Annotated in this window: 100 protein-coding genes, 1 pseudogene and 1 riboswitch; of the genes and pseudogenes, 80 read left to right on the top strand and 21 right to left on the bottom strand. The window is 72.1% G+C overall.

From position 1 onward, the window contains the following. Window positions 1–72 precede the first annotated feature (72 nt). The 3 genes from ACIP98_RS31240 to thrS all read left to right on the top strand — a co-directional run bounded on the left by ACIP98_RS31240 (window position 73) and on the right by thrS (window position 3,760). Window positions 73–480 carry a DUF4365 domain-containing protein gene (locus ACIP98_RS31240; protein WP_401979083.1) on the top strand — a complete coding sequence of 136 codons (408 nt, stop codon included), beginning with the start codon at window positions 73–75 and terminating at the stop codon, window positions 478–480. Next, window positions 480–1,667: a hypothetical protein gene (locus ACIP98_RS31235; RefSeq protein WP_319664399.1), complete on the top strand. Its 1,188-nt coding sequence runs from the start codon at window positions 480–482 to the stop codon at window positions 1,665–1,667. The genes ACIP98_RS31240 and ACIP98_RS31235 overlap by 1 nt, the downstream gene beginning before the upstream one ends. Before the next feature lie 110 nt (window positions 1,668–1,777). Then, window positions 1,778–3,760 carry a threonine--tRNA ligase gene (gene thrS, locus ACIP98_RS31230; protein WP_319664397.1) on the top strand — a complete coding sequence of 661 codons (1,983 nt, stop codon included), beginning with the start codon at window positions 1,778–1,780 and terminating at the stop codon, window positions 3,758–3,760. Window positions 3,761–3,803: 43 nt separating this feature from the next. On the opposite strand, the gene ACIP98_RS31225 is transcribed toward thrS, so the two are convergent. Then, window positions 3,804–4,481, bottom strand: a complete 678-nt coding sequence (locus tag ACIP98_RS31225; protein WP_401979077.1) for a potassium channel family protein — start codon at window positions 4,479–4,481, stop codon at window positions 3,804–3,806. A 66-nt stretch (window positions 4,482–4,547) separates the two neighbouring features. Between ACIP98_RS31225 and ACIP98_RS31220 the strand changes: the two genes are divergently transcribed. Next, the gene (locus ACIP98_RS31220) at window positions 4,548–5,108 is read left to right on the top strand and encodes an HIT domain-containing protein (protein WP_319664394.1); all 561 of its coding nucleotides are present in this window, start codon (window positions 4,548–4,550) and stop codon (window positions 5,106–5,108) included. Between the two features lie 30 nt (window positions 5,109–5,138). Here the strand turns inward: ACIP98_RS31220 and ACIP98_RS31215 are convergent, their stop codons facing one another. Together ACIP98_RS31215 and ACIP98_RS31210 are read right to left on the bottom strand one after the other, a co-directional pair. Next, complete coding sequence (locus ACIP98_RS31215; protein ID WP_319664393.1) at window positions 5,139–6,833, bottom strand: hypothetical protein; 1,695 nt, start codon at window positions 6,831–6,833, stop codon at window positions 5,139–5,141. Window positions 6,834–6,960: 127 nt separating this feature from the next. Further along, window positions 6,961–9,174, bottom strand: a complete 2,214-nt coding sequence (locus ACIP98_RS31210) for an elongation factor G-like protein EF-G2 (protein WP_401979076.1) — start codon at window positions 9,172–9,174, stop codon at window positions 6,961–6,963. A gap of 244 nt (window positions 9,175–9,418) precedes the next feature. On the opposite strand from ACIP98_RS31210, the gene pgsA reads away from it, so the two are divergent. From pgsA to ACIP98_RS31135, 15 genes are all read left to right on the top strand, one after another. Next, window positions 9,419–10,078 (top strand): phosphatidylinositol phosphate synthase, encoded by a 660-nt coding sequence (gene pgsA, locus ACIP98_RS31205; protein ID WP_401979074.1) that lies wholly within the window; start codon window positions 9,419–9,421, stop codon window positions 10,076–10,078. After that, entirely contained in the window at window positions 10,075–11,073 is a 999-nt protein-coding gene (locus ACIP98_RS31200; protein ID WP_401979072.1) for a phosphatidylinositol mannoside acyltransferase, read from the top strand. Before pgsA ends, ACIP98_RS31200 begins: the two co-directional genes overlap by 4 nt. Further along, complete coding sequence (locus ACIP98_RS31195; protein ID WP_319664388.1) at window positions 11,070–12,230, top strand: glycosyltransferase family 4 protein; 1,161 nt, start codon at window positions 11,070–11,072, stop codon at window positions 12,228–12,230. Before ACIP98_RS31200 ends, ACIP98_RS31195 begins: the two co-directional genes overlap by 4 nt. A gap of 59 nt (window positions 12,231–12,289) precedes the next feature. After that, window positions 12,290–12,847 (top strand): hypothetical protein, encoded by a 558-nt coding sequence (locus tag ACIP98_RS31190; protein WP_319664386.1) that lies wholly within the window; start codon window positions 12,290–12,292, stop codon window positions 12,845–12,847. 58 nt (window positions 12,848–12,905) lie between these two features. Then, window positions 12,906–13,862, top strand: coding sequence for a pyridoxal 5'-phosphate synthase lyase subunit PdxS (gene pdxS, locus ACIP98_RS31185; RefSeq protein ID WP_401979071.1), 957 nt, complete (start codon window positions 12,906–12,908; stop codon window positions 13,860–13,862). Window positions 13,863–13,946: 84 nt separating this feature from the next. After that, complete coding sequence (pdxT, locus tag ACIP98_RS31180; RefSeq protein WP_319664410.1) at window positions 13,947–14,546, top strand: pyridoxal 5'-phosphate synthase glutaminase subunit PdxT; 600 nt, start codon at window positions 13,947–13,949, stop codon at window positions 14,544–14,546. Between the two features lie 61 nt (window positions 14,547–14,607). After that, the gene (locus ACIP98_RS31175) at window positions 14,608–15,360 is read left to right on the top strand and encodes a YebC/PmpR family DNA-binding transcriptional regulator (RefSeq protein WP_319664383.1); all 753 of its coding nucleotides are present in this window, start codon (window positions 14,608–14,610) and stop codon (window positions 15,358–15,360) included. Window positions 15,361–15,492: 132 nt separating this feature from the next. Continuing rightward, window positions 15,493–16,029 (top strand): crossover junction endodeoxyribonuclease RuvC, encoded by a 537-nt coding sequence (gene ruvC / locus ACIP98_RS31170; protein WP_319664382.1) that lies wholly within the window; start codon window positions 15,493–15,495, stop codon window positions 16,027–16,029. Then, window positions 16,026–16,637, top strand: a complete 612-nt coding sequence (gene ruvA, locus ACIP98_RS31165; RefSeq protein ID WP_319664381.1) for a Holliday junction branch migration protein RuvA — start codon at window positions 16,026–16,028, stop codon at window positions 16,635–16,637. Before ruvC ends, ruvA begins: the two co-directional genes overlap by 4 nt. Window positions 16,638–16,683: 46 nt before the next feature. Then, the gene (gene ruvB, locus ACIP98_RS31160) at window positions 16,684–17,748 is read left to right on the top strand and encodes a Holliday junction branch migration DNA helicase RuvB (protein WP_401979070.1); all 1,065 of its coding nucleotides are present in this window, start codon (window positions 16,684–16,686) and stop codon (window positions 17,746–17,748) included. A 167-nt stretch (window positions 17,749–17,915) separates the two neighbouring features. Beyond that, the gene (gene yajC / locus ACIP98_RS31155; protein WP_319664377.1) at window positions 17,916–18,347 is read left to right on the top strand and encodes a preprotein translocase subunit YajC; all 432 of its coding nucleotides are present in this window, start codon (window positions 17,916–17,918) and stop codon (window positions 18,345–18,347) included. Window positions 18,348–18,472: 125 nt separating this feature from the next. Next, window positions 18,473–20,242 (top strand): protein translocase subunit SecD, encoded by a 1,770-nt coding sequence (gene secD, locus ACIP98_RS31150; RefSeq protein ID WP_319664376.1) that lies wholly within the window; start codon window positions 18,473–18,475, stop codon window positions 20,240–20,242. After that, on the top strand, window positions 20,242–21,399 hold the full coding sequence (secF, locus tag ACIP98_RS31145; protein WP_319664375.1) for a protein translocase subunit SecF: 1,158 nt from the start codon (window positions 20,242–20,244) through the stop codon (window positions 21,397–21,399). Before secD ends, secF begins: the two co-directional genes overlap by 1 nt. Before the next feature lie 26 nt (window positions 21,400–21,425). Next, window positions 21,426–21,986: an adenine phosphoribosyltransferase gene (locus ACIP98_RS31140; protein WP_319664374.1), complete on the top strand. Its 561-nt coding sequence runs from the start codon at window positions 21,426–21,428 to the stop codon at window positions 21,984–21,986. A gap of 193 nt (window positions 21,987–22,179) precedes the next feature. Then, the gene (locus ACIP98_RS31135; RefSeq protein ID WP_319664373.1) at window positions 22,180–24,660 is read left to right on the top strand and encodes a bifunctional (p)ppGpp synthetase/guanosine-3',5'-bis(diphosphate) 3'-pyrophosphohydrolase; all 2,481 of its coding nucleotides are present in this window, start codon (window positions 22,180–22,182) and stop codon (window positions 24,658–24,660) included. A gap of 111 nt (window positions 24,661–24,771) precedes the next feature. On the opposite strand, the gene ACIP98_RS31130 is transcribed toward ACIP98_RS31135, so the two are convergent. Both ACIP98_RS31130 and ACIP98_RS31125 read right to left on the bottom strand, forming a co-directional pair. Next, window positions 24,772–26,001 carry a DUF349 domain-containing protein gene (locus ACIP98_RS31130; RefSeq protein ID WP_319664372.1) on the bottom strand — a complete coding sequence of 410 codons (1,230 nt, stop codon included), beginning with the start codon at window positions 25,999–26,001 and terminating at the stop codon, window positions 24,772–24,774. A 217-nt stretch (window positions 26,002–26,218) separates the two neighbouring features. Then, window positions 26,219–27,049: a peptidylprolyl isomerase gene (locus tag ACIP98_RS31125; protein ID WP_319664370.1), complete on the bottom strand. Its 831-nt coding sequence runs from the start codon at window positions 27,047–27,049 to the stop codon at window positions 26,219–26,221. Between the two features lie 204 nt (window positions 27,050–27,253). Between ACIP98_RS31125 and ACIP98_RS31120 the strand changes: the two genes are divergently transcribed. Next, a complete protein-coding gene (locus ACIP98_RS31120) occupies window positions 27,254–27,970 on the top strand; it encodes an MBL fold metallo-hydrolase (RefSeq protein WP_319664368.1) in 717 nt (238 codons plus the stop codon). Between the two features lie 13 nt (window positions 27,971–27,983). After that, window positions 27,984–29,246 (top strand): histidine--tRNA ligase, encoded by a 1,263-nt coding sequence (gene hisS, locus ACIP98_RS31115; protein ID WP_401979067.1) that lies wholly within the window; start codon window positions 27,984–27,986, stop codon window positions 29,244–29,246. 758 nt (window positions 29,247–30,004) lie between these two features. Here hisS and ACIP98_RS31110 read toward each other — a convergent pair. Both ACIP98_RS31110 and ACIP98_RS31105 read right to left on the bottom strand, forming a co-directional pair. Further along, entirely contained in the window at window positions 30,005–32,146 is a 2,142-nt protein-coding gene (locus ACIP98_RS31110) for a putative bifunctional diguanylate cyclase/phosphodiesterase (RefSeq protein WP_401979066.1), read from the bottom strand. Continuing rightward, window positions 32,143–32,949 carry an SAM-dependent methyltransferase gene (locus tag ACIP98_RS31105; protein WP_319664362.1) on the bottom strand — a complete coding sequence of 269 codons (807 nt, stop codon included), beginning with the start codon at window positions 32,947–32,949 and terminating at the stop codon, window positions 32,143–32,145. Before ACIP98_RS31105 ends, ACIP98_RS31110 begins: the two co-directional genes overlap by 4 nt. A gap of 99 nt (window positions 32,950–33,048) precedes the next feature. Here ACIP98_RS31105 and ACIP98_RS31100 point away from each other — a divergent pair, with 99 nt between their 5' ends. Genes ACIP98_RS31100 through ACIP98_RS31090 form a run of 3 tightly spaced genes read left to right on the top strand, consistent with a single transcriptional unit; the run spans window position 33,049 to window position 36,935 of the window. Then, on the top strand, window positions 33,049–34,854 hold the full coding sequence (locus tag ACIP98_RS31100; RefSeq protein WP_319664360.1) for a glycoside hydrolase family 15 protein: 1,806 nt from the start codon (window positions 33,049–33,051) through the stop codon (window positions 34,852–34,854). A gap of 46 nt (window positions 34,855–34,900) precedes the next feature. Further along, window positions 34,901–35,548 carry a vitamin K epoxide reductase family protein gene (locus ACIP98_RS31095; RefSeq protein ID WP_319664358.1) on the top strand — a complete coding sequence of 216 codons (648 nt, stop codon included), beginning with the start codon at window positions 34,901–34,903 and terminating at the stop codon, window positions 35,546–35,548. Between the two features lie 37 nt (window positions 35,549–35,585). Beyond that, on the top strand, window positions 35,586–36,935 hold the full coding sequence (locus ACIP98_RS31090) for a replication-associated recombination protein A (protein ID WP_319664356.1): 1,350 nt from the start codon (window positions 35,586–35,588) through the stop codon (window positions 36,933–36,935). A gap of 41 nt (window positions 36,936–36,976) precedes the next feature. Here ACIP98_RS31090 and ACIP98_RS31085 read toward each other — a convergent pair whose 3' ends face one another. Continuing rightward, window positions 36,977–37,696 carry a DUF2470 domain-containing protein gene (locus ACIP98_RS31085; RefSeq protein WP_319664409.1) on the bottom strand — a complete coding sequence of 240 codons (720 nt, stop codon included), beginning with the start codon at window positions 37,694–37,696 and terminating at the stop codon, window positions 36,977–36,979. A gap of 208 nt (window positions 37,697–37,904) precedes the next feature. Between ACIP98_RS31085 and rpsD the strand changes: the two genes are divergently transcribed. Further along, window positions 37,905–38,516, top strand: a complete 612-nt coding sequence (gene rpsD / locus ACIP98_RS31080) for a 30S ribosomal protein S4 (RefSeq protein ID WP_018564200.1) — start codon at window positions 37,905–37,907, stop codon at window positions 38,514–38,516. Between the two features lie 87 nt (window positions 38,517–38,603). Here rpsD and ACIP98_RS31075 read toward each other — a convergent pair whose 3' ends face one another. Beyond that, on the bottom strand, window positions 38,604–40,787 hold the full coding sequence (locus ACIP98_RS31075; RefSeq protein ID WP_401979064.1) for an ATP-binding protein: 2,184 nt from the start codon (window positions 40,785–40,787) through the stop codon (window positions 38,604–38,606). A 137-nt stretch (window positions 40,788–40,924) separates the two neighbouring features. Here ACIP98_RS31075 and ACIP98_RS31070 point away from each other — a divergent pair, with 137 nt between their 5' ends. From ACIP98_RS31070 to nusB, 13 genes are all read left to right on the top strand, one after another. Further along, window positions 40,925–41,347, top strand: a complete 423-nt coding sequence (locus ACIP98_RS31070) for a DUF948 domain-containing protein (RefSeq protein ID WP_319664353.1) — start codon at window positions 40,925–40,927, stop codon at window positions 41,345–41,347. Between the two features lie 6 nt (window positions 41,348–41,353). After that, the gene (locus tag ACIP98_RS31065; RefSeq protein WP_319664352.1) at window positions 41,354–41,644 is read left to right on the top strand and encodes a DUF6167 family protein; all 291 of its coding nucleotides are present in this window, start codon (window positions 41,354–41,356) and stop codon (window positions 41,642–41,644) included. Continuing rightward, window positions 41,644–44,313: an alanine--tRNA ligase gene (gene alaS / locus ACIP98_RS31060; RefSeq protein WP_319664351.1), complete on the top strand. Its 2,670-nt coding sequence runs from the start codon at window positions 41,644–41,646 to the stop codon at window positions 44,311–44,313. Before ACIP98_RS31065 ends, alaS begins: the two co-directional genes overlap by 1 nt. Then, entirely contained in the window at window positions 44,313–44,786 is a 474-nt protein-coding gene (ruvX, locus tag ACIP98_RS31055) for a Holliday junction resolvase RuvX (RefSeq protein ID WP_319664349.1), read from the top strand. Before alaS ends, ruvX begins: the two co-directional genes overlap by 1 nt. 131 nt (window positions 44,787–44,917) lie before the next feature. After that, the gene (gene mltG, locus ACIP98_RS31050) at window positions 44,918–46,651 is read left to right on the top strand and encodes an endolytic transglycosylase MltG (RefSeq protein WP_401979061.1); all 1,734 of its coding nucleotides are present in this window, start codon (window positions 44,918–44,920) and stop codon (window positions 46,649–46,651) included. Continuing rightward, on the top strand, window positions 46,651–47,487 hold the full coding sequence (locus ACIP98_RS31045; RefSeq protein ID WP_401979060.1) for a shikimate dehydrogenase: 837 nt from the start codon (window positions 46,651–46,653) through the stop codon (window positions 47,485–47,487). Before mltG ends, ACIP98_RS31045 begins: the two co-directional genes overlap by 1 nt. Window positions 47,488–47,627: 140 nt before the next feature. Next, on the top strand, window positions 47,628–48,812 hold the full coding sequence (gene aroC / locus ACIP98_RS31040) for a chorismate synthase (protein WP_401979059.1): 1,185 nt from the start codon (window positions 47,628–47,630) through the stop codon (window positions 48,810–48,812). Further along, window positions 48,809–49,324: a shikimate kinase gene (locus ACIP98_RS31035; RefSeq protein WP_401979058.1), complete on the top strand. Its 516-nt coding sequence runs from the start codon at window positions 48,809–48,811 to the stop codon at window positions 49,322–49,324. Before aroC ends, ACIP98_RS31035 begins: the two co-directional genes overlap by 4 nt. Then, window positions 49,321–50,424 (top strand): 3-dehydroquinate synthase, encoded by a 1,104-nt coding sequence (gene aroB / locus ACIP98_RS31030; protein WP_319664342.1) that lies wholly within the window; start codon window positions 49,321–49,323, stop codon window positions 50,422–50,424. The genes ACIP98_RS31035 and aroB overlap by 4 nt, the downstream gene beginning before the upstream one ends. Before the next feature lie 127 nt (window positions 50,425–50,551). Beyond that, window positions 50,552–51,334 (top strand): AAA family ATPase, encoded by a 783-nt coding sequence (locus tag ACIP98_RS31025; RefSeq protein WP_401979056.1) that lies wholly within the window; start codon window positions 50,552–50,554, stop codon window positions 51,332–51,334. 59 nt (window positions 51,335–51,393) lie between these two features. Beyond that, window positions 51,394–52,503, top strand: coding sequence for an aminopeptidase P family protein (locus tag ACIP98_RS31020; RefSeq protein WP_319664339.1), 1,110 nt, complete (start codon window positions 51,394–51,396; stop codon window positions 52,501–52,503). Window positions 52,504–52,556: 53 nt separating this feature from the next. Further along, a complete protein-coding gene (efp, locus tag ACIP98_RS31015; RefSeq protein ID WP_319664338.1) occupies window positions 52,557–53,123 on the top strand; it encodes an elongation factor P in 567 nt (188 codons plus the stop codon). Window positions 53,124–53,125: 2 nt separating this feature from the next. Next, window positions 53,126–53,572: a transcription antitermination factor NusB gene (gene nusB, locus ACIP98_RS31010; RefSeq protein WP_319664337.1), complete on the top strand. Its 447-nt coding sequence runs from the start codon at window positions 53,126–53,128 to the stop codon at window positions 53,570–53,572. A 153-nt stretch (window positions 53,573–53,725) separates the two neighbouring features. On the opposite strand, the gene ACIP98_RS31005 is transcribed toward nusB, so the two are convergent. Then, complete coding sequence (locus tag ACIP98_RS31005) at window positions 53,726–54,226, bottom strand: transcriptional regulator (RefSeq protein WP_319134973.1); 501 nt, start codon at window positions 54,224–54,226, stop codon at window positions 53,726–53,728. A 217-nt stretch (window positions 54,227–54,443) separates the two neighbouring features. On the opposite strand from ACIP98_RS31005, the gene pyrR reads away from it, so the two are divergent. The 14 genes from pyrR (at window position 54,444) to ACIP98_RS30935 (ending at window position 71,062) form a co-directional block, all read left to right on the top strand. Continuing rightward, window positions 54,444–55,025: a bifunctional pyr operon transcriptional regulator/uracil phosphoribosyltransferase PyrR gene (gene pyrR, locus ACIP98_RS31000; RefSeq protein WP_319664336.1), complete on the top strand. Its 582-nt coding sequence runs from the start codon at window positions 54,444–54,446 to the stop codon at window positions 55,023–55,025. 121 nt (window positions 55,026–55,146) lie between these two features. Beyond that, complete coding sequence (locus ACIP98_RS30995; RefSeq protein WP_319664335.1) at window positions 55,147–56,127, top strand: aspartate carbamoyltransferase catalytic subunit; 981 nt, start codon at window positions 55,147–55,149, stop codon at window positions 56,125–56,127. 2 nt (window positions 56,128–56,129) lie between these two features. Continuing rightward, complete coding sequence (locus ACIP98_RS30990; RefSeq protein WP_319664334.1) at window positions 56,130–57,428, top strand: dihydroorotase; 1,299 nt, start codon at window positions 56,130–56,132, stop codon at window positions 57,426–57,428. Next, on the top strand, window positions 57,425–57,997 hold the full coding sequence (locus tag ACIP98_RS30985; RefSeq protein ID WP_319664332.1) for a hypothetical protein: 573 nt from the start codon (window positions 57,425–57,427) through the stop codon (window positions 57,995–57,997). Before ACIP98_RS30990 ends, ACIP98_RS30985 begins: the two co-directional genes overlap by 4 nt. After that, window positions 57,994–59,133: a glutamine-hydrolyzing carbamoyl-phosphate synthase small subunit gene (gene carA, locus ACIP98_RS30980; RefSeq protein ID WP_401979054.1), complete on the top strand. Its 1,140-nt coding sequence runs from the start codon at window positions 57,994–57,996 to the stop codon at window positions 59,131–59,133. Before ACIP98_RS30985 ends, carA begins: the two co-directional genes overlap by 4 nt. Then, on the top strand, window positions 59,126–62,437 hold the full coding sequence (gene carB, locus ACIP98_RS30975; protein ID WP_401979052.1) for a carbamoyl-phosphate synthase large subunit: 3,312 nt from the start codon (window positions 59,126–59,128) through the stop codon (window positions 62,435–62,437). Before carA ends, carB begins: the two co-directional genes overlap by 8 nt. Window positions 62,438–62,514: 77 nt before the next feature. Further along, the gene (locus tag ACIP98_RS30970; protein ID WP_319664327.1) at window positions 62,515–63,627 is read left to right on the top strand and encodes a quinone-dependent dihydroorotate dehydrogenase; all 1,113 of its coding nucleotides are present in this window, start codon (window positions 62,515–62,517) and stop codon (window positions 63,625–63,627) included. Beyond that, on the top strand, window positions 63,624–64,460 hold the full coding sequence (gene pyrF / locus ACIP98_RS30965) for an orotidine-5'-phosphate decarboxylase (protein WP_319664325.1): 837 nt from the start codon (window positions 63,624–63,626) through the stop codon (window positions 64,458–64,460). Before ACIP98_RS30970 ends, pyrF begins: the two co-directional genes overlap by 4 nt. A gap of 224 nt (window positions 64,461–64,684) precedes the next feature. Beyond that, complete coding sequence (locus ACIP98_RS30960) at window positions 64,685–65,008, top strand: integration host factor (protein WP_018564176.1); 324 nt, start codon at window positions 64,685–64,687, stop codon at window positions 65,006–65,008. 38 nt (window positions 65,009–65,046) lie between these two features. Then, the gene (gene gmk / locus ACIP98_RS30955) at window positions 65,047–65,604 is read left to right on the top strand and encodes a guanylate kinase (protein ID WP_319664324.1); all 558 of its coding nucleotides are present in this window, start codon (window positions 65,047–65,049) and stop codon (window positions 65,602–65,604) included. A gap of 126 nt (window positions 65,605–65,730) precedes the next feature. Beyond that, window positions 65,731–66,003: a DNA-directed RNA polymerase subunit omega gene (rpoZ, locus tag ACIP98_RS30950; RefSeq protein WP_005319902.1), complete on the top strand. Its 273-nt coding sequence runs from the start codon at window positions 65,731–65,733 to the stop codon at window positions 66,001–66,003. A gap of 101 nt (window positions 66,004–66,104) precedes the next feature. Continuing rightward, entirely contained in the window at window positions 66,105–67,313 is a 1,209-nt protein-coding gene (coaBC, locus tag ACIP98_RS30945; RefSeq protein ID WP_401979051.1) for a bifunctional phosphopantothenoylcysteine decarboxylase/phosphopantothenate--cysteine ligase CoaBC, read from the top strand. 223 nt (window positions 67,314–67,536) lie between these two features. Next, window positions 67,537–68,745: a methionine adenosyltransferase gene (gene metK, locus ACIP98_RS30940; RefSeq protein ID WP_319664311.1), complete on the top strand. Its 1,209-nt coding sequence runs from the start codon at window positions 67,537–67,539 to the stop codon at window positions 68,743–68,745. A gap of 172 nt (window positions 68,746–68,917) precedes the next feature. Then, the gene (locus ACIP98_RS30935) at window positions 68,918–71,062 is read left to right on the top strand and encodes a primosomal protein N' (protein WP_401979049.1); all 2,145 of its coding nucleotides are present in this window, start codon (window positions 68,918–68,920) and stop codon (window positions 71,060–71,062) included. A gap of 131 nt (window positions 71,063–71,193) precedes the next feature. Here ACIP98_RS30935 and ACIP98_RS30930 read toward each other — a convergent pair whose 3' ends face one another. Continuing rightward, on the bottom strand, window positions 71,194–71,703 hold the full coding sequence (locus ACIP98_RS30930; protein WP_319664309.1) for a hypothetical protein: 510 nt from the start codon (window positions 71,701–71,703) through the stop codon (window positions 71,194–71,196). Between the two features lie 189 nt (window positions 71,704–71,892). On the opposite strand from ACIP98_RS30930, the gene def reads away from it, so the two are divergent. The 6 genes from def to ACIP98_RS30900 all read left to right on the top strand — a co-directional run bounded on the left by def (window position 71,893) and on the right by ACIP98_RS30900 (window position 77,154). Further along, complete coding sequence (gene def / locus ACIP98_RS30925) at window positions 71,893–72,438, top strand: peptide deformylase (RefSeq protein ID WP_319664308.1); 546 nt, start codon at window positions 71,893–71,895, stop codon at window positions 72,436–72,438. Between the two features lie 32 nt (window positions 72,439–72,470). Next, complete coding sequence (fmt, locus tag ACIP98_RS30920) at window positions 72,471–73,403, top strand: methionyl-tRNA formyltransferase (protein ID WP_401979048.1); 933 nt, start codon at window positions 72,471–72,473, stop codon at window positions 73,401–73,403. 184 nt (window positions 73,404–73,587) lie between these two features. Next, the gene (locus ACIP98_RS30915) at window positions 73,588–74,973 is read left to right on the top strand and encodes an RsmB/NOP family class I SAM-dependent RNA methyltransferase (protein WP_401979081.1); all 1,386 of its coding nucleotides are present in this window, start codon (window positions 73,588–73,590) and stop codon (window positions 74,971–74,973) included. Window positions 74,974–75,053: 80 nt separating this feature from the next. Then, window positions 75,054–75,128 (top strand): 50S ribosomal protein bL37, encoded by a 75-nt coding sequence (locus tag ACIP98_RS30910; protein WP_373297613.1) that lies wholly within the window; start codon window positions 75,054–75,056, stop codon window positions 75,126–75,128. Window positions 75,129–75,388: 260 nt separating this feature from the next. Further along, window positions 75,389–76,054, top strand: coding sequence for a ribulose-phosphate 3-epimerase (gene rpe / locus ACIP98_RS30905; RefSeq protein WP_319664306.1), 666 nt, complete (start codon window positions 75,389–75,391; stop codon window positions 76,052–76,054). A gap of 65 nt (window positions 76,055–76,119) precedes the next feature. Further along, window positions 76,120–77,154 carry a sugar-binding transcriptional regulator gene (locus ACIP98_RS30900; RefSeq protein WP_401979047.1) on the top strand — a complete coding sequence of 345 codons (1,035 nt, stop codon included), beginning with the start codon at window positions 76,120–76,122 and terminating at the stop codon, window positions 77,152–77,154. Window positions 77,155–77,166: 12 nt separating this feature from the next. On the opposite strand, the gene ACIP98_RS30895 is transcribed toward ACIP98_RS30900, so the two are convergent. Next, complete coding sequence (locus ACIP98_RS30895; protein ID WP_401979045.1) at window positions 77,167–77,907, bottom strand: TetR/AcrR family transcriptional regulator; 741 nt, start codon at window positions 77,905–77,907, stop codon at window positions 77,167–77,169. Window positions 77,908–78,022: 115 nt separating this feature from the next. Further along, window positions 78,023–78,205, bottom strand: coding sequence for a hypothetical protein (locus ACIP98_RS30890; RefSeq protein WP_401979043.1), 183 nt, complete (start codon window positions 78,203–78,205; stop codon window positions 78,023–78,025). A gap of 534 nt (window positions 78,206–78,739) precedes the next feature. Between ACIP98_RS30890 and ACIP98_RS30885 the strand changes: the two genes are divergently transcribed. The 4 genes from ACIP98_RS30885 to ACIP98_RS30870 all read left to right on the top strand — a co-directional run bounded on the left by ACIP98_RS30885 (window position 78,740) and on the right by ACIP98_RS30870 (window position 83,595). Further along, the gene (locus tag ACIP98_RS30885; protein ID WP_401979079.1) at window positions 78,740–80,188 is read left to right on the top strand and encodes a GuaB1 family IMP dehydrogenase-related protein; all 1,449 of its coding nucleotides are present in this window, start codon (window positions 78,740–78,742) and stop codon (window positions 80,186–80,188) included. A 240-nt stretch (window positions 80,189–80,428) separates the two neighbouring features. Continuing rightward, window positions 80,429–80,884, top strand: coding sequence for an Lrp/AsnC family transcriptional regulator (locus ACIP98_RS30880; protein WP_319664301.1), 456 nt, complete (start codon window positions 80,429–80,431; stop codon window positions 80,882–80,884). Between the two features lie 152 nt (window positions 80,885–81,036). Further along, window positions 81,037–81,837 (top strand): carbon-nitrogen hydrolase family protein, encoded by an 801-nt coding sequence (locus ACIP98_RS30875; protein WP_401979041.1) that lies wholly within the window; start codon window positions 81,037–81,039, stop codon window positions 81,835–81,837. A gap of 51 nt (window positions 81,838–81,888) precedes the next feature. Next, complete coding sequence (locus ACIP98_RS30870; RefSeq protein ID WP_319664299.1) at window positions 81,889–83,595, top strand: FAD-dependent oxidoreductase; 1,707 nt, start codon at window positions 81,889–81,891, stop codon at window positions 83,593–83,595. Between the two features lie 13 nt (window positions 83,596–83,608). Here the strand turns inward: ACIP98_RS30870 and ACIP98_RS30865 are convergent, their stop codons facing one another. From ACIP98_RS30865 to ACIP98_RS30855, 3 genes are all read right to left on the bottom strand, one after another. Continuing rightward, window positions 83,609–84,298, bottom strand: coding sequence for a DUF5995 family protein (locus ACIP98_RS30865; protein WP_319664297.1), 690 nt, complete (start codon window positions 84,296–84,298; stop codon window positions 83,609–83,611). 716 nt (window positions 84,299–85,014) lie between these two features. Further along, window positions 85,015–85,551: a GNAT family N-acetyltransferase gene (locus ACIP98_RS30860; RefSeq protein WP_319664296.1), complete on the bottom strand. Its 537-nt coding sequence runs from the start codon at window positions 85,549–85,551 to the stop codon at window positions 85,015–85,017. Between the two features lie 10 nt (window positions 85,552–85,561). Then, complete coding sequence (locus tag ACIP98_RS30855) at window positions 85,562–86,779, bottom strand: MFS transporter (protein WP_319664295.1); 1,218 nt, start codon at window positions 86,777–86,779, stop codon at window positions 85,562–85,564. A gap of 128 nt (window positions 86,780–86,907) precedes the next feature. On the opposite strand from ACIP98_RS30855, the gene ACIP98_RS30850 reads away from it, so the two are divergent. The 11 genes from ACIP98_RS30850 to ACIP98_RS30800 all read left to right on the top strand — a co-directional run bounded on the left by ACIP98_RS30850 (window position 86,908) and on the right by ACIP98_RS30800 (window position 97,282). Continuing rightward, entirely contained in the window at window positions 86,908–88,116 is a 1,209-nt protein-coding gene (locus ACIP98_RS30850) for an ROK family transcriptional regulator (protein ID WP_319664294.1), read from the top strand. A gap of 310 nt (window positions 88,117–88,426) precedes the next feature. Then, a riboswitch (FMN riboswitch) is annotated at window positions 88,427–88,557 on the top strand. A gap of 171 nt (window positions 88,558–88,728) precedes the next feature. After that, a complete protein-coding gene (gene ribD / locus ACIP98_RS30845) occupies window positions 88,729–89,820 on the top strand; it encodes a bifunctional diaminohydroxyphosphoribosylaminopyrimidine deaminase/5-amino-6-(5-phosphoribosylamino)uracil reductase RibD (RefSeq protein WP_319664293.1) in 1,092 nt (363 codons plus the stop codon). Beyond that, a complete protein-coding gene (locus ACIP98_RS30840) occupies window positions 89,821–90,438 on the top strand; it encodes a riboflavin synthase (protein ID WP_319664292.1) in 618 nt (205 codons plus the stop codon). Next, the gene (locus ACIP98_RS30835) at window positions 90,435–91,091 is read left to right on the top strand and encodes a nicotinamide riboside transporter PnuC (protein WP_401979039.1); all 657 of its coding nucleotides are present in this window, start codon (window positions 90,435–90,437) and stop codon (window positions 91,089–91,091) included. The genes ACIP98_RS30840 and ACIP98_RS30835 overlap by 4 nt, the downstream gene beginning before the upstream one ends. Further along, on the top strand, window positions 91,088–92,377 hold the full coding sequence (locus ACIP98_RS30830) for a bifunctional 3,4-dihydroxy-2-butanone-4-phosphate synthase/GTP cyclohydrolase II (protein ID WP_319664290.1): 1,290 nt from the start codon (window positions 91,088–91,090) through the stop codon (window positions 92,375–92,377). The genes ACIP98_RS30835 and ACIP98_RS30830 overlap by 4 nt, the downstream gene beginning before the upstream one ends. A gap of 83 nt (window positions 92,378–92,460) precedes the next feature. Continuing rightward, window positions 92,461–92,946: a 6,7-dimethyl-8-ribityllumazine synthase gene (ribH, locus tag ACIP98_RS30825; RefSeq protein ID WP_319664289.1), complete on the top strand. Its 486-nt coding sequence runs from the start codon at window positions 92,461–92,463 to the stop codon at window positions 92,944–92,946. Window positions 92,947–92,979: 33 nt separating this feature from the next. After that, window positions 92,980–93,252, top strand: a complete 273-nt coding sequence (locus ACIP98_RS30820) for a phosphoribosyl-ATP diphosphatase (RefSeq protein WP_401979037.1) — start codon at window positions 92,980–92,982, stop codon at window positions 93,250–93,252. A gap of 104 nt (window positions 93,253–93,356) precedes the next feature. Beyond that, the gene (hisG, locus tag ACIP98_RS30815; RefSeq protein ID WP_319664287.1) at window positions 93,357–94,211 is read left to right on the top strand and encodes an ATP phosphoribosyltransferase; all 855 of its coding nucleotides are present in this window, start codon (window positions 93,357–93,359) and stop codon (window positions 94,209–94,211) included. Between the two features lie 35 nt (window positions 94,212–94,246). After that, window positions 94,247–94,714, top strand: coding sequence for a PH domain-containing protein (locus ACIP98_RS30810; protein WP_401979035.1), 468 nt, complete (start codon window positions 94,247–94,249; stop codon window positions 94,712–94,714). A 136-nt stretch (window positions 94,715–94,850) separates the two neighbouring features. Next, complete coding sequence (locus ACIP98_RS30805; protein ID WP_319664285.1) at window positions 94,851–96,191, top strand: hemolysin family protein; 1,341 nt, start codon at window positions 94,851–94,853, stop codon at window positions 96,189–96,191. After that, window positions 96,188–97,282, top strand: coding sequence for a hemolysin family protein (locus tag ACIP98_RS30800; protein WP_401979034.1), 1,095 nt, complete (start codon window positions 96,188–96,190; stop codon window positions 97,280–97,282). The genes ACIP98_RS30805 and ACIP98_RS30800 overlap by 4 nt, the downstream gene beginning before the upstream one ends. A gap of 125 nt (window positions 97,283–97,407) precedes the next feature. On the opposite strand, the gene ACIP98_RS30795 is transcribed toward ACIP98_RS30800, so the two are convergent. Next, window positions 97,408–99,312: an AAA family ATPase gene (locus ACIP98_RS30795; protein ID WP_319664282.1), complete on the bottom strand. Its 1,905-nt coding sequence runs from the start codon at window positions 99,310–99,312 to the stop codon at window positions 97,408–97,410. A gap of 380 nt (window positions 99,313–99,692) precedes the next feature. Then, entirely contained in the window at window positions 99,693–100,319 is a 627-nt protein-coding gene (locus tag ACIP98_RS30790; protein WP_401979032.1) for a uridine kinase, read from the bottom strand. A 63-nt stretch (window positions 100,320–100,382) separates the two neighbouring features. Between ACIP98_RS30790 and ACIP98_RS30785 the strand changes: the two genes are divergently transcribed. Both ACIP98_RS30785 and ACIP98_RS30780 read left to right on the top strand, forming a co-directional pair. Further along, window positions 100,383–101,549: a M24 family metallopeptidase gene (locus ACIP98_RS30785; protein ID WP_401979031.1), complete on the top strand. Its 1,167-nt coding sequence runs from the start codon at window positions 100,383–100,385 to the stop codon at window positions 101,547–101,549. 134 nt (window positions 101,550–101,683) lie between these two features. Further along, window positions 101,684–102,079 (top strand): STAS domain-containing protein, encoded by a 396-nt coding sequence (locus tag ACIP98_RS30780; protein WP_401979030.1) that lies wholly within the window; start codon window positions 101,684–101,686, stop codon window positions 102,077–102,079. A 3-nt stretch (window positions 102,080–102,082) separates the two neighbouring features. Here the strand turns inward: ACIP98_RS30780 and ACIP98_RS30775 are convergent, their stop codons facing one another. After that, window positions 102,083–103,141 (bottom strand): DUF3048 domain-containing protein, encoded by a 1,059-nt coding sequence (locus tag ACIP98_RS30775; protein ID WP_319664276.1) that lies wholly within the window; start codon window positions 103,139–103,141, stop codon window positions 102,083–102,085. A gap of 85 nt (window positions 103,142–103,226) precedes the next feature. Here ACIP98_RS30775 and ACIP98_RS30770 point away from each other — a divergent pair, with 85 nt between their 5' ends. After that, the gene (locus ACIP98_RS30770) at window positions 103,227–103,826 is read left to right on the top strand and encodes a transglutaminase family protein (RefSeq protein WP_401979029.1); all 600 of its coding nucleotides are present in this window, start codon (window positions 103,227–103,229) and stop codon (window positions 103,824–103,826) included. 36 nt (window positions 103,827–103,862) lie between these two features. On the opposite strand, the gene ACIP98_RS30765 is transcribed toward ACIP98_RS30770, so the two are convergent. After that, entirely contained in the window at window positions 103,863–104,603 is a 741-nt protein-coding gene (locus tag ACIP98_RS30765) for a lysophospholipid acyltransferase family protein (protein WP_319664273.1), read from the bottom strand. A 140-nt stretch (window positions 104,604–104,743) separates the two neighbouring features. After that, window positions 104,744–105,160 carry a DUF4395 domain-containing protein gene (locus tag ACIP98_RS30760; RefSeq protein ID WP_319664272.1) on the bottom strand — a complete coding sequence of 139 codons (417 nt, stop codon included), beginning with the start codon at window positions 105,158–105,160 and terminating at the stop codon, window positions 104,744–104,746. Between the two features lie 87 nt (window positions 105,161–105,247). Here ACIP98_RS30760 and ACIP98_RS30755 point away from each other — a divergent pair, with 87 nt between their 5' ends. The 4 genes and pseudogenes from ACIP98_RS30755 to ACIP98_RS30740 all read left to right on the top strand — a co-directional run. After that, window positions 105,248–105,661 carry a TlpA family protein disulfide reductase gene (locus tag ACIP98_RS30755; RefSeq protein WP_401979026.1) on the top strand — a complete coding sequence of 138 codons (414 nt, stop codon included), beginning with the start codon at window positions 105,248–105,250 and terminating at the stop codon, window positions 105,659–105,661. 195 nt (window positions 105,662–105,856) lie between these two features. Beyond that, window positions 105,857–106,480, top strand: a complete 624-nt coding sequence (locus ACIP98_RS30750; protein ID WP_401979025.1) for a flavin reductase family protein — start codon at window positions 105,857–105,859, stop codon at window positions 106,478–106,480. 200 nt (window positions 106,481–106,680) lie between these two features. Continuing rightward, on the top strand, window positions 106,681–107,466 hold the full coding sequence (locus tag ACIP98_RS30745; protein WP_401979024.1) for an electron transfer flavoprotein subunit beta/FixA family protein: 786 nt from the start codon (window positions 106,681–106,683) through the stop codon (window positions 107,464–107,466). 46 nt (window positions 107,467–107,512) lie between these two features. Beyond that, a pseudogene (locus tag ACIP98_RS30740) lies at window positions 107,513–107,723 on the top strand (electron transfer flavoprotein subunit alpha/FixB family protein); the annotation flags it as partial.

Raw genomic sequence — 107,723 nt, 5'->3', positions numbered from 1 at the left:
GCTCCGCATACTGATCCGTCGAGCAACGAGCCGCTACCGCTGGGACGCCCGACCCACCACCCGACGCCTCACATGATCCATTTGCCGGTCGGTCTAAGTCACAGTTCACGTGGCCACGACATCGACGACGAGGTCACGATCAAGGTGCAGCTCAAGTGCACCTACCAGGTGGCGCCACGTCCGCCCGGGCCGACCTTCGCCTTCACGCTCGAGAACGAGCACCTGGTGAAGCTGGCCCGGTCGCCGGTGTCGGTGCACAAGATCCTGGTGGTGATGCTCGTGCCGCGCACGCAGGAGGACTGGCTGCGGGCCGGCCACGACCGGCTGGAACTGCGACACTGCTGCTACTGGACGAACCTCGCCGGCCACGCCGTGACCGGCAAGCGCAAGACCACCGTGCGGATACCCACCGCGCGGATCTTCGACGACCGCGCCCTGTGCGAGATCATGACCCGGGTCGGGGCGGGAGGGAGGCCCTGATGAGCCGGCCGGCCGACGACGCAATCGTGCCGCCCGACCCCGAGCGGGTCGACCCCGGAGTGCTCACCGCCCTGCTGGCCCGCCACGGCTGGCAGTTGCGCGGCGGCACACCCGGCCGCTACACGCGCTGGACGCCGCCCGGCGACACCGGGGCCTCCGCCCGTATGAGCCTCCTGGTGCCCGACCGGCGGGGCGAAGTCCGTTACGCGGATCACGAGGAACTGCTCGGCGAGGCGCTGGACGCCCTCGCCCGCTGCGGCGTGCCCTCGGCGCGTGAGGTGCTGACCGCGCTCGCCGTGCCGGGTGACGAGATCCGCTGGCAGCGTTCGGTGCCGCTGATCGACGGGGCGGCCGTGACGTGGACCGCGGCCGAGCAGCTGCGTTCGGCCGCCCGGATCATGCTCATGGCCGCGGCCCGCGCCGAACGGGACCGCTGGGGCTATTTCGGCCAGCGGCACACCGGCCACGCCTCCGCCTACCTGGAGCAGGTGCTCGTCGGCCCCGCTCCGGCGGGACACCAACTCACCGCCTACTCGCCGGTCCCGGAGGGGCGGTCCGTCACCGCGACGCTGCTGCGCGCGCTGCAGGCCGCCCGGGACGCGGTGGACTACCAGCGCACCACCGGCGGCATGGAGGCCTTCGACGCCGCCGTGGGCCTGGGGGTCTGCCATGAGCTGGCCGACTCCCTGATCCGTCTGATACGCGGGACCGAGGGCGTGGTCGTCACCCTGTCCTGGGCCCCGGGGGCGGGGCCACCGGCCGGCTTCGCGGCCGTGCCCGAGCCGGTCGAGTTCTCCCCCGGCGATCTGCCGGCCCTGGAGGCCGCCAGCGAGCGCTACGTGCGGGAGGAGCCGTCGGTGGACGTGCGCGTCACCGGGACGGTCACCCGGCTGCGCCGCCCGCGGCCCTCCGGCAGCGGCACGGTGCGGCTGCGGGTGCTGGCGGGGGCGGACGTCCGGCACATCCGGGTGCGCCTGGCCGAGGACGCCTACCGGATCGCCGCCCAGGCGCATCTGGTGGGACTGCCGATCCGGCTGTCGGGCCGGCTGGAGACCCGCACCGGCTTCCGGTACCTGACGCACCCGACCGCGCCGACGCCGGTCCACGTCGACGAGGCCGACCGCGACCGGCTGCTGAAGGCGCTGCACGGCGGGGTCGACACCTTCGAGGACTCCTTCGGCGGGTGACGCGCCCTCCCGGCAGCGATCACTTCGCGGCGGACCCGCGGGGCTCGGTAGGATTCAGCGGTGCAGCTTCCGCTGCCGGGCCCCATTGGGACATACGTCAGGAGAGACCGGTGTCAGACGTCCGTGTGACCATCAAACGCGATTCCGATGAGCGGGAAGAGCGCGTGGTGACCACGGGCACGACGGCCGCCGAGCTCTTCGAGGGCGACCGCACCGTCGTCGCCGCGCGCGTCGCCGGTCAGCTGAAGGACCTCGCGTACGAGATCGCCGACGGCGACGAGGTCGAGGCCGTGGAGATCGGCAGCCAGGACGGCCTCGACATCCTGCGCCACTCCACCGCGCACGTGATGGCGCAGGCCGTGCAGGAGCTCTTCCCGGAGGCGAAGCTCGGCATCGGCCCGCCCATCAAGGACGGCTTCTACTACGACTTCGACGTCGAGACGCCCTTCCACCCCGACGACCTCAAGCGCATCGAGAAGAAGATGCAGGAGATCGTCAAGCGGGGTCAGCGCTTCTCCCGCCGTGCCGTCACTGACGACACCGCCCGCGAGGAGCTGGCCGGCGAGCCGTACAAGCTGGAGCTGATCGGCCTCAAGGGCTCCGCCGCCGACGCGGCCGAGGGCGCCTCCGCCGAGGTCGGCGCCGGCGAACTGACCATCTACGACAACCTGGACGCCAAGACCGGCGAGCTGTGCTGGAAGGACCTCTGCCGCGGTCCCCACCTGCCCACCACCCGGATCATCCCGGCGTTCAAGCTGATGCGCTCAGCCGCCGCCTACTGGCGCGGCAGCGAGAAGAACAAGCAGCTGCAGCGCATCTACGGCACCGCCTGGCCGTCCAGGGACGAGCTGAAGGAGTACCTGGACTTCCTCGTCGAGGCCGAGAAGCGCGACCACCGCAAGCTCGGCTCCGAGCTGGACCTGTTCTCCATCCCGGAGCAGATCGGTTCGGGCCTCGCGGTCTTCCACCCCAAGGGCGGCATCATCCGCCGGGTCATGGAGGACTACTCGCGCCGCCGGCACGAGGAGGAGGGGTACGAGTTCGTCTACACCCCGCACGCCACCAAGGGGAAGCTCTTCGAGACCTCGGGCCACCTGGACTGGTACGCCGACGGCATGTACCCGCCCATGCAGCTGGACGAGGGCGTCGACTACTACCTCAAGCCCATGAACTGCCCGATGCACAACCTGATCTTCGACGCCCGTGGCCGGTCGTACCGTGAACTGCCGCTGCGGCTCTTCGAGTTCGGCACCGTGTACCGGTACGAGAAGTCGGGCGTCGTGCACGGCCTCACCCGCGCCCGCGGCTTCACGCAGGACGACGCGCACATCTACTGCACCCGCGAGCAGATGGCCGAGGAGCTCGACAAGACGCTCACCTTCGTCCTCAACCTGCTGCGCGACTACGGCCTCACCGACTTCTACCTCGAGCTGTCCACCAAGGACCCGGTGAAGTACGTCGGTTCGGACGAGACCTGGGACGAGGCCACCGAGGTCCTGCGCCAGGTGGCCGAGAAGCAGGGCCTGCCGCTCGTCCCGGACCCCGGCGGCGCCGCCTTCTACGGCCCGAAGATCTCCGTCCAGGCCAAGGACGCCATCGGCCGCACCTGGCAGATGTCGACCGTCCAGCTCGACTTCAACCTGCCCGAGCGCTTCGACCTGGAGTACACGGCGGCCGACGGCTCCAAACAGCGCCCGGTCATGATCCACCGCGCGCTCTTCGGTTCCATCGAGCGCTTCTTCGCGGTGCTGCTGGAGCACTACGCGGGCGCCTTCCCGGCGTGGCTGGCCCCTGTGCAGGCGGTCGGCATCCCGATCGGCGACGCGCACGTGTCGTACCTGGAGGACTTCGCCGCCGAGGCGCGCAAGAAGGGCCTGCGGGTCGAGGTGGACGGCTCCGCGGACCGCATGCAGAAGAAGATCCGCAACGCCCAGAAGAGCAAGGTGCCCTTCATGGTCATCGTCGGTGACGAGGACATGGCCGCGGGCACGGTCTCCTTCCGCTACCGCGACGGCTCGCAGAAGAACGGCATCCCGCGCGACGAGGCCCTCGCCGAGATCGCCAAGGCCGTCGAGGACCGCGTCCAGGTCTGACGGCCGGCCCCGCCCGTACGGCGTGCAAGGGCCCCCGGGAGGACTACCCGTCCCCCGGGGGCCCTTGTCCGTCCCCGCGCTCCTCGGGACGGCGGAAGCTCTTGGTCAGCCAGGACGAGAAGGAGCCGACGACCGCGCCGATCAGGACGACGCCCAGGATCATCACGCCCGCCCCGATCAGCCGCCCCTTGGCCGTGACGGGCACCACGTCGCCGTAGCCGGTCGTGGTCACGGCGGAGCAGGCCCACCACACCGCGTCGCCGTAGGTGCGGATGGTGGCGCCGGGTGCCTGCCGCTCGGTCGCGTACACCTGCACGCTCGCCGCGAAGCCCAGCAGCAGCGTGGTGAGCCCGGCGTAGGACATCACCCGGGCCTCCAGGGAGAGCCGGGGCCGTTCCTGGCGGCTCTGCACGGTGGAGTAGTTCTGCAGGATGCGCAGCGGACGCAGCAGGGGCATGATCACCACCACCAGGTCCAGCCAGCGGCGGCGCACATAGGACCAGCGGTGGGGTGCCACCGCCACCCGCAGCAGATAGTCGGCGATGAAGAAGGCCCAGGTCACGACGGTGATCAGCAGCAGGAGGTCACGCACGTCGCGCGGCAGGCCGTGAGCCAGCACACGCACGGCGTAGGTGACGAGGAACACCAGGGACGCCAGGGACAGCGGCACGCTCCCGCGGCGCTCCCACTCGCGCAGCCGCCGCTCGTCTTGCAAGGGCATGGGGCCAGCATCCTGCGCTGCGCGGGGGAGCGCCCCCGGCGACACGCTGACCGGGGCCGACGCCATATGCTGCAAGGCATGACGAGTGAGCCGGAACTGCAGAACGGAGTGGGGACGCAGGACGCGTTCCAGCGCCTGTGGACGCCGCACCGCATGGCGTACATCCAGGGTGAGAACAAGCCGACCGGCCCCGGGGCCGGGGACGGCTGTCCCTTCTGCGCGATTCCGGAGATGAGCGACGAGGACGGGCTGGTCATCGCCCGTGGCACCGCCGTGTACGCGGTCCTCAACCTCTACCCGTACAACGGCGGTCACCTGATGGTGGTCCCGTACCGCCATGTCGCCGACTACACCGACCTCGACCTGGCGGAGACCGCCGAGCTGGCGGACTTCACCAAGCGGGCCATGGCCGCCCTCCGGTCGGCCTCGGGCGCTCACGGCTTCAACATCGGCATGAACCAGGGTGCCGTCGCCGGTGCCGGGATCGCCGCGCACCTGCACCAGCACGTGGTGCCGCGCTGGGGCGGCGACACCAACTTCATGCCGGTGGTCGGGCACACCAAGGTGCTGCCGCAGCTCCTCGCGGACACCCGCAAGATGCTCGCGGACGCCTGGCCCACCGGCTGACCCGGCGGCCTGCGACCGCCGGGGGCGGTGTCAGTAGACGTCGGCCTCGGACGGGGTGGCGCTCTGCACCGCGGTGCTCAGGAAGAGCGAGCGGCTGGCGAACTTCTCGGTGTCCACGCCGTTCTCCCGCATGACCTCGATGGCGGCGGAGTGGACCGCGCGCAGCACCGGGGTGGCCGCGCGCAGGGCGTCGTCGGCCATGAAGCGGTGCGTCCAGGGCGCCGAGGCCCAGGTGTGCCGCAGCCCGAAGGGCTCGGGAAGGACGATCTTGCCGCCCAGGTACTCCAGCACCTGGGGGAAGCGGGACAGCGGCGCGCGGGCGGCGAGCCGCACCACCTCGTCGCTCTCGACCAGCGGCATGGCGACCGTCCTGGTCTCCCAGAACTTCACCGGGTGGCTGACCTTCTTCTCCTTGGGGTCGGGCGCCGAGGTGAAGAGCGAGTGCACGGGACCCAGGGCGTGACCGGTGACCTCCACGCGCAGGGTGCTCGCCAGCACGGTCACGGTGACCAGCAGGGTTATCACCAACTGCCCGTCCCACAGGACGAACTGGACCCCGAGGTAGTGGCGGTTGCCCTTGCCGAACTGCTGCTCGTTGCAGATCCGCTGTATCTCGAAGTCCCTGACGGTGTAGCCCTCGACGTCGGCCCCGGTGGGCCGGGTGACCTTCTTGGCGCCCTCACCGATCGGCGCGACGATCCAATGGCGTATGACCGGCTTGGGGAAGCCGCCCGTGTGCAGCGGGCCGCGCTCCAGCTCGCGCAGCCGGCCGTGCACCGCCTTGATGACGTCCCAGCTGCGGAACGGGTGGATCTCGCCGAGGCCTTCCCGCGGGGTCAGCTCCTCGGCCATCTGCCAGTCGCCCCAGCGGGTTCCCATGCCGAGTATGCCCTTGGGCCCGGCGTAGAAGACCACGTTGCTCTGCTGCTCGGCGGAGAGCTTGGCCAGGCTCTGGCGCAGCTTCTCGGCCCGGGTCTCGTTGGGGTTGCGGGGCACCGCCTCGGGGATCTTGGCGCCCACGCCGCTGCCGGAGACCAGCCCCGCCCAGCGGTCCCGCAGGTCCTTGGCGGTCCGTTCGCAGATCCGCTTCGCCCAGAACCAGCCGAGCACCGGCGCGACCATCATGACGCGCAGGTACTGCGACCAGAAGCCGGTCAGTGGCGGGTTGAGGACGAAGAGGACGGCGAAGAAGCCGACCACCAGCAGCACGACGGAGCCCAGCAGCCCGGTGCGCGACCCCTCGGCCTTCTTGATCGTGCTGCGCAGTTGGAACGCGCCCAGCCAGAGCAGCACGCCGGGCAGGAAGACCAGGCCGAAGACGACCATGATGCCGGTCAGCCGGTTGTCCCGCTCCTGCCGGATGCGATTGGCGGCCAGGCAGTGCTCGACGACGGTCTGCGGCTCGGCACCGAAGGACTGCACCAGTTCGTTGCGCGCCGCGCCGAGCATCCGGTTCTGCACGGCGCGGGCGAAGGCCTCGCCCAAGTTGGCCTGCAGCAACGAGAGTTTGGGAGGGGTGACGACGGTCATGCCCGCGTCCGCCTCGGACAGCGCGTCGAGCTTGCCGTCCCGGTAGGCGGCCGAGGCCAGCGCCTGGGTGGCGGCCGTCTGGCCGTCGGCGCCGCTCAGCGGGATCTGCGCGCCCGGGCTCAGGAAGTCGTAACTGTTGCTCACTAGCGCCCCCTCCTCGTGCCGTCCGCGCAGGCGAAAGCCCGTCCGGCACATTCCCCGGCCACAGCCTCGGCATTCCTCCCGTGCTGCCCACACAGCGTATACGGGTGTGTGACATGCGTCATGGGCCCGACGGAACTTGATCGTTCCGCCGGGCCCGCCGACTTGTGCCGCCCGTGGGCTACTTGGCGCCCACCTCCTGGGCGTGCTGCTCTCTCAGCTTGGCCGCCAGTTGCGGAGGCATCGGCTCGTGCCTGGCGTGGATGCGCCGGTAGCGACCCATTCCGTGCGAGAGCGAACGCAGATCGACCGCGTAGCGACCGATCTCTATCTCCGGCACTTCGGCCCGTACGAGGGTGCGGCCCTGCCCGACGGGTTCGGTGCCCAGCACCCGGCCCCGGCGGCCGGACAGGTCGCTCATGACCGGCCCGACGTACTCGTCGGGCACCATCACCTGGACCTCGCTCACCGGCTCCAGCAGATGGATGCGGCAGTGCGACGCCGCCTCGCGCAGGGCGAGCGCGCCCGCGGTCTGGAAGGCCGCGTCCGAGGAGTCCACCGAGTGCGCCTTGCCGTCGACGAGCGTGATCCGGATGTCCTCCACCGGGAAGCCCAGCGCCACGCCCCGGGCGGCCTGCGCCCGTACGCCCTTCTCCACCGACGGGATGAACTGCCGCGGCACGGCGCCGCCGACGACCTTGTCGACGAACTCGATGCCGGAACCGACCGGCAGCGGCTCGACCTCGATGTCGCAGATCGCGAACTGGCCGTGCCCGCCGGACTGCTTGACGTGCCGGCCGCGCGCCGTCGCCTTCTCGCCGAACGTCTCGCGCAGCGCCACCTTGTGCGGGATCGAGTCCACCTGGACCCCGTATCGGGTGCGCAACCGCTCCAGCGCGACGTCGACGTGGGCCTCGCCCAGGCACCACAGGACCACCTGGTTGGTGTCCGGGTTCTGCTCCAGCCGCATCGTCGGGTCCTCGGCGACCAGCCGGGACAGGCCCATCGACAGCTTGTCCTCGTCGGCCTTGCTGTGCGCCCGGATGGCGACCGGCAGCAGCGGGTCGGGCATCAGCCACGGCTCCATCAGCAGCGGGTCGTCCTTGGAGGAGAGCGTGTCGCCGGTCTCCGCCCGGGTCAGCTTCGCCACGCACGCCAGGTCCCCCGCGACGCAGTGCGGCACCGGCCGCTGCTGCTTGCCGAAGGGCGAGGACAGCGCGCCGATCCGCTCGTCCACGTCGTGGTCCTCGTGACCCCGGTCCTCCAGCCCGTGCCCGGAGACATGGACGGTCTCGTCGGGGCGCAGCGTGCCGGAGAAGACCCGCACCAGGCTGATCCGGCCCACGTACGGGTCGGAGTAGGTCTTGACCACCTCGGCCGCCAGCGGCCCGTCCGGGTCGCAGGTCAGCTGGTCGTGCGGCGTGCCCTGCGGGGTGCTGACCCGCGGGACCTCGCGTTCCAGCGGGGTCGGGAAGCCACCCGTGATCAGTTCGAGCAGCTCCACGGTGCCGATGCCCTGCGTGCAGCCCTCCGCCGCGGGGGCGGCGGCGAGCACGGGGTGGAACGAGCCGCGGGCGACGGCCCGTTCGAGGTCCTGGACCAGGGTCTTCCGGTCCAGCTCCTCGCCGCCGAGGTAGCGGTCCATGAGGGTCTCGTCCTCGCTCTCGGCGATGATCCCCTCGATGAGCCGGGCCCGGGCCTCGTCGATCACCGGCACGTCGTCGGGCGCGGGCGTGCCCTCCTCCCGGTCGCCCGAGCAGTAGTCGTAGATCCGCTGCGACAGCAGCCCGATCAGACCCGTCACCGGCCGGTGCCCGTCGCCGCCGGCGCTCTCCTGGCCGTGCAGCGGCAGGTACAGCGGCAGCACGGACTCGGGGGAGTCGCCGCCGAAGACCTGGCGGCAGGTCTCGGTCATCTCCTCGAAGGAGGCGCGTGCCGCCTCCAAATGGGTGATGACCACCGCGCGCGGCATGCCGACCGCCGCGCACTCGTCCCAGACCATGCGGGTCGCGCCGTCCACGCCGTCGGCGGCCGAGACGACGAACAGGGCCGCGTCCGCAGCGCGCAGACCGGCCCTGAGCTCACCCACGAAGTCGGCATAGCCGGGGGTGTCGAGCAGATTGATCTTGACTCCGTCCCATTCGACCGGGACGAGCGACAACTGCACCGAGCGCTGCTGGCGGTGCTCGATCTCGTCGTGGTCGGAGACCGTGCCGCCGTCGGCGACGTGCCCGGCGCGGTTCACCGACCCGGTGGCCAGGGCGAGTGCCTCGACCAGTGTCGTCTTCCCGGAGCCACTGTGGCCGACCAGCACCACGTTGCGTACGTCGGCGGGCCGGTCGGCCGCCGATGCCCTTCCGGCGGCTCCTGGGCCTGCGTCTCTCCTGTCACCCATGTGCCTCGCCTCCCGGTCCGTCACGGCATGGGGACTGCGCGCCACGGGAGACCACCCGACCAGGGCGGCCTCTGCGGCGCCCGCGGTAATTCGACCTTCCCACGCGCGTCACGGTGCGTCCATACGTCGTACGTGTGCCCGTGGGGCGGGAGCCCGGCGCATCCGGAACACCCCACCTGGCTACGATGGGCCAGCCGGGCGGCCGCCGGAGCCGCGCCGGGCACCACCGACCTCCGGGAAGGCCATGCTGAACAAGTACGCGCGTGCATTCTTCACGCGTGTTCTCACACCGTTCGCCGCGTTTCTGCTGCGCCTGGGCGTCAGCCCGGACACGGTCACGCTGATCGGCACCGGAGGCGTGGTCGCGGGAGCGCTGGTCTTCTACCCCAGGGGCGAGTTCTTCTGGGGCACGGTCGTGATCACGCTCTTCGTCTTCTCCGACCTGGTCGACGGCAACATGGCCCGCCAGGCCGGCGTCTCCAGCCGGTGGGGGGCGTTCCTCGACTCCACGCTCGACCGGGTCGCCGACGCGGCCATCTTCGGCGGCCTCGCCCTGTGGTACGCCGGGGGCGGCGACGACCTCGTGCTGTGCGCGGTGACGATCTTCTGCCTCGCCAGCGGCCAGGTGGTGTCGTACACCAAGGCACGTGGCGAGAGCATCGGCCTCCCGGTCGCCGTCAACGGGCTCGTCGAGCGCGCCGAGCGCCTGGTGATCTCGCTGGTGGCCTGCGGTTTCGCCGGTCTGCACAAGTTCGGCGTGCCGGGCATCCAGTGGCTGCTGCCGATCGCGCTGTGGATCGTTGCCGTCGGCAGCCTGGTCACGCTGGTGCAGCGGGTGATCACCGTGCGCCGGGAGGCCTTCGAGGCCGACGCCGCGGCGCGCGAAGGAAGCGGGGCGGCGTGAAGGACCGGCTGACCGACGCGCTGTACGGACTGGGCTGGGGCGCGGTCAAGCGCCTCCCCGAGCCGGTGGCGAACGGCCTGGGGCGCGCGGTGGCCGACTTCGCGTGGAGCCGGCGCGGCAAGGGCGTGACCCGGCTGGAGAACAACCTGGCGCGGGTCGTGCCGGACGCCGACGAGGCCCGCCTGCGCGAGCTGTCCAGGGCCGGCATGCGCTCCTACCTGCGCTACTGGATGGAGTCCTTCCGGCTGCCCGCGTGGAGCGAGGAACGCGTCCGCGAGGGCTTCGCTGCCGAGGGCCTGCACCACCTGGAGGACGGCCTGGCCGCGGGCCGCGGTGTCGTCCTCGCCCTGCCGCACATGGCCAACTGGGACCTCGCCGGCGCCTGGGTCACCACCAAGCTCGGCGTGCCCTTCACCACCGTCGCCGAGCGCCTCAAGCCGGAGACTCTGTACGACCGGTTCGTCGCCTATCGCGAGGGCCTGGGCATGGAGGTGCTGCCGCACACCGGCGGCGCCGCCTTCGGCACCCTGGCGCGGCGGCTGCGCGACGGCGGCCTGGTCTGCCTGGTGGCGGACCGCGACCTGTCCGCCTCAGGCGTCCCGGTGGACTTCTTCGGCGCGCGCGCCCGGATGCCTGCCGGGCCCGCGCTGCTCGCCGTGCAGACCGGCGCGCTCCTGCTGCCGGTCACCCTCTGGTACGACGCCTCGCGGACCCTCCAGGGCCGCGTCCACCCCCCTGTGGAGGTCCCCGAGGGCGGCACGCGCACCGAGAGGACCGCCGCCATGACGCAGCGGCTCGCGGACGTCTTCGCCGCCGGGATCGCCGAGCACCCCGAGGACTGGCACATGCTGCAACGGCTGTGGCTCGAGGACCTCGAAGCCCGTCCGGAGGAGCCGGCCGGCACCGGTGTTCCCGGGCAACCCGGCGGGTCCGTCGCGGCGTCCCCTCCCGTGTCCGGCACCGCCTCCGACCGCCCCGGAACGGAGAAATCTTGAGGATCGGGATTGTCAGCCCGTACTCCTGGGACGTCCCCGGAGGCGTCCAGTTCCACATCCGCGACCTGGCCGAGCACCTGATCGCGCTCGGCCACGAGGTCTCCGTTTTGGCCCCCGCGGACGACGACACCCCGCTGCCGCCCTACGTCGTCTCCTCGGGACGGGCCGTCCCCGTCCCGTACAACGGCTCGGTGGCCCGCCTCAACTTCGGCTTCCTGTCGGCCGCCCGGGTGCGGCGCTGGCTGCACGAGGGCGCCTTCGACGTCATCCACGTCCACGAGCCCTCGTCGCCCTCGCTGGGGCTGCTCACCTGCTGGGCGGCGCAGGGGCCGATCGTGGCCACGTTCCACACCTCGAACCCCCGCTCGCGGGCGATGATCGCCGCCTACCCCATCCTCCAGGCCGCCCTGGAGAAGATCAGCGCCCGCATCGCGGTCAGCGAGTACGCGCGGCGCACTCTGGTCGAGCACCTGGGCGGGGACGCCGTGGTCATCCCCAACGGCGTCGATGTGCGCTTCTTCGCCGAGGCCCAGCCCAAGTCCGAGTGGCAGAACGGGACGATCGGCTTCATCGGGCGCATCGACGAGCCCCGCAAGGGGCTGCCCGTGCTCATGAAGGCGCTTCCCCGGATCCTCGCGGAGCGCCCCGGTACCCGCCTGCTGGTCGCCGGGCGCGGCGACGAGAAGGAGGCCGTGGAGGACCTGCCCGCGGACATGCGCTCGCGCGTGGAGTTCCTCGGCATGGTCAGCGACGAGGACAAGGCGCGCCTGCTGCGCAGCGTCGACCTGTACGTCGCGCCGAACACCGGCGGCGAGAGCTTCGGGATCATCCTGGTCGAGGCGATGTCGGCGGGCGCCCCGGTGCTCGCCAGCGACCTGGACGCCTTCCGCCAGGTGCTCGACCAGGGAGCGGCCGGCGAGGTCTTCCCCAACGAGGACCCGCAGGCCCTCGCGGAGGCGGCGGTACGGCTGCTCGGCGACCCCGAGCGCCGGGCCCAGCTGCGCGAACTCGGCTCGCGGCACGTGCGGCGCTTCGACTGGTCCAGGGTGGCCTCGGACATCCTGGCGGTCTACGAGACGGTCACCGCGGGCGCCGCGGCGGTGGCCGCCGACGAGCGCGTCGGGCTGCGCGCCCGGTTCGGCTTCGCGCGCGACTGAGCCGTCGCGAGGGGTGACGGTCCGCCGCCCGGCGGGCCGCGCCCCGCGCACCGGTAGCCTTGCCGCCCGTGACCACCATCATCTGGGTGGCCGTGGCGGTTGTCGCCATCGGCCTCTATCTGAGCTGGACCGCGGGCCGGCTGGACCGGCTGCACGCGCGCATCGACGCCGCCCGCGCCGCGCTGGACGCACAGCTGCTGCGCAGGGCCTCGGTGGCCCAGGAGCTCGCCACGGCGGGCGTGCTGGACCCGGCGGCCAGCATCGTGCTCTACGAGGCCGCGCACTCGGCCCGGCAGGCGGAGGACGACCAGCGCGAGGTGGCCGAGAGCGAGCTGAGCCAGGCGCTGCGGGCGGTGTTCTCCGAGGCCGACGCGGTCGACGCCGTGCGGCAGGCGCCCGGCGGCGAGGACACCGCCCGGGAACTCACCCAGGCGGTGCGCCGCGTGCCGATGGCCCGCCGCTTCCACAACGACGCCGTGCGCGCCGCCCGGGCGCTGCGCGCCCACCGCAAGGTGCGCTGGTTCCGGCTCGCCGGGCACGCCCCGCGGCCGGTGACGTTCGAAATGGACGACGAGCCCCCGGCCGTCCTCACCGCGGACGGCGCGGCAGGCCACTGAGGCGCGATTGGCCCTTTTCCGGTCCACTTCGCGCGGTCCACCATGGGATACAGGGCAAATGCCGCTCCCCCCAGAAGTCCCGTCGCCGAGTGAGGCCACCGTGTCCAGCACGCTTCCCAGCACCCCCCAGTCCCCTGAGACCGGCACCGCGCGCGTGAAGCGCGGCATGGCCGAGCAGCTCAAGGGCGGCGTGATCATGGACGTCGTCACCCCGGACCAGGCGAAGATCGCCGAGGACGCCGGCGCGGTGGCCGTCATGGCCCTGGAGCGGGTCCCGGCCGACATCCGCAAGGACGGCGGCGTGGCGCGCATGTCCGACCCGGACATGATCGAGGGCATCATCGAGGCCGTCTCGATCCCGGTCATGGCCAAGTCCCGCATCGGCCACTTCGTCGAGGCCCAGGTGCTGCAGTCGCTCGGCGTCGACTACATCGACGAGTCCGAGGTCCTCACCCCGGCCGACGAGGTCAACCACTCCGACAAGTGGGCGTTCACCACGCCCTTCGTCTGCGGCGCCACCAACCTGGGCGAGGCCCTGCGCCGCATCGCCGAGGGCGCGGCCATGATCCGCTCCAAGGGCGAGGCCGGCACCGGCAACGTCGTGGAGGCGGTCCGCCACCTGCGCCAGATCAAGAACGAGATCGCCCGCCTGCGCGGCTACGACAACCACGAGCTGTACGCCGCCGCCAAGGAGCTGCGCGCCCCCTACGAGCTCGTCAAGGAGGTCGCCGAGCTCGGCAAGCTGCCGGTCGTGCTGTTCTCGGCCGGCGGTGTGGCCACCCCGGCCGACGCCGCGCTGATGCGGCAGCTCGGTGCCGAGGGCGTCTTCGTCGGCTCCGGCATCTTCAAGTCCGGCGACCCGGCCAAGCGCGCCGCCGCCATCGTGAAGGCCACCACCTTCTACGACGACCCGAAGATCATCGCGGACGCCTCCCGCAACCTGGGCGAGGCCATGGTCGGCATCAACTGCGACACCCTGCCCGAGACCGAGCGGTACGCCAACCGCGGCTGGTGAGCGCCCCGCGACGGGCGGGCCGGTGACGGCCTGCCCGTCCGCCGTGCCCGACCCAGACCTCCGGAAGGCTCCACCGTGCCACCCCTGTCACGCAGTACTCCGACCGTCGGCGTCCTCGCCCTCCAGGGCGACGTCCGTGAGCACCTCGTCGCCCTCGCCGAGGCCGACGCCCTCGCCCGCCCGGTCCGCCGGCCCGAGGAACTGGCCGAGATCGACGGTCTGGTGATCCCCGGCGGCGAGTCGACCACCATGTCCAAGCTGGCCGTGCTCTTCGGCATGATGCAGCCGCTGCGCGAGCGCATCCGCGAGGGCCTGCCGGTCTACGGGACCTGCGCCGGCATGATCATGCTCGCCGACAAGATCCTGGACGGCCGCGACGACCAGGAGACCTTCGGCGGGATCGACATGACCGTGCGGCGCAACGCCTTCGGACGGCAGAACGAGTCCTTCGAGACCGCGGTCGAGGTCGAGGGCGTCGACGGCGGCCCGGTGGAGGGCGTCTTCATCCGCGCCCCCTGGGTCGAGTCCACCGGCAGCGGGGTCGCCTCGCTGGCCCGACTCGACGACGGCACGGTCGTCGCCGTGCGCCAGGGCGACCTGCTGGCCACCTCGTTCCACCCCGAACTGACCGGGGACCACCGGGTGCACCGCTACTTCGTCGACATGGTGCGCGCCGCCGGGTGACACGATCCCGGTAGGATCGCAGTGTTCGTGAAGCAATCGGTGACGTGAAGGAGACAGGCTGATGTCCGGCCACTCTAAATGGGCTACGACGAAGCACAAGAAGGCCGTGATTGACGCCAAGCGCGGCAAGCTCTTCGCGAAGCTGATCAAGAACATCGAAGTCGCGGCACGCGCCGGCGGTGCCGACATCTCCGGCAACCCGACCCTCTTCGACGCCATCCAGAAGGCGAAGAAGAGCTCGGTGCCCAACAAGAACATCGACAGCGCGGTCAAGCGCGGTGCCGGTCTCGAGGCGGGCGGTGCCGACTACGAGACGATCATGTACGAGGGCTACGGCCCGAACGGTGTCGCGGTGCTCATCGAGTGCCTCACCGACAACCGCAACCGTGCCGCCTCCGACGTGCGCGTCGCGATGACCCGCAACGGCGGCTCCATGGCCGACCCGGGCTCGGTGTCGTACCTGTTCCACCGCAAGGGCGTCGTGATCGTCCCCAAGGCCGAGCTCTCCGAGGACGACGTGCTCGGCGCGGTCCTGGAGGCGGGCGCCGAGGAGGTCAACGACCTCGGTGAGTCCTTCGAGGTGCTGAGCGAGGCCACCGACCTGGTCGCGGTCCGCTCCGCGCTCCAGGAGGCGGGCATCGACTACGACTCCGCGGAGGCCAACTTCGTCCCCACCATGCAGGTGGAACTGGACGAGGAGGGCGCCCGGAAGATCTTCAAGCTCATCGACGCGCTCGAGGACAGCGACGACGTGCAGAACGTCTTCGCCAACTTCGACGTCTCCGACGAGATCATGGAGAAGGTCGACGCCTGAGCGGCCCCGGCGCCGTACGGCTCGCGCGGCGGCCCGGTGGGGACACACCCCCACCGGGCCGCCGTCGTTGTCGGTGCCACCCGATAACCTCCAGGAACGGCTGAACAGCTGACCGAAGGAGGGAGGGGCGCGGTGCGTGTGCTCGGCGTGGACCCGGGACTGACCCGGTGCGGTGTCGGCGTGGTGGACGGCGCCCCCGGAACACCTCTGCGGATGGCCGGAGTCGGGGTGGTCCGCACCCCCGCGGACGCCGACATCGGTGAGCGCCTCGTCCTCGTCGAACGCGGCATCGAGGCCTGGCTGGACGAGTACCGGCCCCAAGCCGTCGCCGTGGAACGGGTGTTCAGCCAGCACAACGTCCGCACCGTGATGGGCACGGCGCAGGCGAGCGCGGTGGCCATCCTGTGCGCCTCGCGCCGCGGCCTGCCGGTGCACCTGCACACCCCCAGCGAGGTCAAGGCCGCCGTCACCGGCAGCGGCCGGGCCGACAAGGCCCAGGTGGGCGCCATGGTCACCCGGCTGCTGCGGCTGGACGCCCCGCCCAAGCCCGCGGACGCCGCCGACGCGCTGGCGCTGGCCATCTGTCACATCTGGCGCGGCACCGCGACCAATCGCCTGCAGCAGGCGCACGCGGCCGCCCGAGCACGAATCCAGGAGCGCACCTCATGATCGCCTTCGTCAGCGGGCCCGTCGCGGCCCTCGCCCCCGACACCGCGGTGATCGAGGTCGGCGGGATCGGCATGGCCGTGCAGTGCGCCCCGGGCACCCTGGCCGCGCTCCGGCTGGGCGAGCAGGCCCGGCTGGCCACCTCCCTGGTGGTGCGCGAGGACTCCCTGACCCTCTACGGCTTCGCCGACGACGACGAACGCCAGGTCTTCGAGCTGCTGCAGACCGCCAGCGGCGTCGGCCCCCGGCTGGCCCAGGCGATGCTGGCCGTGCACACGCCCGACGCCCTGCGCGCCGCCGTCGCCACGGGTGACGAGAAGGCGCTCACCCTGGTGCCGGGCATCGGCAAGAAGGGCGCCCAGCGCCTTCTGCTGGAGCTCAAGGACCGTCTGGGCGCACCCGTGGGCAGCGCGGCCGCCCGTCCCGCCGCGGCCGCCGGGCCCGCCTCCTGGCGCGAGCAGCTGCACACCGCGCTCATCGGCCTGGGCTACCAGCCCCGTGAGGCGGAGGAGGCCGTCGCGGCCGTCGCCCCGCAGGCCGAGGCGAGTGCCGAACCGCACGTCGGCGCCCTCCTGCGGGCCGCCCTGCAGACCCTGAACCGGACCCGCTGAACCCCCGCCCGCTGACCGCAGTCCGCTGACCGTAAGGCGCACCGAAGTGAACTGGGACGACGAGTCCGTACCGACCACCGCCGATCGTCTGGTCGGCGCCTCCGCCGACGGCGAGGACCAGGCCGTCGAAGCGGCTCTGCGGCCCAAGGCGCTGGAGGAGTTCGTCGGCCAGGAAAGGGTCCGCGAACAACTGGACCTGGTCCTCAAGGCCGCCCGCCAACGGGGCGGCACCGCGGACCATGTGCTGCTCTCCGGCGCGCCCGGGCTCGGCAAGACCACCCTGTCCATGATCATCGCGGCCGAGATGGGCGCTCCCATCCGCATCACCTCGGGCCCCGCGATCCAGCACGCGGGCGACCTCGCGGCGATCCTGTCCTCCCTCGCCGAGGGGGAGGTGCTCTTCCTCGACGAGATCCACCGGATGTCCCGGCCCGCCGAGGAGATGCTCTACATGGCGATGGAGGACTTCCGCGTCGACGTCATCGTCGGCAAGGGCCCCGGCGCCACCGCCATCCCCCTGGAGCTGCCCCCGTTCACGCTCGTCGGCGCCACCACCCGGGCCGGACTGCTGCCGCCGCCGCTGCGCGACCGCTTCGGCTTCACCGGCCACATGGAGTTCTACGCCCCGGCCGAACTGGAGCGCGTCATCCACCGCTCCGCCCGGCTCCTGGACGTCGGCATCGAGGCCGACGGCGCCGCGGAGATCGCCGGCCGCTCCCGCGGCACCCCGCGCATCGCCAACCGACTCCTGCGCCGCGTCCGCGACTTCGCCCAGGTCAAGGCCGACGGCAGGATCACCCGGGAGATCGCCGCGCGCGCCCTGGACGTCTACGAGGTCGACGGCCGCGGCCTGGACCGGCTGGACCGGGCCGTTCTGCAGGCGCTGCTCAAGCTCTTCGGCGGCGGGCCCGTGGGGCTGTCGACACTGGCGGTGGCCGTGGGGGAGGAGCGCGAGACGGTGGAGGAGGTGGCCGAGCCGTTCCTGGTGCGCGAGGGGCTGTTGGCGCGCACACCGCGCGGTCGGGTGGCCACTCGCGCCGCGTGGGCACACCTTGGACTCGTGCCCCCACAGGGCGGCGGACCCGGGCAAGACGGGCTCTTCGGCCCTTGACGGCGGGGAGACTCGCCGCCGCAGGAACCACGGTGTAATGCTTGGCGTTGTTCCAGCGGCGAACGAACGCTTAGACTCCGCCGACGTCGTCCTCCGGAACGACGACCCAAGCCCGCAGATCCCGTAGACGAGGCCACCGTGGCCATGCGAAGGACCGTCCTGACACCATGAACCTCATCCAGATCCTGCCTTTCGTTCTGATCATCGGTGTCATGCTGCTGATGACCCGCTCCGCCAAGAACAAGCAGCGCCAGGCCGCAGACATGCGCAACCAGATGGCGCCGGGTGCCGGCATCCGCACCATCGGCGGCATGTACGCGGTCGTCAAGGAGGTCAACGACGACACGGTGCTGCTCGAGCTGGCCGACGGTGTGCACGCGCACTTCGCGAAGAACGCCATCGCGGCCGTGCTGGACCAGGCCGAGTACGACCGCATCGTCCACGGCATCGAGCCGGAGCCCGAGCCGGAGTTCGAGGCCACCGACGCCGAGCACGCCGACGACTCCGCCGAGGACGAGGACCGCGTCGACCTCGCCAAGTCCACGGACGAGGCCAAGGTGCAGGACGCCCCCAAGACGGACGGCACCGACTCCAAGTAACGCCGCCGCCCCGGGACGACACCCGGGGCAGGTACGTTTACGCGTCGGCACGTCCGTACAACACATCGTGCCGCCCTGCTGCGCGCGCAGGTCCGCAGGGCGGTTGGACAGGGAGAATCGAGAAGGTGGCAGCACCGAAGAGGGGCCGCAAGCCCTCGGGGAGCCAGGGATACCCCGGGCGGGCGCTGGCAGTGATCCTGCTGGCCATCGTGGCGCTCACGGGAGGGATGTTCCTCTCCGGCCACACGACGCCGCGACTGGGCATTGACCTCGCCGGCGGCACGAGCATCACGTTGACGGCCAAGAGCGATCAGTCCAACGCGATCAACAAGACCAACATGGACACCGCCGTCGGCATCATCGAGCGGCGTGTCAACGGTCTCGGTGTGTCCGAGGCCGAGGTCCAGACGCAGGGCGATCGCAACATCATCGTCAACATCCCCAAGGGCACGAACGCGGAGCAGGCGGAGAAGCAGGTGGGCACCACGGCCCAGCTCTACTTCCGGCCCGTGCTCGCCGAGGTGGCCAACACCCCGCCCGTTTCGCCCTCTCCCTCGTCCAGCCCCTCCGGGAAGGCGTCGTCCCCGGCCTCGCCCTCCCCGACGGCCTCGACCGGGGCGACGAGCAGCACCTCCCCGTCCCCGAGCTCCTCGACGCAGGGTCGCGCCGTCACCGACGCGCTGAAGTCGGGCTCGTCCAGCACGCCGTCCGCGCCGGCCTCGGCGCCCCCGTCGGCTCCGGCGAGCGCGCCGGCCACCACCCCGGCCGCCCCGGGCAGCACGCTGGACACCTCGATCCCGGCCGACCTGCAGGCGAAGCTCGCCGCGCTGGACTGCTCCGACAAGGAAGCCCGCGCGAACCTCAACCTGAAGGCCAAGCCCACCGACAAGATCGTCGCGTGCAGCCAGGACGGCCGCGCCAAGTACGCGCTGGGCCCGTCCGCCGTCGACGGCAAGAACGTCAAGAAGGCGGCCGCCCAGTACGACACGCAGAGCGGCAACGGCTGGGTCGTCACGCTGTCCTTCGACGGCACGGGCTCCAAGGACTTCTCGAAGATCACCTCGCAGCTCTCCCAGCAGCAGCCGCCGAACAACCAGTTCGCGATCGTGCTGGACAACGAGGTCGTCTCCGCCCCCTCGGTGAACCAGACCCTGAGCGGCAGCGCGGAGATCTACGGCAGCTTCACCCAGGAGAGCGCGCAGGATCTGTCCAACGTCCTGTCCTACGGCTCCCTGCCGCTGACCTTCGACAAGTCCGACGTCACCAAGGTCTCCGCGGCGGTCGGCGGCGAGCAGCTGCACGGCGGAATCATCGCCGGCGCGGTCGGTCTCGCGCTGGTCATGCTCTACCTGATCGCGTACTACCGGGGTCTGAGCTTCGTCGCGATCCTCAGCCTCGTGGTCTCCGCGATCCTGACCTACGAGATCATGACGCTGCTCGGCCCGGCCATCGGCTTCGCGCTGAACCTGCCGGCGGTCTGTGGTGCCATCGTCGCCATCGGTATCACCGCCGACTCCTTCATCGTGTTCTTCGAACGCATCCGTGACGAACTGCGCGAGGGCCGCTCCCTGCAGCCCGCCGTGGCCCGCGGATGGCCGCGCGCCCGGCGCACGATCCTCGTCTCGGACTTCGTGTCGTTCCTGTCCGCCGCCGTCCTGTTCATCGTCTCCGTCGGCAAGGTGCAGGGCTTCGCCTTCACCCTCGGCCTGACGACGCTGCTCGACGTGGCGGTGGTCTTCCTGTTCACCAAGCCGCTCATGACGATCCTCGCGCGCAAGAAGTTCTACGCCGGCGGACATCCCTGGTCCGGACTCGACCCGCGCGCCCTGGGCGTCACCCCCCCGCTGCGCCGCACCCGCCGCCCCGCGGGCCGTACCGACGTCAAGGAGGCCTGATGTCCCGGCTCGGAAACCTCGGGCACCGCCTGCACCGGGGCGAGATCGCCTACGACTTCGTGGGCAAGCGCAAGATCTGGTACACCGTCTCGATCCTGATCACGGTCGCCGCGATCCTGGGTCTGGTCGTCAACGGCCTGAAGCTCGGTATCGAGTTCTCCGGCGGCGCGGTGTTCACCACGCCCAAGACCTCGATGTCGGTGTCACAGGTCCAGGACCGGATCGACAGCGACACCGACGGGCATCAGGCCCTCGTGCAGAAGCTCGGCACGGGAAGCGTCCGCATCCAGATCAGCGACATCACGCTCGACGAGGCCAAGAAGATCCAGGGCGACATCGCCCAGGACCTGAACATCAAGCCGGGCGACATCGACCCGCAGATCATCGGTCCGAGCTGGGGCGAGGAGATCTCCAAGAAGGCCTTCGAAGGCCTGGTGATCTTCATGGTCCTGGTGACGATCTACATGGCGATCGCCTTCGAGTGGCGCAAGGCCGTGGCCGCCCTGATCGCGCTGCTGCACGACCTCACCATCACCATCGGCGTGTACGCGATCGTCGGTTTCGAGGTCACGCCCGGCACGGTGATCGGTCTGCTCACCGTCCTCGGTTACTCCCTCTACGACACCGTCGTCGTCTTCGACGGTCTGAAGGAGACGACCAAGGACATCACCAAGCAGAACCGCTACACGTACAGCGAGCTCGCCAACCGCAGCCTCAACCAGACCCTGGTGCGGTCGATCAACACCACGGTCGTGGCGCTGCTGCCGGTCGCCGGCCTGCTGTTCGTCGGTGGCGGGCTGCTCGGCGCGGGCACGCTCAACGACATCGCGCTGTCGCTCTTCGTCGGCCTCACCGCCGGTGCGTACTCCTCGATCTTCATCGCGACCCCGCTGGTCGCGGACCTCAAGGAGCGCGACCCGCAGATGAAGGCGCTGCGCAAGCGGGTGCTCGCCAAGCGCGCCGCCGACGCCCGCCGTGCCGAGCTGGGCGGGGACGACCCGCAGGACTCCGCGGAAGCGGCGGACGGCGGCCCCGGTGACCACGGTGACCACGACGACGACGACCCGCATGCCGCCACCGCGGGAGCGGCCGGCGGCCGGCGCGAGACGCCGTCCCGCAACCGCGGCCGCAACCGCCCGTCCGGCAAGCGCCGCTGAAGCAGAAGCACCGAGGAACACCACAGATGACGACGACGGACGCCGCCCGGAGCGAGCTGCGCAGCCTGCTGCTCAGCCGTATCCGGGACGTGCCCGACTACCCCAAGCCGGGCGTGACGTTCAAGGACATCACCCCGCTGCTCGCCGACCCGGGCGCGTTCGGCGCCCTGGTCGACGCCCTCGCCGAGGTCTGCGCCCGGCACGGCGCCGACAAGGTCGTCGGACTGGAGGCGCGCGGGTTCATCCTCGCCGCCCCGGCCGCGGCCCGCGCCGGACTGGGCTTCGTCCCGGTCCGCAAGGCGGGCAAGCTCCCCGCGGCCACGCATGGGCAGAGGTACGAGCTGGAGTACGGCACGGCCGAGATCGAGGTCCACCAGGACGCGTTCGGGGCCGGCGACCGGGTGCTCGTCATCGACGACGTCCTCGCCACCGGCGGGACGGCCGAGGCCTCCCTCGACCTCATCCGCCGTACCGGCGCCGAGGTCGCCGGCGTCGTCGTCCTGCTGGAGCTCGGCTTCCTGGGCGGCCGCGCGCGGCTCGCCCCGTCCCTGGCCGGGGCCCCGCTGGAGGCCCTGATCGCGGTCTGAGCGGCAACGTCGCCGTCCCTGTGGTGCCCGGTCGTGCGACCGGGCACCACAGGTGTTCCGGGCCCGTTCCGGCGTGCCGCGGGACGGGAGGGGCGGGACGGGACGCGGTTCACCCGGTCACATCGCTACCATGGGGTACCGGACCCTCCCTCCTTGCCCGTTCTCGGACAGGAGGGGCCCAGAAGGAGTGCCCTTGCAAGACGAGGCCAGGTCGACCCAGCCGATGACCGCCGCGGAGGGCCGCGAGGCGTCCTCCGTCTCCGCGGCTCCTTCCGCCGCGCCTGCCGCCCCTGCGGAGAGCACAGCTCCCAAGGCGCCGCCGGCGACACCGGGAGCCCGGCCCGTGCGCACCCCCGGCAGCGTGGCGCCGAACCGGCCCGCGACCTCGTCGAACCGCGTCCGCGCCCGCCTCGCCCGGTTGGGCGTGCAGCGTTCCAGCCCGTACAACCCGGTGCTGGAGCCCCTGCTGCGCATAGTGCGCAGCAACGATCCCAAGGGCGACGCGTCGCAGCTGCGCCAGATCGAGCGCGCCTACCAGGTGGCGGAGCGCTGGCACCGCGGCCAGAAGCGCAAGAGCGGTGACCCGTACATCACGCACCCGCTCGCGGTGACGACGATCCTGGCCGAGCTCGGCATGGACCCGGCCACCTTGATGGCGGGGCTGCTGCACGACACGGTGGAGGACACCGAGTACGGCCTGGACGCGCTGCGCCGCGACTTCGGCGACTCGGTCGCCCTGCTGGTGGACGGCGTCACCAAGCTGGACAAGGTCAAGTTCGGCGAGGCCGCGCAGGCCGAGACCGTCCGCAAGATGGTCGTGGCGATGGCCAAGGACCCGCGGGTCCTGGTGATCAAGCTCGCCGACCGTCTGCACAACATGCGCACCATGCGTTACCTCAAGCGGGAGAAGCAGGAGAAGAAGGCCCGCGAGACGCTGGAGATCTACGCCCCGCTGGCGCACCGGCTGGGCATGAACACCATCAAGTGGGAGCTGGAGGACCTCGCCTTCGCGATCCTCTACCCCAAGATGTACGACGAGATCGTCCGGCTCGTCGCGGAGCGCGCCCCCAAGCGGGACGAGTACCTGGCGGTCGTCACCGACCAGGTGCAGCAGGACCTGCGCGCGGCCCGCATCAAGGCGACCGTCACCGGCCGCCCGAAGCACTACTACAGCGTGTACCAGAAGATGATCGTGCGGGGCCGCGACTTCGCCGAGATCTACGACCTGGTGGGCATCCGGGTCCTGGTCGACACCGTCCGCGACTGCTACGCGGCGCTGGGCACCATCCACGCGCGGTGGAACCCGGTACCGGGGCGGTTCAAGGACTACATCGCGATGCCCAAGTTCAACATGTACCAGTCGCTGCACACGACGGTCATCGGGCCCAGCGGCAAGCCGGTCGAGATCCAGATCCGCACCTTCGACATGCACCGCCGCGCCGAGTACGGCATCGCGGCGCACTGGAAGTACAAGCAGGAGGCCGTCGCCGGCGCCTCCAAGGTGCGCACCGACAGCCCCAAGTCCGCGAAGAAGGACGACGCGGTCAACGACATGGCGTGGCTGCGGCAGTTGCTGGACTGGCAGAAGGAGACGGAGGACCCGGGCGAGTTCCTGGAGTCGCTGCGCTTCGACCTGTCGCGCAACGAGGTCTTCGTCTTCACGCCCAAGGGCGACGTCATCGCGCTGCCCGCGGGTGCCACGCCGGTCGACTTCGCCTACGCGGTGCACACCGAGGTCGGTCACCGCACCATCGGCGCGCGCGTCAACGGCCGTCTGGTGCCGCTGGAATCGACCCTCGACAACGGCGACACCGTGGAGGTCTTCACTTCCAAGGCCGCCGGGGCGGGGCCGTCCCGCGACTGGCTGGGCTTCGTCAAGTCCCCGCGGGCGCGCAACAAGATCCGCGCGTGGTTCTCCAAGGAGCGCCGCGAGGAGGCCGTCGAGCAGGGCAAGGACGCCATCGCGCGCGCCATGCGCAAGCAGGGCCTGCCGATCCAGCGCGTGCTCACCGGCGACTCGCTGGTCACCCTGGCGCACGAGATGCGCTATCCCGACATCTCCGCGCTGTACGCGGCGATCGGCGAGGGGCACATCACCGCCCAGTCGGTGGTGCAGAAGCTCGTCGAGGCGCTGGGCGGCGAAGAGGGCGCGACCGAGGACATCGCCGAGATCACGATGCCCTCGCGCAGCCGCACCAAGCGGCGGTCGGCCGCCGACCCGGGTGTCATCGTCAAGGGCGAGCGGGACGTGTGGGTCAAGCTGTCGCGGTGCTGCACTCCGGTGCCGGGCGACCCGATCATCGGCTTCGTCACCCGCGGCAACGGCGTCTCCGTGCACCGTGCGGACTGCGTCAACGTCGAGGCGCTGTCGCAGCAGCCCGAGCGGATCATCGAGGTCGAGTGGGCGCCCACGCAGTCGTCGGTCTTCCTGGTCGCCATCCAGGTCGAGGCCCTGGACCGCTCGCGCCTGCTGTCGGACGTCACGCGCGTGCTGTCCGACCAGCACGTCAACATCCTGTCCGCGGCCGTCCAGACCTCCCGTGACCGGGTCGCCACCTCACGCTTCACCTTCGAGATGGGCGATCCCAAGCACCTGGGCCACGTCCTGAAGGCCGTACGCGGCGTGGAGGGCGTCTACGACGTCTACCGGGTCACCTCGGCACGCCAGCGCTGACAGGCGCCGACAGCGCGCTCCAGGGGGCGGCTGGAAGCCCACGACAGCGCGCGGGGCCCGTACGCATCGCGTACGGGCCCCGCGCGTATGGTCCGGCGGTGCGGGCCGCTGTCAGCCGCTGAACTCGTCGAGCGACTTCAGCGCCTGGTCGAGGAGCGCCTGCCGCCCGTCCAGCTCGCGCTGCAGCTTGTCGGCCTTGGAGGTGTTCCCCGCCGCGTTGGCCTTCTCGATCTGGTCACGCAGCTTGTCGACTGCCGCCTGCAGCTGGCCGGTGAGGCCCGCCGCCCGGGCCCGCGCCTCGGGGTTGGTGCGCCGCCACTCCGACTCCTCGGTGTCGTGGATGGCGCGCTCGACCGCGTGCATGCGGGCCTCGATCCGCGGCCGGGCGTCGCGCGGCACGTGACCGATCGCCTCCCAGCGCTCGTTGATGCCGCGGAAGGCCGCACGGGCCGCCTTCAGGTCGGTCACCGGGAGCAGCTTCTCGGCCTCGATGGCCAGCTCCTCCTTGAGCGCGAGGTTCTCGCGCTGCTCGGTGTCCCGTTCCGCGAAGACCTCGGAGCGGGCCGCGAAGAAGACGTCCTGGGCACCGCGGAAACGGTTCCACAGGTCGTCCTCGGCCTCGCGCTGCGCGCGGCCGGCGGCCTTCCACTCGGTCATCAGCTCGCGGTAGCGCGCGGCGGTCGGACCCCAGTCGGTGGAGCCGGACAGCGCCTGCGCCTCCTCCACCAGCTTCTCCTTGTGCTGCCGGGCCTCCTCGCGCTGCGCGTCCAGCTGCGCGAAGTGGCCCTTGCGGCGCTTGGAGAAGACCGAACGGGCGTGGCTGAAGCGGTGCCACAGCTCGTCGTCGGTCTTGCGGTCCAGCCGGGGCAGGCCCTTCCAGGTGTCGACCAGCGCGCGCAGGCGCTCACCGGCGGCCCGCCACTGCTCGCTCTCGGCCAGCTGCTCGGCCTCGACGACCAGGTTCTCCTTGGCCGACTTGGCCTCCTCGGAGGCCTTGGCCTTGGCCACCTTGCGCTCTTCGCGGCGCGAGTCGACCAGCGCGGTCAGCCCGTCCAGCCGCTTGCCCAGTGCCGCCAGGTCCCCGACGGCGTGGGCCTCGGTCACCGCGGTCCGCAGGTGCTCGATGGCCGTCAGCGCGTCCTTGGCGGACAGGTCGGTGGTCTTCACCCGGCGTTCGAGGAGGCCGATCTCGACGACGAGACCCTCGTACTTCCGCTCGAAGTAGGCCAGCGCCTCCTCGGGGGAGCCCGCCTGCCACGAGCCGACTTCACGCTCGCCCTCGGCCGTACGCACGTACACGGTCCCCGTCTCGTCGACGCGGCCCCACGGGTCGCTGCTCACAGCGCCTCCTCCACGTGATGCCCGGCCGCTTCACGGCACACGGCATCGTCCACAGTTCCATCCGGCCGGGCCGTGCCCTGGCCGGTCCCGACGGGCTGCCACTCGCGCGTGCAGCCGTCGGCGCAGGCACCCTACACAACGCCAACATAGGCGACCGGTGGCCCGGCTGTCCGCATCCCGCACCCGCGAATTCACCGCGCGGGTGCGGGGACACGGCTCAGGACGCGCTGACGGTCGCCTTGTTGATCACCACGGTCGCGTTCGGGGCACCGTCACCGGCGCCCGTCGAGTCCCCGGCGGCGGCGATCTTCTTGAGCACGTCCATGCCGTCGGCCGTGATCGTTCCGAACGGCGTGTAGGACGGCGGCAGCGGGCTGTCCTGGTAGACGAGGAAGAACTGGCTGCCGCCGGTGTGCGGCTGGCCGGTGTTCGCCATCGCGACGGTGCCCGCCGGGTACGTGCCCTTGGCGACCGCCTTCGCCTTCAGGTTCTCGTCCGGGATCGTGTAGCCGGGACCGCCGGAGCCGGAGCCCGTCGGGTCGCCGCACTGCAGCACGTAGATGCCGGAGGTGGTGAGCCGGTGGCACTTGGTGTGGTCGAAGTAGCCCTTGCCGGCCAGGAAGGCGAAGGAGTTCACCGTGTGCGGCGCGTTCTTCGCGTCGAGGTCCAGTGCGATGTCGCCGCAGGTGGTCTGCAGGTCGAAGGTGTACTTCTTGGCCGCGTCGATGGTGACCGCGGGCTCCTTCTTCCACTGCTCGGTGCCGGGGGCGCCCGCCGCGGGCTTGGCGCACGGGTCGGGCACCTTGCTGGGCGCGGCGCTGGACGCCGCGCTCGGGGAGGCCTTGGCGGCCGCCTCGTCCTGCTTCGAGTCGCCGCTGAAGGCGCCGACGGCCCAGGCCGTGGCCCCGGCGGCCAGGACGACCGCCACGACGGCGGCGATCACCGCGTTGCGCTGCCGTGCGCGGTTGCGCGCACCCACCCGGCGCTCCTGCTGGCGCTCGAACTTCTCCCGGGCGAGCTGGCGCCGCCGCTGATCCTTGGTGACCACTGAGCCGTCTCCCGATGCCCTCTGCTCGAACTGTCGAATGTGCTTGTACGTCTGTAGGTACGTCGTGGCCGATCTTCGCGCCCGCCACGCCCACAGTCCAGCGACGTTACTGGTTCGCGATGGCCGCGTTCACGCCGGTAGGCTCAGGACGTCGCCCTCGGGCGGCACGACCTGCCGCGAACGACAGCCGACAGAAGGACGAACGTGCTCATTGCCGGGTTCCCCGCCGGGGCCTGGGGCACCAATTGCTACGTGGTGGCCCCCGCCGCGGGTGAGGAGTGCGTGATCATCGACCCGGGTCACGAAGCGACCCAGGGCGTCGAGGACACGCTCGCCAAACACCGTCTCAAGCCCGTCGCCGTCATCCTCACCCACGGCCACATCGACCACGTGGCCTCGGTCGTTCCGGTCTGCGGGGCGCACGGCGTCCCGGCCTGGATCCACCCGCGCGACCGCTACATGCTGGACGACCCGGAGAAGGCCCTCGGGCGTTCCATCGGCGCCCAACTGCTCGGTGAACTCACCATCGGAGAGCCGGACGACGTCCGGGAGCTCGCCGACGGCAGCAGCCTGGAGCTGGCCGGTCTGGAGCTGACCGTGGCGCACGCGCCCGGCCATACCAAGGGGTCGGTGGCCTTCAGGCTGCCCGAGACCGCCGAGATCCCCTCGGTGTTCTTCTCGGGCGACCTGCTGTTCGCCGGCTCCGTCGGACGCACCGACCTGCCCGGCGGTGACATGGACGAGATGTACGCGTCGCTGGCCCGTGTGTGCCTGCCGCTCGACGACTCGACCGTGGTGCTGTCCGGTCACGGTCCCCAGACGACCATCGGCCGTGAGCGCGCCTCCAACCCGTATCTCGCGGAGCTGGCCCGCGGCCTCGGAGAGGCCGGTCAGACGGCTCCTCCGCGACGAGGAATGTGACGAGAGACTTCCTGTGAGCACCTTTCAGGCCCCCAAGGGCACCTATGACCTCCTGCCGCCCGATTCCGCCGTGTTCCTGGCGGTACGCGAGGCGATCTCCGCGCCGTTGCGGCGGGCCGGCTACGGCTATGTCGAGACCCCCGGCTTCGAGCAGGTGGAGCTGTTCTCGCGCGGCGTCGGCGAGTCCACCGACATCGTGACCAAGGAGATGTACACCCTCACCACCAAGGGCGGCACGGAGCTGGCCCTGCGCCCCGAGGGCACCGCCTCCGTGCTGCGCGCCGCGCTGGAGGCCAATCTGCACAAGGCCGGCAATCTGCCGGTCAAGCTCTGGTACTCGGGCTCCTACTACCGCTACGAACGTCCGCAGGCGGGGCGTTACCGCCACTTCTCCCAGGTCGGCGCCGAGGCGATCGGCGCCGAGGACCCGGTGCTGGACGCCGAGCTGATCATCCTGGCCGTGGACGCGTACCGGTCGCTGGGACTGCGGAACTTCCGCCTGCTGCTCAACTCCCTGGGCGACAAGGAGTGCCGTCCGGTCTACCGGGCCGCGCTGCAGGACTTCCTGCGCGGCCTCGACCTCGACGAGGACACCCGGCGGCGGATCGAGATCAACCCGCTGCGCGTCCTGGACGACAAGCGCGACACGGTGCAGAAGCAGCTCGTCGGCGCCCCGATGATGCGCGACCACCTCTGCGAGGCCTGCAAGGCCTACCACGAGCAGGTGCGCGAACTGCTGACGGCGGCGGGCGTGGAGTACGAGGACGACCCCAAGCTGGTGCGCGGTCTGGACTACTACACCCGCACCACCTTCGAGTTCGTCCACGACGGCCTCGGCTCGCAGTCCGCGGTGGGCGGCGGCGGCCGCTACGACGGCCTGTCCGAGATGATCGGCGGCCCCGCGCTGCCGTCCGTCGGCTGGGCGCTCGGCGTGGACCGCACCGTGCTCGCGCTCAAGGCCGAGGGCGTGGAGCTCGAACTGCCCGCACCCACGCAGGTGTTCGCGGTCCCGATGGGCGAGGAGGCGCGCCGGGTGCTGTTCGGCGCGGTCACCGAGCTGCGCCGGGCCGGTGTCGCCACCGACTTCGCCTTCGGCGGCAAGGGCCTGAAGAACGCCATGAAGTCCGCGAACCGTTCGGGCGCCCGGCTCGCGATCGTCGCCGGTGAGCGCGATCTCGCCGAGGGCGTCGTGCAGGTGAAGGACCTGGAGAGCGGCGAGCAGACCGCCGTGCCGGTCGACGGGATCGTCGGCGCGGTGCGCGAGCGGCTCGCCTGAGCCCGGCGCCTGCTGCGCGGTCCGGCCGGGGGAGCCCGGCCGGACCGCGCGCGTGCGTCCGCCGGGGAGGTCGCGAAGGGCGGCGTCGACCGGCACGCGGCACTCTCCGGCGGGAACGCCGGGGCGTACCGTGGGAAGTGTCCATCCCGAGCGGGTGCCCATGCAGCCGCTCCAACGCCAACACGCGGCTGTGCGTGTCGGCGGCACCGAACGGATCCGCACCACCCGGCGAGTGGAGTTCGCCGGGGACGGTCAGAGCCGGTTCGACGACGCGCGCAGCGGTGCAGAGCGAGTCACGGGCGGCGGGGCAGGGGCAGGCCGTGCGGGCGCACCGGTCGGCGCCGCTCATCGCTTCCCCGCCGCGAGCAGCCCCCAGGGGGTGCCTGGGGCTCCGCCCGGGCGGGGAAGTGCCTGGTTCGGCGTCCCGGTGGGGGCCGGGAACCGTCGTTGATGGTGCCCGGGTCTGCCGGCGGGGAGTTCCGCGAGGCGGGCGGTCCGCGCGGTGGTGCCGGTGACGGGGTCTGTTGTCATGAGAGGGGTCCATGACGGGTGGGCGACGAGTGCTCGATTCAAGGACGCCGGAGCGTCGACCATGTCGTGGGGCAACCACCGGGAACGCCGGAATCACCCGCATCACCGGGAACGCCGGGAAACCGGAATCCGGGACTCGCCGTGAATCACGATGCGGTACCGCGAACCGTGACGATCCGGACCAATTGCCTCCGGAACTTCATCTAACTCGCGGCCCTCACGCAGAGTCAAGATTTTGGCCCCGACTTTGCCTCGCTTTTGCTCGCGGGGTACGCAGAGTGACCTTCGGTGATCCTCCGGGCGATCTCCTGCGGTGCCACCGGCCGGCCGAAGTACCACCCCTGTCCCCAGTCGCAGCCCAGCGAGCGCAGCCACCGCGCGTGCTGCGGGGTCTCCACACCCTCCGCGGTGACGGTCAGGCCCAGTGCGTGCGCCAGTGACACCAGCCCGCCGACGATCCGCCAGCCCACTGGCTCCTCCGTCCCGTCCTCGTGGGTGTCCGACACGAAGGCACCCGCGATCTTCAAGCCGGACACCGGCAGGTTCCGCAGATAGGCCAGGTTCGACCAGCCGGTGCCGAAGTCGTCCACCGCCAGCGACACGCCGGCGTCGGCGAGCGCCTGCAGCGCCCGCAGGGACTCGTCCTCGGGTCCGATGACCGCGCTCTCGGTGATCTCCAGTTGCAGCCGGCGGGGATCAAGGCCGCTGCTGTCCAGGATGCGGGTGATGTCGTTCACCAGCCCCGGGTTGCGCGCCTGACGCACCGCCAGATTGACGTTGATCTGCGGTGCCGCGTCCCCGAACCGGCGCACCCACTCCGCGGCCTGACCGATCGCCCGCTCCAGGATCCACCGTCCGAGCGGCATGATCAGCCCGGTCTCCTCGGCCGTCGACACGAACTCGTCCGGGCCGAGCACGCCGAACTGCGGGTGGCGCCAGCGCACCAGTGCCTCGACCGCGGCCAGGCTGCCGTCGGACAGCGCGCACAACGGCTGGTAGTCCACGAAGAACTCGCCGCGGTCCAGCGCCACCGGCAGCCGTACGGAGATCGCGTACCGGCTCACCGCACGCGCGTTCTGCGTCGGGTCGAACAGCGTCCAGCGGCCGCGCCCGGACTCCTTCGACCGGTACAGCGTCAGATCGGCCGCGCGCACCGCGGCGCCCGGCGTGGTCGCCGCCACCGTGCGCGCCAGGACGCCCACACTGGCACCGATCGCCAGCTTGTGGCCGGCGATCAGGAACGGCCTGGCGAGGGTCGTCAGGACGAGCTTGGCGACGGCCACCGCCTCCTCCTCGCCCCGGCAGTTCTCCAGCAGCACCACGAACTCGTCGCCGCCGAGCCGGGCCACCAGGTGCCCCAGCGGGGTGAGCGCGCAGTCCAGGCGCTCGGCCACCGCCGCCAGCAGCTGGTCCCCGGTCTCGTGGCCCAGGCTGTCGTTGACGACCTTGAAGCCGTCCAGGTCGACGTAGCACAGGCCGAAGCGGGCGTCCGGCTGCGGCTCCTCGAACAGCGCCTCCAGCCGCTCGAAGAACGCCGCCCGGTTCGGCAGCCCGGTGAGCGGGTCGTGGGTCGCCTGGTGACGCAGCCGCTCCTGCAGCCGGTACCGGTCGGTGATGTCCTCCACCATCGCCACCTGGTAGCGGGGCTCGCCGTTCTCGCCGCGGATCAGCGACACCGTCAGATGCGTCCAGACCACCTCGCCGTCGCGCCGGTAGTACGGCTTGTCGCACGTGAAGCGGTCCCGCCGGCCCTGCACCAGGTCCTCGTAGGCCTCCCACACCCCCGGCGCGTCCTCCGGGTGCACCAGGTCGGTCACCCGGCGGCCCCGCAGATCCTCCGACCGCGCGCAGAACAGCTCCCGCAGCGCCTGGTTGACCTGCAGGATCGTGCCGTTCACATCGGCCATGCCGATGCCGATGGCGGCGTGTTCGAACAGGGCGCGGAACCGGGCCTCCGAGGCCCGCCAGGCCCGCTCGGCCTCCTCGCGGGCGGCGAAGGCGGCGCGCTGGATCGACTCCTGCTCGCGCAGCGTCCGCTCGCGCAGGGCCGCCGCCCAGGCGGCGGCGAACGCGCCGGAGACGACCGCCACCCGGCCCGGTGCGGCCCGCTGCGTGTGCAGCAGCGCGACGGCGTGCGCGAGGATCTCGGGATCGGTGAAGTGGGCGTCCACCAGCAGCGCCGCCGCCTCGTCGGCCAGTGGGGTGTCCGCCGCGGTCCCGGCCAGCGAGCGGCGCAGCAGCTCCGCCGTGCGGCCGGCCACCTGCGCCAGCGTCGGCGGCGGCAGGGCCAGCCCCTGGCCGGAGCGGAGCAGCCGGTACCAGGCCTCGGTGAAGTCGCGGGTGTCCACGGGGCTCATCGGCTCCGTCACGGCCGGATCCCCACCCCGGTCAGGCCCGACAGCCGCTCCGGGTGCGGGCCGACCGACTCCGGGTCGTCCGGGTGCCACTCGGTCAGCCACACGATCCCGGGCTCGACCATCTCGAAGCCCTCGAAGAACGTCGCCACCTGCTGCCGGGTGCGCATGGTCAGCGGTGTCGGGGTCCGGGCGTAGAGCGCCTCCAGGGGCGCGGCCTGCTCGGGGCGGGACTCCTGGGAGGCGTGCGAGAGCACCAGATAGCTGCCGGGGGGCATGGCCTCCCTCAGCGTGGCCACGATCTTTGCGGGGGCGGCGCTGTCCGGGACGAAGTGCAGGACGGCGACGAGCAGGACGGCGACCGGTTCCCCCGGCCGCAGCAGGTCCTCGATCTCGGGCCGGGACAGCAGGTCGACGGGGTCGGTCATGTCGGCCGCCACCATCGCGCAGCGCGGGTCGTCCCGCAGCATCAGCCGGCTGTGCGCCACGGCGATCGGGTCGTCGTCGACGTACACCACCCGGGCGTCGGGACGGACCGGACGCGCCACCTCGTGGACGGCGCCGTAGGTCGGGATGCCCGATCCGATGTCGAGGAAACGGCTCACGCCCTGGGTCGCGACGTACTGCACCGAGCGGCGCAGGAACGCGCGGTTGGCCCGCATGATCTCCGGGAGGTCGGGCCAGAGCGTCAGGGCCTCGCGGGCCATGTCGCGGTCGGCCGCGAAGTTGTGCGACCCGCCCAGGTAGTAGTCGTAGACCCGGGCGGCGTTGGGGGTCTCCACGTCGGTCCCGGCCGGCACCCATTCCGGACGTTGCATCGTGCACCTCTCCCGAGCCGGTGGGAAGCCCGGCTCACCGGATCAGCCTAAAATCCTTAATGTCTAATATGTACGCATTCTCGCAGTGATCGGTTCACTATGAGCGGGCTCATCGAGGACTACGGCCTCATCGGGGACCTCCAGACGGCCGCCCTCGTCGGCCGGGACGGCTCCGTCGACTGGCTGTGCCTGCCCCGTTTCGACTCCCCGAGCTGCTTCGCCGCCCTCCTGGGCGACGACCGCCACGGCAGCTGGCGGCTGGCCCCCGTGGAGGGCGGGCCGTGCGAGAGCCGTGCCTACCGGCCCGGCACCCTGGTGCTGGAGACGTTCTGGCGCACGCCCGGCGGCACGGCCAAGGTGATCGACTTCATGCCCCAGCGCGGGCGGGCGCCCCATCTCATCCGCATCGTGGAGGGGCTCAGCGGCACTGTGGACATGCGCAGCGAGCTGCGTCTGCGCTTCAACTACGGCCGCACCGCTCCCTGGGTGCGGCGCACCGGGCACCACCGCGTCGCCGTCGCGGGCCCCGACTCCGCCTGGCTGCGGGCGACCCCGGGCGTGCACACGTACGGCTCCGACGGCTGCACCCGCTCCGACGTCACCGTGCAGGCCGGGCAGCGCGTGCCGTTCGTGCTCACCTGGCAGCCCTCGCACCTGAGCGCCTCGCACCGCACCGATCCGGAGGCAGCGCTGCGCAGCACCGCCGAGCGCTGGCAGGCCTGGGCCGCAGGATTCCGTTACGAGGGCGACTACCCCGACGCCGTACTGCGCTCGCTGATCACCCTCAAGGCGCTGGCCTACCAGCCCACCGGGGGCATCGTCGCCGCCCCGACCACCTCGCTGCCCGAGCGCATCGGCGGGGTCCGCAACTGGGACTACCGCTTCTGCTGGCTGCGCGACTCCAGCATGACCCTGTCCGCCCTGCTGCGCGGCGGCTTCCGCGAGGAGGCCGCGGCCTGGCGCCAGTGGCTGCTGCGGGCGATCGCCGGCGACCCCGGCGACCTGCGCAGCCTGTACGGCGTGGCCGGGGAGCGCCATCTGCCCGAGACCCATGCCGACTGGTTCCCCGGTTACGAGGGCTCCGGCCCGGTCCGGCTCGGCAATGCCGCGGTCGGCCAGTTCCAGCTCGACGTGTACGGCGAGGTCGTCGACACCCTGCACCTGGCCCTGCGGGCCGGCATCCCCATGGAGCGCCAGGTGTGGTCCTTCCTGCGCAGGATGCTGACGTACCTGGAGGGCCACTGGCACGAGCCGGACGAGGGGCTGTGGGAGGTGCGCGGCGGGCGCCGGCACTTCGTGCACTCCAAGGTGATGTCCTGGGTCGCCGCCGACCGGGCCGTGCGCATGGCCGAGGCGACCGGGCTGCCCGCGCCCGTGGAGCGCTGGCGGGCACTGCGCGACGAGATCCACGCCGATGTCTGCGCCAACGGCTACGACGCCCGGCGCGGGGTGTTCGTCCAGGACTACGGCGGCCGGGCCCTCGACGCGGCGACGCTGTTCATCGTCAAGACCGGCTTCCTGCCGCCCGACGATCCGCGGGTCGCCCGCACTGTCGAGGCCGTCCGCGACGAGCTGGACCTGCACGGTTTCGTCCGCCGCTACACCGGGCCCGACGGCGTGCCGGGAACGGAGGGGGCCTTCCTGGCGTGCTCCTTCTGGCTCGCCGACGCCCTGGCCGCGCAGGGCCGGGAGGACGAGGCCAGGGCCCTGTTCGCCCGCGTCCTGGACAGCGCCAACGACCTCGGACTGCTCCCGGAGGAATGGGACCCGCTCGCCGCCCGGCACCTCGGTAACACTCCGCAGGCGTTCACGCACGTAGCGCTCGTCAACACGGCGTTCACTTTGTCTCGTTGTCCCTCGTACGGGGGACACGGCACCATGGAACCCGGCACTTCCCGCGCATGACGCGCGTTGGGCAGTGCGGCAGATTCCCGACCTACGGAACGGCGACATGGTGACTTCGGCGGTTGACACGACCCTCACCGACGGCGGGCACCTGGAGGAGCCCGCCCAGGAGCGCATCGGCGCGGGCAGGGCCTTCACCTGGTTGCTCGTCGTCTGCGGTGCTCTCGGCCTGCTGGCTTCGTGGGTCATCACGATCGACAAGTTCAAGCTGCTGGAGGACCCGAACTTCGTCCCCGGCTGCAGCCTGAACCCGATCATCTCCTGCGGCAACATCATGAAGAGCGAGCAGGCGCACGCCTTCGGCTTCCCCAACCCGATGATCGGCATGGTCGCCTACCCGGTGGTCATCGGCATCGGCATGGGCCTCCTCGCCGGGGCCCGCTACCGCCGCTGGTTCTGGCTGGGCCTGCAGGCCGGCACGGTCTTCGGCGTCGGCTTCGTCACGTGGCTGCAGTACCAGTCGCTCTACAACATCGGTTCGCTGTGCCTGTGGTGCTCGCTGGCCTGGGTCGTCACGATCGCGCTGTTCTGGTACACCCTCGTGCACAACCTGAAAAACAAGATCATCCCGGCGCCCGCGGCACTGCGCAACGCCGTGCTGGAGTTCCACTGGGTCATCCCCGTGCTCTGGTACGGCGTGATCGTCCTGCTGATCCTGACCCGCTGGTGGTCGTACTGGAGCACCCTGATCTGACCGGGGCTGTCAGTGCGGTGACATAGGCTTTCGTGCCGTGGAGCCCGACCTGTTCACCGCCGCCGCAGAGGAACGTCAGTCGAGGGAGCCGGGAGGCAGTCCCCTCGCGGTACGGATGCGCCCGCGCACCCTGGACGAGGTCGTGGGGCAGGGACATCTGCTCCGCCCCGGCTCCCCGTTGCGCCGGCTGGTCGGCGAGGGCGGCGGCGGCCCGGCCGGCCCGTCCTCGGTGATCCTCTGGGGGCCGCCCGGCATCGGCAAGACGACCCTCGCGTACGTGGTCAGCCATGCCACCAACAAGCGCTTCGTCGAGCTCTCGGCGATCACCGCGGGCGTCAAGGAGGTCCGCGCGGTCATCGAGAGCGCCAAGCGCGAGTCCGGCGGCTACGGCCGGGACACCGTGCTGTTCCTCGACGAGATCCACCGCTTCAGCAAGGCGCAGCAGGACTCCCTGCTGCCCGCCGTCGAGAACCGGTGGGTCACCCTGATCGCGGCGACCACCGAGAACCCGTACTTCTCGATCATCTCGCCGCTGCTGTCGCGGTCGCTGCTGCTCACCCTGGAGTCCCTCACCGACGACGACCTGCGCGGCCTGGTGCGGCGGGCCCTCGACGACGAGCGCGGCCTGAAGGGCGCGGTCGCCCTGTCCGAGGAGGCGGAGGGCCACCTGCTGCGCATCGCCGGGGGCGACGCCCGCCGGGCGCTGACCGCGCTGGAGGCAGGCGCGGGAGCGGCCCTCGCCAAGGGCGAGCAGGAGATCTCCCTGGCCACGCTGGAGGAGTCCGTCGACCGTGCCGCGGTGCGGTACGACCGCGACGGCGACCAGCACTACGACGTGGCCAGTGCGTTGATCAAGTCCATCCGCGGCTCCGACGTGGACGCGGCGCTGCACTACCTGGCCCGCATGATCGAGGCGGGGGAGGACCCGCGGTTCATCGCGCGCCGGCTGATGATCTCGGCGAGCGAGGACATCGGCCTCGCCGACCCGACGGCGCTGCAGACCGCGGTCGCCGCCGCCCAGGCGGTCGCGATGATCGGCTTCCCCGAGGCGGCGCTGACCCTGAGCCACGCCACCATCGCGCTGGCCCTCGCGCCCAAGTCGAACTCCGCGACCACGGCCATAGGCGCGGCGCTGGCGGACGTCCGGGCGGGCAAGACCGGGCCGATCCCGGCGCATCTGCGCGACAGCCATTACAAGGGCGCCGCCAAGCTCGGCCACGGCAAGGGCTACCTGTACCCGCACGACCTGCCCGGCGGCATCGCCGCCCAGCAGTACGCCCCGGACGATATCCACGGCACGCACTACTACGAGCCCACGCGCCACGGCGCGGAGGCGCGCTACGCCGACGTCCTGGACCGGGTCCGGGAGCGGCTCGCGGGGGAGTAGCGGGTGGGCGGGAGCAGCGGGGCGGGCGGGCCGGTGGCCGGTCAGTGGTCCCGCCGCCTGAGCGCCGCCTCCTCGGCGGCGTCGAAGAGCGCGTGCATCGCCCGGTGCAGGTCCCGGTGGCCGCACACCGGCTCGGGGAACTCGAAGCGGGCGTCGAAGGTGCCCTCCGCCCCGGTGAAGCGCACCCGCAGCCCGAACCGGTCGAGCGCCAGCGGCACCGCGCCGGTGGGCGCCCGGTGGGCCCCGCCCGCGTCCCCGGCGAGGGCGCAGAGCCAGGCCACCTGGTCGGCGTGGCCGGCGGCCAGGTGCTGCAGCAGTTCCGCCTCGTGGGCGATCAGCGGATCGGCCTCGGCCGCGGCGAAGTCGTCGGGCTCGACCTGCCCCGTGCCCCACAGGTCGTCCAGCGAGGCCTCGCCGACCTCAAGGCGCAGCCGGACCCGTCCCGCGGGGGCCGGCAGGTCACGGGCCGGCGTGAGCCATCCGGTGATCCAGGCCCGCCCGCGGATGCGGCCGCGCACGGCCACGGGAGCCACGTCGGTGATCTCCAGCACGGCGGACAACTCGTCGGCCTCGGCGTGCGCGGCGGCCCGTGCGGCCGGTGAATCGGCGGAGAACAGCAGGAAGAGGTCGCCGTCGGTACCCACGACGCGCTCCAGCGGGATCATCGACTCCGGGCGCTCCGCGTGAACCCCTGGAACGACCAGTACCGCGGAGGCGGTACCCTGTACGAGAGTTCGTGTGCGTTCGGCTGCTGACGGCAGTCGGACGATTTCATGCCCGCTGGGACGCGGCTGACCATGAGCTGATCGGACCCCCGTCAAGTCGGCGCCTGATGAGGCGTCGACGGCGCCCTGTGTGGCGTTGGCACTGTTTGTGATGTCCGTGATGCGCGTGGTGTTCCCAGGGCGAGACATACGATCTCCTTCGCTAAGGTAAGGCTAACCTAACTTACATGGAGGTCCGGGAAACGTGAACCAGTCGCGTCCCAAGGTCAAGAAGTCGCGTGCGCTCGGCATCGCCCTGACGCCGAAGGCCGTCAAGTACTTCGAGGCCCGTCCCTACCCGCCGGGCGAGCACGGCCGCGGTCGCAAGCAGAACAGTGACTACAAGGTCCGACTGCTGGAGAAGCAGCGGCTGCGTGCGCAGTACGACATCTCCGAGCGCCAGATGGCCCGCGCCTACGACCGCGCCCGCAAGGTCAGCGGCAAGACCGGTGAGGCCCTGATCGTCGAGCTCGAGCGCCGCCTGGACGCCCTCGTCCTGCGCGCCGGCCTGGCCCGCACCATCTACCAGGCCCGCCAGATGGTCGTCCACGGCCACATCGAGGTCAACGGCCACAAGGTCGACAAGCCGTCCTTCCGCGTGACCCCGGACGACGTCGTCATGGTCCGCGAGCGCTCGCGCGCCAAGACCCCGTTCCAGGTCGCCCGCGAGGGTGGCTGGGCCGGCGAGGGCGAGACCCCGAAGTACCTGCAGGTCAACCTGCAGGCGCTGGCGTTCCGCCTCGACCGTCTGCCGAACCGTCGTGAGGTCCCCGTGATCTGCGACGAGCAGCTCGTCGTCGAGTACTACGCGCGCTGACGCACGCTCTCGACACGGCGTACGAAGGCCCGCCGCGCACTGCCCCCCGGGGCGTGCGCGGCGGGCCGCCGCCGTTTCCGGGCGGTGTCAGTCCGGCGCCGAGCGCGGGCGCGCCGGGCCCCGGTGACAGCCGCTCACCGGGCGGGGGTCCGGCACGGCGGAGTCGCCCACCGGTGCCGGGCCCCGGGGGCGGCGGTGATGGCCCGCGGGTGCGGGCGGGCACCCGTCGAGGGCGCGGGCCACGGCCGAGTCCAGATCCAGCCCGGTGCCCTCCGCGAAGGCCCGTTCGTATCCCGCGCGTCCCAGCTCCGCCCGGCTGAGCTCCTCGCAGCGGCTGTGCGGGATGCCGAAGTAGCGCGAACCGAAGACCGGCAGGCCCACCGCGTCCCAGATGCTGCCCGCCGCGCCCTGCAGGACCGCGGCCTCCTGGGCGTCGTGCGAGGCCGTCAGCGCCGCCAGCAGCTCGATGCCCAGCACGATGCCGACCAGGTCGCGGAAGGCGTGGTTGATGCGGACGCACTCCGCCGCCAGCTCCGCGGCCAGGCACGGATCCTCCTGCAACCAGGCGATGACGGCCCGCGTGTACAGCGCGTAGGCCAGCGCCCAGCGCTCCCCGTGGTCCTCGCAGGTCTCCCGGATGCGCTCGCACACCTCGATCCCGCCCTCCAGATCGCCCAGGAAGGCCACCGCCATGGCGAGTTCGACCTCGGCCATGATGACGTTGCTGTTGAGCTCGCCCAGCGTCCGGTAGTGGCCCAGCGCCTCCTCGAACAGCGCCTTGGCGCGCGGGAGGTCGTCGCTGAGCAGGGCTCCGCAGCCCATACGGTGGACCGCGTACGCGACGGCCGCCGCGTTCCCGGTCTCCAGCGCCTGCGCGCGGCACTCGTGGAGCATCCCGAGCGCGGCCGTGCCGTCCCCCTGCAGGATCGAGACGTAACCGCACACCCACAGCGCCTTCGCACGCTGCCCGGTCGGGGAGGAGTCGGCCGTCAGCGCCCGCTCCAGCCAGTAGCGGCCCTCGGCGAGCCGGCCGCAGCCGACCCAGAAGAACCACAGGCTGGCCGCGAGGTACTGACCCGTGCGGAACTCCTCGGGGACCTCCAGCGAGAACTCCAGCGCGGCCCGCAGATTGGCCAGTTCGCGTTCGGTGCTCGCCGAGACCTCCGCCTGCCGGGCGCTGAACCACTCCATCTCGCCCCAGGTGGCGAAGCCCAGGTACCAGTCACGGTGCCGGCCCCGCAGCCGGCGCTCCTCGCCCAGCTCGCGCAGCCATCCGAGCCCGTAGTCGCGCACCGTGTCCAGCAGCAGGTAGCGGACCGCGCCCGCGGCCTCACGGCACAGCACCACCGACTTGTCCACCAGGTCCGCCAGTACGTCGACCATGGTTTCGGCGGGCACTTCGGCACCGGCGCACACGTACTCCGCCGCCTCCAGGTCGAAGTCGCCGGCGAAGACCGACAGCCGCGCCCAGAGCAGGCGTTCCTGGGGGGTGCACAACTCGTGGCTCCAGCCGATCGCGGTGCGCAGCGCGCGGTGCCGCTCCGGCCCGCCGGAGCCGCGCCGGGTCAGCAACCGGAACCGGTCGTCCAGCCGTCCGGCGATCTGCGGCACCGACAGCGCGCGCACCCGGCCCGCCGCCAGTTCCAGCGCGAGCGGGATGCCGTCCAGCCGCCGGCACAGCTCCTCGACCTCGGCGCGGTTGCCGGCGTCCACCCGGAACCCCGGCTGCGCGGCGGCCGCCCGCTCCGCGAACAGCTCCACCGCCTCGCGCGGATCGGCCAGCGGCTCCAGGGACAGCACGTGCTCGCCCGGCACCCCGAGCGGCTGCCGGCTCGTGGCCAGCACCCGCAGGCCCGGCGCCTGCCGCAGCAGCGCCTCGGTGAGGTCGGCCGCGGCGTCGACCTGCCCCTCGCAGCAGTCCAGGACGAGCAGCAGTTCGCGGCCGGTCAGAAAACCGACGAGCGCGGCCCGTGGGCCGCGCATCGTGTGGTCGGTCAGGTCGAGGGCGGCGGCGACCGCGTGGTCCACCAGTCCCGGATCACGGACCGCTCCGAGCTCCGCCAGCCACACGCCGCCGCCGAAGCCCCCCGTCGCCGCTGCCGACGCCGCCGCGCGCAGCGCGAGACGGGTCTTGCCGACCCCGCCGACCCCCGTCAGCGTCACCATCCGGGCCTTGCCCAGCAGGCGGTCCACCTCGCCGAGTTCACGCCGCCGGCCCACGAAGTGGTTCAGCTCGCCCGGCAGGTTGCCGGGCGTCCTCTCTTGGTGCATGGGTCACGGAGGGTATCGTCAAATAAGCGGAACGTACAGCCGAGCGGCGCCGCCGGGCGGTATTGCGGTACGGAGTGCGGGGCCCGTCACGATAAGGTCGTTACCTGGTTGACGCGGCGATCCGAGGGAGCAGCAACGTGTCCGGTGGAGAGGTGGCCGGCCTCATCGTGGCCGTCTTCTGGGCGATCCTGGTGTCGTTCCTCGCCGTGGCGCTGGTGCGGCTCGCCCAGGCGCTCCGGCAGGCCACCCGGCTGGTCGCCGAAGTGACCGACCGTGCCGTGCCGCTGCTCGGCGAGGCCTCCGAGGCGGTGCGCTCCGCGCACGCGCAGCTCGCCCGCGTGGACACCATCACCTCCGACGTCGCCGAGGTGACCGCCAACGCCTCCGCGCTCTCCACGACCGTCGCCTCCACGTTCGGTGGCCCCCTGGTGAAGGTCGCGGCCTTCGGCTACGGCGTGCGACGCGCGGTCAACCTGCAGACCAAGGGCGCCGCCAAGAAGCGCACCGTGGTCCTCGGCCGGACGCTCCCGTCCGCCCGCAGCCGTAAGTCGAGGGGCTGACCTGCCATGTTCCGCCGTGCCTTCTGGTTCACCGCCGGTGCCGCCGCCGGAGTGTGGGCCACCACCAAGGTCCACCGCACGATTCGCAGCCTGACCCCGGAGAGCCTCGCCGCCAAGGCGGCCGACAAGGCACTGGAGGCCGGGGGCCGACTGCGCACCTTCGCGCAGGACGTCCGCGCCGGCATGGCCGAGCGCGAGGACCAGCTCAACGACCAACTGGGCCGCACGGCCCCCGAGCTCGACATGCCGGCACAGCGGCCGGCGATCACGTACCACCACCGGAAGGACGATCACTGATGGAGTCGGCAGAAATCCGCCGCCGCTGGCTGCGCTTCTTCGAGGAGCGCGGGCACACCGTCGTGCCGTCGGCGTCGCTCATCGCCGACGACCCGACCCTTCTTCTGGTGCCTGCGGGCATGGTCCCGTTCAAGCCCTACTTCCTGGGTGAGGTCAAGCCGCCCTTCCCGCGCGCCACCAGCGTGCAGAAGTGCGTCCGCACGCCCGACATCGAAGAGGTCGGCAAGACCACGCGGCACGGCACCTTCTTCCAGATGTGCGGCAACTTCTCCTTCGGCGACTACTTCAAGGAAGGCGCCATCAAGTTCGCCTGGGAGCTGCTCACCACTCCCGTGGCGGACGGCGGTTACGGCCTCGACCCCGAGCGGCTGTGGATCACCGTCTACAAGGACGACGACGAGGCCGAGCAGATCTGGCGCGACGTCGTGGGCGTGCCTGCCGAGCGCATCCAGCGCCTGGGCATGAAGGACAACTTCTGGTCCATGGGCGTCCCCGGCCCCTGCGGTCCGTGTTCCGAGATCAACTACGACCGCGGCCCCGAGTTCGGCGTCGAGGGCGGCCCGGCGGTCAACGACGAGCGGTACGTGGAGATCTGGAACCTGGTCTTCATGCAGTACGAGCGCGGGGAGGGCACTGGCAAGGAGGAGTTCCCGATCCTCGGCGACCTGCCCGCCAAGAACATCGACACCGGCCTCGGTCTCGAGCGTCTCGCCATGATCCTGCAGGACGTGCGGAACATGTACGAGACCGACACCCTGCGGGTCGTCATCGACAAGGCCACCGAGCTCACCGGCGTCGCCTACGGTGCCGCCCACGAGTCCGACGTCTCGCTGCGCGTGGTCGCCGACCACATGCGCACGTCCGTCATGCTCGTCGGCGACGGCGTCACCCCCGGAAACGAGGGCCGCGGCTACGTGCTGCGCCGCATCATGCGCCGCGCCATCCGCAACATGCGCCTGCTGGGTGCCACCGACGCGGTCGTCCTCGACCTGGTGGACGCCGTCATCAAGACGATGGGCCAGCAGTACCCGGAGCTGGTCCAGGACCGCAAGCGCATCGAGACGGTCGCCGTCGCCGAGGAGAACGCCTTCCTCAAGACGCTGAAGGCCGGCACCAACATCCTCGACACGGCCGTCACGGAGACCAAGGCCGCCGGCTCGTCCGTGCTGCCCGGCGACAAGGCCTTCCTGCTCCACGACACGTGGGGCTTCCCGATCGACCTCACCCTCGAAATGGCCTCCGAGCAGGGCCTGTCGGTGGACGAGGAGGGCTTCCGCCGCCTGATGAAGGAGCAGCGGGACCGCGCGAAGGCCGACGCCCTGGTGAAGAAGAGCGGCCACGCCGACCTGTCGGCCTACCGCTCGGTCGCCGACTCCGCGGGCACGACCGTGTTCACCGGCTACAGCGACAACGAGGGCGAGGCCAACGTCGTCGGCCTGCTGGTGGACGGCGTGCCGTCGCCTGCCGCCAACGAGGGCGACGAGGTCGAGGTCATCCTCGACCGCACCCCCTTCTACGCCGAGGGCGGCGGTCAGCTCGCCGACACCGGCCGCATCCGCACCGACTCCGGCGCCGTCATCGAGGTCCGCGACGTGCAGCAGCCCGTGCCGGGCGTCACCGTGCACAAGGGCAGCGTGCAGGTCGGCGAGGTCACCGTCGGATCCGGCGTGCTGGCCAAGATCGACCTGGGCCGCCGCCGCGCCATCGCCCGCGCCCACAGCGCCACGCACCTCACGCACCAGGCGCTGCGCGACGCCCTCGGCCCGACGGCCGCGCAGGCCGGTTCGGAGAACTCCCCGGGCCGCTTCCGCTTCGACTTCGGCTCGCCGGCGGCCGTGCCGGGCAGCGTGCTGACGGACGTCGAGCAGAAGATCAACGCCGTCCTCTCCCGTGAACTCGACGTCACCGCCGAGATCATGAGCATCGACGAGGCCAAGAAGGCGGGCGCCATCGCCGAGTTCGGCGAGAAGTACGGCGAGCGGGTGCGCGTCGTGACCATCGGCGACTACTCCAAGGAGCTGTGCGGCGGCACGCACGTCCACAACACCGCCCAGCTGGGCCTGGTGAAGCTGCTCGGCGAGTCCTCGATCGGTTCCGGCGTGCGCCGTGTCGAGGCCCTGGTCGGCGTCGACGCGTACAACTTCCTCGCCCGCGAGCACACGGTCGTCGCCCAGCTCCAGCAGCTGGTCAAGGGCCGCCCGGAGGAGCTGCCGGAGAAGATCGCCGGCATGCTCTCCAAGCTCAAGGACGCCGAGAAGGAGATCGAGCGCTTCCGCGCCGAGAAGGTGCTGCAGGCCGCCGCCGGGCTCGCCGAGTCCGCCCAGGACGTCAAGGGCGTCGCCGTGGTGACCGGGCAGGTCCCGGACGGCACGAGCGCCGACGACCTGCGCAAGCTCGTCCTGGACGTCCGCCAGCGGATCACCGGTGGCCGCCCGGCCGTCGTGGCGCTGTTCACCGTTGCCAACGACCGCCCGCTGACCGTGATCGCCACCAACGAGGCGGCCCGCGAGCGCGGCCTGAAGGCCGGCGACCTGGTCCGCACCGCCGCCAAGACCCTCGGCGGTGGCGGTGGCGGCAAGCCGGACGTCGCCCAGGGCGGCGGCCAGAACGCCGACGCCGTCGGCGACGCCGTCGCCGCGGTGCAGCGACTGGTCGCCGAGACGGCCTGATGTCGCTCGTGCGCAGGGGTCGCAGGATCGCGATCGACGTCGGGGACGCCCGCATCGGGGTCGCCTCGTGCGACCCCGACGGGGTCCTCGCCACGCCGGTCGAAACGGTGCCCGGCCGGGACGTCCCGGCCGCGCGCCGGCGGATCGCGCAGATCGTCGAGGAGTACGAGCCGATCGAGGTGCTGGTCGGCCTGCCCCGCTCGCTCAGCGGGCGGGAGGGGCCGGCCGCGGCCAAGGCACGCGGCTTCGCCGAGGATATGGCTAAGATCATCTCGCCGGTCCCGGTGCGGCTGGTGGACGAGCGGATGACCACGGTGACCGCCACCCAGGGGCTGCGCGCTTCGGGCGTATCGGCGAAGAAGGGACGTTCGGTCGTCGATCAGGCTGCCGCTGTCGTTATCCTGCAGAGTGCCCTGGAGACCGAACGGGTGTCCGGGAAAGCTCCTGGAGAGAGCGTCGAACCTTTTATCTGATCGCGGTACGGTAACGTTCCGCGCGACACAGCGGCTCCGCAGTGGAGCCGGGGTGCCCAGGGCCGGCCGACCTGGGCCGCGTCACAAGCGCCGGCCTGTTGCCGCCTCGCGAACCGAACCGTAGGGGATCGATGACTGACTATGGCCGGAGCTCAGGCTCCGAAGCATGGCACCCCGAAGACCCTCTCTTCGGTGATCAGTGGGGCCAACAGCAGCACCCGCAGCAGCATCCCCAGCAGCAACAACAGCAGCAGTACCCGCAGCAGTATTCCCAGCAGCAACAGCAGTACCCCCAGCCTCAGGCCCAGCCCCAGCAGCAGCACCCGCAGGCCCAGCAGGCGCACTACCAGCAGCAGGGCGGCTACGACCCGTACGGCGGCACCGGCCAGCAGCCCCAGTACCCGTACGACGCCCAGCAGCAGTACGACTCCTGGGGCACCCCGGCCGGTTACGGCGGCGACCCCTACGGAGGCCAGCCGCAGCAGCCGGACTACTACGGCCAGAACGGCTACCCGCCCCCGCAGCCGCCGGACCAGCGGTATCAGGAGCAGCAGCAGGCCCCGCAGGGGTACGAGCAGGCGCCCCCGCAGCAGGTCCCGCAGCGCCCGCAGCCCCAGCCCCAGCGCCCGCAACCGCAGCGCCGGCAGCCCGAACCGTCCCGTCCCGAGTGGGACGACGAGACGGAGGCCGCCGACGACCACGCCTTCTTCTCGGGCGGCGGTGACGACGACGAGGACGACGACGACCAGGCCTCCGGCCGCGGCGACCGCCGTGGCGGCAAGGCGGGCAAGGGCGGCGGCAAGAAGCGCCGCAGCGGCATGGCCTGCCTGGTCGTGCTCGTGGTGCTCGGTGGCGGCCTGGCCGGTGTGACCTACTTCGGCTACTCGTACTACCAGTCGCACTTCGGCCCGGCGCCCGACTTCGCGGGCCAGGGCACCGGAGAGGTACAGGTCGAGATCCCGCAGGGTGCCAGCGGCATCGAGATCGGCAACATCCTCAAGAAGGCCGGTGTGGTCAAGAGCGTCGACGCGTTCACCACCGCCTCGAGCCAGAACCCCAAGGGCAACCTCATCCAGGCCGGCGTGTACGTCCTCAAGAAGGAGATGTCCGCCGCGAGCGCCGTGAAGATGATGCTCGACCCCAAGTCGCAGAACGTGCTGATCATCGCCGAGGGCCTGCGGGACGCGCAGATCTACTCGACCATCGACGCCAAGCTGGGACTGGACGAGGGCACCACGAAGAAGGTCGCCACGACCGATGCCGACAAGCTCGGCATGCCCTCCTGGGCGGACGACGGATCCGACATAAAGGACCCGCTGGAAGGATTCCTCTTCCCGTCCCGCTACAGCATCGGCAAGGACATGAAGCCCGAGGACCTGCTGAAGCAGATGGTCAAGCAGGCCACCGCGGAGTACGAGAAGGACGACCTCCAGGCGCAGGCCAAGAAGGTCGGCATGACTCCGCACCAGGTCATCACCATCGCCAGCCTGGTGCAGGCCGAGGCGAAGGAGGACGACGAGTTCGGCAAGGTCTCGCGCGTCATCTACAACCGCCTCGACAAGTACATGCCGCTGGGCTTCGACTCGACGATCAACTACGCCAAGGGTCGCAGCACGCTCAACACGTCGACGGCCGACACCAAGGACCCGTCGCCGTACAACACGTACAACCACAAGGGCCTGCCGCCGGGGCCGATCGGCAACCCCGGGCACCAGGCGATCGAGGCGGCGCTGCATCCGACGAAGGGCAACTGGCTGTTCTTCGTGACGGTCAAGCCGGGTGACACGCGCTTCACCGACAGCCAGGCCGAGCACGACAAGAACGTGCAGGACTTCAACAAGTACCAGCGGGAGCACGGCGGTTGATGGCTGACGGCAAGCGGGCGGCGGTCCTCGGTTCGCCCATCGCCCACTCCCTGTCGCCCGTCCTGCACCGCGCCGCCTACGCGGAGCTGGGCCTGGACGACTGGACGTACGACCGGTTCGACGTCGGCGAGCAGGCCCTGCCCGGATTCCTGACGGAACTGGGGCAGGGCGGCGGGCGCTGGGCCGGGCTGTCGCTGACGATGCCGCTGAAACGCGCGGTGATCCCGTTGCTCGACGGGATCACCGACACTGCGGCGTCGGTGGAGGCCGTCAACACCGTGGTGTTCGCCGAGGACGGCCGCCGCACGGGTGACAACACCGACATCCCTGGCATGGTGGCGGCCCTGCGCGAGCGCGGCGTCGAGCGGGTGGCGGCGGCCGCGGTCCTGGGAGCCGGCGCGACCGCGTCCTCCGCCCTGGCCGCGCTGGCGCAGATCTGCGACGGCGAGGTCACCGCCTATGTGCGCAGCACGGCCCGCGCGGCCGAGATGCGGCACTGGGGCGAGCGGCTGGGCGTGCCCGTGCGTACGGCGGCATGGCAGGACGCGCACCGCGCCTTCGACGCGCCTTTGGTGGTCGCCACGACCCCGGCCGGCGCCACGGACGCGCTCGCCGCGGCGGTGCCGCGGGCCCCGGGCACGCTGTTCGACGTGCTGTACGACCCCTGGCCGACGGCACTGGCCGCCGCGTGGTCCGCCCGCGGGGGAGCGCTGGTCGGCGGGCTCGACCTGCTCGTGCACCAGGCGGTGCTCCAGGTGGAGCTGATGACCGGCCGCCGGCCCGCCCCCCTGGCGGCGATGCGCGCCGCGGGCGAGGCGGCGCTGCACCGCTCCTGACACTCCGCACCGGCGACGCCCGGTGTCCGCTCGGCGGACCGTGCTCGGCCCTCGCGCACGAACGTGAAAGGATCGGAGTACGCACGGCCGGTCCGGCCCGCCTGGCCGCGGGCCGGCCCATGGAGAAGGAGCGAGCACCGTTGAGCACGTTGCGTTGGCTGACCGCGGGGGAGTCGCACGGCCCCGCACTCGTCGCGACGCTGGAGGGACTGCCCTCCGGTGTGCCGATCACCACCGCTATGGTGGCGGACCACCTCGCGCGGCGCCGGCTGGGCTATGGCCGCGGTGCCCGCATGAAGTTCGAGCAGGACCAGGTCACCTTCCTCGGCGGTGTCCGCCACGGGCTGACCATGGGCTCGCCGGTCGCGATCATGGTCGGGAACACCGAGTGGCCCAAGTGGGAGCAGGTCATGTCGGCCGACCCGGTCGAGCCCGAGATCCTCGCCGGACTCGCCCGCAACGCCCCGCTGACCCGCCCGCGACCCGGTCACGCCGACCTCGCCGGCATGCAGAAGTACGGCTTCGACGAGGCCCGGCCGATCCTGGAGCGCGCCTCCGCCCGTGAGACCGCCGCCCGCGTCGCGCTGGGCGCCGTGGCCCGCTCCTACCTCAAGGAGACGGCCGGCATCGAGATCGTCTCCCATGTGGTGGAACTCGCCTCGGTCAAGGCTCCGTACGGCGTCCTGCCCACTCCGGCCGACGTCGAGAAGCTCGACGCCGACCCCGTGCGCTGCCTCGACTCCGACGCGAGCAAGCGGATGATCGCGGAGATCGACCAGGCCCACAAGGACGGCGACACCCTCGGCGGCGTCGTCGAGGTGCTGGCGTACGGCGTGCCGGTCGGCCTCGGCAGCCACGTCCACTGGGACCGCCGTCTGGACGCGCGCCTGGCCGCGGCCCTCATGGGCATCCAGGCCATCAAGGGCGTCGAGGTCGGCGACGGCTTCGAGCTCGCGCGCGTCCCCGGCTCCAAGGCGCACGACGAGATCCTGGCCACCGCCGACGGCATCCGCCGCTCCTCCGGCCGCTCCGGCGGCACCGAGGGCGGCCTGTCCACCGGTGAACTGCTCCGCGTGCGCGCCGCGATGAAGCCCATCGCCACCGTTCCGCGCGCCCTGGCCACCGTGGACGTGGCCACCGGCGAGGCGACCCAGGCCCACCACCAGCGTTCCGACGTCTGCGCCGTCCCGGCCGCGGGCATCGTGGCCGAGGCGATGGTCGCCCTGGTGCTGGCCGACGCGGTCGCCGAGAAGTTCGGCGGCGACAGCGTCACCGAGACCCGCCGCAATGTGCGCGGCTACCTCGACCACCTGGCGATCCGGTGAGCGCGCCGGTCGTCGTCCTGGTCGGGCCGATGGGCGTCGGCAAGACCACCGTGGGCGAACTGCTGGCCGAACGCCTCGGTGTGACCTGCCGCGACACCGACGCGGACATCGTCGAGGCCGAGGGCCGCCCGATCTCCGACATCTTCGTGGAGGACGGCGAGGAGCACTTCCGGGCCCTGGAGGCCCGGGCGGTGCGGGCCGCGCTGGCCGAGCACCCCGGTGTGCTCGCACTGGGCGGCGGCGCGATCCTCCGTCAGGACACGCGGGGGCTGCTCGCGGGCCTGCCCGTGGTCTTCCTCGACATGGACGTCGCCGAGGCCGTCAAGCGCGTGGGCCTCGACGCCGCCCGGCCGCTGCTCGCCGTCAACCCGCGGCGGCAGTGGCGGGAGCTGATGGACGCCCGGCGCCCGCTCTACACCGAGGTCGCCCGCGCCGTGGTGAGCACGCAGGACCGTACCCCCGAGGACGTCGCCGACGCCGTCCTGGACGCACTGGAGCTGAAGACCGCATGACCGAGCACGCCGCCCACGCCACCGTTCGCATCCCGGTCGGGGGCAGCGCGGGCACCGAGCCCTACGAGGTCCTGGTCGGCCGGCAACTGCTCGGGGAGCTGCCCGGCCTGATCGGTGACAAGGCGGCGCGGGTCGCCGTCATCCACCCCGAGGCGCTCTCCGCCACCGGCGAGGCGCTCCGGGACGACCTGGCCGAGCAGGGCTACGAGGCCGTCGCCATCCAGGTGCCGAACGCGGAGGAGGCCAAGACGGCCGAGGTCGCCGCGTACTGCTGGCGGGCGCTCGGCCAGTCAGGGTTCACCCGCACGGACGTGGTCGTCGGCGTCGGCGGCGGCGCCACCACCGACCTGGCCGGCTTCGTCGCCGCCACCTGGCTGCGCGGTGTCCGCTGGATCGCGGTCCCGACCACGGTGCTGGGCATGGTGGACGCCGCCGTCGGCGGCAAGACCGGCATCAACACCGCCGAGGGCAAGAACCTCGTCGGCGCCTTCCACCCGCCCGCCGGCGTGCTGTGCGATCTCGCCGCCCTGGAGTCCCTCGCGGTCAACGACTACGTCAGCGGCCTCGCGGAGATCATCAAGGCGGGCTTCATCGCCGACCCGGTCATCCTCGACCTGATCGAGGGCGACCCGGCCGCCGCGCGCACCCCCGAGGGCGCCCACACCGCCGAGCTGATCGAGCGGGCCATCCGGGTCAAGGCCGAGGTGGTCTCCGCGGACCTCAAGGAGTCGGGTCTGCGGGAGATCCTCAACTACGGCCACACCCTCGGCCACGCCATCGAGAAGAACGAGCGGTACGACTGGCGGCACGGCGCGGCCGTCTCCATCGGCATGGTCTTCGCCGCCGAACTCGGCCGTCTCGCCGGGCGGCTGGACGACGCCACCGCGGACCGCCACCGCACGGTGCTGGAGTCGGTGGGACTGCCGCTGACGTACCGCGGCGACCAGTGGCCGCGTTTGCTGGAGACCATGAGGGTCGACAAGAAGTCCCGCGGCGACCGGCTCCGCTTCATCGTCCTGGACGCCCTCGCCAAGCCCGCCGTGCTGGAGGCACCCGACCCGGCGGTACTCCTCGCCGCCTACGCGGAGATCTCCAAGTAGCCACCGGCACCACTGTCGCCGAACGGCCGGGCACCCCGCGGGTGACCCGGCCGTTCACACAACTAGGGCCGTTGACGGTACCGTTCGGTCGAACCTGAAAGCACTTGTACGGGACGGAGTGGCCGCGATGCAGCATGGCGTGGGCGCGCCTCTGCCACCGCCGCACGGCGGACAGCCGGCGGCCGGCCGGCCGGGGCCGCCGCCGCAGCCCCCGGCGGCGACCGGCCCGACCGGCCACTTCCCGATGGCGGCCGGAGCCCCGGTCCAGCACCCGGGACAGCCGCCCGAGCAGGTGCACCAGCCCGGAGCCGACCCCGGTACGAGCCCCGGCGGCCCGCGTCCGCGTCCCGGCCACGGCCCCGTCGCCGTCCTGCTGATCGGCGCCGCGGGGGCCGGGAAGACCACCATCGCCCGCCACTGGGCCGACCACCGCGGTGTCCCCACCGCCCACATCAGCCTGGACGACGTGCGCGAATGGGTCCGCTCCGGCTTCGCCGACCCCCAGTCGGGCTGGAACGACCACTCCGAGGCGCAGTACCGTCTCGCCCGCCGTACCTGCGGCTTCGCCGCCCGCAACTTCCTGGCGAACGGCATCTCCTGCATCATCGACGACGCGGTCTTCCCCGACCGGCCCGTGGTCGGCCTCGGCGGCTGGAAGCGCCACGTCGGCCCAGGCCTGCTGCCCGTCGTGCTGCTCCCCGGCCTCGATGTCGTGCTCGCCCGCAACGCCCAGCGCACCGGCAACCGGCGGCTGACCGACGAGGAGGTCGCCCGCATCCACGGCCGGATGGCCGGCTGGTACGGTTCCGGGCTGCCGATCATCGACAACTCGCACCTGGACGTGCCCTCGGCGGCCGCCGCCCTCGACAGCGTGGTCACCCGCAGCGTGCAGGGCCCGCCCGCCTGGTAGCCCGTCCGCTCGGCCCGGCTCGACAGGCCGAGCGGCGGGACCCGACGTACGCTCACCACATGTCCGAGGTGCACGCTGCCCGCAGGGAACGGTTGCGGGACCGATGCGCGGCGTCCGGAGCGGCGGCGGCGCTGGTCTCCCGCCCCGCGAACGTCCGCTACCTGACCGGTTGCGCCCCGCCCGGCACGGTGCTGCTGCTCACCCCGGGCCCCGAGGACGTCCTGGTGCACGGGCGCCACCCCTCCGGCGACCTCGCCGAGGGCCGTCTCCCCGACGACGTGCGCGCGGTCGTACTGCCGTCCCCCGACGCCGACCCCGCCGTCGCCGCCGCGGGCCTGGCCGCCGAGCGCAAGGCCGAGGCCGTGGCCGTGGAGGAGCACCACCTCACCGTGGCCCGGCACCGCGCGATGGGCGCGGCCGCACCCGGTGTCCGCCTCACCGACCTCGGGACGGCCGTGGAGCAGCTCCGGCTGGTCAAGGACGAGCAGGAGATCTCCGCCCTGCGCATCGCCGCCGAGATCGCCGACCAGGCCCTCAGCGAGCTCCTGGAGTCCATCCTGGTCGGGCGCACCGAGCGCCATCTCGCACTGGAGCTGGAACGGCGCCTCATCGACCACGGCGCCGACGGTCCCGCCTTCCCCACCTGCGTCGGCACCGGGCCGCACTCGGGCGCCTCGCGCCATCTGCCCACCGACCGGCGGGTCGAGGAGGGCGACTTCCTGACCGTGCGGCTGGGCGCCTGCTACCGCGGCTACCGCTGCGAGGTCGGCCGTACCTTCGTCATCGGCACGTCCCCCGCCGACTGGCAGATCGAGCTGTACGACCTCGTCTTCGCCGCCCAGCGGGCCGGCCGGGAGGCACTGCTGCCGGGGGCCGCGTGCCGCGACGTGGACCATGCCGCCCGGCACGTCCTGGAGGCGGGCGGGTACGGCGACGCCCTGGGGGAGAGCACGGGACACGGGGTCGGCCTGGAGATCGGCGAGGACCCTCGGTTGTCGCCTGCCGCCATGGGTAAACTGGACGCTTGCGTGCCGGTCACCGTCGAACCGGGGGTCCACCTCCCGGGCCGCGGCGGTGTCCGGATCGACGACACACTCGTCGTGCGTCCCCCGACGGACGGCGGGCCCGAGCTACTCACCATCACGACCAAGGAGCTGCTCGCCCTGTAGCGGGCGGGCACCTGTTTGGTCCCCGAAGCAGCAGTGCAGGAGATTCCGCAACCGTGGCCACCACGAACGACCTCAAGAACGGCCTCGTGCTCAAGCTCGACGGCGGCCAGCTCTGGTCCGTAGTCGAGTTCCAGCACGTCAAGCCCGGCAAGGGCCCCGCCTTCGTCCGTACGAAGCTCAAGAACGTGCTCTCCGGCAAGGTCGTCGACAAGACCTTCAACGCCGGCGTGAAGGTCGAGACGGCCAACGTCGACAAGCGCGGGATGCAGTTCTCCTACAAGGACGGCGAGAGCTTCGTGTTCATGGACATGGACACGTACGACCAGATCTACATCACCCCCGAGGTCGTCGGCGACGCCGCCCACTTCCTCCTGGAGGGCTTCGAGGCCGTCGTCGCCATGTACGAGGGCGCGCCCCTCTACATCGAGCTCCCGGCCGCGGTCGAGCTGGTCATCGAGTACACCGAGCCGGGCGTCCAGGGCGACCGCTCCACCGGTGGCACCAAGCCGGCCAAGCTGGAGACCGGTTACGAGATCGGCGTCCCGCTCTTCATCACCACCGGTGAGAAGATCAAGGTCGACACCCGCACGGGTGACTACCTCGGCCGGGTGACCAGCTAACCGTGGCCGCCCGCAACAAGGCCCGCAAGCGCGCCTTCCAGATCCTCTTCGAGGCGGAGCAGCGGGGCGTCGACCCCAAGACCGCCATGGCGGACTGGATCAGGCTCGCCCGCACCGACGACCGGCAGCCGCCGGTCAGCGAATACACCATGAAACTCGTCGAGGGTTACGCCGAACGGGCGAAGCGGATCGACGAACTGCTCTCGAAGCACGCCGTGGGCTGGTCCCTCGACCGGATGCCGGTCGTCGACCGCAACATCCTGCGGCTCGGTGCCTACGAGCTGATCTGGGAGGACGACGTCCCCGACGCCGTCGCCCTGGACGAGGCCGTGCAGCTGGCCAAGGAGTTCTCCACGGACGACTCGCCGTCGTTCGTGAACGGCCTGCTGGCGCGCCTGAAGGAGCTCAAGCCGAGCCTGCGCGAGGTTCCGCGCACGGACGAGGACTGAGCCTCCCAGAGCCCGCGGGCCCGGAACGCCATCGCGTTCCGGGCCCGCTGCGTGCCGCCGTCCGGGGTCTTCCGGCCCGGAACACAAGCGCCCCCGTGCGGTGTCCGAAAGGCCACCGCACAGGGGCGTGAACGTTTCTGCTTCCCGAGGGTGTCAGCCCTCCTCGTGCTGCACCGCGCGCCGTGCGTCCGCGTCGAGGACGCCCCAGCCGATGAGCTGCTCGGTCAGGACCGAGGGGGACTGGTCGTAGATGACGGCGAGGGTGCGCAGGTCGTCCTGGCGGATCGACAGCACCTTGCCGTTGTAGTCACCGCGCTGGCTCTGGATCGTCGCGGCGTACCTCTGCAGCGGGCCGGCCTTGTCGGACGGCACCTGGCTCAGGCGCTCGAGATCGAGGACGAGCTTCGGCGGCGGCTCGGCAGCACCACCGGGCGCGGAACCGGGCAGCAGCTCCTGGACCGGCACGCCGTAGAAGTCGGCGAGCTCGGCGAGCCGCTGCACCGTGACCGCGCGGTCCCCACGCTCGTACGAGCCGACCACGACGGCCTTCCAGCGCCCCTGGGACTTCTCCTCGACGCCGTGGAGGGAGAGTCCCTGCTGTGTGCGGATGGCACGGAGCTTCGCTCCGAGCTGTTTGGCGTAATCGCTGGACATAACGCTCCCCGGACGGAAACTCAGTAACTCACTGTGAGGTTACGCAGCGTAATTGGAATCCGTCAAGCCGAATGGTCCACACCGGTCCCCCGGACGAGCGAGGTCATCGGCGCGTCACCCGCGACCGGGCAGGTCAGCGGGGCTGGTACGGTGTTCCTGTACGTTTTGGCGTCCTTTAAGACCCGTCCTGTGAGGCGGGGAAGGGGGTCCCTTTTCCATGGCCGCACACAGCGAGGCCTCAACGGTGCCGTCCCGGCCCGTGCTGGAGGCGCAGGACATCGAGCGGGTGCTGACCCGCATCGCCCACGAGATCGTCGAACGCGCCAAGGGCGCCGACGACGTGGTGCTCCTCGGCATTCCGACCCGCGGCGTCCACCTGGCCCGCAGACTCGCCGACAAGCTCGACGGCATCACCGGGGCCAAGGTCCCGGTCGGCTCGCTCGACATCACCATGTACCGCGACGACCTGCGGCTCGGCCCGGCCCGCGCGCTCGCCCGCACAGAGATCCCTGCCGACGGCGTGGACCGCCGCCTGGTCGTCCTCGTGGACGACGTGCTCTTCTCCGGCCGCACGATCCGGGCCGCCCTCGACGCGCTGAACGACATCGGCCGCCCGCGCGCGGTGCAGCTGGCCGTCCTGGTCGACCGCGGCCACCGCGAGCTGCCCATCCGTGCCGACTACGTCGGCAAGAACATCCCCACCTCGCTGCGCGAGACCGTCAAGGTCCACCTGACCGAGGAGGACGGGCGCGACTGCGTCCTGCTCGGCGTACGCGACGGCTCCCCGGCGGACGAGTAGCGCGGCTCCGCCCCGTCTCCCGGGGCACAGCCATGCCCGCCCGTCCCCCGGCACGAGCCGTCCGGGAGACGCCGCGTGCCGCCCCTCTGCCCGCCCCCGCACGCATCCTCCGGAGTGACCGATGAAGCGCCACCTGATCTCGGCGGCCGACCTCACCCGCGACGACGCCCTCCTCGTGCTCGACACCGCCGAGGAGATGGCCCGCGTCGCCGACCGCCCCATCAAGAAGCTCCCCACCCTGCGCGGCCGCACGGTCGTCAACCTCTTCTTCGAGGACTCGACCCGCACCCGCATCTCCTTCGAGGCCGCCGCCAAGCGACTGTCGGCCGACGTGATCAACTTCTCGGCCAAGGGGTCCTCGGTCTCCAAGGGCGAGTCGCTGAAGGACACCGCCCTCACCCTGGAGGCGATGGGCGCCGACGCCGTCGTCATCCGGCACCACATGTCCGGCGCCCCGCACCGCCTCGCGTACTCCGACTGGATCGGCGGCAGCGTGGTCAACGCGGGCGACGGCACCCACGAGCACCCCACCCAGGCACTGCTGGACGCCTTCACCATGCGCCGCCACCTGTCGGGCCCCGGCCGCGACCTGGCGGGCCGGCGCGTCACCGTGGTGGGCGACGTGCTGCACAGCCGTGTGGCGCGCTCCAATGTGCTGCTGCTGAACACCCTCGGCGCCGAGGTCACCCTGGTGGCGCCGCCCACCCTGCTGCCGATCGGCGTCGAGAACTGGCCCTGCGAGGTCTCGTACGACCTGGACGCGGTGCTCGCCAAGACCGACGCGGTCATGATGCTGCGCGTCCAGCGCGAGCGCATGAACGCCGCCTTCTTCCCGACCGAGCGCGAGTACTCCCGCCGCTACGGCCTCGACGGCCTCCGGATGGCCGCCCTGCCGGAGCACGCCGTCGTCATGCACCCCGGACCGATGAACCGCGGCATGGAGATCACCGCCGACGTCGCGGACTCGCCGCGCTGCACCGCCGTCGAGCAGGTCAGGAACGGCGTGAGCATCCGCATGGCCGTCCTGTACCTGCTGCTCGGCGGCGCCGAGCCCGCCGTCTCCGGCCCCGCCCCCGCCCGCACCGCTGAGGAGAACAAGTGAACATGAGCGCGACCCCGAGGACGCTGATCCGCGGCGCGAGGATCCTGGGCGGAGACCCGCAGGACGTCCTGATCGAGGGCGAGACGATCGCCGGAATCGGCGTGGGGCTGACCGCCCCCGAGGGTGCCGCCGTCGTCGAGGCCGGGAACATGGTCCTGCTGCCGGGGCTGGTCGACCTCCACACCCATCTGCGCGAGCCCGGCCGCGAGGACTCCGAGACCGTCCTCACCGGCACCAAGGCGGCGGCCGTCGGCGGCTACACCGCCGTGCACGCGATGGCCAACACCTTCCCGGTGGCCGACACCGCCGGCGTCGTCGAGCAGGTCTGGCGGCTCGGCCGCGAGCACGGCTACTGCGACGTCCAGCCGGTCGGCGCCGTCACCGTGGGCCTGGAGGGCAAGAAGCTCGCCGAGCTCGGCGCGATGGCCGACTCCGCGGCCGGGGTGCGGGTCTTCTCCGACGACGGCAAGTGCGTGGACGACGCGGTCATCATGCGCCGCGCCCTGGAGTACGTGAAGGCCTTTGACGGCGTCGTCGCCCAGCACGCCCAGGAGCCGCGGCTGACCGAGGGCGCCCAGATGAACGAGGGCGTCGTCTCCGGCGAGCTGGGGCTGACCGGCTGGCCGGCCGTCGCCGAGGAGTCGATCATCGCCCGCGACGTGCTGCTCGCCGCCCACGTCGGCTCGCGTGTGCACATCTGCCACCTGTCCACGGCCGGCTCGGTGGAGATCGTCCGCTGGGCCAAGTCCAAGGGCTGGGACGTGACCGCCGAGGTCACCCCGCACCACCTGCTGCTCACCGACGAGCTGGTGCGCACCTACAACCCCGTCTACAAGGTCAACCCGCCGCTGCGCACCGAGGCCGACGTCATGGCCCTGCGCGAGGCGCTGGCCGACGGCACCATCGACTGCGTGGCCACCGACCACGCCCCCCACCCGCACGAGGACAAGGACTGCGAGTGGGGCGCCGCGGCCATGGGCATGATCGGCCTGGAGACCGCGCTGTCGGTCGTCCAGCACGCCATGGTCGACACCGGGCTGCTCGACTGGGCCGGAGTCGCCGACCGCATGTCCTTCCGCCCGGCCGCCATCGGGCGGCTGTCCGGCCACGGGCGTCCCGTCTCGGCCGGCGAGCCCGCCAACCTGACGCTCGTGGATCCGGCATACCGTGGTGTGGTGAGTCCCGCGGGCTTCGCCTCCCGCAGCCGCAACACCCCCTACGAGGGTCTGGAGCTGCCGGGCCAGGTGTTCGCCACGTTCCTGCGGGGCAAGGCGACGGTCATGGACGGGAAGCTCTCGTGACACCTCTGGTACTCATCGCGGCGGAGGGAAAGCACTCCGCCCAGGTCACCGACTGGTCCTCCCGCATCGGCTGGGTCGTCGGCCTGCTGCTGTTCATCGTCCTCGTCTACTGGCTGATGCGGCAGGGCTGGAAGTGGCGCGGCACCCTCCAGGGCGACGTGCCGACCCTCCCCACGGCCCCCGACGAGCAGGGCGAGCCGCGACCGGTCCTGCTGACCATGGACGGCCGCTACCACGGCAGCACCACCGCGGGGCAGTGGCTGGACCGCATCGTCGCCCAGGGGCTGGGCGTGCGCAGCCGCGCCGAGCTCACCCTGACCGACCGGGGCGTCGACGTCGTCCGCACAGGCGCGCCGGACTTCTTCATCCCGGCCGGTGCCCTGCGCGGCGCCCGCCTCGACAAGGGCATCGCGGGCAAGGTCCTCACCGAGGGCGGCCTGCTGGTGATCACCTGGGCGCACGGCGACCGGGAGATCGACTCCGGCTTCCGCTCCGACCGCTCCGCCGAGCACATCGCGTGGGTCGAGGCCCTGAACACCCTTACGCACGAGCAGGAAGGCGCACGATGACGACCTCCACCCAGCGGCCCGCCAGGGTCCCTGCCGTACTCGTCCTGGAGGACGGCCGCACCTTCCGCGGCCGCGCCTACGGGGCCGTGGGGGAGACCTTCGGCGAGGCCGTCTTCTCCACCGGCATGACCGGCTACCAGGAAACGCTGACCGACCCTTCGTACCACCGCCAGGTCGTCGTGATGACCGCCCCGCACGTGGGCAACACCGGGGTCAACGACGAGGACCCGGAGTCCTCCCGCATCTGGGTGGCCGGCTACGTCGTCCGCGACCCCGCCCGGGTGTCCTCCAACTGGCGCGCGCGGCGCACCCTGGACGAGGAACTGACCCGGCAGGGGGTCGTCGGCATCAGCGGCATCGACACCCGCGCCCTCACCCGCCACCTGCGCGAGCGCGGCGCCATGCGCGTCGGTATCTTCTCCGGCAACAAGGCGCACACCGACGAGGCCGCGCTCCTGGCCGAGGTGCAGGCCGCCCCGCAGATGGCGGGTGCCGACCTGTCCGCGGAGGTCGCCACCAAGGAGCCGTACGTCGTCCCGGCCATCGGCGAGAAGAAGTTCACCGTCGTCGCCCTGGACCTCGGCATCAAGGGCATGACGCCGCAGCGCATGGCCGAGCGCGGCATCGAGGTGCACGTCCTGCCCGCGGGCGCCTCCCTGGAGGAGGTCTACGCGGCCGGCCCCGACGGCGTCTTCCTCTCCAACGGCCCCGGTGACCCGGCCACCGCCGACCTGACCGTCATCCGGGGCGTCCTGGAGCGGAAGACCCCGCTGTTCGGCATCTGCTTCGGCAACCAACTCCTCGGCCGGGCGGTCGGTTTCGGCACGTACAAGCTCAAGTACGGCCACCGCGGCATCAACCAGCCGGTGCAGGACCGTTCCACCGGCAAGGTCGAGGTGACCGCCCACAACCACGGATTCGCCGTGGACGCGCCGCTCGACCAGGTCACCGACACCCCGTACGGGCGGGTGGAGGTCTCCCACGTCTGCCTCAACGACAACGTGGTCGAGGGCCTGCGGTTGCTCGACACCCCCGCCTTCAGCGTCCAGTACCACCCCGAGGCCGCAGCGGGTCCGCACGACGCCGCATACCTGTTCGACCGCTTCGTGAAGCTCATGGAGGGCCAGCGTGCCTAAGCGCACCGATATCCAGTCCGTCCTGGTCATCGGCTCCGGCCCGATCGTCATCGGCCAGGCAGCGGAGTTCGACTACTCCGGCACCCAGGCGTGCCGCGTCCTGCGCGCCGAGGGCCTGCGGGTGATCCTGGTCAACTCCAACCCGGCCACGATCATGACCGACCCGGAGATCGCCGACGCCACCTATGTGGAGCCGATCACCCCGGAGTTCGTCGAGAAGATCATCGCCAAGGAGCGCCCGGACGCGCTGCTGCCCACCCTGGGTGGCCAGACCGCGCTCAACACCGCGATCTCGCTGCACACGGCGGGAGTCCTCGACAAGTACGGCGTCGAGCTGATCGGCGCCAATGTCGAGGCCATCAACAAGGGCGAGGACCGCGACCTGTTCAAGGACGTCGTCCGGGCCGTCAACGCCAAGATCGGCCACGGCGAGTCCGCCCGCTCGGTCATCTGCCACACCATGGACGAGGTGATCGCCGGCGTCGACACCCTCGGCGGCTACCCGGTCGTCGTCCGCCCCTCCTTCACCATGGGCGGCGCCGGCTCCGGCTTCGCCCACGACGAGGAGGAGCTGCGCCGCATCGCCGGCCAGGGACTCACGCTCTCCCCGACCACCGAGGTGCTCCTGGAGGAGTCCATCCTCGGCTGGAAGGAGTACGAGCTGGAGCTCATGCGCGACAAGAACGACAACGTCGTGGTCGTCTGCTCCATCGAGAACTTCGACCCCATGGGCGTGCACACCGGCGACTCCATCACGGTGGCGCCCGCGATGACGCTGACCGACCGCGAGTACCAGACCCTGCGCGACATCGGCATCGCCGTGATCCGCGAGGTCGGCGTGGACACCGGCGGCTGCAACATCCAGTTCGCGGTCGACCCCGAGGACGGCCGGGTCATCGTCATCGAGATGAACCCCCGGGTCTCCCGCTCCTCCGCGCTCGCCTCGAAGGCGACCGGCTTCCCGATCGCCAAGATCGCCGCCAAGCTGGCCGTCGGCTACACCCTCGACGAGATCCCCAACGACATCACCGAGCAGACGCCGGCGTCCTTCGAGCCGACGCTCGACTACGTCGTCGTCAAGGTGCCGCGCTTCGCCTTCGAGAAGTTCCCGGCCGCCGACTCCACCCTCACCACCACCATGAAGTCGGTCGGCGAGGCCATGGCGATCGGCCGCAACTTCCCCGAGGCGCTGCAGAAGGCGCTGCGCTCGCTGGAGAAGGCGGGCAGCCAGTTCGCCTTCGCCGGCGAACCGGGCGACAAGGGCGAGCTGCTGCTCGCCGCCGGGCGCCCCACCGACGGCCGGATCAACACCGTCATGCAGGCGATCCGGGCCGGAGCCACGCCGGAGGAGGTCTTCGACGCGACGAGGATCGACCCCTGGTTCGTCGACCAGCTCTTCCTGATCAAGGAGATCGCCGACGAACTGGCCGCCGCCGGCAAGCTCGACCCCGAGCTGCTGGCCGAGGCCAAGCGCTACGGCTTCTCCGACGCCCAGATCGCCGCCGTCCGCGGGCTGCGCGAGGACGTCGTCCGCGAGGTCCGGCACGCGCTCGGCGTCCGCCCGGTCTACAAGACGGTCGACACATGCGCCGCCGAGTTCGCCGCCCGCACCCCGTACTTCTACTCGTCCTACGACGAGGAGACCGAGGTCGCGCCGCGCGAGAGGCCCGCCGTGATCATCCTCGGCTCCGGCCCGAACCGCATCGGCCAGGGCATCGAGTTCGACTACTCCTGTGTGCACGCCTCCTTCGCGCTGCACGACGCGGGCTACGAGACCGTCATGGTCAACTGCAACCCGGAGACCGTCTCCACCGACTACGACACCTCCGACCGGCTCTACTTCGAGCCGCTCACCCTGGAGGACGTCCTGGAGATCGTCCACGCCGAGCAGCAGGCGGGCCCGGTCGCGGGCGTCGTCGTCCAGCTCGGCGGCCAGACCCCGCTGGGCCTCGCGCAGGCACTGAAGGACAACGGCGTGCCCGTCGTCGGCACCTCGCCCGAGGCCATCCACCTCGCCGAGGACCGCGGCGCCTTCGGCCGGGTCCTGGCGAAGGCCGGCCTGCCCGCCCCCAAGCACGGCACGGCGACCACCTTCGAGGAGGCCAAGGCCATCGCCGACGAGATCGGCTACCCGGTCCTGGTGCGCCCCTCGTACGTGCTCGGCGGCCGCGGCATGGAGATCGTCTACGACGAGACCCGCCTCGCCTCCTACATCGCGGAGTCCACCGAGATCGGCCCCGACCGCCCCGTCCTGGTCGACCGCTTCCTCGACGACGCCATCGAGATCGACGTCGACGCCCTCTACGACGGCCACGAGCTCTACCTCGGCGGCGTCATGGAGCACATCGAGGAGGCCGGTATCCACTCCGGCGACTCCGCCTGCGCGCTGCCCCCGATCACGCTGGGCGGCCACGACATCAAGCGGCTGCGCGCCTCCACCGAGGCCATCGCCAAGGGCGTCGGCGTCCAGGGCCTGATCAACATCCAGTTCGCCCTGGCCGGGGACATCCTGTACGTGCTGGAGGCCAACCCGCGCGCCTCCCGCACCGTGCCGTTCACCTCCAAGGCGACCGCGGTGCCGCTGGCCAAGGCCGCCGCCCGCATCTCGCTCGGCGCCACCGTCGCCGAACTGCGCGCGGAGGGCCTGCTGCCGGCCCACGGCGACGGCGGCACCCTGCCGCTCGACGCGCCGATCTCCGTCAAGGAGGCCGTACTGCCGTGGAGCCGCTTCCGTGACGTGCACGGCCGCGGCGTGGACACCGTCCTCGGCCCGGAGATGCGCTCCACCGGCGAGGTCATGGGCATCGACTCGGTCTTCGGCACGGCGTACGCCAAGTCGCAGGCCGGTGCCTACGGCGCGCTGCCGACCAAGGGCCGCGCCTTCGTCTCGGTGGCCAACCGCGACAAGCGCGCGCTGATCTTCCCGGCCCGGGCCCTGGTGGAGCACGGCTTCGAGTTGCTGGCCACCTCCGGCACCGCCGAGGTGCTCAAGCGCAACGGCATCGAGGCCACCGTCGTGCGCAAGAAGAGCGAGGGCACCGGCCCGAACGGCGAGCCGACCGTGGTGGACCTCATCCACGACGGTGCGATCGACCTCATCGTCAACACCCCGTTCGGCACCGGCGGCCGCCTCGACGGATACGACATCCGCACCGCCGCCGTGTCCCGCGGCGTGCCGTGCCTGACCACCGTGCAGGCGCTCGCCGCCGCGGTGCAGGGGCTGGACGCCCTGGCCCGGGGCGACGTCGGGGTCCGTTCCCTGCAGGAGCACGCGGAACGCCTCACCGCCGCCCGCGAGGCGTAGGGGCCACGAGGGGGGACACCGACGCGGTGTCCCCCCTCGTGGCGAGCCGCCCGCCCTTCGTCCGCCGTGGAGGCACCATGTACGCGCTCCTGTTCCGCCTGATCTTCAAACGCCTGGATCCTGAGCAGGCCCACCATCTCGCCTTCGGCTGGATCCGCCGCGCCGCCCGCGTCCCCGTGCTGCGCACCTTCGTCGCCGCGCTCCTCGCGCCCCGGTACCGGGAACTGCGCACCGAGGCCCTCGGCCGCCGGATGCACGGCCCCTTCGGGCTCGCCGCCGGCTTCGACAAGAACGCCGTCGGCATCGACGGACTGACCATGCTCGGCTTCGACCACGTCGAGATCGGCACCGTCACCGCCCAGCCGCAGCCCGGCAACCCCCGGCAGCGGTTGTTCCGCCTGATCGAGGACCGGGCGCTGATCAACCGCATGGGCTTCAACAACGAGGGATCCGCCGCGGTGGCCGAGCGCCTGGCCGCCCGCACGGCGGTCTTCCCGACGACCGTCGGCGTCAACATCGGCAAGACCAAGGTCGTCCCCGAGGGTGAGGCGGTCGCGGACTACGTGACGTCCACCGAGCGGCTGGCCCGGCACGCCGACTACCTCGTCGTCAACGTCTCGTCGCCCAACACCCCCGGACTGCGGAACCTTCAGGCCGTCGACCACCTGCGGCCGCTGCTCACCGCCGTGCGGGAGGCCGCCGACCGCACGGTGCCCGGCCGCCGGGTCCCGCTGCTCGTCAAGATCGCGCCCGATCTCGCCGACGAGGACGTGGACGCCGTCGCCGACCTCGCCCTCGAACTCGGCCTGGACGGCATCATCGCCACCAACACCACCATCGCCCGCGACGGCCTCGGCCTGCGCTCGGACCCCGGCCTGGTCAAGGAGACGGGCGGCCTGTCCGGCGCCCCTCTGAAGGAACGCTCCCTGGAGGTGCTGCGCCGCCTGTACGCCAGGGTCGGCGACCGGATCACGCTGGTGGGGGTCGGCGGCGTCGAGACCGCCGACGACGTGTGGCAGCGCATCCTCGCCGGGGCGACCCTGGTCCAGGGCTACAGCGCCTTCATCTACCAGGGCCCCTTCTGGTGCCGCACGGTCCACCGCGGCCTCGCGAGCCGCCTGAAGAACAGCCCGTACGCCACCCTCGCCGACGCCGTCGGCGCCGACACCCGGAAGGCAGCCACCCCGTGACCAGCCCCGAGCCCTTCGGCGCACGCCTGCGCCGCGCCATGGACACCCGCGGCCCGCTGTGCGTCGGGATCGACCCGCACTCCTCCCTGCTCACCGCCTGGGGCCTGGGCGACGACATCGCGGGCCTGGAACGCTTCACCCGCACCGTCGTGGAGGCCCTCGCCGACCGCGTGGCCGTGCTGAAGCCGCAGAGCGCCTTCTTCGAGCGCTTCGGCTCACGCGGCATCGCCGTCCTGGAGCGGGCGGTCGCCGACGCCCGCGCCGCGGGCGCCCTGGTGGTGATGGACGCCAAGCGCGGCGACATCGGCTCCACCATGGACGCGTACGCCGCGACCTACCTCGACCCGGCGTCCCCGCTCTTCTCCGACGCCGTCACCGTCAGCCCCTACCTGGGCTTCGGCTCCCTGCGCCCGGCCCTGGACGCGGCGCGCGCGAGCGGCAGCGGCGTCTTCGTGCTGGCGCTGACCTCCAATCCGGAGGGCGCGGAGGTGCAGCGGTCAACCGCGCCGGACGGCAGGTCGCTCGCACAGGTGATGCTGGACCACATCGCCGCCGAGAACGCGGGCGCCACGCCCCTCGGCTCGGTCGGCGCGGTCGTCGGCGCCACCCTGGACCGGGCCGGCGTGGAATTGGCCGTGAACGGCCCCCTCCTCGCCCCCGGAATCGGGGCCCAGGGGGCCACGGCCAAGGACCTCCCGAGGGTGTTCGGGGACGCGGTGCGCAACGTCGTACCCAGCGTGAGCCGGGGTGTTCTGCGGCACGGCCCGTCGGTCTCCGCGCTGCGTGAAGCGGCCCGGCAGGAGGCCGTTCAGCTCGCCGAAGCCGTCAAGTAGGAGTCAAGACGTCCGGAAACCTGCTCAGATTTGTCCGGAAAGTCCTGGTCGATTGACGCTGACCAGGACTTTTCTTCTTGTTTGCGCTGACTGTGAGCGTTCGGGCCGCTAGTCTCCGACGAGAGCGCGCAAGGTGCGCGTTTCACGTTGCCCCTGCAGGTGGGGGGCAGCTAGGTTCCACACCGATCCGTATCCGACAGTTCTACTTCCGAGGTGACGTAGGCGTGGCTCTTCCGCCCCTTACCCCTGAACAGCGCGCTGCCGCGCTCGAGAAGGCCGCCGCGGCTCGCCGGGAGCGCGCCGAGGTCAAGAATCGGCTCAAGCACTCCGGCGCCTCGCTGCACGAGGTCATCAAGCAGGGCCAGGAGAACGACGTCATCGGCAAGATGAAGGTCTCCGCCCTCCTGGAGTCCCTGCCCGGCGTGGGCAAGGTCCGCGCCAAGCAGATCATGGAGCGGCTCGGCATCTCCGAGAGCCGCCGGGTCCGTGGGCTCGGCTCCAACCAGATCGCCTCCCTGGAGCGCGAGTTCGGCAGTCCCGCTGCCTGACGTTCCCAGCACCCTCCGGGAACCGGGATAATCGCTCCATGAGTGAACGTCCGCGGCTGACCGTGCTCTCCGGCCCCTCGGGGGTCGGCAAGAGCACGGTCGTCGCTCATATGCGCACAGTCCACCCCGAGGTCTGGCTCTCGGTCTCGGCCACCACCCGCAGGCCGCGGCCCGGGGAGGAGCACGGGGTGCACTACTTCTTCGTCGACAGTGACGAGTTCGACAAGCTCGTCGCCAACGGCGAACTGCTGGAGTGGGCCGAATTCGCCGGCAACCGGTACGGCACCCCGCGCCAGGCCGTCCTGGAGCGGCTGGACGCCGGCGAGCCGGTCCTGCTGGAGATCGACCTGCAGGGCGCGCGCCAGGTCCGGGAGTCGATGCCCGACGCCCAGCTGATCTTCCTCGCACCGCCGAGCTGGGACGAGCTGGTCCGCCGGCTCACCGGTCGCGGCACCGAACCGCCGGAGGTCATCGAGCGCCGTCTCGAGGCCGCCCGGGTCGAGCTGGCGGCCGAGACGGAGTTCGACATCACCCTGGTCAACACGTCCGTCGAGGACGTGGCGCGCGAGCTGCTAGCCTTGATGACCGTGGACTGATCTTTTGTGGTCTTTTCCGGATGCGACCCGGGAGCCGAGCAACGCGGCTCGCGGACCGGCCCGGAGCACAGCAGGTCGTCGACGTTGATCCAGGTTCATCCAGTCCATCCCATCGGAAGGTAGAGCGTGTCCTCTTCCATCACCGCGCCCGAGGGCATCATCAACCCGCCGATCGACGAGCTGCTCGAGGCCACTGACTCGAAGTACAGCCTCGTGATCTACGCGGCCAAGCGCGCCCGTCAGATCAACGCGTACTACTCGCAGCTGGGCGAAGGCCTGCTCGAGTACGTCGGCCCCCTCGTGGACACCCACGTGCACGAGAAGCCGCTCTCGATCGCGCTGCGCGAGATCAACGCGGGTCTGCTGACCTCCGAGGCCATCGAGGGCCCGGCTCAGTAGCACGACCCAGGCACGCATCAGGGGGCCCGGCGGCCGAGCCGCCGGGCCCGTGGTGTGTCATGGGCAGGTACGCACACGGTCCACACAGCGCGGGAGAGACGATGGGCAAGCCACAGGTCGTCCTGGGTGTGAGCGGCGGGATCGCCGCCTACAAGGCGTGCGAGCTGCTGCGCCGGTTCACCGAGTCCGGCCACGAGGTACGGGTCGTGCCCACCGCCTCGGCGCTGCACTTCGTCGGCGAGGCCACCTGGTCCGCGCTGTCCGGCAACCCCGTCTCGACGGAGGTCTGGGAGTCCGTCCACGAGGTGCCGCACGTGCGCATCGGGCAGGGCGCCGACCTGGTCGTGGTCGCCCCCGCCACCGCCGACGTGCTGGCCAAGGCGGCCCACGGGCTGGCCGACGACCTGCTGACGAACACACTGCTGACCGCGCGCTGCCCGGTGGTGTTCGTGCCCGCCATGCACACCGAGATGTGGGAGCACGCGGCCACCCAGGAGAACGTGGCCACGCTCCGCCGCCGCGGCGCGATCGTGATCGAGCCCGCGGTCGGCCGGCTCACCGGCGTCGACACCGGCAAGGGCCGGTTCCCCGACCCGGCCGAGATCTTCGAGGCGTGCCGCCGGGTGCTGCTGCGCGGCCCCCGTGCCGCGGAGGCCGACCTGGCAGGACGCCACGTCGTGGTCAGCGCCGGTGGCACCCGTGAGCCGCTGGACCCCGTCCGCTACCTGGGCAACCGTTCCTCGGGCAAGCAGGGCTACGCCCTGGCCCGCACGGCCGTCGCACGGGGGGCCCGGGTCACCCTGATCGCCGCGAACACCGCGCTCGCCGACCCGGCCGGCGTTGACGTGGTCCGGGTGGGCACCGCCGTGCAGCTGCGCGAGGCGGTTCTGAAGGCCGCCGCCGACGCCGACGCGGTGGTGATGGCCGCAGCCGTCGCCGACTTCCGCCCGGCCCACTACGCCGAGGGCAAGATCAAGAAGAAGGACGGCGAGGACCCCGCGCCTGTCGAACTGGTGCGCAACCCCGACATCCTCGCCGAGCTCTCCGCCGAACGGCCCAGCGCCGCACAGGTCGTCGTGGGCTTCGCCGCCGAGACCGACGACGTGCTGGCCAACGGCCGCGCCAAGCTCGCCCGCAAGGGGTGCGACCTGCTGGTCGTCAACGAGGTCGGCGACCACAAGGCGTTCGGGACCGAGGAGAACGAGGCCGTGATCATCGGCGCCGACGGCACTGAGACCCCGGTGCCGCACGGCCCCAAGGAGGCTCTTGCCGAGCAGGTCTGGGACCTGGTCGTCCGGCGTCTTGCCTGACCGGTGCCCCGGTCGGGGCACGACACCGCGTGTCGCGCGAGCGCGCTACTGGCGTTCGCGCCCGGGGTGATGGACAGTGTTGCAGGTCACGGCGTTCCCAACGTTCGAGATGCCGTGTCCATCTTCGCGTCACCAACGATAAACTGACCCCTGGCCTGCCGGGCGCAGCCCCGCGCGAGCCACCAATGATCAGCCAGCAGCCGCTGCAACCCCAGGGAGCGATGTGTCCCGCCGCCTGTTCACTTCGGAGTCCGTGACCGAGGGTCACCCCGACAAGATCGCTGACCAGATCAGCGACACGATCCTCGACGCACTGCTCAAGGAGGACCCCACCTCCCGCGTCGCCGTCGAGACGTTGATCACCACCGGCCTGGTGCACGTCGCCGGAGAGGTCACCACCAAGGGTTACGCCGACATCGCGACCCTGGTGCGCAACAAGATCCTCGACATCGGCTACGACTCCTCGAAGAAGGGCTTCGACGGCGCCTCCTGCGGCGTCTCGGTGTCCATCGGCGCGCAGTCCCCGGACATCGCGCAGGGCGTCGACACGGCGTACGAGAACCGGGTCGAGGGCGATGAGGACGAGCTGGACAAGCAGGGCGCCGGCGACCAGGGCCTGATGTTCGGTTACGCGTGCGACGAGACCCCCGAGCTGATGCCGCTCCCGATCACGCTGGCGCACCGGCTCTCCCGGCGGCTGACCGAGGTCCGCAAGAACGGGACCATCCCGTACCTGCGTCCCGACGGCAAGACGCAGGTCACCATCGAGTACAACGGCGACAAGGCCGTGCGCCTGGACACCGTCGTCGTCTCCTCGCAGCACGCCAGCGACATCGACCTGGACTCGCTGCTCGCGCCCGACATCCGCGAGTTCGTCGTGGAGCCGGAGCTCAGGGCGCTCCTGGACGACGGCATCAAGATCGACACCGAGGGCTACCGCCTGCTGGTCAACCCGACCGGACGCTTCGAGATCGGCGGCCCGATGGGCGACGCCGGCCTCACCGGTCGCAAGATCATCATCGACACCTACGGCGGCATGGCCCGCCACGGCGGCGGCGCCTTCTCCGGCAAGGACCCGTCCAAGGTCGACCGCAGCGCCGCCTACGCGATGCGCTGGGTCGCCAAGAACGTCGTCGCCGCCGGCCTTGCAGCGCGCTGCGAGGTCCAGGTCGCGTACGCGATCGGCAAGGCCGAGCCGGTCGGCCTCTTCGTCGAGACCTTCGGCACCCACACCGTGGAGCCCGAGCGGATCGAGCAGGCCATCAGCCAGGTCTTCGACCTGCGCCCGGCCGCGATCATCCGCGACCTCGACCTGCTCCGCCCGATCTACGCCCAGACCGCGGCGTACGGGCACTTCGGCCGCGCCCTCCCCGACTTCACCTGGGAGCGCACCGACCGCGTCGAGGCGCTGCGCGAGACGGTCGGTCTGTAGCACCGCGTCGCACAGGGCATCGGGGACGGCCCCGGACCGCACGGTCCGGAGCCGTCCCCTTCTCGTCCCCGTTTCTCGTCCCCGTCGCTGCCCCTCCCGCTCCCTCCCGCTGGTGAGCGCCGCCGGGCGGCAGGGGCGCACGCTGTCCGAGCGGTCTGGTAACACTGAGGCTGTGAGCAGCGAGGACCACCACGAGACACCCCCGGCGGACGGGCCGCAGGGGGGAGAGCAGCTCGCGCTCATCCGGGAGACGGTGCGCAAGGCCAAGGAGCCCCGCGCCAAGCCGCGCACCTGGCGGGGGGCCGCGCTGGCCGACGGCCTGCCGGTCGCCCGGGTCCTGGTCGACAAGGGGCTGCTCCACCTCGACCAGTACTTCGACTACGCCGTGCCCGCCGCGATGGACGCCGAGGCGCGGCCGGGCGTCCGGGTGCGCGTCCGCTTCGGTGCGCGCGTGGTGAAGGGCCGCCGTGAGGGCGGGGAGCTGCATGACGGCTTCATCGTCGACCGGCTGGCCGAGAGCGACTACCGGGGGCCGCTCGCGCCGCTCGCCCAGGTGCTGTCGCCGGAGGAGGTGCTGACCCCCGAGCTGCTGCGGCTGTGCCGGGCGGTCGCCGACCGCTATGCCGGAGCGCTCGCCGACGTCGTCCAGCTCGCGGTGCCGCCGCGGCGGGCGAAGGCCGAGGCCGAACCGGCCCGAGAGCCGCTGCCGGCCCCCGCCCCGGTGGACCCCGGAACGTGGCGGCGGTACGCCACCGGCCCCGCCTTCCTGCAGGCCCTCGCCCGCGGCGACACCCCGCGGGCGGTGTGGACGGCCCTGCCGGGACCGACCTGGCCCGAGGAGGTCGCCCGCGCCATGGCGGCGACGCTGGCCTCCGGGCGCGGAGCGCTCACGGTCGTCCCCGACGGCCGCGCGGCCGCCCGGATCGACACCGCGCTGACCGCGCTGCTCGGGGACGGGCGCCATGTGCTGCTCACCGCGGACGCCGGGCCCGAGGAGCGCTACCGCCGCTGGCTCGCGGTGAGCCGTGGAAGCGTACGCGCCGTCGTGGGCACCCGGGCCGCCATGTTCGCCCCGGTGGCGGACCTCGGCCTGACCGTGCTGTGGGACGACGGCGACTCCAGCCACGCCGAACCGCACGCGCCGCAGCCGCACGCCCGTGACGTCCTGCTGCTGCGAGCCACCGAGGAAGCGGCCGGATTCCTGCTGGGCGGCCTCACCTGCACCGTCGAGGGTGCCCAACTGGTCGACAGCCAGTGGGCGTTGCCCATCACGGCGCCCCGCGAGCGGGTCCGGGCCGCCGCACCGCTGGTGCGCACCGTCGGCGAGGGCGACGAGGCGCGGGACGCCGCGGCGCGCGCTGCCCGCCTGCCGAGCGTGGCATGGCAGGTCACCCGCGACGCCCTCCAGCGGGGGCCGGTGCTCGTCCAGGTGCCGCGGCGCGGCTATGTGCCCCGGCTGGCCTGCGAGCGCTGCCGGGAACCCGCGCGGTGCGCGCAGTGCGCCGGACCGCTCCAGCTCGGCGACGGCGACAGCGCACCGCACTGCGGCTGGTGCGGACGGCCCGAGGCGGCCTGGCACTGCAAGGAGTGCGGCGGCTTCCGGCTGCGCGCCCAGGTGGTCGGTGTCCGCCGCACCGCCGATGAACTCGGCCGCGCCTTCGCCAAGGTGCCCGTCCGCACCTCGGGCCGCGACGGGGTGCTGGCCTCGGTGCCGGAGACGCCCGCACTGGTGATCTCCACGCCCGGAGCCGAGCCGGTCGCCGACGGGGGTTACGCGGCCGCGCTGCTCCTGGACGGCTGGGCCCTGCTCAACCGTCCGGACCTGCGCGCGGGGGAGGAGACCCTGCGCCGCTGGGCCCACGCCGCGGCGCTGGTGCGCCCGGCCGGCGAGGGCGGCACCGTCGTGGTCATGGCGGAGCCCACGCTCCGCCCGGTGCAGGCCCTGGTGCGCTGGGACCCGGTCGGCCACGCGGTGCGGGAGCTGGCGGAACGCGCCGAGCTCGGCTTCCCGCCGGTCTCCCGGATGGCCTCGGTGAGCGGGCGTCCCGCTGCCGTGGCCGACCTGCTGGAGACCGTCCGCCTCCCGGAGGGCACCGACATCCTGGGGCCCGTGCCGTTGCCCGTCGTCGACCCCGCGCGCCCGCGCCGCAGCGGGGACACCCCGCCCGGCGAGCGGTGGGACCGCGTGCTGCTGCGTGTACGTCCGGGGAACGGGGCGGCGCTCGCCGCCGCCCTCAAGGCCGCGCAGACCGCCCGCATCGCCCGCAAGGAGGCCGACCCGGTGCGGGTGCGCATCGACCCGCCCGACATCGGGTGAGGCCTGCGCCCTGAGGCCCGCGCGCTCGGACTGAGCCCGCGCAGTGAGTCCGCAGACGCGTCCGCCCCGGCGTCCGGCCGGTGAGGCGCGGTGGGCGGCGGGGCGGGAGGGCGTCTGAGGGAGGGGGAGGGTCAGCCGGTACGGGGGGCGGGGACCGCGCCGGGAAGCCCCTCGTCGCGGGTCATGGGGGTGGGCATGGTCCGGGCCGCGGGAACGGTGGGCGCGGGGACCGCCGCGACGGCCGGTGCGGGGGAGGCGGGCTCGCCGTGTGCCTCCACGGAGGTGGCGGTGGTCGCACGACGGGTGCCGTAGCGACGGTGGACGGCCTGCTTGGTGACGCCCAGCGCGGAGCCGACGGCGTCCCACGAGAAGCCCAGGGAGCGGTCGAACTCCACGGCCGCGGTCACCAGGGTCTCGACGCTGTCCCGCAGTTCCTGGGCGAGTCGTACGGTGGGGGCGGGCGCCCGGCCGTAGACGACGAATCCGGCGGACGGGCCGCTGCGCCGGGGGCGGTAGACATTGCCCAGCTGGGTGGTGAGGGTGCGCAGCGCGTCGACCTGTCGGCGGACCCGCTCGATGTCCCGCACCAGCAGGTGAAGGCTCGCCCTGGCCTGGGCGTCGTGAGTTGCGTGTTCGGGCATCAACTGGCCTCTCGAGCCGGCTCGTGTCGGTCAATCTCCTTTGACATCAACGCGCCAGCCGCCCGGGGAGTCACGCAGCGGGGGCGCATCGCGCTCGCCAGGGGGCGCGTGAAGCTGTGCGCGCCCCCACTCCGGCGGCCCATAGACTGGTGCAGTTGTCCACCCGTCGTCCACCACGGAGTCCGCCGCGTGTCCATCCAGCCGATCCGCCTCTTCGGCGACCCTGTGCTGCGCATGAAGGCGCAGCCGGTGACCGTCTTCGACAAAGAACTGCGCACCCTCGTCAAGGACCTCGAGGAGACCATGCGCGACGCCCCGGGCGCGGGCCTGGCGGCCCCTCAGATCGGCGTGTCGCTGCGGGTGTTCACCTATCACGTCGACGGCGAGGTGGGCCACCTGGTCAACCCCGACCTGAGCCTGACCGACGAGGAACAGGACGGTCCCGAGGGCTGCCTCTCGCTGCCCGGCCTGCGCTTCGACACCAAGCGCGCCCACGGTGTCGTCGCCAGGGGCTTCAACATGCACGGTGACCCGGTGACCATCGAGGGCACCCAGCTGCTCGCGCGCTGCATCCAGCACGAGACCGACCACCTCGACGGGATCATCTTCATCGACCGGCTCGACCCGGAGCAGCGCAAGGCCGCCATGAAGGCGATACGGGAGGCGGAGTGGGCCGGGCAGCCCGAGCCCCAGGTCCGCGTCTCGCCGCACAGCACCTTCGGCCGCGCTCTGTAGAGCCGCGTTCTGTAGAAAGGCACCGCACCCGTATGAGGCTCGTCTTCGCCGGCACCCCCGAGGTCGCCGTTCCCGCCCTCGACGCCCTGATCGCCTCCGGCCGGCACGAGGTCGTCGCCGTCGTCACGCGGCCCGACGCCGTCGCGGGCCGCGGGCGCAAGCTCGTCGCCAGCCCGGTGGCCCAGCGGGCCGAGGAGGCCGGGATCGAGGTGCTCAAGCCCACGCGGCCCCGTGACGAGGACTTCCTGGCCCGGCTGCGCGAGATCGCGCCCGACTGCTGCCCGGTCGTCGCCTACGGAGCCCTGCTGCCGCGCGTCGCCCTCGACGTGCCCGCCCACGGGTGGGTCAACCTGCACTTCTCCCTGCTGCCCGCCTGGCGCGGCGCGGCGCCCGTCCAGCACGCGGTGATGGCCGGCGACGAGGTCACCGGCGCCTCCACCTTCCTCATCGAGGAGGGCCTGGACTCCGGGCCGGTCTACGGCGTCGTCACCGAGGACGTGCGGCCCCGGGACACCAGTGGCGACCTGCTCACCCGGCTCGCCCACAGCGGGGCGAGGCTGCTGGCGGCCACCATGGACGGCATCGAGGACGGCTCGCTGGTCGCCCGCCCGCAGCCCGCGGAGGGGATCACGACGGCGTCCAAGATCACCGTCGAGGACGCCCGGATCGACTGGAAGGCCCCCGCGCTGCGCGTGGACCGCCTGGTCCGCGGCTGCACCCCCGCCCCGGGCGCCTGGACCCTCTTCGGCGGCGAACGGCTGAAGATCGGCCCGGTGACCCTCCTGCCCGAGCACGACGGTCTCGCGCCCGGCGAGCTGGAGGTCACCAAGCGGGCCGTGCTCGTCGGCACCGGCAGCCATGCCGTGGAGCTCGGCGAGGTGCGCCCGCAGGGCAAGAAGCCGATGGCCGCCGCCGACTGGGCGCGCGGCGTCCGCGTCCCCTCCGGGGAGCGGCTGGGCGCGTGAGCGCGCGTCCCACGTACGCTCGGAACCGGGGCACGACGCCCCGCCGTACCACCGACCCTTCCGGAGCACCTTTCACGTGAGCGAACCGTCACGCCGCCGATCCCAGCCCGCCGCCCGCCGGGGCCGCTCGCAGGGGGAGCCGCCGCAAGGCGGCCGGCCCTACCGCAAGCCGCAGCGCGACCCCGTGCGCATCCTGGCCTTCGAGGCACTGCGGGCCGTCGACGAGCGGGACGCGTACGCCAACCTCGTCCTGCCCTCGCTGCTGCGCGAGGCCGAGGCCGAGGCGGTGCGCAAGGGCAGGGAGTTCGACCGGCGGGACGCCGCGCTGGCCACCGAACTGGTCTACGGAACGCTCCGCCGCCGGGGCACCTACGACGCCGTGATCGCGGCCTGCGTGGACCGCCCGCTGCGCGAGGTGGACCCGCCGGTGCTGGACGTGCTCTCCCTCGGCGCCCACCAGCTGCTGGGCACGCGCATCCCGACGCACGCCGCCGTCTCCGCGACCGTCGAGCTGGCCCGGGTCGTGCTGGGCGACGGGCGGGCGAAGTTCGTCAACGCCGTCCTGCGCCGCATCGCCGCGCAGGACCTGGACGCGTGGCTGGACGAGGTCGCCCCGCCCTACGACGAGGACCCCGAGGACCACCTCGCCGTCGTCCACTCCCACCCGCGGTGGATCGTCTCCGCCCTCTGGGACGCCCTCGGCGGCGGCCGCGCCGGCATGGAGGAACTGCTCGCGGCCGACAACGAGCGCCCCGAGGTCACGCTGGTCGCCCGGCCGGGCCGCGTCACGCCGCAGGAATTGGCCGACGCGCTGCCGCCGGACGCCACCGAGCCCGGCCGCTGGTCGCCGTACGCGGTCCGTCTCGCCGAGGGCGGCGACCCGGCGGCCGTCGAGGCGGTGCGCGAGGGCCGGGCCGGCGTGCAGGACGAGGGCAGTCAACTCGTCGCCGCGGCCCTGGCCGCGGCACCGCTCGGCGACGGCCCGGACCGGGTGTGGCTGGACGGCTGCGCGGGCCCCGGCGGCAAGGCGGCGCTGCTGGCCGCGCTCGCGGCGCAGCGCGGGGCGGCCCTGGTGGCCTCGGAGAAGCAGCCGCACCGTGCCCGCCTCGTCGCTCGCACGCTGGCCGGCAACCCGGGTCCCTATGAGGTCATCGTCGCCGACGGCACGCGTCCCGCGTGGCGGCCGGGCTCCTTCGACCGTGTGCTGGTCGACGTGCCCTGCACGGGCCTGGGGGCGCTGCGCCGCAGGCCCGAGGCCCGCTGGCGGCGCCGTGCCGAGGACCTGGCGGGCTTCGCGCCGCTGCAGCGCGGGCTGCTGGAGTCGGCGCTGCGCGCGGTGCGCGTCGGCGGTGTGGTCGGCTACGCCACCTGCTCGCCGCACCCGGCGGAGACCCGGGCCGTCGTCGAGGACGTGCTGGGCGCCTCCGGCGCCGCTGCCGTCGAGTGGGTCGACGCCCGGCCGCTGATGCCCGGTGTGGCGGACCTCGGGGACGGTCCCGACGTCCAGCTGTGGCCGCACCTGCACGGCACGGACGCGATGTACCTCGCGCTGCTGCGACGCACCGGCTGAGCGGGGGGAACGTGCCTGCGGCGTGCCCCGCTCCTAGACTGGGCCCGGCTGAAATGTCCTTGATGAGAGGATTGGGCACCATGTCCAAGCGAGGAAACAAGAGGCGCGCCCGGAAGAAGAAGGGCGCCAACCACGGCAAGCGTCCCAACGCGTGAGGCCCGGGCGCATCGCCGCCCGGCCGACCGGGGACGTCCTGTCCCGTCCGTGACCGCCCGCATCCCTGCGCGGGCGGTCACCGCCGTTCCGGGCCCGGCGCGGCCCACCCCTGGCCCGAACCGCCCGTCGCGCCGGTCGTGTTGACACCCGGCGGGCGGCGGCTCGCGCGTGGGCGCAGCGTGCCGGACGGGCCCCGGGTTTTCCACAGGCGCCGTGCCCGGATGCGCGGCCGGGGGGTCCGCACCGCCATACTGGGGGCATGGCCGTGCAGATCAACCCCAGCATCCTCTCCGCCGACTTCGCCCGGCTCGCCGACGAAGCCCGTGCGGTCGAGGGAGCCGACTGGCTCCATGTCGACGTGATGGACAACCACTTCGTCCCCAACCTCACGCTCGGTGTGCCGGTCGTCGAGTCGCTGCGCAAGGCGACCGAGACCCCGCTCGACTGCCACCTGATGATCGAGGACCCGGACCGCTGGGCGCCGGCCTACGTCGAGGCGGGCGCCGGCTCCGTCACCTTCCACGTCGAGGCCGCCGCCGCCCCCGTGCGCCTCGCCCGTGAGATCCGCGCCATGGGCGCCCGGGCCTCGATGGCGCTCAAGCCGGCCACCCCGATCGAGCCCTACGAGGACCTGCTGCCTGAGCTCGACATGCTGCTGATCATGACGGTGGAGCCGGGCTTCGGCGGCCAGGCCTTCCTCGACATCATGCTGCCCAAGATCCGCCGGGCCCGGCAGCTGATCGACCGGCACGGCCTGGAGCTGTGGCTCCAGGTGGACGGCGGCGTCTCCGCGTCCACGATCGAGCGCTGCGCCGAGGCCGGCGCCGACGTCTTCGTCGCCGGTTCCGCGGTCTACGGCGCGGAGGATCCCGCCGAGGCCGTGCGCGCGCTGCGCAAGCAGGCCGCGGCCGCCTGCGCCCACTGACCACTCCTTGGCGGCGTGCTCCGGTACCCGGCAGTACGTGCGAGGATGAGCGCGGAGCCGATCAGATGGGCAACTGGGGAGAGAACGTGACCACAGGCCGCACAGGGGTGCGCATGGGCCCCGGCGAGATGGTCCAGGCCGCGGCGATGGCACGCCGCTTCTACTTGGAGGGGAAGTCCAAGATCCAGATCGCCGAGGAGTTCGGTGTGAGCCGCTTCAAGGTGGCCCGGGTCCTGGAGACGGCCCTCGAACGCGATCTGGTGCGCATCGAGATCAGGGTCCCCGCCGAGCTCGACGCCGAACGCTCCGACGCCCTGCGCGCCCGGTACGGCCTGCGGCACGCGGTCGTCGTCGAATCCCCCGCCGACGAGACGGACGGCCCCGACCCGGAGAACCTGGGCGCGGTCGCCGCGCAGCTGCTCGGTGAACTGGTCAGTGAGGGCGACGTGCTGGGCCTCGCCTGGGGCCGCTCCATCATCACCATGGCCAACGCCCTCGACCGGCTCCCGCCCTGCACGGTCGTCCAGTTGACCGGCGTGTACGACGCGGGCACCGCCGACCGCGGGTCGGTCGAGGCGGTGCGTACCGCCGCGGCCGTCTCCGGGGGCGAGGCCCACCCCATGTACGCCCCCATGGTGCTGGCCGATCCGGCCACGGCCGCCGCGCTGCGCGCCCAGAGCGGTATCGCGGCCGCCATGAGCTACTTCGACAAGGTCACCGTCGCCGTCGTCTCCATCGGCTCGTGGGCGGCCGGCATCTCCACGGTGCACGACGCGCTCACCGACGACGAGCGCGAGCACTACGCGTCCCTGGGCGTGGCCGCCGAGATGTCCTCGCACCTGTTCGACACCGAGGGCCGCCTCGTCGGGCGGGACCTGGGGGAGCGCTGCATCACCATCGAGGCGGACCGGCTGCGCCGCATCCCGGAGGTGCTGGCGATCGCCGGCGGCCGGCGCAAGGCGATCGCGGTGGACGCGGTCCTCCGCTCCGGTCTGGTCACCAGCATCGTGACCGACACCTCGGCGGCGGACTTCCTGCTGGAGTCGACCGTGCCCATGCCCCGTCCGGCGCTGGACCGCGCCGACCCCGGCGGGCTGTAGGCGATCGGCGGTTCACGCCCCCGGCGTGCCCTCGGGCGCGTCGGCCAGGCGGTCGAGCCACTCGGTCAGCAGCGCGCGTTCACCCGCCGTCAGCGCGGGGCTGCCCGGATCGCGCAGCGCCTCGCGCAGCGCGCCGGCCCGGCCGGCCACGGTCGCGGGCCCCGCGGCCGGGTTTCCCTCGTCCCCGTCGGTCGTGATCGCCCTCATCACGCTGTCGCGGGCGAGTGCGGACAGCCCCTGGTCGCGCTCCTCCGGGGGGTCGGCCAGGAGCGTGAACACGACCCCGACCCCGTTGGCGTGCATGAGGCGGGTCGCCCGTTCCACACTCATGCGCAGCCGCCCGGCGGACGCGACCCGGGCGACCAGGTCGCGCAGCAGCTCCACGGAGCGGGCGGCGGAGCCCTTCGCGGCGCGGGCGTCCCCGTAGATCAGCCGGTAGTAGGCGGGCATGGACAGTCCGAACTCCACGTGCAGGTCCCAGGAGCGCCGCAGGTCGGCGACGGGGTCGTCGGTCCTGGCGAGCGCCTGCTTCTCCGCCAGGTAGCCGTGGAAGCCGTACTCGGCGACGGCGTCGAGCAGGCCCTCCTTGTCGCCGAACACCCGGTAGAGGGTGGGTGCCTGGACCCCGGCCGCCGCGCTCACGGCGCGGGTCGACACCGCGTCGCGGCCCCCCTGGGACAGCAGGTCAGCGGCGGCCCGCAGGAGCCGTTCGCGCGTTCCCGGCGCCGACGCCTGTGCTGTCGCCTCTCCCATGGTTTCAATGATATCGAACCTACCGTAGCGTGATTGGGTGATAATGTTACCTTTCATGTGATAGCAGCGGAAACACCAGGAAAGGCGGCATCCGTCATGCGATCGACACCGAGACCTACGACGTCGTCGTGGTGGGCGGCGGTACCGCCGGCAGCGTGATCGCCGGGCGCATGTCCGAGGACGACCGGGTCCGCGTGCTGCTGCCGGAGGCGGGAGGCCACCGCCCCACCGCGGCCATGACCTCGCCGCCGGCCTGGCCGTCCCTGGTGCGGGGCCCGGCGAACTGGGGCGATTCCACCGTCCCCGGGCGGCCACCGGCACGTCCGCCCTCCTGCCCCGCGGCCGCTTCCTGGGCGGCGGCTCCGCGATCAACGCATGGTCTTCGCGCGCGGGCACCGGTCAAGCTACGGCGCCTGGCCGGTCCTGGGAGCCGAGGGCTGGGGCTTCGACGACCTGCTGCCGAACTTCATGCGCAGCGAGAACACCGCCGGGCGCTACCCCGCGCTGCGCGGCGTCGGCGGCCCGCTCACCGTCGGGCCGCGCCCTGTTCCTCGTCGCCCGGTTGGGCCGGCGCTGGGGGACCCGGCTGACGCCGGAGGGCAAGCTCGTGTGGGCGGAGCAGGAGCTCCCGCCCTCCCGGATCCGGGGACGGCACGGCGGTACGCACTGAGCCCATGCAGGGGCGCGAACGGCGGAGGATCCCCGCCGGTGCCGCGGCGGGCACGGTGGTCCCACGGTGCCCGCTGTCCCCACGGTTTTGGAGGAAAGCCCAAAAGAACGTCCTGAGCACCGGACTTTCGTCCGTGGCCGTTGCCGCCCCAGCCGTGCAAAAATCAAGTACGTGCGTTTCCTCAATGATGCAAAGCCTCCGTACGATCTGACGTACGACGACGTGTTCATGGTCCCCAGCCGTTCCGCGGTGGGTTCGCGCCAGGGCGTCGACCTCTCCGCTCCCGACGGCACCGGCACCACCATCCCCCTGGTGGTCGCCAACATGACCGCGATCGCCGGCCGGCGCATGGCCGAGACGGTCGCCCGCCGGGGAGGCCTGGTCGTCATCCCGCAGGACATCCCGATCGACGTGGTCACCGAGGTGATCGGCTGGGTCAAGCAGCGCCATCTCGTGCTCGACACGCCCATCTCCCTGGGAGGGCACGCCACCGTCGCCGACGCGCTGGCCCTGCTGCCCAAGCGCGCGCACGGCGCCGCCGTCGTCGTGGAGGACGGCCGCCCGGTCGGTGTCGTCACCGAGCACGACCTGACCGGCGTGGACCGCTTCACCCAGGTGTCCGTGGTCATGTCCAAGGACCTTCTGCTGCTGCCCGCGGACATCGACCCGCGCGAGGCCTTCAACCGCCTGGAGGAGGCCAACCGCAAGCTGGCCCCCGCCGTCGGCGCGGACGGCCGGCTGGCGGGCGTCATCACCCGCAAGGGCGCCCTGCGCGCCACCCTCTACACGCCCGCCACCGACGCGCGGGGCAGGCTGCGCATCGCCGCGGCCGTCGGCATCAACGGCGACGTGGCGGGCAAGGCCAAGCTGCTGCTCGACGCGGGCGTCGACACCCTCGTCGTGGACACCGCGCACGGCCACCAGGAGACGATGCTCCAGGCCGTCAGGGCCGTCCGGGCGCTGGACCCGCAGGTGCCGGTCGTGGCCGGCAACGTGGTCTCCGCCGAGGGCGTTCGCGACCTGATCGAGGCGGGCGCCGACATCGTCAAGGTCGGTGTGGGCCCCGGCGCGATGTGCACCACGCGCATGATGACCGGCGTGGGCCGCCCGCAGTTCTCCGCGGTGATGGAGTGCGCCGCCGAGGCCGCGAAGCACGGCAAGCACGTCTGGGCCGACGGCGGGGTGCGCCACCCGCGCGACGTGGCGATGGCGCTGGCCGCCGGCGCGTCCAACGTCATGGTCGGCTCCTGGTTCGCGGGCACCTACGAGTCGCCCGGCGACCTCCAGCAGACCGCCGACGGGCGGGTCTACAAGGAGAGCTTCGGCATGGCCTCGGCCCGCGCCGTGGCCAACCGCACCAGCGAGGACTCCGCCTACGACCGGGCCCGCAAGGCGCTGTTCGAGGAGGGCATCTCCACCTCGCGGATGTTCCTCGACCCGGCCCGCCCCGGCGTCGAGGACCTGATCGACTCGATCATCGCGGGCATCCGCAGCTCCTGCACGTACGCGGGCGCCGCCAGCCTCGCCGAGTTCGCCGAGAAGGCCGTCGTCGGCATCCAGAGCGCGGCCGGCTACGCCGAGGGCAAGCCCCTGCACGCCAGCTGGCAGTGACCGACCCCCCTGCCACCGCTCCCCGTTCGCCCCGGCGTGCGGGGGAGGGGTCGGAGGCAGAGGCGCCCGGACACGCCGGGCGCCTTCGGCGCGGCCCTGTCACAGGGTCGCTCCGGAGATCGATTCGAGGCCTCGGCCGGGAGCGCTTCGGCGGGGGGACGGCGGCCGGGCTCGTAGTCTGTCCCGCGTACGGCATGCGCCGTTCCCAGCTCGCTCGCGAAGAGAAGTGATCCACCCCCCGTGCGCCTGAACGATCTCGACGAACGCATCGTCCACGCCCTCGCCGAGGACGCCCGCCGCTCGTACGCCGACATCGGCACGGTGGTCGGCCTCTCCGCCCCGGCCGTCAAGCGCCGGGTCGACCGCCTGCTGGCGGAGGGCGCCATCACGGGCTTCACGGTCCGGGTCGAGCCCTCGGCGCTGGGCTGGGAGACCGAGGCCTTCGTCGAGCTCTACTGCCGCCACAACACCTCGCCGGAGGACATCCGGCGCGGCCTGTCGAAGTACCCGGAGGTGGCCTCCGCCTCGACCGTCACGGGGGAGGCGGACGCCGTCGTCCAGATCTACGCCTCCGACGTGCGCCACTTCGAACGCGTCCTGGAGCGGATCGCGGGTGAGCCCTTCGTGGAGCGCACCAAATCGGTCCTGGTGCTCTCGCCGCTCCTGCGGCGCTACACCTCGGGCTCGCCGGCCTAGTCGGCGCCCACGCAACGAATCACCGGAAAGACCGCTCCGCGCGCAACGAATCGACGGTTGGTGCGCAATGGACGCGTCTTGTCGCCGCCGTGGCCGGAATCGTACCGTCGAGACAGACCCGAACCGGCTTCCCACCAGGCGAAAGAGGCTCCATGGCGCCGCTGCGCACCGCGCTGTACCAAGGCCCGAGCGGCGTCCCCTCGTCCGTCGACGACAGCGTGGCCGCGCTCGACGCGGCCGTGCGCAGGGCCGCCGCGGCGGGGGCCCGGCTGCTGGTCACCTCCGAGATGTTCGCGACCGGCTACGCCCTCGGCGAGGCGGTCCCGGCCCTCGCCGAGGCCTCCGACGGCCCCACGGCCGGACGCATCGCGCGCATCGCCGCCGCGTACGGCCTCGGCATCGTCTACGGATACCCCGAGCGCGACGGCGACGACGTCTTCAACGCCGCCCAGCTGATCGGCCCGGACGGCGAACGCCTCGCCAACTACCGCAAGGCCCATCTCTTCGGCGACTTCGAGCGCGCCCGGTTCACCCCCGGCGACGAGGCCGTCGTCCAGGCCGAGCTCGACGGCACCCGGATCGGCATCCTGATCTGCTACGACGTCGAGTTCCCGGAGATGGTGCGGGCGCACGCCCTGGCCGGCACCGAACTGCTGGCCGTGCCGACCGCGCTCATGCGGCCGTACGAGTTCGTCCCCCAGACCCTCGTGCCGGCCCGCGCCTACGAGAGCCAGCTGCACGTGGCCTACGCCAACCGCTGCGGGCCCGAGGGCGAGTTCGACTTCGCCGGGCTCAGCTGCCTCGCCGGCCCCGACGGCGCGGTCCGCGCCCGGGCCGGCACCACGGAGGAACTGGTCGTCGCCGACGCCGACCCCGCCGTCCTGCGCGCCGTCCGCGAGGAGACGCCCTACCTCGCCGACCGCCGCCCCGAGCTCTACCGCTCGCTGGGCTGAACCCCACCCCTCGCGCCCCCGCCCCCGTTCCACTGCCAGGAGAGCCACCCCATGACGTCCACGGTGCCCACCGCGGTCCACGACGAGCAGCACCCCGAGGTGCCGTCGGCCCCGCCCATCACCATGTTCGGCCCGGACTTCCCCTTCGCGTACGACGACTTCCTGGCCGACCCGGCGGGCCTCGGCTCCATACCGGCGACCGCCCACGGCACCGAGGTCGCGGTCATCGGCGGCGGCCTGTCCGGCATCGTCGCCGCGTACGAACTGATGAAGATGGGCCTCAAGCCCGTCGTCTACGAGGCCGACCGAATCGGCGGCCGGCTGCGCACCGTCGGCTTCGAGGGCTGCGACGAGAGCCTGACCGCGGAGATGGGCGCGATGCGCTTCCCGCCGTCGTCCACGGCGCTGCAGCACTACATCGACCTGGTGGGGCTGGAGACCAGGCCCTTCCCCAACCCGCTCGCCCCCGAGACCCCGTCGACCGTCGTCGACCTCAAGGGCGAGTCGCACTACGCCGAGAGCGTCGAGGACCTGCCGCAGGTCTACCGGGACGTCGCGCACGCCTGGAACACCTGCCTGGAGGAGGGCGCGGACTTCAGCGACATGAACCGCGCCATGCGCGAGCGCGACGTCCCCCGCATCCGCGAGATCTGGTCGAAGCTGGTCGAGAAGCTCGACAACCAGACCTTCTACGGCTTCCTGTGCGACTCCGAGGCCTTCACGTCCTTCCGCCACCGCGAGATCTTCGGTCAGGTCGGCTTCGGCACCGGCGGCTGGGACACCGACTTCCCCAACTCCATCCTGGAGATCCTGCGCGTCGTCTACACCGAGGCCGACGACCACCACCGCGGCATCGTCGGCGGCAGCCAGCAGCTCCCGGTGCGCCTGTGGGAGCGCGAGCCCGAGAAGATCGTGCACTGGCCCTACGGCACCTCGCTGAAGTCGCTGCACGGCGGCACCCCGCGGCCGGCCGTCACCCGCCTGCACCGCACCGCCGGCAACCGCATCACGGTCACCGACGCCGACGGCGCCATCCGCACCTACCAGGCGGCGATCTTCACCGCGCAGAGCTGGATGCTGCTCAGCAAGATCGACTGCGACGACTCGCTCTTCCCGATCGACCACTGGACGGCGATCGAGCGCACGCACTACATGGAGTCCAGCAAGCTGTTCGTCCCCGTGGACCGGCCGTTCTGGCTCGACAAGGACGAGGAGACCGGCCGTGACGTGATGAGCATGACGCTCACGGACCGTATGACCCGCGGCACCTACCTGCTGGACAACGGCCCGGACCGGCCGGCCGTGATCTGCCTGTCGTACACCTGGTGCGACGACAGCCTCAAGTGGCTGCCGCTGAGCGCGTCCGAGCGCATGGAGGTCATGCTCAAGTCGCTCCGCGAGATCTACCCGAAGGTCGACATCCGCCGGCACGTCATCGGCAACCCGGTGACCGTCTCCTGGGAGAACGAGCCCTACTTCATGGGCGCGTTCAAGGCCAACCTGCCCGGCCACTACCGCTACCAGCGGCGCCTGTTCACGCACTTCATGCAGGACACGCTGCCCGAGGACAAGCGCGGCATCTTCCTCGCCGGCGACGACATCTCCTGGACGGCGGGCTGGGCCGAGGGCGCCGTGCAGACCGCGCTCAACGCCGTGTGGGGCGTCATGCACCAGTTCGGCGGCGCCACCGACGAGACCAACCCGGGCCCCGGCGACCGCTACGACGAGATCGCGCCGGTCGTGCTCGACGAGGACTGAGCACAGCCCGCCCTCAGCGGTCCAACGGAGTCAGCAGGAAGCGCCCGACGAGCCCGACGCCCGCGTCGAGCTTCTCGGTGAACTCCTCGTACACCTCCGGCAGACCGCGCAGCGACCACAGCACGCGGGACGCGGCCCACGCCGCGTCCCGCGCGCGGTCCAGGCTCCACGAACCGGCCAGATGCGTCAGCGGATCGGCGAGGTCCAGCAGGTCGGGGCCCGGCATCAGCTCCTCGCGGACCCGCTCCTCGACCGCCGTCAGCAGATCCCCGACCCGGTCGAAGTCACCCTCCAGCGAGGCGGGTTCGCGTCCCAGCGCCGCGCAGGTGTCCACCACCGACAGCGCGAGATCGTGCCCCACGTGGGCGTTGATGCCCGCGAGCGCGAACTGCACCGGGCGCACGCCCGGATGCCCGCGCAGCAGCAGCAGCGGCCGCCAGCAGGCCGGCACGGTGCGGCCGTCCGGGCCGCCCTCGACCGCGGTCAGGTAGCGGCCGGCGAAGCGGGCGGCCAGCTCGGCGGCGGCCGGGGGATCGCCGAACGCGCCGGCGGCCAGCCGGCGGGACAGTTCCTCGGTGACCGACAGATAGACGCGGTTGAACACCGCGACGCCGTCGCGGGGCGGCAGCCCCGCGCCCACCGCCCGCATCCGCGCCACCACCTGCTCCACGGGTGCGGGTGCGGCCCGCTGTGCTGTCGTCATGCGGTCAGCGTTGCAGTGCGGGGTGGTGGGGGCGTGGCACGGCGCGGGTCCGGTCCCCGGAACGGGTGCGTTTTTTCCCCGCCCGCCCTCCCTCCCCCAACCTTCGGCCGGGGGTGCCCCCAGCCCTGTGAAGTCAGGTCACCCCGGCGCGCGTTTCGTGGGGGCCGGGTGCGGTGCCTCCGGGGCTGCACGTCCTGGGCTGGGATATTTACGCGCGTTTCCAGCACCTGCTCATCCCGTCCCTGCCCGGATGGTGCGCACAAATATCCCGCAGCGTCCAGAACATCCACCCTCCCCAGCCTCCGGCCGGGGGTGCCCCCACCTCCCCCGCCCATGCGCCTGATCCCCGGTGGGGGTGTGGGGGCGGTCCGGGTCACCCCGGTTGCCTGAATCCCCCCGGTGTGTGGGCAGTGCCGGCTGCGCCCTTGGACGGCGCCGCGCCAACGGTGGCCCGAGCACGGTGCCGCTTCTACCCCCCACCGGGGATCAGGCGCATGACGAAACGGAGGGGGCGGGGTCGTAGGGGTGGGCGTTCTGGACTGTGGAGCATATGTGGGTGCATGACCCGGGGTGATCAACGGCAGGTACCGGAGGCACCTAAATGTGCTGTCCAGAATGCCCAGCCCCGGAGGCCCCGCACCCGGCACCCCACGAAACGCGCGCCGGGGCGCCCAGACTTCCTGGGGCACACGGGAGGGCGGGCGGGGGAAAAGAACCTACGGGACGGACCAGTCCGCCCGGAGGAGGGCGTACTCGACCTCGCCGTGCTCGGCCCCCGGCAACGGCTCCCCCCACTGCTCGTGAAAGACCCGCACGAACGAGAGCCCCGCGTTCTCCATGACGCGCCGCGACCGCGCGTTGACGAACATGGTCTCCGCGTACACGCGCCCCGCCCCCAGGTCCGTGAAGGCCTTCGCGACCAGCGCGCGAGCGCCCTCCGTGGCGTAGCCGCGGCCCCACGCGGTGCGCCGCAACCGGTAACCGAGTTCGAGGTCGTCCGCGGGGCCGCCGTCGCGCGGGGTGAGGGCGAACCAGCCGACGAAGTGCCCGGTGGGGCGCTCCTCGGCGGCCCAGACCTGGGAGCGCGCGAAGCGCGGCAGCACCTCGTGCCGGATGACGTCGGCGGGGGTCGGGCGCCCGAGGTAGCGCATGACCTCGGGGTCGCTGTCGAGGCCGATGAGGTGGTCGGCGTCCGCGTCGCTGTCGGTGAAGTGCCGCAGGCGCAGCCGCTCCGTCTCCAGGAAGATCCGCATGCGGGGCAGGCTAGACGTGCGGCGCGGCCGCCGCGACGGGATTGTCGGTGCGTTCGGCCGCCGACGTGCCGGCGGCCCGCAGGACGCCCGCGCCGAGGGTGAGCCCGACGGCCAGCAGGGTGACCAGGCCGAACGAGGCCTGGAGGGAGCTGGCCTGCGCGATGGAGCCGATGGCGGCGGGGGCGACGAGCCCGGAGGTGTACGTGACGGTGGCGACGCCCGCGATGGCCTGGCTCGGGTTGGGCCCGCTGCGCCCGGCCGCGGCGAAGCACAGCGGCACGACGACGGCGATGCCGACGCCGAGGAGGGCGAAGCCGGCGATGGCCGCGATCTGGTTGGCCGCGGTGGCCACCAGGACACCGCCCGCGGTGGCGAGGACGCCGCCGACGCGTACCGTGCGGACCGGCCCGAAGCGGCGTACGACGAGGTCGCCGAGGAGCCGGGAGACGGCCATGGTGCAGGCGAAGGCGGTGTAGGAGGCGGCGGCGACGCCGGGCGAGGCGCCGGTGATGTCGCGCAGGTAGACCGCGCTCCAGTCCATGCTGGCGCCCTCCGCGAAGACCGCGCAGAAGCCGATCGCGCCGATGACCAGGGCGGAGCGCGGAGGCAGCGCGAAGCGGGCGGGGGCCTCGTCGTGCTGGGCGGGCCGCAGGTCCAGGACGCCGCCGCAGACCAGCAGCCCGACTGCGACGAGTACGGCGGCGGCGGTCGCGAGGTGGACGCGCGCGTCGATCTCCGCGTGGGCCGCGACGACGCCGACGAGGGAGCCGAGCAGCGCGCCGGCGCTCCACATGCCGTGCAGGCCGGACATGATCGACCGGCCGAGGCGTTCCTCGACCTCGACCCCCTGGGCGTTCATGACCACGTCCGCCATGCCCGCGGAGGCCCCGTAGACGAACATCGCCCCGCACAGCCAGGGCAGGCCGGGGGACAGGGCCGGCAGCGCGAGGGAGGCGCACCACAGGGTGACCAGGACGCGCAGCGCCGCGCGCATGCCGAGGACGTGCGCGATGCGCGCCGCCAGCGGCATGGCCGCGGACGCGCCGAGGGCGGCGAAGACGAGGGCGAAGCCGAGCTGTCCCGCGCTGAGGTCCGCGTGCTCCTGGATCCAGGGGATCCGGGTGGCGAAGCTGCCGGTGACCGCTCCGTGCACGGCGAAGATGGCGGCGACGGCCAGGTGGGCACGTCGCAGCCGCGGCTCGGTCTTCCTCGTCGTGGTCGTCGCCATGGGTGATCCCTCCCAGTGTCCCGCCCCAAGGTGCAGCCCCTGTAAATTAACAGGCAGGCTTCCTGAAAGATAGCCGGAATGCAGCCACTCCCGGCCACCGAGCCGGGGCTTCTGGAAGGATCCCCGTCATGAGTGCCCTCCGCCCGCCCGTGGGCCGTACCGCGTCCCCCCGCACGGCCCGCGCGATCAACGACCGGCTGGCGCTCGAACTGCTGCAGGCGCAGGGCCCGTTGACCGCGTCCCAGTTGAAGGAGCTGACGGGGCTGTCCCGCCCGAGCGTCGCCGACCTCGTCGAACGGCTGCAGGAGGCGGGCCTGGTGGCGGTGGTGGGGGAGACCGGCGCCGACCGCCGCGGCCCCAACGCGCGGTTGTACGGCATCGTGGCCGACCGGGCCCACCTGGCCGCGTTCGACGTGCGTACGCACAGCGTCGCCATCGAGGTCGCCGACCTGCTGGGCGTCACGATCGGCAGCACCGTGCTGCCCGTCGACCCGCTGGGCGACCCCAAGCGGACGGTCTCCCGTTCGGTCGCCCTGCTGGAGCGCACCGCGCGCCGCGCGGGCGCGGCGGCGCTGCACACGATCGCGGTCGGCGCCCCGGGCCTGGTCGACCCGGCCACCGGCGAGCTGCGCGCCACCGGTCAGCTGCCGGCCTGGCACTCCGCCCTGGTGGCCGAGTTGCGCAAGCGGCTCGATGTGCCGGTGCTGCTGGAGAACGAGGTCAATCTCGCCGCCGTCGCCGAGCAGCGCCTCGGCTCGGTCCGCGACCGGGAGACGTTCGTGCTGCTGTGGCTCGGCCACGGCGTCGGCGCCGCGGTGGTGCTGGGCGGTGTGCTGCGCCGCGGCGCCTCGGGCGGTACCGGCGAGATCGGCTTCCTGCCGGTTCCGGGGACGTTCGAGCTGCCCACGGCGAGCGGGTGCGGGGGCGGGTTCCACTCGCTCGCGGGGAGCGCGGCCGTGTGCGCGCTGGCCCGTGCGCACGGGCTGCCGGTCCCGGGGGACGAGGACGACGCCCTGGCGGCGGAGGCGGTGGTCACGCGGGCGCGGGCGGGCGGCAAGCGGGGCGAGCTGTTCCTCGACGCGCTGGCGGACCGGGTGGCGATAGGGGCGGCGGCGGTGTGCGCGGTGCTCGACCCGGGCTGCGTCGTGCTGGGCGGGGAGGTCGGCCGGGCCGGCGCGGGGGACCTGTCCGTACGGGTCGCCGAGCGGCTCGCGCGGATGTCCCCGCTGCCGACGGAGGTGCGGGCGGGGACGGTCGCGGGCAGTGCCGTGCTCCGCGGCGCCCTGCTGTCGGCGATGGACGCCGCGCAGGACGCGCTGTTCACGCCGGACGTCTGAGGTCCGGCCCGACGGCGGGGGAGGCGTTCTACCGCCGCCGGGCGTTTGTGGGGGGATGTGTCAGCGGTTGGGGCGGAGTTGGCGTGCGGGGAAAGCACCGCCCTGGTGCCCGGCGGTGGCGGCGCGGGTGCGTGGGGGCACGTCGGACCTCCGGAAGAGCCTGCCGGGCAAGGGCGTTGGCGGCAGACTAAGAGGACTAGACCAGTGGCGTCAATGGGTGCGGAGCACTCGCCTGTGAGAGACCCCACAGGAAACCTATTGCATACGCATCGATCGTTCGTGGCAGACTGAGTGCAGTACCAGTGACGTTCAGCGCACTCCGGGGTCGGTGAAACTCCGAACCGGCGGTTACAGTCCGCGACCCGTCCGCATCCAGCGGCCGGTTGACCAGGTGAGATTCCTGGACCGACGGTTAAAGTCCGGATGGGAGGCAGTGCGCGGCGGGCAGGAACCGGTACGCCGCCGTCGGCGGCAGCGCGAGTGCGTATCCCCGGATACGACGATACGGACTGGCGCGGCCACCCCTCCGACTCCGGCGTCTCCCGGATCCGTACGTCCGCTCTGATTCCCGCGCAGCCCCGGAGTCCGTGCCCGAAGAGGCAGGAGGACCCGGTGGCCACACCAGGTGAAGTCGACGCGATGCGCCGGGCCGTGGAGCTCGCCGCCCGCGGTCTGGGCTCCACCAGCCCCAACCCCGTCGTCGGCGCCGTGATCCTCGACGCCCGCGGACAGGTGGTGGGAGAAGGCTGGCACCAGCGGGCCGGAGGCCCGCACGCGGAGGTCCACGCGCTCCGCGCGGCCGGGGACGCCGCCCGCGGAGGCACCGCCGTCGTCACCCTGGAACCGTGCAACCACACCGGCCGTACCGGCCCCTGCGCCCAGGCGCTGATCGCCGCCGGGGTCTCCCGCGTCGTCTACGCCGTCGGCGACCCCACCCCCGCGGCCACCGGGGGAGGCGTCACCCTGACCGCCGCCGGGATCGACGTGGAGAGCGGCCTGCTGGCCGCCGAGGCCGCCCGGGGCAACGAGGTGTGGCTCACCGCCGCCCGTGAACGGCGCCCCTTCGTGGTCTGGAAGTACGCGAGCACCCTCGACGGCCGGATCGCCGCCGCCGACGGCACCAGCCGCTGGATCACCTCCGCGGCCTCCCGTGCCGACGTCCACCGGCTGCGCGCCGAGGCCGACGCCGTCGTCGTCGGTTCCGGCACCCTGCGCGCCGACGACCCCCATCTGGCCGTACGCGGCGTCGCGGGCTCCTTCACGCAGCCGCTGCGCGTCGTGGTCGACACCAACGCCAAGATCCGGCCCGGCGCCCGCGTCCTGGACGACGCCGCGCCCACCCTGATCGCCGTCGCCGAGGACGCCGACACCGACCACCTGCCCGGCGTCGACGTCGTGCGGCTCCCGCGCACCGGCAACGGCATCGCCGTGCACGCGCTGCTCGGCGAGCTGTACGGCCGCGGCGTCCGTTCGGTACTCCTCGAGGGCGGCCCCACGATGGCCGGCGCCTTCCTCGCCGCGGGGGCGATCGACAAGGTCGTCGGCTACCTCGCCCCCGTCCTGCTCGGCGCCGGAGCGGCCGCTCTCGGCGACGCGGGAATCACGACCATCTCGCAGGCGTTGCGGCTCGACGTCGCCGAGACCGAACACATCGGCCCCGACCTGCGTATTACCGCATACCCGAGCCGAATTGAGGAGAACTGAGTGTTCACCGGAATCGTCGAAGAGCTGGGCGACGTCGTCGCCATCGAGGACCTGGGCGACGCCTCCCGTTTCCGTCTGCGCGGCCCGCTCGTCACCGAGGGCGCCAAGCACGGTGACTCCATCGCGGTCAACGGCGTGTGCCTCACCGTCGTCGAGACCGGCGAGGGGGAGTTCACCGCCGACGTCATGGCCGAGACCCTCAAGCGGTCCAGCCTCGGCGCACTGCGCGGAGGCAGCAAGGTCAACCTGGAGCGTCCCATGGCCCTCGGCGGCCGCCTCGGCGGTCACCTCGTCCAGGGCCACGTGGACGGCACCGGCGCGATCGTGGAGCGCGTCCCCGCCGAGCACTGGGAGATCGTCCGGATCTCGCTGCCCGCGGAGCTGTCCCGCTACGTGGTCGAGAAGGGCTCCATCACGGTCGACGGCATCAGCCTCACGGTGGTCGAGGCCGGCAGCGACTCCTTCACGGTCAGCCTCATCCCCACCACCCTCGGTCTCACCACGCTGGGCTTCAAGCAGTCCGGCGACCCGGTGAACCTCGAGGTCGACGTCATCGCCAAGTACGTCGAGCGGCTCTACGGAGACCGGGTCACGGCACCGAGGGCGGCGGGGCAATGAGCGCCCTGGACACCCTGAACGGGTCCGCGTTCTCCGCGTTCGGCCAGCAGTTCCTGTGGACCGACGTGGTGGGCAACGGCCTGGGCCTGGCGGGACTCGCGTTCGGCTGGCGCCGCTCGGTGTGGGCCTGGCCCGTCCAACTGCTGTCCGGGGTCGTCCTGGTGGCGGCCAACTGGTCCGCCCACCTCACCGGTGGCGTCGGCAAGCAGCTCCTGGTGATCGGTGTCGCCGTGTGGGGCTGGGCGCAGTGGCGGCGCGGCGCCCGGGCGTCCGGCGGGATCGCGATCCGCTTCGCCACGTGGCGGGAGCGCGGCCTGCTCGCCGGCGGAACCGTCGTCGGACTGCTCGCGGTCGTGGGGCTGTTCACCCTCTACCCCTCGCTGTCCTGGAACCCCTGGCCCGACGCCTACATCTTCGTCGGCACCGTCGCCGCGATGGTCGCCATGGCCCGCGGCTGGGTGGAGTTCTGGTGCGCCTGGCTCGCCGTCGACGTCGTCGGCGTCCCGCTGGCCTGGAACAGCGGCCTGAAGTTCTCCGCCTTCGTCTACGTCCTCTACTTCGTCCTGGTGATCGCCGGCATGCACGCCTGGTGGCAGCAGACCCGCGTCCCGCGCCCCAAGGCGCCTGCCCTGGAAGGAGCGGCAGCAGCATGAGCACCGCACTGCACGGCCTGTACGAGGTGAAGGACGAGCCGATCGTCCTGGACACCGTCGAGCGCGCCATCGCCGACATCGCGGCGGGCCGCCCGGTCGTCGTCGTCGACGACGAGGACCGCGAGAACGAGGGCGACCTCGTCATCGCGGCCGAGAAGGCCACGCCCGAGATCGTCGCCTTCATGATGTCCGAGTGCCGCGGTCTGATCTGCGTGCCGATGGAGGAGTCCGACCTGGACCGGCTGGAGCTGCCGCAGATGGTGGCCTCCAACACCGAGTCCATGAAGACCGCTTTCACCGTCTCCGTCGACGCGAGCGCCGCACACGGCGTCACCACCGGCATCTCGGCCGCCGACCGGGCGACCACCATCCGGCTGCTCGCCACGGGGGGCACCGTGCCCGGGGACTTCGTCCGGCCCGGCCATGTCTTCCCGCTGCGCGCCCGCGCCGGCGGTGTGCTCACCCGCAACGGCCACACCGAGGCCGGTGTCGACCTGGCCCGGCTGGCCGGTCTGCGCCCCGCCGCGGCGATCGTGGAGATCGCCAACGAGGACGGCACCATGGCCCGTCTTCCCGACCTGATGACGTTCGCCCGCAAGCACGGTCTTGCCATCATCTCGATCGAGGATCTCATCGACCACCGACGCTCCGCCGAGCCCACCGTCCGCCGCGAGGCGGAGACCCGCCTGCCCACCGCCCACGGTGACTTCCGGGCCTACGGCTACCGTGACACCGCCGACGGGATCGAGCACATCGCGCTCGTGGCGGGCGAGATCGGCGACGGGGAGGACGTGCTGGCCCGTGTCCACTCCGAGTGCCTGACCGGCGACGTGTTCGGCTCCCAGCGGTGCGACTGCGGCCCGCAGCTCCAGGCCTCACTCGAACGAGTGGCGACCGAGGGCCGCGGCGTCGTGGTCTACCTCCGCGGGCACGAAGGCCGCGGCATCGGGCTGCTGTCCAAGCTGCGCGCGTACGAACTCCAGGAGCGCGGCCGCGACACCCTCGACGCCAACCTGGAGCTCGGCCTGCCCGCCGACGCCCGCGACTACGGCGCCGCCGCCGCGATGCTCGTCGACCTCGGCGTGGTCTCCGTGCGCCTGATGACCAACAACCCCGACAAGACCGACGCACTGACGCGCCATGGCCTGAAGGTCACCGAACGGGTGGCCATGCCGATCGCGGCCGGCGAGCACAACCTGCGCTACCTGCGCACCAAGCGGGACCGGATGGGCCACGACCTGCCGTGGCTCGACCCGGCCCCGAGCGCCGGCTACCACAACCAGTAGTCCGGTCCCGTAGAGCGACACCCGGCACAGCACCACCGAACCACCGAACCACCGAACCACCGACGAACAAGGAGAACAAGCACGTGAGCGGTAAGGGCGCCCCCGAACTGTCCGTGAAGAACTGCGGCGACCTGCGTGTGGCCGTGATCGCGGCCCAGTGGCACGAGCAGGTGATGGACGGGCTGGTCGACGGCGCCGTGCGCGCGCTGAGCGACCTGGGCATCGACGAGCCCACCCTGCTGCGAGTGCCCGGCAGTTTCGAACTGCCGGTCGCCGCGAAGGCGATGGCCGACCGCGGCTACGACGCGATCGTCGCGCTCGGCGTCGTGATCCGCGGCGGCACTCCGCACTTCGAGTACGTCTGCCAAGGCGTCACCCAGGGGCTGACGCAGGTCTCGGTCGACACCGGAGTGCCCATCGGCTTCGGCGTACTGACGTGCGACACCGAGGACCAGGCGCTGGACCGGGCGGGCCTGCCCGGTTCCAACGAGGACAAGGGGCACGAGGCGGTCACCGCCGCGGTCGCCACCGCGACCATCCTGCGTTCGGTGTCCGAGCCGTGGCGGTGAGGTAGGGGCTCTTCCGCGTAGGGTGGGACCACCATGGCCAAGAAGACATTCGAGGAGCTCTTCACCGAGCTCCAGCAGAAGGCCGCCATCGGCGACCCCAGCACGTCCCGCACCGCCGAACTGGTCGGCAAGGGCGTGCATGCGATCGGCAAGAAGGTGGTGGAGGAAGCCGCCGAGGTGTGGATGGCCGCCGAGTACGAGGGCGCCGACCGCACCGCGGAGGAGATCTCCCAGCTGCTGTACCACCTGCAGGTGATGATGGTCGCCCGGGGCATCGGCCTCGACGACGTATACGCTCATCTGTGAGCAGCGCCACCCTGCGCACGCCCCGTTGCTGTTCCTGACAGCCCGACAGCCCGACACCCGACGTCCCCTCCCGCCGTACGACCGAGCCGCAAAGGATCGCTCCCATGCTTCGCATCGCCGTTCCCAACAAGGGTTCACTGTCCGGACCTGCGTCGGCGATGCTGCATGAGGCCGGCTACCGGCAGCGCAAGGACACCAAGGAACTCGTCCTCGTCGACGGCGAGAACGACGTCGAGTTCTTCTACCTGCGCCCGCGCGACATCGCCGTGTACGTCGGCTCCGGCCGCCTCGACATCGGCATCACCGGCCGTGACCTGCTGCTGGACTCCGCCGCAGGCGCCGAGGAGATCCTGCAGCTCGGCTTCGCCCGTTCCACCTTCCGCTACGCCACCGTGCCGGGCACGGTGACGGACGTGAAGGAGTTCGGGGGCCTGACGATCGCCACCTCCTACCCGACGGTCGTCCAGCGGCACCTGGCCGACCACTCGGTCGACGCCTCCGTCGTCCGGCTGGACGGCGCCGTCGAGACCGCCATCCAGCTCGGTGTCGCGCAGGTCATCGCCGACGTGGTGGAGACCGGCACCTCGCTGCGGAACGCGGGCCTGGAGGTCATCGGCGAGCCGATCCTCGACTCCGAGGCCGTCGTCATCCGCCGCACCGGGGAGACCGACGAGACCGCCGAACCGAAGGTGCGGCAGTTCCTGCGCCGCCTCCAGGGCGTCCTGGTGGCCCGCCGCTACGTGATGATGGACTACGACATCCGGGTCGAGCACGTCGAGCGGGCCATCGCCCTGACGCCCGGCCTGGAGTCGCCCACCGTCTCCCCGCTGCACCACGAGGGCTGGGTCGCCGTGCGCGCCATGGTCCCCAGCAAGGACGCCCAGCGGATCATGGACGAGCTCTACGACCTGGGTGCCCGGGCGATCCTCACCACCGGCATCCACGCCTGCCGCCTGTGATCCCCGCCCATCCGACCCCGCCCGCCGCTCCCGCCGTGCCCGCGGACCTCCACGAGCTGCCCGTCACCTTCCGGCCCACGCGTACCCGCGCGGTGCTGCTGACCCTCGGTGTCGGGCTGCTCGCGGCCTTCGTCGCGATCGCCGTCATGCTGCCCGCCGACGGGGCCCGCCCCTGGCACACCACGGACCGCCTCTGGATGGTCCTCACCGGAGTGCTCATCGCCGCGGTCCTCGTGCTGCTCAGCCGGCCCAAGGTCGTCGCCGACCGGGACGGCGTCACCGTGGTCAATCTCACCACCCGGCGCCGCCTGGAATGGGCGCAGGTGATCCGGGTGAACCTGCGCCCCGGCGATCCCTGGGTCTTCCTCGACCTGGCGGACGGAACAAGCCTGGCCGCCATGGGCATTCAGCCCGGTATCGGCCGCGCCCGCGCACTGCGCGACGCGCGGGGACTGCGTGCGCTCGCCGAGGTCCACGGCTCGGGCAGGATCGCGGGACGGTAGACCTGCCGCCGCGCCCCGTTTCTTCATTACTCTGGAACCTCCGCAACGACCCGAGGAGTGACACCCAAGCCACGATGGACGGACCGTCCGGTAGTACCTGCGCCGCCCCTCCGCACCGACATCCCGGAGCGGCGGCATGAACACCTCGTTGCTGCTCCTCGGGGCGGCCTTTGTCCTGATCCTCGCGAACGGCTTCTTCGTCGCCGCCGAATTCGGCCTGGTGACCGTGGAGCGACCGGCCGCCGAACGTGCGGCCGCCGCGGGTGATCGTCGGGCACGCAGCGTCGTCGAGTCGCTGCGCAAGCTCTCCTTCCAGCTCTCCGGCACCCAGCTCGGCATCACGATCACCTCGCTGGTCGTGGGCATGCTCGCCGAGCCCGCTCTGGCCGACCTGCTGTCCGGACCGCTCACCGCGACCGGCGTCCCCTCCGGGGCGGCGCCCGCCATCGCCGTGGTCATCGGCATGATCCTCGCGTCGGCCGTCCAGATGGTCGTCGGCGAGCTGGTCCCCAAGAACTGGGCGGTCTCCCGCCCGCTGCAGGTGGCACGTTTCGTGGCCGGACCGCAGCGGGTCTTCTCCGCCGCCTTCCGCCCGGTGATCGAACTGCTCAACACCGCGGCCAACCGCCTGGTGCGCGCCCTCGGCGTGGAACCGGCCGAGGAGCTCGCCTCCGCCCGCACCCCGACCGAGCTGGTCTCGCTCGCCCGGCACTCCGCTCAGGCCGGCGTGATCGAGCAGGACACCGCGGACCTGTTCGTCCGCACCATCTCGCTCGGCGACCTGACGACGGAGAACGTGATGACCCCGCGCGTGCGGGTCAGCGCCCTGCAGGACACCGCCACCGCCGCCGACGTGCTCAACCTGACCCGGGCCACCGGGCTGTCCCGCTTCCCGGTCTACCGGGAGCGGCTGGACGACATCGTCGGCATGGCGAGCCTCAAGGACGCCCTCGCCGTCCCCGCCCACGAGCGCGACCGTACCCCGGTCGGGCGGATCACGGTGGCGCCGCTGCTCGTCCCCGAGACGCTGCCCGTCCAGCCGCTGCTGGAGCGGCTGCGGCGCGAGCAGCCGATCGCCGTCGTGGTCGACGAGTACGGCGGCACGGCCGGCGTGGTGACCCTGGAGGACATCGTCGAGGAGCTCGTCGGCGAGGTCCGCGACGAGCACGACTCGGCCGACCTGCCGGAGCTGGCCCAGGTCCCCGCCGAAGGCGGCAGGCCCGCCTGGGACGCCGACGGCGGCTGCCGCATCGACCTGCTGGAGCGCATAGGGCTCGAGGCGCCCGAAGGTCCCTACGAGACCGTGGCCGGCCTCGTCGCCGACCTGCTGGAGCGCATCCCCGAACCCGGTGACACGGCAGTGCTGCCCGGCTGGGAGCTGCGGGTGCGCGAAGTGGCGCACCACCGTGCGGAAAGGGTTCGCCTGGTGCGCGTCGGGTTCGACGAGCCGCAGGCGGGGCAGGAGCGGGACCGATGAGCTTCCTGCAACTGTTCCTCGCCGCCCTGCTGGTGCTGGGCAACGGCTTCTTCGTCGGCGCCGAGTTCGCGCTGGTCTCTGTACGGCGCAGCCAGATCGAGCCTTTGGCCGGAACCCACCGGCGGGCCAGAACCGTGCTGCACGGCCTGGAGAACCTGCCGCAGATGATGGCGGCCGCCCAGTTCGGCATCACGGTGTGCTCCCTGACGCTGGGCGCGGTCGCCGAGCCGACCGTGGCCCATCTGCTGGAACCGCTCTTCGTGGCCGTCCACCTCCCGGAGGGCCTGGTCCACCCGGCGGGCTACGTCATCGCGCTGGCCGTGGTGGTCTTCCTCCACCTGGTCATCGGCGAGATGGTCCCGAAGAACCTGGCCATGGCCGCGCCCGAGAAGACCGCGCTCTGGCTGAGCCCGGGACTGGTCGGCTTCGCCCGGCTGTTCAGGCCGGTCATCGCGGTGCTCGGCTGGAGCGCGAAGATCATCCTGCGGCTGTTCCGGGTCGAGCCCAAGGACGAGATCGACGCGGTCTTCACCAGCGAGGAGCTCACCGCGCTCGTCGAGGACGCCCGGCAGGCCGGCCTCCTGGACGACGACGCGCAGGAACGCCTGGAGGACGCGCTCGAACTGGGCAGCCGCCCGGTCACCGACGTCCTGCTCGCGCCGGAGGAGCTGGTCACGGTCGACGCGACGGTCACCTCCGCGGAGATCGAGGAACTGACCGTCCGTACCGGCTACTCCCGCTACCCGGTGGCCGGACCGGACGGGGTCTACCTCGGCTACCTGCACGTCAAGGACGTCCTCGACCTGGACGATCCCGACCGTCCGGTGCCCTCGCGGCTCTGGCGGCCGATGGCCACCCTGCGGGCCGAGCTGCCGCTGGACGACGCGCTGACGCAGATGCGGCGCGCCGCGTCGCACCTCGCGGCGGTCGCGGACGCCGGCGGGCGGGTGCTGGGGCTGGTCGCCCTGGAGGACGTGCTGGAGATGCTGGTGGGCGAGGTGCGCGACCCGGCTCACCGGGAGACGGCCCCCGAGCGGGAACCGGCACCCGAACGGGAGAGCGTTCACGCGCCGCAGGCGCTGGCGAGCTGACGCGGAAGGGCCCGGGCGACGATCGCCCGGGCCCTTCTTCGTGCGCGGCGCGCGAGCGTGCCCCGGGGCCGGCGCGGTCCCGACGGTCCTCGCGGTCCCCCCGGCCCCCGGCGCCGCCCGGCCCGTCAGTCCAGGGGCTCCGGCGGTGACAGCCCGGGACCGCGGCCCGACAGGACCTCGCCGTACGCCTGCATCAGATCGGGCAGCCGCAATGTCGACAAGTCGTCGCGCGACGGCGGGCCCGCGTAGCCGGACAGCCGCAGATCCCGGTAGGCGCAGCTCTTCTCGTAGAGCGTGCGCAGGAAGCGCCCGTTGCCGAGTTCGTCGATCCAGCCCTGGTCGACGACGTGGCCGCTGATCGCCAGCAGTTCCTCCAGCGCCTCCTCGTCCCAGCGGTCGCCGTTGTCGGCGGCCAGGACCTCGCCGATGCTCGTGAGCTCCTGCGGGCGGTAGCTCGGGAAGTCGACGCGGGTGGTGAAGCGCGAACCGAGCCCGGGGTTGGCCGCGAGCAGACGGTCCATGCCCTCGGGGTAGCCGGCCAGGATCACCACGAGCCGGTCGCGGTTGTCCTCGGCGCGCTTGAGGAGCACCTGCAGGGCCTCGTCGCCGTAGGCGTCGCCCTTGCTGTAGCCGGAGTTCGACAGGGCGTACGCCTCGTCCACGAACAGCACCCCGCCGAGGGCGGAATCGATCAGCTCGTTGGCCTTCACCGCGGTCTGGCCGAGGAACTCCCCGACGAGATCCGCTCGTTGTGCCTCCACCAGATGATCGCCGCCGAGCAGTCCCAGGGCGTAGAAGACCCGGCCGAGGATGCGTGCGACGGTGGTCTTCCCGGTGCCCGACGGTCCGGAGAAGACGAAGTGCCGCTTCGGGGGCTGCACCGGCAGTCCCTGGCCGGCCCGCAGCCGGGCCATGCGCAGTTGCGCCGACAGTGCGCGGACCTGGCGCTTCACCGGTTCGAGGCCCACCATGCGGTCCAGTTCGGCCAGCGCCTGGGCGAGCAGCACCGGGTCCGGCGCGATCACCGGCACCTGCGGCGCGATGGGGGAGACCGGCAGGATCGCCTTCTCCCGGATGTCGTCGTCGATCGGGCCGGCGCCGCCGAGCGGGTCGTCCAGCACGGAGCCGCCCGTACCGCCCCCCGCGACGCCCATCGCACCCCCGCGCACGTCCAGGGGATCGGGATCGGGCGACAGTCCCTCGGGGGCGGTCTGCCCGAAGCCCGGCATGGCGACGGAGGCGTAGTCGACGGCCTCGTCGCCCAGGCCGTCCGACTCGTCGATGGCGGTGAGGCGGGCGGAGGTGTCCATGAACCCGGGGTCGACGCGGTGCACGGCCCGGTACAGCGGCAGCGCGGCCGCGGTGCGGCCGGTGCCCTCGTAGGCGCGCGCCAGCCAGTAGCGCAGTTCCTTGCGCTGCGGCTGCTCGCTGCGGCACCGCATGAGAGCGGTGACCAGCAGCGGTTCGGCCTGCCCGTACAGCTCCAGACGCACACGGGCCATCCCGCCGAACAGGCCCGCCTCGATGCCGAGGACCGGGTCGCCGAGCAACGGCTCGGTGTGCCGGACGAGTTGGTCCCAGTCCTTGACCAGGTAGGCCCGGCAGGCGTGCAGGAAGCGGACGTGCGGGTCGGTGTCGACCGGTGGGCACTCTGCCAACGCCCGGTCCAGTTCCGCGATATGGCGTCCGTCGAGCCAGTGCGAGGCGTGGGCCAGCAGCAGGTCGCGACGGGTCTCCAGGACGGGCTGCACCCACCAGCCCAGCCAGTACCAGGAGTTCATGGAGCGGCGGCGGGCCCGCCGCTGCTCGCCGAAGCGGTCGCGGTGCCGGTACATCTGCAGCAGGGCGGTGGCGGTGTCCGCGCGCAGGGCGTGCAAGCCGAGCCAGGCGTCGGCCATGCCGGGGTCCAGCCGCACCGCGACCCGGAACTCCTCCTCGGCCTGGGTGTACGCGCCCATGGTGTAGGCGTCCACCGCCCGCACCCAGGCGAGATCGGCAGGGGAGCCGGGGTGTTCCGTGCCGAAATCCATCAGGTCCCCACCAACCGTTCCCCCCGGTGTCGCCCACCGCCCCAACCACACGACCCGGAGCGGGAGTTGATACAGGGTGCGTGCCGCGAACGCATCTCCTCGCACCCCGATCGCATGGTACCCGTGCAGGCGGGGTGTGCCGTAGAGCCACGCGGGCCGTGACGTTGGGTGAGCAAATCGCTGCCGTACGGGGCCGGATCACCCGTCCAGGGCAGAACGAAGCCCCCGGTCACGGGGGAACAACCGGGGGCTTCGCGTCGAGGGGCGGTCGTACAGGACCGCGCATTCAGAACGTAAGTCCTGTACGGCCCCTTGGTCAAGCCACCCCGGAGCCCCGTCCGGGGGCCCGACTGGGGCGTGGGCACACCGGCAATCAGTCGTCACGCTGGGTGAGTGACCGTGTGCGCCAGGGCCGTTCCATTGGGCATTTCGCGTACCTCGTACCCATTCGGCACCTGCCGCACCAGCAGTTCGGCGAAGGGTCGGGTGGGGTCGGCGGCGAAATGGGCGTCCTGCGCGCGCATCCAACCGGTCCAGAACGCGGCGAGCTGGGGGCCGTCCCGCCGTTCGCCGCGCTCCCGGGCCGTGTCGCGGGGAACGTCCAGCCACAGGGTGCGCGCCAGCCACGGCCGCACCACCCGCCGTCCCGCGCCCACGCCCTCGATCAGGACGACCGGCGCCGGGGGCACCTCCAGCAGTGGGCCGAAGGACCGGGCCACCCAGTCGTACTTCGCGGGCCGTGCCGTCCCGCCCCGGCTCAGCGGCTCCAGCACCTGCTGGCGGAGCCGGCCGGTCCAGGCGAACAACTCGTCGTGGGTGGCCAGATCGTCCAGGTGCAGCACAGGCGCCCCGCCGAGTGCCCGGGCCAGCGCGCCGGCGAAGGTCGTCTTCCCGGCGCCGGCGTGCCCGTCGACCGCGACCAGGCGCACCGCTCCGCACGAGGGCGGCAGCGAGCGCAGCAGGGCGGCGAGTGCCGGGAGGGGATCGGGGGCGGTGTGCTCGTCCATCGGTGCAAGCCTACGACCTGCGTCGACGCGGGCGGCCTGCGGTGGGCGCCGGCGGCGTCTACGGTGAGAGTCGTGACCGACACCCCCCTTGCCCCCGGCCGTGGTGCCCCCTCGGCAGCCCTCTATCCGGCCGAACGCCTCGAACTGGCCCGCAAGGCCGCAGCCGACGCCGGACTCGACGCGCTCCTCGTGTCCCCCGGACCCGATCTGCGCTACCTGACCGGCTACCACGCCCACCTCACCGAGCGCCTGGTCTGCCTCGTGCTGCCGGTGCTCGGCGAGCCCTTCCTCGTCGTGCCCGAACTGGAGAAGCCGGGAGCGGAGATCTCGCCGCTCGGCGGGCTCGGCGTCGAGATCGTCGGCTGGGCCGAGACCGAGGACCCATACGCACTCGTCGCCCGCCGTCTGCCCCGCACGGGCGGCGGCGGCCGTGTCGCCGTCGACAACCACATGTGGGCGGAGAAGGTGCTCGCCCTGCGCGCGGCGCTGCCCGACGCCGAGCAGAGCCTGGCCGGGGAGGTGCTGCGCGAGCTGCGCATGCGCAAGACCCCCGCCGAGATCGACGCGCTGCGCCGGGCCGCCGCCGCCATCGACCGGGTGCACCGGCGCATCGGCGAGTGGGTCACCGCGGGGCGCACCGAGCGGGAGGCCGCCCGCGACATCGCCGAGGCGGTGCTCGAAGCGGGCCACACCACGGTCGACTTCGTCATCGTGGCGTCCGGACCCAACGGGGCGAGCCCGCACCACGAGGTCTCCGACCGCGTCATCCGCACCGGCGACCCCGTCGTGGTCGACATCGGCGGCACCACGCAGGAGGGCTACTGCTCCGACTCCACCCGCACCTACTCCGTGGGCGAGCCCCCCGCGGAGTTCCGGGAGATGTACGAGGTGCTGCTCAGCGCCCAGCACGCCCAGACGCTGGCCGTGCGCCCGGGCGTCACGGCGGAGCAACTGGACGCGGTGGGGCGGGACATCATCGCCGCGGCCGGGTACGGGGAGCACTTCATCCACCGCACCGGGCACGGCATCGGCCTGGAGACGCACGAGGAGCCGTACATCGTGGCGGGCAGCACTCGGCCGCTGGAGCCCGGCATGGCCTTCTCCATCGAGCCCGGGATCTACCTGCCCGGCCGCTTCGGCGCCCGCATCGAGGACATCGCGGTGTGCACCGCCGACGGCGGGGAGCGACTCAACCAGACAGCCCGCGAACTCGTCGTCCTGCCGGGTTAGTCCCGATGTGTTGACTCCGGGTACCGCTGGGGGGTATTCCGGACCCACGGGGGTGTGCGCGGCGCGCTGAAATGCGCGCGGCGTACGCCGGAGCGTCTGGGGCCCAGCAGGGTGCGGGAGTCGGGGGGCCGGCTTTGATCGACAACGAGCACGACTTCGGGGTACGGCAGTGGGTGGTGGGCGGGACCACCGTGATGGAGCTGTCGGGGGAGCTCGATCTGTATGCCGGTGAGAGCGCCGGCGCACGACTGGACGAGGCATGCGCCGGGCCGCAGCCCGACGTGGTGGTGGACCTGCGGGGGCTCAGCTTCCTCGACTGCAGCGGCCTGTCGGTGCTGATCCGCGCGCGCCGGCGCACCCTGGAGCGCGGCGGGCGTTTCGGCCTCGTCGCCGACCATCCTCCCGTGCTGCGGCTGTTACGGCTGACCCGCACCACCGGGGTCTTCGCCGTGCACGGCGACCTCGCCTCGGCCCTTGCCGCCCGCGGCACCACCGGCCCGTCGGCGGCCACCGGCGGCGCGATCGCCTGAGCCCTACGCGGGCCGCGGCGCCAGCACGATCCACACCTGGCCGGGCGCGAAGGTCATCGGAGCCCCCTGCGCGGTGGTGAACCGCGTTCCCCTGCTCGCGTCCGGGCGCGACCAGTGCGCCCGGTAGGCCGCGCCGTCGCGCAGCACCTCCGCCTCGCCCGAGCCGACGGTCTCGCTGTACGGCGAGATGCTGCCCCACCGGTCGTGGTACCGCGAGGCGCGCACGGTCACGTACTGGATGACCACCGTCGGCGCGCCGAGCCGCCCGGAGCCGGTCGCGGTGGCCGGCCTGCCGTCGAACGAGACCAGCCAGCGCCGCTGTTCGGCCGACCAGCGCAGGCCGACCGAGGCGGACGGGAAACGGACGGTGCGAGTGGCCGCGGCGGTACCCCCGGAGGGTGCGGGGCCGAAGCGGAAGCCGATGTCACGGCTCGCCGAGGCGTCCGGGGCGGCGGCCAGCAGGCGTGCCGGCGAGGCGTACAGATTGTGCGGCGCCGGACGGGAACCGTCCCGTGTGTAGCCCCCGCCCGCGCGCCCGGGGGAGACGTCGTACAGGGGCGCGGCCGCGATCACCGGCAGCAGCCTGGTCTGCGCGCCCGAGAAGGCGAGCGCGGGCCTGCCGAACTGGCGCAGCAGCTCCAGGTCCGACTCGCGGGCGCTGCGCACCGGGCCGACACGGTCCGGCAGATGGGAGGGGGACGAGGAGAACACCGCGAGGATCCGGGTGAGCCCCGCCTCGACCTGCTCCACGTAGACCAGGTCGGCCCGGTCGATCCCGGTCTGCGGCCGGGCCGGGCCGACGTTGTCGATCTTCACGGCGAGCACCGGACGCGGCCGGTCCTGGGGCAGCCCGGTGAACGGTGAACGCTCACCCAGGGGTGATGCCGACGGTGCGGGCGACACGGACGGCGCGGCCGCCGGGGGCGTGCTGGGGCGCGGCGCGTTCGACGTGCGGTCCGCGCCGCCGTTGCGCGCGAAGAGCAGGCCCGCGACCAGCACGGCCAGTGCGGCCAGCACCGCCACGACGGTCGTGTTCGTGGCGCGTCTTCCTCCACGGTCCACCACAGCCACCTCTCGGACTGCATAGATATACCGTTACCGGAAAATCAATTGCGGAAGTAGCTCGCTTCTTCCTAGTATCCGTCACATGGAGCCGGTACCCCAGAGCGCCGCGTCGGCCGATTACCTCGCGGCTGACGAGGTGATCGACCACGGCCACCCGTTGGTGCGTGAGACCGCCGCCCGGCTGCGAGCGGCGGCCCCGACTCCGCATGACTATGCCCGGGCCGCCTACGTCTTCGTGCGGGACACCATCCCGCACTCCGCCGACTCCGGGGACCCGCGCGTCACCTGGCGCGCGTCCGACGTCCTGGACCGGCGCACCGGCATCTGCCACGCCAAGTCCCATGCCCTCGTCGCGCTGCTGCGGGCCGAGGGCATCCCGGCGGGCCTGTGCTACCAGCGGCTCACCGACGACGACGGGAACAACCCGCTCGTGCACGGCCTCATCGCGCTCCGGCTCGCCGGCCATGACCGCTGGGCCCGACAGGACCCGCGCGGCAACAAGCCCGGGGTCGACGCCCGTTTCTCGCTCCGGGAGGAACGGCTCGCCTGGGTGCCGCGGCCGGAACGGGGCGAGTGCGACTACCCGGGCCTCTACCCCGGGCCGCCGCGGGCCGTGCTCCGTGCCCTGCGGACCGCGGCCGACCGGGCCCACCTGTGGCGGCTGCTGCCCACCGAACTGTGAGCGGATGTCGGGACGCCGACACGCGGGCGCGTGCCGTCAGCTGTCCGTGGCGGACCGCTCCTGGGCGGCGACGTCCTCCGGGGTGGGTGCCGAGCCGCCGAGATGCGCGGGCAGCCACCAGTGGTCGTCCGGACCGGACGGGCGGCCGGTGTACGCGCGCTGCGCGTCCTCCAGCAACTCCTGTACGCGCAGGCGCAGACGGCGGGTCAGCGCTCCCGGCTTCTCGTTCTCGCCGGCCTGCATCTGCTCGCCGACGCGGATCGAGATCGGGAAGCGGTTGCGGCCGAGCTGGCGCGGCTGCCCCTTGGTCCACATGCGCTGGGTGCCCCACAGGGCGACCGGCAGCAGCGGCACCCCGGCCTCCATCGCCAGGCGCGCCGCACCGGACTTGAAGGACTTGAGCGTGAAGGACTGCGAGATCGTGGCTTCGGGGAAGACGCCGATGATCTCACCGGAGCGCAGCGCGGACAGGGCGTGCTTGTACGCGTGCATGCCCTCCGAGCGGTCCACCGGGATGTGCTTCATCGCCCGCATCAGCGGCCCGGACACCTTGTGCCGGAACACCGACTCCTTGGCCATGAAGCGCACCAGGCGCTTGGCCGGGAGCACCGTGAGACCCGCGAAGACGAAGTCCAGGTAGCCGATGTGGTTGCTGACGAGCAGCGCGCCGCCGCTCCGCGGCACGTGCTCCGTGCCGGAGATGTCGAAGCGCAGACCCTGCACCCGGAACATCGTGCGGGCGAAGCCGATGACGGGTGGGTAGACGAGTTCGGCCATGCGTGGGGCCCCTTCTTCGTAGGGGCTGGCCCCCGGTGGAAGTTACGCGGCCGTAGGTTTGCGACCGCGGGCTGATCGTGCACCGTAAACGGGTGCCGTGTCATCCCGCGTGCCCGTCCCCGGGCGAGATTCTCATCACGTCACCCGGTCGTACGACGCATCAGCAGGTACATTTCGCAGCCGAGGCAGTAGGCGAACACCGCGTTGAGGAACGCCGCCGCCAGCGCGCAGCCGGTCGCCGCCAGCCCCAGCCACTGCGGGCCCGCGAACCAGCCGACCAGCCCGATCAGCGCGAACACCAGCCCCACCGCCTGCGCGAAGCGCGGGGGCGCCGGGTCCTCGGTTTCGGTCGGAGGGCCCAGCCGGGGGCGCACCACCGTGCGGAACAGCAGCCCATAGGGTGAGTGCTGCACCCCCACCGCGGCGCCCACCGCGAATACGAGCGCCTGGACGGCGAGCAGCCAGCCGCTGCCGGTGATGAGGACGACGGCCAGCACGACCGTCGTCAGGCTTGCGGCGAAGCGCGGTCCTCGGGCATCAATGGCGTGAGTGCTCATGGCAGTCATGATTCCGGACGCCGGCCCGGTCGGAACCCCGGGAATGATGGCAGTCCTGTGAACGCTGCAATCGCCGGGAGGGCGGACATGACCGGAGTGGTGGTATGCGTCGCGGTGCTCGCCGCGGCGGCGGTCTTCGGACTGGTGCACCGGCGGCGCGACGGAAGGATACGTGTGCGGGACAAGGACACGGCCGAACTGCTGACGGCCGGTGAGATCGGCGCGGAGCTCGGCGAGCGGGCCACGCTCGTCCAGTTCTCCAGCGCGTTCTGCGCCCCCTGCCGCGCGACGCGCCGCACCTTGGAGGACGTGGTCCGGATGGTCGACGGCGTCGCGCACGTCGAGATCGACGCGGAGGCGCACCTCGACCTGGTCCGGCGGCTCGGCATCCTGAAGACCCCCACCGTCCTGGTGCTCGACGCGGACGGCGCGATCGTCCGGCGCGCGGCGGGGCAGCCCCGCAAGGCCGACGTCATCGCGGCCCTCGGCGCGGCGGTATGAGGCCGGTCCCACCCGCCCAGGCGCCCTTGACGGCGCGGCGTCCTGATCGTCAGTCTGACGTTATGTCGCGAGACCTGCTTCTTTTCGCCCGCTTCGACGTCGACCTCGGTCGGCACGCGAGCGCCCGCTGTCATTGCCGCTGAGCGTCCAGAAGTCCGTAGGCCTCCGGCTCGACAGCACCAAGAGGACAACTCCATGACCGCGTCCCCTGACTTCGGCACCCCGGCGAGCCCCGCTCCCACCCAGTTGCCCGCGGCGCCCTACCCGGCCGGCGCCGCTTCCCCCGGATCCGCCGCCGATGCGGGATCCCCGCCGTCCGCCTGCTCCGCGGCGCCTGTGTCCGACGCCTTCGACACCACGGCCTTCCGCTCGGTCTTCCGCCGCCACGCAGCCGGCGTCGCCGTCATCACCGCACCGGGCGCGCGCCCCGTCGGCTTCACCGCCACCTCGCTCACCTCCGTCTCCGCCGAACCCCCGATGGTGTCGTTCGGCATCAGCACCACGGGTTCGACCTGGCCGACGGTCGCCGACGTCGCGTACGTCGGCATCCACATCCTCGGCGAGCACCAGGAGGACCTCGCGGCAACCTTCGCCCGCAGCGGCGCCGACCGCTTCGCCCCGCCCACGGCCTGGGGCCCCGGTCCCTACGGCGTTCCCCTGCTGGAGGACGTCTCGGCCTGGCTCGTCGCCCGCGTGGTGGCCCGCATACCCGCCGGCGACCACCGGGTCGTCATCGCGCAGGCCGTCGCCGGAGCCCCGGATGGCCCCGCCCGCCCACTCCTCTACCACCAGGGACGATTCAACGCGCTGCGCCACTGAACAGCGGTGCGGAGCCGCCCGGCCACGTCGGGAACGTCACAGTTCACCGCCCTTGCGCACGGGGAAGCAGCGGACTGTACTGGCGAGTAATATTTCTGCCGGAGCGCCGCAGCGTCCCGGCGGGGAGCGGCCGTCCACGGCGCCTATGCTGCCTTTCACTGGGCAGTTGACGTACCCGACGCAGAAGTAGGAGAGCACGCGTGAGCTTGAGGATCGTTGTAGCGGTGAAGTACGTGCCTGATGCCACGGGTGATCGTCACTTCGCGGGGGATCTGACGACGGATCGTGATGCGGTGGACGGTCTGTTGTCGGAGTTGGACGAGTATGCGGTGGAGCAGGCGTTGCAGATTGCTGAGGCGTCGGATGGTGCCGAGGTGACGGTGGTGACGGTGGGTCCTGGGGATGCGAAGGACGCGTTGCGCAAGGCGTTGTCGATGGGTGCGGACAAGGCGGTGCATGTCGAGGACGAGGGTTTGCACGGCAGTGATGTGATGGCGACGTCGCTGGTGCTGGCGAAGGCGATCGAGCGTGTGGGGTTCGATCTGGTGGTGATGGGGATGGCGTCGACGGATGGCACGGCGGGTGTGGTGCCGGCGTTGGTGGCGGAGCGTTTGGGTGTGCCGCAGGTGACGTTGTTGTCGCAGGTGGGGGTCGAGGGTGGGGTGGTGTCGGGTCGTCGTGACGGTGATTCGGCCAGTGAGCAGCTCGAGGCGTCGTTGCCGGCGGTGGTGTCGGTGACGGATCAGTCGGGTGAGGCGCGGTATCCGTCGTTCAAGGGGATCATGGCGGCGAAGAAGAAGCCGGTGGAGTCGTTGGGTCTGTCGGATCTGGGTGTGGATGCGGGGCTGGTGGGTCTGGCGGGTGCGTGGTCGGTGGTGGACGAGGTGGCGGCGCGTCCGGCGCGGACGGCTGGTGTGATCGTGAAGGACGAGGGTGAGGGCGGCCGGCAGCTCGCGGAGTTCCTGGCGGGTCAGAAGTTCATCTGAGCAGTTTTCGCAGTCTTCGTTTTCCGATCCGCTGGGAGTGTTTCTGATGGGTGATGTTCTGGTCTTTGTGGACCATGTCGGTGGTGTGGTGCGTAAGCCGTCGCTGGAGTTGCTGACGATTGCGCGTCGGCTGGGTGAGCCGGTGGCGGTGGTGTTGGGTGTGGGTGCGTCTGCGGCGGCGGGTGTGCTGGGTGAGCATGGTGCGGTGCGGGTGTTGGTCAATGAGGGGGCGGAGTTCGCGCAGTATTCGGTGGTGC

Source organism: Streptomyces sp. NPDC088354 (assembly GCF_044753585.1).
Classification (GTDB): Bacteria; Actinomycetota; Actinomycetes; order Streptomycetales; family Streptomycetaceae; genus Actinacidiphila.
The sequence above is the reverse complement of the archived record's forward strand: the minus strand, read 5'-3'. Positions and strand labels throughout refer to the sequence as shown.

What these genes read in the sequence shown, in the direction of transcription:
- ACIP98_RS31235 (WP_319664399.1), top strand. Translation starts at nt 480, where the DNA reads ATGAGCCGGCCGGCCGACGACGCAATCGTGCCGCCCGACCCCGAGCGG.
- ACIP98_RS31225 (WP_401979077.1), bottom strand. Translation starts at nt 4,481, where the DNA reads ATGCCCTTGCAAGACGAGCGGCGGCTGCGCGAGTGGGAGCGCCGCGGG.
- mltG (WP_401979061.1), top strand. Translation starts at nt 44,918, where the DNA reads ATGACTGACTATGGCCGGAGCTCAGGCTCCGAAGCATGGCACCCCGAA.
- ACIP98_RS30800 (WP_401979034.1), top strand. Translation starts at nt 96,188, where the DNA reads ATGAGCTTCCTGCAACTGTTCCTCGCCGCCCTGCTGGTGCTGGGCAAC.
- ACIP98_RS31095 (WP_319664358.1), top strand. Translation starts at nt 34,901, where the DNA reads ATGGTGACTTCGGCGGTTGACACGACCCTCACCGACGGCGGGCACCTG.
- ACIP98_RS30860 (WP_319664296.1), bottom strand. Translation starts at nt 85,551, where the DNA reads ATGCGGATCTTCCTGGAGACGGAGCGGCTGCGCCTGCGGCACTTCACC.
- coaBC (WP_401979051.1), top strand. Translation starts at nt 66,105, where the DNA reads ATGGGCAAGCCACAGGTCGTCCTGGGTGTGAGCGGCGGGATCGCCGCC.
- secF (WP_319664375.1), top strand. Translation starts at nt 20,242, where the DNA reads ATGTCCCGGCTCGGAAACCTCGGGCACCGCCTGCACCGGGGCGAGATC.
- ACIP98_RS30895 (WP_401979045.1), bottom strand. Translation starts at nt 77,907, where the DNA reads ATGGGAGAGGCGACAGCACAGGCGTCGGCGCCGGGAACGCGCGAACGG.
- hisG (WP_319664287.1), top strand. Translation starts at nt 93,357, where the DNA reads ATGCTTCGCATCGCCGTTCCCAACAAGGGTTCACTGTCCGGACCTGCG.
- ACIP98_RS31045 (WP_401979060.1), top strand. Translation starts at nt 46,651, where the DNA reads ATGGCTGACGGCAAGCGGGCGGCGGTCCTCGGTTCGCCCATCGCCCAC.
- ACIP98_RS31065 (WP_319664352.1), top strand. Translation starts at nt 41,354, where the DNA reads ATGTTCCGCCGTGCCTTCTGGTTCACCGCCGGTGCCGCCGCCGGAGTG.
- aroB (WP_319664342.1), top strand. Translation starts at nt 49,321, where the DNA reads ATGACCGAGCACGCCGCCCACGCCACCGTTCGCATCCCGGTCGGGGGC.
- ACIP98_RS30970 (WP_319664327.1), top strand. Translation starts at nt 62,515, where the DNA reads ATGTACGCGCTCCTGTTCCGCCTGATCTTCAAACGCCTGGATCCTGAG.
- ACIP98_RS31075 (WP_401979064.1), bottom strand. Translation starts at nt 40,787, where the DNA reads ATGCACCAAGAGAGGACGCCCGGCAACCTGCCGGGCGAGCTGAACCAC.
- ACIP98_RS31105 (WP_319664362.1), bottom strand. Translation starts at nt 32,949, where the DNA reads ATGCAACGTCCGGAATGGGTGCCGGCCGGGACCGACGTGGAGACCCCC.
- ACIP98_RS31175 (WP_319664383.1), top strand. Translation starts at nt 14,608, where the DNA reads ATGTCCGGCCACTCTAAATGGGCTACGACGAAGCACAAGAAGGCCGTG.
- ACIP98_RS30770 (WP_401979029.1), top strand. Translation starts at nt 103,227, where the DNA reads ATGGAGCCGGTACCCCAGAGCGCCGCGTCGGCCGATTACCTCGCGGCT.
- ACIP98_RS31025 (WP_401979056.1), top strand. Translation starts at nt 50,552, where the DNA reads ATGCAGCATGGCGTGGGCGCGCCTCTGCCACCGCCGCACGGCGGACAG.
- ACIP98_RS30855 (WP_319664295.1), bottom strand. Translation starts at nt 86,779, where the DNA reads ATGGCGACGACCACGACGAGGAAGACCGAGCCGCGGCTGCGACGTGCC.
- ACIP98_RS30820 (WP_401979037.1), top strand. Translation starts at nt 92,980, where the DNA reads ATGGCCAAGAAGACATTCGAGGAGCTCTTCACCGAGCTCCAGCAGAAG.
- fmt (WP_401979048.1), top strand. Translation starts at nt 72,471, where the DNA reads ATGAGGCTCGTCTTCGCCGGCACCCCCGAGGTCGCCGTTCCCGCCCTC.
- ACIP98_RS30835 (WP_401979039.1), top strand. Translation starts at nt 90,435, where the DNA reads ATGAGCGCCCTGGACACCCTGAACGGGTCCGCGTTCTCCGCGTTCGGC.
- ACIP98_RS30850 (WP_319664294.1), top strand. Translation starts at nt 86,908, where the DNA reads ATGAGTGCCCTCCGCCCGCCCGTGGGCCGTACCGCGTCCCCCCGCACG.
- ACIP98_RS30760 (WP_319664272.1), bottom strand. Translation starts at nt 105,160, where the DNA reads ATGAGCACTCACGCCATTGATGCCCGAGGACCGCGCTTCGCCGCAAGC.
- ACIP98_RS30900 (WP_401979047.1), top strand. Translation starts at nt 76,120, where the DNA reads ATGGGCAACTGGGGAGAGAACGTGACCACAGGCCGCACAGGGGTGCGC.
- ACIP98_RS30870 (WP_319664299.1), top strand. Translation starts at nt 81,889, where the DNA reads ATGACGTCCACGGTGCCCACCGCGGTCCACGACGAGCAGCACCCCGAG.
- ACIP98_RS31220 (WP_319664394.1), top strand. Translation starts at nt 4,548, where the DNA reads ATGCTGCAAGGCATGACGAGTGAGCCGGAACTGCAGAACGGAGTGGGG.
- ACIP98_RS30790 (WP_401979032.1), bottom strand. Translation starts at nt 100,319, where the DNA reads ATGGACGAGCACACCGCCCCCGATCCCCTCCCGGCACTCGCCGCCCTG.
- ACIP98_RS31020 (WP_319664339.1), top strand. Translation starts at nt 51,394, where the DNA reads ATGTCCGAGGTGCACGCTGCCCGCAGGGAACGGTTGCGGGACCGATGC.
- ACIP98_RS31240 (WP_401979083.1), top strand. Translation starts at nt 73, where the DNA reads ATGATCCATTTGCCGGTCGGTCTAAGTCACAGTTCACGTGGCCACGAC.
- yajC (WP_319664377.1), top strand. Translation starts at nt 17,916, where the DNA reads ATGAACCTCATCCAGATCCTGCCTTTCGTTCTGATCATCGGTGTCATG.
- gmk (WP_319664324.1), top strand. Translation starts at nt 65,047, where the DNA reads ATGAGTGAACGTCCGCGGCTGACCGTGCTCTCCGGCCCCTCGGGGGTC.
- ACIP98_RS31005 (WP_319134973.1), bottom strand. Translation starts at nt 54,226, where the DNA reads ATGTCCAGCGATTACGCCAAACAGCTCGGAGCGAAGCTCCGTGCCATC.
- pyrR (WP_319664336.1), top strand. Translation starts at nt 54,444, where the DNA reads ATGGCCGCACACAGCGAGGCCTCAACGGTGCCGTCCCGGCCCGTGCTG.
- ACIP98_RS30755 (WP_401979026.1), top strand. Translation starts at nt 105,248, where the DNA reads ATGACCGGAGTGGTGGTATGCGTCGCGGTGCTCGCCGCGGCGGCGGTC.
- ACIP98_RS30805 (WP_319664285.1), top strand. Translation starts at nt 94,851, where the DNA reads ATGAACACCTCGTTGCTGCTCCTCGGGGCGGCCTTTGTCCTGATCCTC.
- ruvA (WP_319664381.1), top strand. Translation starts at nt 16,026, where the DNA reads ATGATCGCCTTCGTCAGCGGGCCCGTCGCGGCCCTCGCCCCCGACACC.
- ACIP98_RS30830 (WP_319664290.1), top strand. Translation starts at nt 91,088, where the DNA reads ATGAGCACCGCACTGCACGGCCTGTACGAGGTGAAGGACGAGCCGATC.
- ACIP98_RS30990 (WP_319664334.1), top strand. Translation starts at nt 56,130, where the DNA reads ATGAGCGCGACCCCGAGGACGCTGATCCGCGGCGCGAGGATCCTGGGC.
- ruvX (WP_319664349.1), top strand. Translation starts at nt 44,313, where the DNA reads ATGTCGCTCGTGCGCAGGGGTCGCAGGATCGCGATCGACGTCGGGGAC.
- pgsA (WP_401979074.1), top strand. Translation starts at nt 9,419, where the DNA reads ATGCTGAACAAGTACGCGCGTGCATTCTTCACGCGTGTTCTCACACCG.
- rpe (WP_319664306.1), top strand. Translation starts at nt 75,389, where the DNA reads ATGGCCGTGCAGATCAACCCCAGCATCCTCTCCGCCGACTTCGCCCGG.
- ACIP98_RS30930 (WP_319664309.1), bottom strand. Translation starts at nt 71,703, where the DNA reads ATGCCCGAACACGCAACTCACGACGCCCAGGCCAGGGCGAGCCTTCAC.
- ACIP98_RS30795 (WP_319664282.1), bottom strand. Translation starts at nt 99,312, where the DNA reads ATGGATTTCGGCACGGAACACCCCGGCTCCCCTGCCGATCTCGCCTGG.
- ACIP98_RS30995 (WP_319664335.1), top strand. Translation starts at nt 55,147, where the DNA reads ATGAAGCGCCACCTGATCTCGGCGGCCGACCTCACCCGCGACGACGCC.
- ACIP98_RS31210 (WP_401979076.1), bottom strand. Translation starts at nt 9,174, where the DNA reads ATGGGTGACAGGAGAGACGCAGGCCCAGGAGCCGCCGGAAGGGCATCG.
- pdxS (WP_401979071.1), top strand. Translation starts at nt 12,906, where the DNA reads ATGCCGCTCCCCCCAGAAGTCCCGTCGCCGAGTGAGGCCACCGTGTCC.
- ACIP98_RS31100 (WP_319664360.1), top strand. Translation starts at nt 33,049, where the DNA reads ATGAGCGGGCTCATCGAGGACTACGGCCTCATCGGGGACCTCCAGACG.
- ACIP98_RS31215 (WP_319664393.1), bottom strand. Translation starts at nt 6,833, where the DNA reads ATGTGCCGGACGGGCTTTCGCCTGCGCGGACGGCACGAGGAGGGGGCG.
- ACIP98_RS30750 (WP_401979025.1), top strand. Translation starts at nt 105,857, where the DNA reads ATGACCGCGTCCCCTGACTTCGGCACCCCGGCGAGCCCCGCTCCCACC.
- alaS (WP_319664351.1), top strand. Translation starts at nt 41,644, where the DNA reads ATGGAGTCGGCAGAAATCCGCCGCCGCTGGCTGCGCTTCTTCGAGGAG.
- ACIP98_RS31140 (WP_319664374.1), top strand. Translation starts at nt 21,426, where the DNA reads ATGACGACGACGGACGCCGCCCGGAGCGAGCTGCGCAGCCTGCTGCTC.
- carA (WP_401979054.1), top strand. Translation starts at nt 57,994, where the DNA reads ATGACGACCTCCACCCAGCGGCCCGCCAGGGTCCCTGCCGTACTCGTC.
- ACIP98_RS30765 (WP_319664273.1), bottom strand. Translation starts at nt 104,603, where the DNA reads ATGGCCGAACTCGTCTACCCACCCGTCATCGGCTTCGCCCGCACGATG.
- ACIP98_RS30875 (WP_401979041.1), top strand. Translation starts at nt 81,037, where the DNA reads ATGGCGCCGCTGCGCACCGCGCTGTACCAAGGCCCGAGCGGCGTCCCC.
- ACIP98_RS30865 (WP_319664297.1), bottom strand. Translation starts at nt 84,298, where the DNA reads ATGACGACAGCACAGCGGGCCGCACCCGCACCCGTGGAGCAGGTGGTG.